77 protein-coding genes and 3 pseudogenes (1 of these 80 only partly in view) are annotated in these 98,022 nt (G+C 57.9%); 37 read left to right on the top strand and 43 right to left on the bottom strand.

Going from position 1 to position 98,022, the window contains the following annotated elements; all coding sequences use genetic code 11:
• The 3 genes and pseudogenes from ABFX35_RS10735 to ABFX35_RS10725 all read left to right on the top strand — a co-directional run.
• A partial coding sequence (locus tag ABFX35_RS10735) for a hypothetical protein (RefSeq protein WP_346080938.1) occupies positions 1 to 114 on the top strand: 114 nt, incomplete at its 5' end.
• Between the two features lie 9 nt (positions 115 to 123).
• Positions 124 to 1,011 (top strand): annotated as a pseudogene (locus ABFX35_RS10730) (IS3 family transposase); the annotation flags it as partial.
• Positions 974 to 1,294 (top strand): annotated as a pseudogene (locus tag ABFX35_RS10725) (Arm DNA-binding domain-containing protein); the annotation flags it as partial. The pseudogenes ABFX35_RS10730 and ABFX35_RS10725, both read left to right, overlap by 38 nt.
• A gap of 1 nt (position 1,295) precedes the next feature.
• Here ABFX35_RS10725 and ABFX35_RS10720 read toward each other — a convergent pair.
• From ABFX35_RS10720 to ABFX35_RS10695, 6 genes are all read right to left on the bottom strand, one after another.
• The gene (locus ABFX35_RS10720) at positions 1,296 to 1,598 is read right to left on the bottom strand and encodes a helix-turn-helix domain-containing protein (RefSeq protein WP_346080795.1); all 303 of its coding nucleotides are present in this window, start codon (positions 1,596 to 1,598) and stop codon (positions 1,296 to 1,298) included.
• Between the two features lie 4 nt (positions 1,599 to 1,602).
• A complete protein-coding gene (locus ABFX35_RS10715; protein ID WP_346080793.1) occupies positions 1,603 to 1,956 on the bottom strand; it encodes a type II toxin-antitoxin system RelE/ParE family toxin in 354 nt (117 codons plus the stop codon).
• 442 nt (positions 1,957 to 2,398) lie between these two features.
• Positions 2,399 to 3,436: a transcriptional regulator FtrA gene (ftrA, locus tag ABFX35_RS10710; protein WP_346080791.1), complete on the bottom strand. Its 1,038-nt coding sequence runs from the start codon at positions 3,434 to 3,436 to the stop codon at positions 2,399 to 2,401.
• 309 nt (positions 3,437 to 3,745) lie between these two features.
• Positions 3,746 to 4,642 carry a DMT family transporter gene (locus ABFX35_RS10705; protein ID WP_346080790.1) on the bottom strand — a complete coding sequence of 299 codons (897 nt, stop codon included), beginning with the start codon at positions 4,640 to 4,642 and terminating at the stop codon, positions 3,746 to 3,748.
• Positions 4,643 to 5,041: 399 nt separating this feature from the next.
• A complete protein-coding gene (gene fhuE / locus ABFX35_RS10700; protein WP_346080788.1) occupies positions 5,042 to 7,252 on the bottom strand; it encodes a ferric-rhodotorulic acid/ferric-coprogen receptor FhuE in 2,211 nt (736 codons plus the stop codon).
• 104 nt (positions 7,253 to 7,356) lie between these two features.
• Complete coding sequence (locus tag ABFX35_RS10695) at positions 7,357 to 8,451, bottom strand: YncE family protein (RefSeq protein WP_346080786.1); 1,095 nt, start codon at positions 8,449 to 8,451, stop codon at positions 7,357 to 7,359.
• Between the two features lie 443 nt (positions 8,452 to 8,894).
• Here ABFX35_RS10695 and fhuE (ABFX35_RS10690) point away from each other — a divergent pair, with 443 nt between their 5' ends.
• Entirely contained in the window at positions 8,895 to 11,123 is a 2,229-nt protein-coding gene (fhuE, locus tag ABFX35_RS10690) for a ferric-rhodotorulic acid/ferric-coprogen receptor FhuE (protein WP_346080784.1), read from the top strand.
• A gap of 165 nt (positions 11,124 to 11,288) precedes the next feature.
• Complete coding sequence (locus ABFX35_RS10685; protein WP_346080782.1) at positions 11,289 to 11,744, top strand: hypothetical protein; 456 nt, start codon at positions 11,289 to 11,291, stop codon at positions 11,742 to 11,744.
• Between the two features lie 70 nt (positions 11,745 to 11,814).
• Here ABFX35_RS10685 and ABFX35_RS10680 read toward each other — a convergent pair whose 3' ends face one another.
• The 3 genes from ABFX35_RS10680 to ABFX35_RS10670 form a co-directional block, all read right to left on the bottom strand.
• On the bottom strand, positions 11,815 to 13,155 hold the full coding sequence (locus ABFX35_RS10680; RefSeq protein ID WP_346080780.1) for an anaerobic C4-dicarboxylate transporter: 1,341 nt from the start codon (positions 13,153 to 13,155) through the stop codon (positions 11,815 to 11,817).
• 484 nt (positions 13,156 to 13,639) lie between these two features.
• Entirely contained in the window at positions 13,640 to 14,989 is a 1,350-nt protein-coding gene (locus tag ABFX35_RS10675; RefSeq protein ID WP_279028808.1) for a cation:proton antiporter, read from the bottom strand.
• A gap of 127 nt (positions 14,990 to 15,116) precedes the next feature.
• Positions 15,117 to 15,803, bottom strand: a complete 687-nt coding sequence (locus tag ABFX35_RS10670) for an aspartyl/asparaginyl beta-hydroxylase domain-containing protein (protein WP_279028807.1) — start codon at positions 15,801 to 15,803, stop codon at positions 15,117 to 15,119.
• A 224-nt stretch (positions 15,804 to 16,027) separates the two neighbouring features.
• Between ABFX35_RS10670 and ABFX35_RS10665 the strand changes: the two genes are divergently transcribed.
• Entirely contained in the window at positions 16,028 to 17,218 is a 1,191-nt protein-coding gene (locus ABFX35_RS10665; protein WP_279028805.1) for a sugar transporter, read from the top strand.
• A 46-nt stretch (positions 17,219 to 17,264) separates the two neighbouring features.
• On the opposite strand, the gene ABFX35_RS10660 is transcribed toward ABFX35_RS10665, so the two are convergent.
• The 8 genes from ABFX35_RS10660 to ABFX35_RS10625 all read right to left on the bottom strand — a co-directional run bounded on the left by ABFX35_RS10660 (position 17,265) and on the right by ABFX35_RS10625 (position 29,007).
• A complete protein-coding gene (locus ABFX35_RS10660) occupies positions 17,265 to 18,614 on the bottom strand; it encodes a TolC family outer membrane protein (RefSeq protein ID WP_279028803.1) in 1,350 nt (449 codons plus the stop codon).
• Between the two features lie 2 nt (positions 18,615 to 18,616).
• On the bottom strand, positions 18,617 to 20,014 hold the full coding sequence (locus tag ABFX35_RS10655) for an HlyD family type I secretion periplasmic adaptor subunit (RefSeq protein WP_346080777.1): 1,398 nt from the start codon (positions 20,012 to 20,014) through the stop codon (positions 18,617 to 18,619).
• A gap of 85 nt (positions 20,015 to 20,099) precedes the next feature.
• On the bottom strand, positions 20,100 to 21,905 hold the full coding sequence (locus tag ABFX35_RS10650) for a type I secretion system permease/ATPase (protein WP_346080775.1): 1,806 nt from the start codon (positions 21,903 to 21,905) through the stop codon (positions 20,100 to 20,102).
• A 201-nt stretch (positions 21,906 to 22,106) separates the two neighbouring features.
• Entirely contained in the window at positions 22,107 to 22,724 is a 618-nt protein-coding gene (locus ABFX35_RS10645; protein WP_095848200.1) for a heme acquisition protein HasA, read from the bottom strand.
• 134 nt (positions 22,725 to 22,858) lie between these two features.
• A complete protein-coding gene (locus ABFX35_RS10640; RefSeq protein WP_346080773.1) occupies positions 22,859 to 25,534 on the bottom strand; it encodes a TonB-dependent receptor in 2,676 nt (891 codons plus the stop codon).
• A 321-nt stretch (positions 25,535 to 25,855) separates the two neighbouring features.
• A complete protein-coding gene (locus ABFX35_RS10635; RefSeq protein WP_279028586.1) occupies positions 25,856 to 26,806 on the bottom strand; it encodes a FecR family protein in 951 nt (316 codons plus the stop codon).
• 79 nt (positions 26,807 to 26,885) lie between these two features.
• Positions 26,886 to 27,389 (bottom strand): RNA polymerase sigma factor, encoded by a 504-nt coding sequence (locus ABFX35_RS10630; protein ID WP_095848202.1) that lies wholly within the window; start codon positions 27,387 to 27,389, stop codon positions 26,886 to 26,888.
• Positions 27,390 to 27,546: 157 nt separating this feature from the next.
• Positions 27,547 to 29,007: an AMP nucleosidase gene (locus ABFX35_RS10625; protein WP_279028583.1), complete on the bottom strand. Its 1,461-nt coding sequence runs from the start codon at positions 29,005 to 29,007 to the stop codon at positions 27,547 to 27,549.
• 285 nt (positions 29,008 to 29,292) lie between these two features.
• Here ABFX35_RS10625 and ABFX35_RS10620 point away from each other — a divergent pair, with 285 nt between their 5' ends.
• The 4 genes and pseudogenes from ABFX35_RS10620 to ABFX35_RS10605 all read left to right on the top strand — a co-directional run.
• Positions 29,293 to 30,192, top strand: coding sequence for a glycyl-radical enzyme activating protein (locus ABFX35_RS10620; RefSeq protein WP_346080769.1), 900 nt, complete (start codon positions 29,293 to 29,295; stop codon positions 30,190 to 30,192).
• A gap of 4 nt (positions 30,193 to 30,196) precedes the next feature.
• Positions 30,197 to 32,629 (top strand): formate C-acetyltransferase/glycerol dehydratase family glycyl radical enzyme, encoded by a 2,433-nt coding sequence (locus tag ABFX35_RS10615; protein ID WP_346080767.1) that lies wholly within the window; start codon positions 30,197 to 30,199, stop codon positions 32,627 to 32,629.
• A gap of 107 nt (positions 32,630 to 32,736) precedes the next feature.
• A complete protein-coding gene (locus ABFX35_RS10610) occupies positions 32,737 to 33,486 on the top strand; it encodes a DeoR family transcriptional regulator (RefSeq protein ID WP_346080765.1) in 750 nt (249 codons plus the stop codon).
• 89 nt (positions 33,487 to 33,575) lie between these two features.
• Positions 33,576 to 33,704, top strand: a pseudogene (locus tag ABFX35_RS10605) (GNAT family N-acetyltransferase); the annotation flags it as partial.
• A 99-nt stretch (positions 33,705 to 33,803) separates the two neighbouring features.
• Here the strand turns inward: ABFX35_RS10605 and ABFX35_RS10600 are convergent.
• From ABFX35_RS10600 to ABFX35_RS10590, 3 genes are all read right to left on the bottom strand, one after another.
• Entirely contained in the window at positions 33,804 to 35,336 is a 1,533-nt protein-coding gene (locus ABFX35_RS10600; RefSeq protein ID WP_346080763.1) for an EAL domain-containing protein, read from the bottom strand.
• Positions 35,337 to 36,930: 1,594 nt separating this feature from the next.
• Positions 36,931 to 37,344 carry a hypothetical protein gene (locus ABFX35_RS10595; RefSeq protein ID WP_279026442.1) on the bottom strand — a complete coding sequence of 138 codons (414 nt, stop codon included), beginning with the start codon at positions 37,342 to 37,344 and terminating at the stop codon, positions 36,931 to 36,933.
• 114 nt (positions 37,345 to 37,458) lie between these two features.
• Positions 37,459 to 38,727, bottom strand: a complete 1,269-nt coding sequence (locus ABFX35_RS10590) for an SfnB family sulfur acquisition oxidoreductase (protein ID WP_279026444.1) — start codon at positions 38,725 to 38,727, stop codon at positions 37,459 to 37,461.
• A gap of 311 nt (positions 38,728 to 39,038) precedes the next feature.
• On the opposite strand from ABFX35_RS10590, the gene ABFX35_RS10585 reads away from it, so the two are divergent.
• From ABFX35_RS10585 to ABFX35_RS10570, 4 genes are all read left to right on the top strand, one after another.
• Positions 39,039 to 39,671, top strand: coding sequence for a LysE family translocator (locus ABFX35_RS10585; RefSeq protein WP_279026446.1), 633 nt, complete (start codon positions 39,039 to 39,041; stop codon positions 39,669 to 39,671).
• A 528-nt stretch (positions 39,672 to 40,199) separates the two neighbouring features.
• Positions 40,200 to 41,519 carry a glutamate/aspartate:proton symporter GltP gene (gene gltP / locus ABFX35_RS10580; RefSeq protein WP_346080760.1) on the top strand — a complete coding sequence of 440 codons (1,320 nt, stop codon included), beginning with the start codon at positions 40,200 to 40,202 and terminating at the stop codon, positions 41,517 to 41,519.
• A 59-nt stretch (positions 41,520 to 41,578) separates the two neighbouring features.
• Positions 41,579 to 43,006 carry an aspartate ammonia-lyase gene (gene aspA / locus ABFX35_RS10575; RefSeq protein ID WP_346080758.1) on the top strand — a complete coding sequence of 476 codons (1,428 nt, stop codon included), beginning with the start codon at positions 41,579 to 41,581 and terminating at the stop codon, positions 43,004 to 43,006.
• A gap of 227 nt (positions 43,007 to 43,233) precedes the next feature.
• Positions 43,234 to 44,523 carry an acid phosphatase gene (locus tag ABFX35_RS10570; RefSeq protein WP_346080756.1) on the top strand — a complete coding sequence of 430 codons (1,290 nt, stop codon included), beginning with the start codon at positions 43,234 to 43,236 and terminating at the stop codon, positions 44,521 to 44,523.
• 53 nt (positions 44,524 to 44,576) lie between these two features.
• On the opposite strand, the gene ABFX35_RS10565 is transcribed toward ABFX35_RS10570, so the two are convergent.
• From ABFX35_RS10565 to ABFX35_RS10545, 5 genes are all read right to left on the bottom strand, one after another.
• Positions 44,577 to 45,989, bottom strand: coding sequence for a c-type cytochrome (locus ABFX35_RS10565; RefSeq protein WP_346080754.1), 1,413 nt, complete (start codon positions 45,987 to 45,989; stop codon positions 44,577 to 44,579).
• 3 nt (positions 45,990 to 45,992) lie between these two features.
• Entirely contained in the window at positions 45,993 to 47,585 is a 1,593-nt protein-coding gene (locus ABFX35_RS10560) for a GMC family oxidoreductase (protein WP_279026453.1), read from the bottom strand.
• Positions 47,586 to 47,596: 11 nt separating this feature from the next.
• A complete protein-coding gene (locus tag ABFX35_RS10555) occupies positions 47,597 to 48,244 on the bottom strand; it encodes a sugar dehydrogenase complex small subunit (protein WP_279026454.1) in 648 nt (215 codons plus the stop codon).
• A 358-nt stretch (positions 48,245 to 48,602) separates the two neighbouring features.
• Complete coding sequence (locus ABFX35_RS10550; protein WP_346080751.1) at positions 48,603 to 49,076, bottom strand: GlcG/HbpS family heme-binding protein; 474 nt, start codon at positions 49,074 to 49,076, stop codon at positions 48,603 to 48,605.
• 330 nt (positions 49,077 to 49,406) lie between these two features.
• Positions 49,407 to 50,321, bottom strand: coding sequence for a LysR family transcriptional regulator (locus tag ABFX35_RS10545; protein ID WP_346080749.1), 915 nt, complete (start codon positions 50,319 to 50,321; stop codon positions 49,407 to 49,409).
• Between the two features lie 107 nt (positions 50,322 to 50,428).
• On the opposite strand from ABFX35_RS10545, the gene ABFX35_RS10540 reads away from it, so the two are divergent.
• The 7 genes from ABFX35_RS10540 to ABFX35_RS10510 all read left to right on the top strand — a co-directional run bounded on the left by ABFX35_RS10540 (position 50,429) and on the right by ABFX35_RS10510 (position 57,859).
• Positions 50,429 to 51,415 (top strand): hydroxyacid dehydrogenase, encoded by a 987-nt coding sequence (locus ABFX35_RS10540; protein ID WP_346080747.1) that lies wholly within the window; start codon positions 50,429 to 50,431, stop codon positions 51,413 to 51,415.
• Complete coding sequence (locus tag ABFX35_RS10535; RefSeq protein ID WP_095848228.1) at positions 51,412 to 52,104, top strand: RraA family protein; 693 nt, start codon at positions 51,412 to 51,414, stop codon at positions 52,102 to 52,104. Before ABFX35_RS10540 ends, ABFX35_RS10535 begins: the two co-directional genes overlap by 4 nt.
• 67 nt (positions 52,105 to 52,171) lie before the next feature.
• Positions 52,172 to 53,632, top strand: coding sequence for an MFS transporter (locus tag ABFX35_RS10530; RefSeq protein WP_230469524.1), 1,461 nt, complete (start codon positions 52,172 to 52,174; stop codon positions 53,630 to 53,632).
• Between the two features lie 40 nt (positions 53,633 to 53,672).
• Positions 53,673 to 54,809: an L-dopachrome tautomerase-related protein gene (locus ABFX35_RS10525; protein ID WP_346080744.1), complete on the top strand. Its 1,137-nt coding sequence runs from the start codon at positions 53,673 to 53,675 to the stop codon at positions 54,807 to 54,809.
• A gap of 186 nt (positions 54,810 to 54,995) precedes the next feature.
• Positions 54,996 to 55,595: a TetR/AcrR family transcriptional regulator gene (locus ABFX35_RS10520; RefSeq protein ID WP_346080742.1), complete on the top strand. Its 600-nt coding sequence runs from the start codon at positions 54,996 to 54,998 to the stop codon at positions 55,593 to 55,595.
• 44 nt (positions 55,596 to 55,639) lie between these two features.
• Positions 55,640 to 56,317 carry a type 1 glutamine amidotransferase domain-containing protein gene (locus ABFX35_RS10515; RefSeq protein ID WP_346080740.1) on the top strand — a complete coding sequence of 226 codons (678 nt, stop codon included), beginning with the start codon at positions 55,640 to 55,642 and terminating at the stop codon, positions 56,315 to 56,317.
• Between the two features lie 120 nt (positions 56,318 to 56,437).
• The gene (locus tag ABFX35_RS10510) at positions 56,438 to 57,859 is read left to right on the top strand and encodes a coniferyl aldehyde dehydrogenase (protein WP_346080738.1); all 1,422 of its coding nucleotides are present in this window, start codon (positions 56,438 to 56,440) and stop codon (positions 57,857 to 57,859) included.
• Between the two features lie 115 nt (positions 57,860 to 57,974).
• On the opposite strand, the gene ABFX35_RS10505 is transcribed toward ABFX35_RS10510, so the two are convergent.
• The 3 genes from ABFX35_RS10505 to ABFX35_RS10495 form a co-directional block, all read right to left on the bottom strand.
• Positions 57,975 to 58,724 carry an oligogalacturonate-specific porin KdgM family protein gene (locus ABFX35_RS10505; RefSeq protein WP_279026469.1) on the bottom strand — a complete coding sequence of 250 codons (750 nt, stop codon included), beginning with the start codon at positions 58,722 to 58,724 and terminating at the stop codon, positions 57,975 to 57,977.
• Between the two features lie 245 nt (positions 58,725 to 58,969).
• Complete coding sequence (locus tag ABFX35_RS10500; RefSeq protein WP_346080736.1) at positions 58,970 to 60,664, bottom strand: polysaccharide lyase family protein; 1,695 nt, start codon at positions 60,662 to 60,664, stop codon at positions 58,970 to 58,972.
• A gap of 486 nt (positions 60,665 to 61,150) precedes the next feature.
• The gene (locus tag ABFX35_RS10495) at positions 61,151 to 61,540 is read right to left on the bottom strand and encodes a winged helix-turn-helix transcriptional regulator (RefSeq protein ID WP_279028473.1); all 390 of its coding nucleotides are present in this window, start codon (positions 61,538 to 61,540) and stop codon (positions 61,151 to 61,153) included.
• Positions 61,541 to 61,700: 160 nt separating this feature from the next.
• Between ABFX35_RS10495 and ABFX35_RS10490 the strand changes: the two genes are divergently transcribed.
• A complete protein-coding gene (locus ABFX35_RS10490) occupies positions 61,701 to 62,558 on the top strand; it encodes an SDR family oxidoreductase (RefSeq protein WP_279028475.1) in 858 nt (285 codons plus the stop codon).
• A gap of 31 nt (positions 62,559 to 62,589) precedes the next feature.
• Here the strand turns inward: ABFX35_RS10490 and ABFX35_RS10485 are convergent, their stop codons facing one another.
• From ABFX35_RS10485 to ABFX35_RS10465, 5 genes are read right to left on the bottom strand one after another with little or no spacing between them, the layout of a single operon-like run.
• On the bottom strand, positions 62,590 to 63,348 hold the full coding sequence (locus ABFX35_RS10485) for an ABC transporter ATP-binding protein (RefSeq protein WP_279028478.1): 759 nt from the start codon (positions 63,346 to 63,348) through the stop codon (positions 62,590 to 62,592).
• Between the two features lie 18 nt (positions 63,349 to 63,366).
• Positions 63,367 to 64,953, bottom strand: a complete 1,587-nt coding sequence (locus ABFX35_RS10480; protein ID WP_346080732.1) for an ABC transporter permease — start codon at positions 64,951 to 64,953, stop codon at positions 63,367 to 63,369.
• Between the two features lie 12 nt (positions 64,954 to 64,965).
• Positions 64,966 to 65,367 (bottom strand): ExbD/TolR family protein, encoded by a 402-nt coding sequence (locus ABFX35_RS10475; RefSeq protein WP_095848237.1) that lies wholly within the window; start codon positions 65,365 to 65,367, stop codon positions 64,966 to 64,968.
• Positions 65,368 to 66,060: a MotA/TolQ/ExbB proton channel family protein gene (locus tag ABFX35_RS10470; protein WP_346080730.1), complete on the bottom strand. Its 693-nt coding sequence runs from the start codon at positions 66,058 to 66,060 to the stop codon at positions 65,368 to 65,370.
• A 10-nt stretch (positions 66,061 to 66,070) separates the two neighbouring features.
• Positions 66,071 to 66,886: an energy transducer TonB gene (locus ABFX35_RS10465; protein ID WP_346080728.1), complete on the bottom strand. Its 816-nt coding sequence runs from the start codon at positions 66,884 to 66,886 to the stop codon at positions 66,071 to 66,073.
• A 653-nt stretch (positions 66,887 to 67,539) separates the two neighbouring features.
• Here ABFX35_RS10465 and ABFX35_RS10460 point away from each other — a divergent pair.
• The 4 genes from ABFX35_RS10460 (at position 67,540) to ABFX35_RS10445 (ending at position 74,403) form a co-directional block, all read left to right on the top strand.
• The gene (locus tag ABFX35_RS10460; protein ID WP_279028490.1) at positions 67,540 to 68,541 is read left to right on the top strand and encodes an ABC transporter substrate-binding protein; all 1,002 of its coding nucleotides are present in this window, start codon (positions 67,540 to 67,542) and stop codon (positions 68,539 to 68,541) included.
• 82 nt (positions 68,542 to 68,623) lie between these two features.
• Positions 68,624 to 70,903, top strand: a complete 2,280-nt coding sequence (locus tag ABFX35_RS10455; RefSeq protein WP_346080725.1) for a TonB-dependent receptor — start codon at positions 68,624 to 68,626, stop codon at positions 70,901 to 70,903.
• A gap of 4 nt (positions 70,904 to 70,907) precedes the next feature.
• Entirely contained in the window at positions 70,908 to 73,664 is a 2,757-nt protein-coding gene (locus tag ABFX35_RS10450; protein WP_346080723.1) for an exo-rhamnogalacturonan lyase family protein, read from the top strand.
• 37 nt (positions 73,665 to 73,701) lie between these two features.
• Entirely contained in the window at positions 73,702 to 74,403 is a 702-nt protein-coding gene (locus tag ABFX35_RS10445) for a DUF6250 domain-containing protein (protein ID WP_346080721.1), read from the top strand.
• On the opposite strand, the gene ABFX35_RS10440 is transcribed toward ABFX35_RS10445, so the two are convergent.
• The 9 genes from ABFX35_RS10440 to ABFX35_RS10400 all read right to left on the bottom strand — a co-directional run bounded on the left by ABFX35_RS10440 (position 74,390) and on the right by ABFX35_RS10400 (position 84,796).
• The gene (locus ABFX35_RS10440; protein WP_346080936.1) at positions 74,390 to 75,319 is read right to left on the bottom strand and encodes a LysR family transcriptional regulator; all 930 of its coding nucleotides are present in this window, start codon (positions 75,317 to 75,319) and stop codon (positions 74,390 to 74,392) included. The two genes, ABFX35_RS10445 and ABFX35_RS10440, sit on opposite strands and share 14 nt — an antisense overlap.
• Before the next feature lie 1,433 nt (positions 75,320 to 76,752).
• Positions 76,753 to 77,550: a class II aldolase/adducin family protein gene (locus ABFX35_RS10435; RefSeq protein ID WP_121555381.1), complete on the bottom strand. Its 798-nt coding sequence runs from the start codon at positions 77,548 to 77,550 to the stop codon at positions 76,753 to 76,755.
• A gap of 53 nt (positions 77,551 to 77,603) precedes the next feature.
• Positions 77,604 to 78,392 (bottom strand): ABC transporter ATP-binding protein, encoded by a 789-nt coding sequence (locus ABFX35_RS10430; RefSeq protein WP_346080720.1) that lies wholly within the window; start codon positions 78,390 to 78,392, stop codon positions 77,604 to 77,606.
• Positions 78,386 to 79,384, bottom strand: a complete 999-nt coding sequence (locus ABFX35_RS10425) for an ABC transporter permease (RefSeq protein WP_279026214.1) — start codon at positions 79,382 to 79,384, stop codon at positions 78,386 to 78,388. The genes ABFX35_RS10430 and ABFX35_RS10425 overlap by 7 nt, the downstream gene beginning before the upstream one ends.
• A complete protein-coding gene (locus ABFX35_RS10420) occupies positions 79,365 to 80,414 on the bottom strand; it encodes an ABC transporter substrate-binding protein (RefSeq protein ID WP_095848245.1) in 1,050 nt (349 codons plus the stop codon). Before ABFX35_RS10420 ends, ABFX35_RS10425 begins: the two co-directional genes overlap by 20 nt.
• Entirely contained in the window at positions 80,411 to 81,391 is a 981-nt protein-coding gene (locus ABFX35_RS10415) for an ABC transporter substrate-binding protein (protein ID WP_346080934.1), read from the bottom strand. Before ABFX35_RS10415 ends, ABFX35_RS10420 begins: the two co-directional genes overlap by 4 nt.
• Before the next feature lie 46 nt (positions 81,392 to 81,437).
• Positions 81,438 to 82,628 carry an acyl-CoA dehydrogenase family protein gene (locus tag ABFX35_RS10410; protein WP_346080717.1) on the bottom strand — a complete coding sequence of 397 codons (1,191 nt, stop codon included), beginning with the start codon at positions 82,626 to 82,628 and terminating at the stop codon, positions 81,438 to 81,440.
• A gap of 24 nt (positions 82,629 to 82,652) precedes the next feature.
• Entirely contained in the window at positions 82,653 to 83,735 is a 1,083-nt protein-coding gene (locus ABFX35_RS10405) for an LLM class flavin-dependent oxidoreductase (protein WP_346080715.1), read from the bottom strand.
• 173 nt (positions 83,736 to 83,908) lie between these two features.
• A complete protein-coding gene (locus ABFX35_RS10400) occupies positions 83,909 to 84,796 on the bottom strand; it encodes a LysR family transcriptional regulator (RefSeq protein ID WP_346080713.1) in 888 nt (295 codons plus the stop codon).
• A gap of 110 nt (positions 84,797 to 84,906) precedes the next feature.
• Here ABFX35_RS10400 and ABFX35_RS10395 point away from each other — a divergent pair, with 110 nt between their 5' ends.
• From ABFX35_RS10395 to ABFX35_RS10380, 4 genes are all read left to right on the top strand, one after another.
• Entirely contained in the window at positions 84,907 to 85,506 is a 600-nt protein-coding gene (locus ABFX35_RS10395) for a cysteine dioxygenase family protein (RefSeq protein ID WP_279026225.1), read from the top strand.
• 2 nt (positions 85,507 to 85,508) lie between these two features.
• Complete coding sequence (locus tag ABFX35_RS10390; protein WP_279026228.1) at positions 85,509 to 87,089, top strand: rhodanese homology domain-containing protein; 1,581 nt, start codon at positions 85,509 to 85,511, stop codon at positions 87,087 to 87,089.
• Positions 87,090 to 87,134: 45 nt separating this feature from the next.
• On the top strand, positions 87,135 to 88,091 hold the full coding sequence (locus ABFX35_RS10385) for an ABC transporter substrate-binding protein (RefSeq protein WP_279026229.1): 957 nt from the start codon (positions 87,135 to 87,137) through the stop codon (positions 88,089 to 88,091).
• A 787-nt stretch (positions 88,092 to 88,878) separates the two neighbouring features.
• The gene (locus ABFX35_RS10380; protein WP_279026231.1) at positions 88,879 to 89,964 is read left to right on the top strand and encodes an AraC family transcriptional regulator; all 1,086 of its coding nucleotides are present in this window, start codon (positions 88,879 to 88,881) and stop codon (positions 89,962 to 89,964) included.
• Here ABFX35_RS10380 and ABFX35_RS10375 read toward each other — a convergent pair.
• Positions 89,959 to 90,858, bottom strand: a complete 900-nt coding sequence (locus tag ABFX35_RS10375; protein WP_279026234.1) for an AEC family transporter — start codon at positions 90,856 to 90,858, stop codon at positions 89,959 to 89,961. The genes ABFX35_RS10380 and ABFX35_RS10375 overlap by 6 nt on opposite strands.
• A gap of 177 nt (positions 90,859 to 91,035) precedes the next feature.
• Here ABFX35_RS10375 and ABFX35_RS10370 point away from each other — a divergent pair, with 177 nt between their 5' ends.
• The 7 genes from ABFX35_RS10370 to ABFX35_RS10340 form a co-directional block, all read left to right on the top strand.
• A complete protein-coding gene (locus tag ABFX35_RS10370; protein WP_346080711.1) occupies positions 91,036 to 91,956 on the top strand; it encodes a LysR family transcriptional regulator in 921 nt (306 codons plus the stop codon).
• Between the two features lie 120 nt (positions 91,957 to 92,076).
• Entirely contained in the window at positions 92,077 to 93,000 is a 924-nt protein-coding gene (locus tag ABFX35_RS10365; protein ID WP_346080709.1) for an N-carbamoyl-D-amino-acid hydrolase, read from the top strand.
• Positions 93,001 to 93,017: 17 nt separating this feature from the next.
• Positions 93,018 to 93,872, top strand: a complete 855-nt coding sequence (locus ABFX35_RS10360; protein WP_346080707.1) for a D-amino-acid transaminase — start codon at positions 93,018 to 93,020, stop codon at positions 93,870 to 93,872.
• Between the two features lie 99 nt (positions 93,873 to 93,971).
• Entirely contained in the window at positions 93,972 to 95,567 is a 1,596-nt protein-coding gene (locus tag ABFX35_RS10355) for an ABC transporter substrate-binding protein (protein WP_346080705.1), read from the top strand.
• A 32-nt stretch (positions 95,568 to 95,599) separates the two neighbouring features.
• Positions 95,600 to 96,541 (top strand): ABC transporter permease, encoded by a 942-nt coding sequence (locus tag ABFX35_RS10350; RefSeq protein WP_279026243.1) that lies wholly within the window; start codon positions 95,600 to 95,602, stop codon positions 96,539 to 96,541.
• A gap of 12 nt (positions 96,542 to 96,553) precedes the next feature.
• The gene (locus tag ABFX35_RS10345; protein WP_121555366.1) at positions 96,554 to 97,429 is read left to right on the top strand and encodes an ABC transporter permease; all 876 of its coding nucleotides are present in this window, start codon (positions 96,554 to 96,556) and stop codon (positions 97,427 to 97,429) included.
• Positions 97,426 to 98,022, top strand: the start of a protein-coding gene (locus tag ABFX35_RS10340) for an ABC transporter ATP-binding protein (RefSeq protein ID WP_346080703.1). The gene runs 1,056 nt beyond the window's last position; only the first 597 of its 1,653 coding nucleotides appear in the window; its start codon is at positions 97,426 to 97,428; its stop codon lies off the right edge, out of view. Before ABFX35_RS10345 ends, ABFX35_RS10340 begins: the two co-directional genes overlap by 4 nt.

Here is a 98,022-nt window from a genome sequence, read left to right as displayed (position 1 = left end):
ACTCAACATGAGCTGGATCAGGTTGCAGCTCAGCTAAACAACAGACCAAGAAAGACACTGAAGTTCAAAACACCGAAAGAGATAATTGAAAGGGGTGTTGCGTTGACAGATTGAATCTACAGCCGTGCTGATGAGCGAAGTCCCCGGAAAGCTATTGTGCTAATCACACGGCTGAAAGCAAAGTGGCCTGTGTTGGTTCTTTGTCATTTATTCGGTGTTCACCGCAGAGTTTATTACGCGCAGATGAAACGTCCTGTTAATGTGCAACGAATTGAATTACGAAGTCGGGTGAGAGCATTTCATGCTCTCAGTCGTGGCGCTGCGGGGAGTCGGGCAATCAGCCAGATGCTGCGCCAGAGTGGCGTTGATGCAGGCCGGTGGCTGGCGCGACGACTGATGAAGGACTGCGGACTGACAAGTCGCCAGCCGGCTAAACATCGCTATCGGGTAAACGAAGACAACAGTCCGCCACTGCCAAACTTATTGAATCGGCAGTTTAACCCTGCCGCACCCAATCGCGTCTGGTGCGGCGACATCAGTTTTATTCGCCTGCAGGATAAATGGTGCTATCTCGCGCTTGTCGTTGATTTATATTCACGCCGGATTATCGGTTCAGCCCTCTCATTAACCGCTGATGCTGACTGGGTGTGCAGGGCGTTGTGTAATGCTCTGGAAACACGACCGCGTGATGGTCGTCTGCTGTTTCATTCAGATCAAGGGGTTCAATATAAAAGCAATAAATACAGAAAGTTACTCTGGCATTATGGGGTAATGCAAAGTATGAGTCGCCGGGGGAATTGCCTGGATAACTCGCCGATGGAAAGAGTCTTTCGTAGCCTTAAAAGTGAATGGCTTCCAAAAGGCGGGTAGGGTGATTTTAGCCATGCGGTACGCGATATAAACCAGTGGATAAATGGTTATTACAACGCATACCGCCCTCATACGAACAATGGTGGTTTATCGCCTTGCTTACATGAAGAAAAATGGAAACAGGTTATTCCGGTGTCTTGATTTTGTGATCCACTACACTTTGGTCAATACCCGCGGTTCACGTCTGTGGTATCTCAAATATCGTATCGATGGCAAAGAGCTAGGCGCTTATCCCGATGTGTCGCTGGCCGATGCCCGGCAATAGCGTGCTGCTGAAAAAGCGGCTCGTTCACCAGAAAAGAGTTTCATGACGGTGGCACTGAGCTGGCATAAAAGTGACAAAACATGGTCGGAGAACCATGCCGACCGCCTGCGCGGGTCATCCCCGGATCGTCTGATCCCCCTCCGGAATAGAGCGCCGGTATTTACAGAGCAAATCTGTAATGAGAACCGTCAGGCAGTTCTACATCAAGGTGCAGCTTACCGCCCGCCGCCTCAACGTAACGTTTAAGTGTGGACAGTTTCAGGTCGCGCCCCGGTTTTTCCATACCGGCAACGGTAGGCTGCCTGATGCCCAGAGCCTGTGCCATTTCCACCTGCGTTTTTTGCACTACCTCACGCAGTTCGGCAAGGTGGATGTTGAGCAGGATGTCCGCCGCCATCGCTTGCGCGTTGGCCACGACTTCCGGTTTTTCATCCGCAAGAAGCTGTTCGAGCGTTCTGCCCATCGCGTTACTCCTTATCATCTAATGTCTTCAAATAATTCGTGAATTCCCGATCAGCAACCGGGATCATCTGGTCATAAAAACGTTTTTCATTGCCGATCTTGTTACCGCCGCAAAGCAGAATGCCGGTGCGGTAAGGATCGAAAGCGAAAAACACCCGTATCGGATCGCCCCGGCTCTGAACGCGTAGTTCCTTCATGTTGCTGTAACGAGAACCTTTAATCGTATCGGCATATGGTCTGGGCAAACCTAGCCCTTTTTGCCGCAGAACGATAAGCGCCGCCAGCACGCTGGCACGATCGGTCTCATTGAGCGAGGCAAACCAGTGATCAAACGTATCCGTTGTTTTAATCGTCCACACGGGATCTCCTTATTAATATAGCTTGCAGACTATATAGGTGCAAAGCGATAATAAAGAGTCTGAAGTTGCCCCTGGCGAAATGCATTCCTCTTTACCGAGAAACTAAAGGTGTATTCCGGCCATTCATTACATGCTGTGCAAATTCGTCGTCGCTTTTCGGCTCAGGCCGCATAAAAAGCAGGAAGGTGAAGCGGGGTAGAGAATGACCTTAACCGTAATGCGGTCCGGCATTTTCAAAGGTTGATGCCGGTAAAAGGCGACCGTCCTGATACATCAGGCGCTTATTTCAGGTCATGAAGCATTTTGTGCTGGAGGGATATTAAGCTCATTTCGGTAAATTACGTAGCCTGATAATTCGGTGTCTAGCGGCGCCATCCCTGACCTGTTGATGCTTCTCATGCCACAGCGAGCAGCGGTACTTCAAGGCGCGAACCGGCGTGGATCATTCGGGACTGAGCCATGTATCGAAAGCGCCCCGGCTGGAAGGGGCTTGGAAGGATGAGGCCCCTTGGTAAACTTGTCGGTAGCTCCTCGGGCTTGTTTTGAGCATCTTCCTGAAATGATGACGCATTGTCGGCAGACTACCGAAGCCGCTTAGTAACGCTATCTCCTCGAGCCCGTGCACAGTCGTGCATTCTAGTAGTTCGCAGGCCACCCGCAGCCGCTCGCGCATCAACCAGGTGCTGGGGGGAAGCCCCGTTAATGCCTCAAACCTGCGTTGAAATGTACGCAGGCTCATCCCCGCAAGTTTGGCCAGGTCCTTGACAGGGTGACTGTCGCCCAGATTTTGCCTCATGTGCTCCACAACGGCGCCAATACGTGTCGCTTCATAGGCTCTGGGGACCGGCTGGGGAATGAACTGTGACTGTCCTCCCTCGCGGTGCGGGGGCATAATCAGACCACGTGCAACAATGTTAGCCTTCTCTACGCCAAAATCCTGCCGGACGATGTGAATGCACAAATCCATGCCGGCAGCGCTGCCCGCCGCCGTGAGGATTGTTCCGCGGTCCACGTACAGCACATCCGGATCGAAGTCGACCCGTGGAAAACGCGACGCAATACGGTCTATAAAGCGCCAATGCGTGGTCGCTTTGCCGCTGTCCAGCAGGCCCGCCTCGGCCAGCACGACAACGCCAGAACAAAGCGACGCGACGCGGGCACCATGTCGGTGAGCCTGGCGGACCGCTTCAACTACGCACTGCTCTATAGGGGAATCGATATCCGGCCAGCCCGGGATGACGATTAAGTCGGCCTCTTTCAGCGCCTCCAGCCCCTGTTCAATGTAGACAGGGAGGCCCCCGCTGGACCTGATTCTTCCCGGCCGTACGGCTGCGCAACCGAATCGGTACCAATCATCCCAACTTTCGGGGCGAGGCAGCCCGAAAACCTCGTAGGCAATTCCGAATTCGAAAGCGAGCAACTCATCCGAGATCAAACAGACAACGTTAGGGCCCGAGCCCTTTCTGCTTACTGCATCCATACTGGCGTTTTCCCCTGCAAACGACGACCACTATCTGATCGTAGATGAGTGATTTACGATTGCAAGAGGTAACGATGGCCGCCAGCCTGCGAAGAAGCGGCGACCAGGATGCTTAAGCCTTTTCCAGTCGGTCGGTGCAAACTGCGGAACAATCCAGGCGCCCCCATTGATCGACAGGCTTCCACTCCTCTTCGAATTCCCGGTTGCCGACGCTGCGCACCATCCCCGGCAGGAAGGGGTCATACCACCGATTGTCAAGCGGGTCCGAAACCAATTGATAGCTTCTTATCTATGACCTTCGATTCATGGCTAGGCGGAAGTAACAGCTTTATGTCGGAGTGCTGCTAAACCGGGCAGGGCCATGCCCAGGGCCATCGAGATCAAGCCGATGACCTGAACTGCATTTAGTGATTCGTTGAGCAGTAGGCAGCCAGCCACTGTTGTGATAATGGGTACGCTTGGCATCACCAGGGAGGCCCGCTGAGGCCCGGTTTTGTGCACGATGTAGGTGTAAAGAAATATGGCGAGCGCTCCAGCAAGAACGCCTTGGGCGAAGGCTTGGAAGAGCAGTTCCGTCATCGTGGAGGCTGAGAAGCCGGTTGGCATCACCGCATGGGCGATGAAGGCTGGAAAGCAGGAAACCAGCGAGATAACTGCGGTTCCAAGAATCGGGCTAACCTGCCAACGCTTAATAAGCACGCCGTACAGCGAAAACATCAGACCTTGGAGGACGAAGAGTGCTGTCCCCACAGGGGAAAGACCTTTGGACAAGAACGTGTTGTAGATAAATAGAAGGATCCCTAAGGTAATAAAGCCGGTGCTGAAGATCGATGCGCGATCTGGTTGGGCCTTTAGCAGGAGCATCGGCAGCAGGAACGAAAACAGGACGATCGACCCGGGACCAACGGCGGCCACATAACCGGCAGAGGTCAGCGATATCCCCGTGTTGATAACCATCAGGTAGGGGAAACCGGCGAGGATGGAAAGGGTGATAATCTTGCCCAGGCCGAGTTGGGAGACTTGCGTACGTGCTTCCGCCGTGCAGATATAGGGCAAAAAAAGGGCTCCCGCCGTGTAGAAGCGCAGGATCGTCAGGCCAGACGGAGTTATGTTCCCCTGAAGACTGGCTCGCGCCGTTAGAAACTGCAGCACATAGACCAAGACGAGGAGTGTGCTGGCTCCCGCTACTTTATATTTATTTGACATATAAATTCCAATAATCCGGATACTTTGCCGTATCGGCGGGCATCATAGGTTTTCTTGGATTATCAAGCGGTTTAAAAATGACGGGAAGTGGCATCAATGCCATTGATCGTAAAGATTACGCCAATTTTCTGAGGTAAGGCTTTTACACAAAATCTTAAACAGCCCTTTGGTTTGTTTATCATCTCGTTATTGGCAAAGGTGTTCCCAGTAGTCAGCGGAACCATATTTAGAAAGCCCGCTTAAGTTTCCTTAAGCGGGCTTTTGTCTATCTTGCCTGGTGCGAATTATTCTCTCGCTCTAGCGTTGGGCGCTCCGTGGCGAAGAAATAGCCTGAACCTGAGCGTTTTTTCATCCTACACCGCCTGAAGACGCCATCATGTCAGGGCGCGCTTAACCGCCTCAGAAGCTGTAATTCGCCGTGACGGAAACGTTACGGGGTTCACCATATACCGTGTTTCTGCCGACATCGATGTTATACGTCTTGTCGAACAAATTGTTCAGATTCGCCTGGATTGAAAGCTGCTTAGTGACGCGATAGCGGCCAAAAAGATCAACCAGGGCATAGCTGCCTTGCTCTGCATAGAGTGTGGATGCACCGCCCGGCCCGGCAACGTTATCCCAGGTATGCGTCTGCCAGTTAACACCGCCGCCAACGGTCAGATCCGGCAGCATCGGCAGGCGGTAGCGGGTAAACAGTTTTAACGAGGTTCGCGGCTGGGTTGGATTTAACGCTGCGCCTTCGCCGTCTTTCGCAACGTAGCGTGTCGCGCCGAACGTCATCTGCAGATTGTCTGTCACTGCCCCGTTGATTTCGAACTCAATCCCCTTACTGACCGTGCCATTCTGCTCGTAATAGGCGTAATCAGTGCTGCCCGGCACCAGCGCGTAATCCGTGGCGCCAAGATGGTCCTGCTCAATGCGGAATACGGCTAATGACGCCGTAACGCGGCTGTCCATCCAGTCACCTTTTATCCCGGTTTCATAGCTTTTACCGGTGACGGGGGCCAGATAAGCGCCTTGCGCATTGCGATAGGTCTGTGGTTTAAAAATTGACGTGTAGCTGGCGTAAGCAGAATAGGTGTCGTTAATGTCATAGACCAGGCCCGCGTAGGGCGTGATATTGTTCTTCTCCATATTCTGCGTCAGCGTAGCGGCGTTGTACTTCGTATAACGGGCGCCAAGAATAAGATGCAGAGGATCGGCCAGCGAGATGCGTGTCGCTAAATAGGCGGATTTCTGGTGGATGGTATTATCCTGCGCCAGCGTTTGGTCGGCCCAGTCAGGCTGCGGATAATTGCCCCAGTTATTGAAATCACCGACGTCTGCCGAGGTAAAGCTGGTCGATGTGCCGATGTAACGATCGTTCTGGCGGATATAGGTCACGCCGGCCATTAGCTCATGCTGACGACCAAAAAGCGTGTAAGGGCCGCTGGCATAAGCGTCTACCGCGTTTTCTTTACGTTTCGCCGTGTTGTAGCCCGTGCCGCCTAACAAATCGTATCCCGCATAGGGGCCGATACCGATACCCGTGGTCTTATCAAAATAGCCGTCGATATAGAGCAGCTTACTGTCCATCGTCGCTTCAGAGTGCGTACCGCTCAGGTTGAACGCCCAGCCGTTACTAAACGTCTGCTTCAGGCTGGCAAAGACTTTTTTAGCGTCGCTGTTGTTGTAGGCCCAGTCAGGCGAAAGGTTGGTGCTGCGGTCATAGTGGGTTTTGCTGCCGTCAAGATAGAAGGTGGGCAAGCCGCCCCAGGTCGCTCCCGCGATATGCGTTTCTTGATAATCGTAACCGACGGAAAGGGTCGTTGAGTCTGTCAGATCGGCATCGACGACACCATAAAGGAATTTCTTCTGGGTGTGGTAATTGTTCAGCCAACTGTCACCGTCCTGATAACCCGCCACAACCCGTCCACGCACATTACCTGACTCGGTCAGTGGCGCGGAAAGATCGGCAACATAACGTTGATTATCCCAGCTACCGTAGCTCGCAGAGACATTGCCCTCAAAAGTTTTGCTGTCTGCATGTTTACGTACCATATTGATAGACGCTGCAGGGCTGCCGGCCCCGGTCATCAGGCCCGTCGCGCCACGGACGACTTCAATCCGGTCATAAATCGCCGTATCGGACAGCGTGTCGCCGATATTCCAGTCGGGATCAATCAGGACCGGCACGCCGTCAATCTGATAGTTATCAATCATAAATCCGCGCGAATAAAAATTGCTGCGGTTTGCGCCAGAATTAAACTCGCTAATGCCGGTGGTATTTTTTAATACGTCATTCAGGGTTTCCAGCTTTTGATCTTGCATGCGCTGCTTGCTGATCACGCTGACAGACTGGGGAATATCGCGTGCGGTCAACGCCATTTTAGTCGCGGCGCGGGTCACCGGCACGTTATAGTCCGTATCCTGCGTGTTCCCTGCGTTACCAGCGGCCGCCGTGACTTCCAGCGTTTCCTCTTTGTTGGTTGTGTCAGCGGCTAAGACATAAGGCATATGCAGCGCAGTGGCAATAACCATCGTCAATAGCGAAAGTTTTGGCAAAAAAGAATTGGCGCAGGCGTTATCAACAACGCGATTGACACCGTTGTGGCATGGGGAACGGGACATGATCACCCTCAAAAAATAGTATTATTTAGCGAGCTGACGGGAAAGCGTTCACATGAGCAAATCTGCTTCACGTAGGGAAGGCCCGCAGGCCTTCGCTGATGGACCTACTTCAGCGCAATGCGCGCCACGCTATCCGGGCCTTTCGTTGAACTGTCTTCGTTAAACGCCTGTTTCAGCGAAACATACAGCGTTTCACCGTCGGCTGAAACCAGCAGGCTGTTCGGGCTGGTGTCGAACGCCCAGCTCTTTTTCACCGCGTAGCTGGTGGCATCCAGTTGCAGCACTTTCTTCGATTCACGCTGGCTGAGGTAGATCTCATTGCGTTTGGCATTGAACTTAATGCCCAATGCGTCGCCGTCGATACGTTTGATAACTTTGCCGGTGTGTATATCAAACACCAGCGTAGTTTTGCCTTTGGAATCATCGGTCACGAACAGGCGGCCGGTGGCCGGATCTTCCGCCATATTCAGGAACAGATACGCTTTGCCATCATCCGGCTTCCAGCGCTGCTCAATTTTATGGCTGCGTGGATTGATCACCAGAACCTCGCCCCCGCCGTTGGCGGCGTAAATACGCCCGGTCTGCGGCGAATAAATCATGCCCGTCACCCATTTCCCGGCATTTTTGATGGTGGTTTTTACGCGAAAGGTTTTGGTGTCGATAACGGTAATGAAGCCAGGATCGGCCACGCGGCCGACATACAACTCGTTATCGTGCAGCAGCATCTCACGTGCGCCAACCGCATCGCCGTCTTTATCTTTACCGCCGCCCAATGCCAGGCGTTGCAACACTTTGCCGCTCTTGGCATCCACTTTGGATACGCTACCGTCCAGCGAATTGGTGGTATAGAAAATGTTGCCTTCGCCATCAATCGCCATGCCGAAGTTTTTCAGATCGGTATGGGTTTCGCCTTTGGTCGCAAGGGTCACCGGATCGAGGCGATAAAGCATACCGCCGTTCACGTCTTTAAAGCTCTGCGCACTGGCAACATACAAGGCGTTGGCCGCCGGCGAATACGCCAGTTCATACAGCCCGTCGCCTAATACACGCTGTGTTACGGCCTGATCAACTGGTTTCGCCGCGGCTGCCGCCACTGGCGTTTCCGCTTTTTTGGCCGGTGCCTGGCAAGCTGTCAGACTCAACGCGGCAATAACTGCTGCTGCCACCACGCCTCTACGCGAACTAAAAAACGCTTTCATTCAGAACTCCATTAATGGACGAACGCTTTCCGTCAGGCTATAGCCATATGGAAAGGTTAGGGAAAGAATGAGAATAATACGCATTAACGAAAACTAAGCAAATCGACGCCGCGCAAAGCGGTATCTGCCGCAGCAGAAAAAGCAAAATTCTTCGCCACGTTCATGCTTAATGGCGGGCTAAAAAAATGAAAACTACAGTAATTACCGGGTTAATATTCAGCATAACTCGTTGAGCATTATGCACTTTACATAAACTTACACATTTAAAGAAAACCTCTTTAGGATTATTCTTGCAAATGATTATCATTATCCTTACAAATTTATGCGCTTCTCTATTTTATGCGCGCCTGAACGGCATATTTTCTCCCGCTATTTCGGTGTCGTAATTCCATCACAACAGAAGCGATACAAAGCCGCTCACGCTTAATTTCACGGGAAATATTATGCCTTTGAATCGCAGGGGAACTCGCGCTGCAGCATGCGCTTATGGTATTGGTAAAACATTCACGGTGTCGTCATTGGCCATGCTGGTACACGCCTTCCTCAGCCCGATGCTGGCGCAAGCAAGTGAAACCGCTAGCCAGACGGCGGCCAGCAATAGTCAACAGGATATGGTGGTGGATGCCACCGCCGCCGCCAGCGACGTGGCGACAGGCAAGAAACAGGACTATCAGGTAACAACCACGCGTGCCGGTACCAAACTGCTGCTGACGCCCCGTGACGTGCCGCAGTCAGTCAGCGTAATAACCCAGCAGCGCATGCAGGATCAGCAACTGCAAACCGTTACTGATGTGTTGAATAACACCACTGGTATCACCAGCAACCTGATCGACAGCGAACGTTCCGAATATTATTCCCGCGGTTTCAAAATCACTAACTTTACCTTTGACGGCATTCCTACGTCGGTCGGCGATGCGTGGAACTATGGGGATGCCGCGTCAGACACGGCGATTTATGATCGTATCGAAGTGGTGCGTGGCGCCACCGGCCTGATGACCGGCGCAGGTAGCCCATCAGCGTCAGTGAATATGGTGCGCAAGCATGCGGACAGCAAAGAATTCACCGGCACCGTCAGCGCCAGCTATGGCAGTTGGAATAATCAGCGTTACGTTGCTGATGTTTCTGGGCCGTTGAATCAAGACGGCTCGGTACGCGGCCGTGTGGTGAGCGGTTATCAGGATCAGGACAGTTGGCTGGATCGCTACCATAAAACCAAAAAATTCCTCTACGGCGTGGTGGATGCGGATATCACCGCACGCACAACCTTATCACTGGGTTACGACTATGAAGATGCCGACACCGGTAACCCCACCTGGGGCGGCCTGCCGGTGTTTTACAGCAATGGTTCACTGACACACTACAACCGCAGCCTGAACGCCGCCGCTGACTGGGCCAATTTCCACACCAACGCGCGCAAAGTGTATGCCGATCTGGTGCATAATTTTGATAATGGCTGGAGCTTCCACGTCAACGGCACCCACGCGGAAAATACCTTTAGCGACAAACTGCTGTATGTCGCTTACTCGGCCTATCCGGATGAAAGCACCGGCGAGGGCGCTACTGGCTGGGGCAGTATGGATCGCGGCAAGCGTGAACTTACCTCGGTCGATAGCTATGCCAGCGGCCCGTTCCAACTGCTGGGGCGCCACCATCAGTTGATGGCCGGGATCAGCTACAATCGCCAGCATAACGCGACCTACAGCCAGGACGGCATTACCGATCTCGACAACTACAATATCGCCGCCAGCGATATGGGCGCGTTTAACAACAGCTGGAATGGCGATATTGCCGAGCCGCAATGGCAGGGGTGGTATTTGAACGAGGATGATGTGATTCGCCAGAAATCCGCTTATACCGCCGCACGCTTCTCGTTGGCCGATCCGCTGTCACTGATTGTCGGCGCGCGTTATACCCAATGGAGCACCAACGGCAGCAGTGGCGATATGGAAAAAAATAATATCACGCCGTACGCGGGCCTGGTGTACGACATTAACGATATCTGGTCGGCCTATGCCAGCTATACCTCGATCTTCCAGCCGCAAACCTATCGCGACGCTTCCGGCCACTATCTGTCGCCGGTTACCGGTAAAAGTTATGAGACAGGGCTGAAAGCCGCCTGGTTTGATGGCCGCCTGACCGCCACCGTTGCGGTGTTCCGTATTGAGCAGGACAACGTCGGTACCGAAGAAAATGGGGTGTATGTTAATAACAGCAGCGAGCAGGCTTATTACGCCACCAAGGGCGCACGGAGCAAAGGGGCGGAATTTGAACTGAATGGCGCACTCACCGACAATCTGCAGTTGACGTTCGGCGCGACGCGTTATGTCGCACGCGATAAAGACGGCCGCTATAATCCGGACCAGCCGCAAACCGACTTCAAACTGTTTACGCGTTATCAGGTCCCCAGCTTGCCGGATCTGGTTATTGGCGGCGGCATCAACTGGCAGAACCGGGTATTTGAGGATATTAGCGCCCCGGATGGCAGCACCCAGCGCGTTTATCAGGGCAGCTACCCACTGGCTAATCTGTTCGCGCGTTACCAGGCCACCAAACAGGTGGCGGTACAGGCAAACGTCAATAATCTGTTCGATCGCAGCTATTACACCTACATGAATAACTATGTTTATGGCGAGCCGCGTAATTTCTCGGTTAGCTTGTCATATCAATTCTGATCTATACCCACCGCGCCCTGGATGAACAGGGCGCGGTCGCTTGATGATATATTGGCGCAGTGCAGTGGATTACCTGTCTTTATTCTTTCCTCATACCACGCCGTACGTGTTGACCACAACAAAGACTAATGTTATATCTTGCCGTCCATTTTCAAAGGGTTGCGAATGAATATCATCCTGAATATTATAATTATCCTGTTTTTATTCGCTATCATCATGCTTATCTCTTCCAGGTTATCTTCTCATCAGTCCTCGGCTAAAAATAATATTAATTTCAAACCGGGCGAAACAAAACGTATCTCTGAAAGGTCTTTTTTTAGAAGGATGCTGGGGATTAAAACGGATAACTATTTTTATGATTTAGCGTATATTTATCAAATTAAAGGGAGCGAAGTTTACAAGGTGCCGCTATCAGATATTGTTAAAATCAGCCCGACGGAGGTGAAGATTAATAACCGGCGCGTCTGGGCTGTGCGGTATGCTTGCTATGGTGGTGCAAAAGAGTTCCGTTTCAGGCATAACATAACTTTATTTAATAATGACTTTTTAGGCTTTTTGGCGGCGGTGAAGGCCGCCAACCCGGATGTAGAGATTATCGAACCAACGATTTTGCGCCTTTAACCTCATCCTCGCGGCGCCCTAGTGCATTCTGAACAACCTGCACCAAGAGCGCCAGCGCGTGGGCTAACAATCAGTAGTAGCCATACATGGCGGCAAACACCCAGCCAAAAATACAGGAGGTTGTCACACCAATCAGGCCGGGAAGAATAAAGCTGTGGTTAATCACAAAGCGGCCGATGTGCGTTGTCCCGGAGCGGTCGAACTGGATGGCGGCCAGATCGCTTGGGTAGGTGGGCAGAATATAATAGCCGTAACAGGCCGGCGCAGAGGCCACGATATAGGCCGGATCAACGCCGATCGCCAATGCCACCGGTACAATGGCCGCCAGCGCCGCAGCCTGCGAGTTAACAAACTTGGACACCAGCAGCAGGATCAGCGCATACGCCCAGGGGTACTCTTTCACCAGCGTCCCGAGGGTGGCTTTAATCTGTTCCAGATGGGCGCCGAACATGGTTTCCGCCATCCAGGCAATGCCGTACACCGCCACAATCGCAATCATCCCGGAGCGGAACACCTCGTTTTTGGATATGGAAGCCGGGTTGGTTTTGGTGGTGATGATGATCAGCGCCCCGGAAACCAGCATAAACATCTGGATCACCAGGACCATCGACAGCGGCTTGCCGTTAAACGTCGGCCGCAGTTCTGTCACCGCCCCCAGCAGCGCAACGGCGGCGATAGTTGCGAGAAAAATCCACATCGCGACCCAGTTGCTGCGCGGCAGCTTTTTGTCCAGCAGCGTGGCGGTATCGCCGTAAACATATTCCCGGTTTTCCGGCACGGAAATGAATTTCTGAAACTCCGGATCTTTGTCTAAATCTTTGCCGCGGAACCAACTGAAAATCCCAATCGCCAGGATCCCGAGCAGGGTGGAGGGGATGGTGATCGCCAGCAGATCGAGAAATTCCAGGTGTTTACCGTGAAAGGTGAAGTTGGCCAGCATCGCCACCAGCGATACCACCGCAACGGAAACCGGGCTGGCGATGATGCCCATTTGCGCGCCGATCGAACTGGCCGCCATGGGCCGTTCGGGGCGGATATTATTTTTAATCGCCACATCGTAGATAATCGGCAAAATGGTATACACCACGTGGCCGGTGCCGCAGAGAATGGTCAGGATACAGGTGACGAATGGTGCGATGATCGAGACATACTTAGGATTGCGCCGCAGCAGTTTTTCCGCCATTTGCAGCATCACATCAAGGCCGCCCGAAGCTTGCAGCGTCGCCGACGCCGCCACAACGGAAATGATGACCAGCATCACATCGATAGGCGGTTTCCCCGGTTCGAGTTTAAACACGAAAACCAGTATGACCAGCCCGATGCCGCCCAGTAACCCCAGCGCGATACCACCTTTTCTTGCGCCGTAAAATAGGCAGATCAGGACAATGACCAGTTGAATAATAAAGTCCATAGTAACCCCATCGCTCACAGAGACACTTACGTTAATTAAAAAATTGACTTACTTCTTTAGGGGGTACTATAGGTTCCTAATTCAAGTTGATTTTTTGATCTAACTCTATTAATTAAAAAAATTTTATAATTTATGTAAGATAGGAGATGTAGATCCCAATAAAAATAGATATTGATACGGTTTTATTGATAGGGGTATTTGCTAACACGATGATCTATAAATTGATTATTGATTTTATCTTCTTTTTTCACCTCCATTTTTAATTTAGCTTATTTCTGCTATTTTTATGTGCCATTATGTATTTTTTGTTATTGTAATGTTCCTATTTTGTTTTAAATAAGAGCTGTTTTATAAAAACAGCAGCGTGAGTTTACTGGGATAATATTCCGCCGTGGCTAAAATAATTCTCCCCGCAGGGTGTAGCCCCGCGGGGGTAAGCAGGAAATCGCCCCTTTTATTTCAAAGGTGTTTGGGCCACAGCGGATCAGTGCTTATCGCGCTCCCTGGCGGTTATTTTGGCCTGCCGCCAGCTGAGCAGCGGCGTGACCGACATGCCATGCACCACCACGCTGGCGACGATCAGCGTAAAGGCCATATCGGCCATGCGCGTCACCTCATTGCCGGCCAGCCCATGGGTATAGGCAAAGGCGATATAGTTAATGCTGCCGATGCCGCGAATGCCCAGCCATCCCAGGATCAGGCGCTGTTCAACGGGGGCTTTCATGCCGGCGGTGGCGATCCAGACGGAGAGCGGCCGGATAACCACAAACAGCAACGCCGCCATCAGCAGCCCCATGGGCGCCCAGTGGTGGGCCAGCGTAATGCCAAGCACGATAATAATCATCGCGGCAAACAGCCTTTCCACCGTATCACCGAATGATAGGGCATCGCCCACCACTAAACCGGCGGAGCTGGTGGGGTTGGTTTCACCCGGTTCGTGGCGGATATGCGGATTGACCAGCTCTTCGGCGGGCGGGCGGTTGTTGCTGTCGGAAAACTGGTCGGCGGGTTGCAGATTGACCACCCGGATCTCGGCCCGGCGCAGGCCAACGCCGGCGGCAAAGGCCGCCAGAAAGCCTGAAGCATCCAGCGCCTGCGCCGCTGCGTAGCTGAGGGCGATCAGCGCCAACGCCAGGAAATCGTTTGGCGCCACGTCCTGATGGGTGTGGCGCAGGTGCGTGGCGTACTGGCCAACCAGGCGGCCCATGGCAAAACCAATGCCCACCCCAGCGGTAATGGCCCACAGCACGTCCACCAGCGCCCACTGGCCGAACGCCGCCAGCGACAGGCCGCCCGGCGTGGTTACCATCATTACCGCCAGCATCAGCAGCGGCAGGGCGCTGCCGTCGTTCATGCCCGCCTCGCTGGAAAGCGAAACGCGCAGATTATCGCTGTCGCGGGCATCGTTAACCGAAATCAAACTGGCCAGCACCGGATCGGTTGGCGCAACGATGGCGCCAAACGCCAATGAAAGCGGCCAGGAGAGTTCGGCAAGGTAGTGCGCCGCCAGCGCCACGCCCGCGACCGTCAGCAGCATGCCGGGAAAGGCAAGCCGCAGGCCGATGTACCAGCCCTGGCTTTTCAGCGGCAGCCGGAGCTTGAGGCCGGTAATAAACAGCGAAGCGGCGATGGCGATTTCGGTGATATTTTTTGCCAGTTCCGCGTGGGCCGTAATATCCACTTGCAGCAGGTTTAACACCCAGGGGCCGCAAACGATGCCCGCCGTCAGGTAGAGTGCAAAAACGGTGATCGGGCCACGTTTGATCCAACCCGATGCCAGCGACATCAACAGTAATAAACCGCCAGTTGCGGCAGTCCAGCCAAGAAATTCCATTTTTACTCCTCTGTGGTTTGTCTGTTGCTGTAAGTATGACGTCAAATAACGAAGAGGAAAGGCTATCCGTTTGAAATGAATGATTTTTAAACAGGACTGGCCGTTGTGATTATAAAATGGGCCGCTTTTACCAGTTACGTTGAAACACGCGGACGTTCAGCCTCACCATGGCGATAATGGCGCTGGACAGCAGGCGCAGCCCGGTGGGCAGATCGCGCCGGCGCACGTCCAGCAGCAAAACGGTGCGCACCTGGTCGCTATCGTTCCAGACTTCATGCTCAAAAGTATCGTCCCACAGTAAAAACTCGCCTTCGTTCAGGCGATATTCCCGGCCGGCGATTTTAAGCACTGCGGCGGGAGCGCCGTCGGCGCGTTTGGGCATCGAGAGCACCAGATAACCGCGCAGGATCCCCCTGAATGGGCCGCGATGCGGCGGCACCTGTTTCCCGGGGGCCAGAAAAGATAAAGAGGCGGAAAGCACGTCCGGCGAACGGGCAATCAGCGCAGCCAACTGCGGGCAACGCGCCAGGTTGCGGCGGATTGGCTGGCCATACGCTTGCATCACGAACATTCGCCAGTCACGGGCATCGTTGGCGGAAATGGAGGCTTGCTCTTGCATAATCTCGTGGAAACGCGGGATGTGCTGCAGGTTGTGCGCCACATTCAGCGCTTCTTCACGTATCTGCCGCCAGTTTTCCGTGAAGCGCTGTGCGGCAGGGAATAACTCTGCGCTGTTAAGCACCGGCGGGCTGCTGATGCGGCTGTCGTAAAGATGGCGTAACCCGGCGACGGCCCGATCGTAAATTATTGACATGGTGGCCCCAAGATGTGGATTGAATATCTTATATCTTCACCAAGTCTAGTCGGTGATTGAAATCAGGGCAGTTTTCCGGCCTGGTGGCGTTTATCGCTAATGTTTCTTGATAGGGGGCTGTTGATAAAAACACGTAATAAAAATGTGATGAATGTCGCATTTGTAATCATGCTTGGCTAAAATACCGCATTGACTGCACCCACCCGCTCTGGACCTTGTTAAAAATGGAAGAAGAATCCCGCGTTTCGCGCTCGACCGCCTGGATGCGCGTTCTTGTGCTTGCCGTATCCGCATTTATTTTCAATACCACGGAATTTATCCCGGTGGGCTTATTGAGTGATATCGCCCGCAGCTTCGATATGCAAACGGAGCAGGTGGGGTTGATGATCACCATCTACGCCTGGATTGTGGCCGCGTTCTCTTTGGTTTGCATGCTGCTGACCAGCAAGATTGAACGGCGCAAGCTGCTGATCGGGGTATTTATTTTGTTTATCGCCAGCCATGTGCTGACCGCCGTGGCGTGGAGTTTTACCACGCTGATCGTGAGCCGCGCCGGCGTGGCGTTGGCGCACTCGGTGTTCTGGTCTATCACCGCCTCGCTGGCGATTCGTGTGGCGCCGGCGGGCAAAAAAGCGCATGCGCTGAGCATGCTGGCGGGCGGTACGGCGCTGGCCATGGTGCTTGGCCTGCCGCTGGGGCGTATCGTCGGGCAACTGCTGGGGTGGCGCATGACGTTCATTGGTATCGCAGTGGCGGCTACCGCCGCGTTGCTGATGCTGTGGCGCCTGCTGCCGGTGCTCAAGAGCGAACACTCCGGCTCCCTGGCCAGCGTCCCGATGCTGTTTAAGCGCCCGGAGCTGGTTGGCCTGTATATGATGACCGTGGTGGTGATTACCGCGCACTTCACCGCGTATAGCTATATTGAGCCGTTTATTCAGGATGTGGCCCATCTGTCTGATAATTTCACCACCCTGATGCTGTTGCTGTTCGGCGCATTCGGCATCATCGGCAGCGTGTTGTTCAGCCGCTTTAGCGAGCGCTTTCCATCCGGTTTTTTCATTGGCGCTATTGCGTTGCTGGCGATAAGCCTGCTGTTGCTGTTACCGGCTTCCTACAGTGAATCCACCATGACCATGCTGTGTGCCGTCTGGGGGGTTGCCATCATGTCGATTGGCTTGTCGATGCAGGCCAAGGTGCTGAACCAGGCACCGGATGCCACCGACGTGGCGACCTCTATCTATTCCGGCTTGTACAATCTGGGCATCGGCGGCGGGGCGCTGTTGGGGAACCAGGTGAGCCTGCACCTGGGGATGTCGAACGTCGGCTTTGTGGGCGCGCCGCTGGCGCTGATTGCGCTGGGCTGGTGCCTGTTGCACTTTTACCGCAGTGAACGGTTGCAGCACAACCAAGTCTAATCACTCCGCCCGCTATCACCTCGGTGAAGCGGGCTTCTTCATATGGCTAGCCGAAATAGGCCGCCAATTGCCGCAGCGTTTGCTCATCCAGTGTGCCGGCGTAGTAGCGTAACTGTAGCCAGGCGCTTAGCCAGGCGTAACGGGCCTCGGCCAGATCGCGCCGGGTGCTGTAAAGCTGCTGTTCGGCATTCAAAACATCCAGATTGACCCGTTCGCCGCCGCTCACGCTTTTTCGCGTCGCCAACACCAGCGCTTGCGCGGCACGTTCCGCCAACTGATACGCTTTGATTTTGGCCTGGCTGCTGGTCACCAGATTAAACTGGCGACGCAATTCCAATTGTACTGTCAGTATCTGTTCGTCTTTTTCTTTCGCCGCCTGCTGATAGCGTTCGCCGGCCTGCCGCGTGGCCGCCGATACGCCGCCGCCGGCAAACAGCGGCACGCTGATTTGCACGCCGATTGAGCGGGTGTCGTATTTTTGGTTATAACTGCTTTCACTGTCTGAGCTGCTTTTGCGCGCGTTGGCGACCAGCGTAACACGCGGCAGGTGGCCGGCCCGGCTGCGTTCAATTTCATAACGAGATACCGCCAACGACTGGCTGAGCGCCAGCAGTTGCGCATTGTGGTGCAGAGCCAGATTTTGCCAGTGGCCGAAGTTGGCCGGCTGCAACGGGCGCGGAGCGAACCGGGCGTCAAGCGGCGCCAGCTGTGCGGCGGCGATCGGCGCACCAAGCAGTTTCGCCAGTTCCTGTTCACTCAGGTTGAGGTTATCCTGCGCTTCGATCAACTGCGCGTCGGCCAGGTTCAGCCTGGCTTCGGTTTCCAGTATGTCGGTGCGCGTGCCTTCCCCCTGTTCGAATAGCCGCTGGTTGAGCCGATATTGCTCCCGGTAGGCTCGCCGTTGCGCCTGAACCAGCGCGATTTCTTCCTGGCTGAACAGCACGTTGCTATAGGCCTGAAACAACCGCACCAGCAGTTGTTGGCCGGCATCGCGCAACTGCTCGTTGCCCATCTGCGCTGAAGCGCCGCCCTGCTGATAGCGTGACCAGGCTTCATAATCCAGCAGCGGTTGCTGGAACGAAAGCGTCGAAGCGTGGCTGTTATAGTTGCGATCGCTGCGTAATTCGCCGCTGGTGACGGTGGAATCGTTGTGCGAATGGCTATAGTCGTAATTGATTTTCGGCAAAAGCGCGGCGCGGCCGATATTTTTCTCTTCCGCTTCGGCGTTGCGTGCATGGATGGCGGCCTGGAAAACGGGATCGTGGCTTAGCGCCTGCCGCCAGGCTTCGACCAATCCCAGCGCCTGGCCCGGGGCGCTGTAGCCCAGCGTAAGGCACCATAACAGCAGACGAACGCGCTGGGTAAATGAACGTCCGGGGCGAACGGCAACGCGCATAGTTAATCCTCCGATAAAGCGATATGCAAGCGATCGAACAGCGGTTTAAACAGATAATTCAGCAGTGAACGCTCACCGGTTCGAACAAAAGCCTCGACCGGCATGCCAGGGCGGATATGCAGACCGGATAGCTGGCGCTTGCCCTGTTCGTCGACGTTGATGCGCAGCGGGTAGTAGGGGAGGTTGGTTTGGGGATCGGTGAGCTGGTCGGCGCCCACCAGTGCGACGCGCCCGGTTACGCGCGGTGTGGTGCTTTGATTAAACGCGGAAAACATCAGTTCAACCGGCAAGTCGGGCGCGATCCGGTCGACTAACTCAATAGGGAGTTGCGCCTCGACCTGCAACGGTTGCCCCTGCGGCACGATCTCCATCAACGTTTGCCCATTGCCGACCACGCCGCCTTCGGTGTGCAATGTCAGGCCAACCACGTTGCCGCTGGCCGGCGCGGTGATGCGCGTGTTTTGCAGCTCATATTCTGCGGCCGCAAGACGCTGAGCGAGATCCTGAATGCTGAGCTGGGCCTCGCTCAACTGGGTGCGCACTTCTTTTTGGTACTCCTCCTGCCGCTGCAGCATTTTCTGTTCCAGCTCGGCGATCTGCTGCCCAATCTGCGCCAGCGTGCCGTTCTGTTGGGCAAGATCGCCGTGCAGTTGGGCCGCCTGGCGCTCCGTCTCCAACAGCCGGTTACGCGGGATGTAGCCTTCCGCGGCCAGTGGCCGCAGGTTGCGGAGCTGTTCGCCAAGCAGCCGGGACTGCAGGGTGTAGCTTGCTAACAGCGCGCGCGTTCCTTGCTGCTGGGCGTGGTTACCGTCGATGGCGGCCCGCATGGCGGCGATCTCCTGGCGCAGCGCCGCGCGGCGGCTGAGAAACAACTGCTGTTGCCCCAGTTGGATCTGCTGCATGGTTAAGGCAGGGAATTCATCGCCGGGTAGTGTGGTGAACAGCGCCGGATCGGGCATGGGCAGTTGCGGCAGCGCATCCCGTTCGGCCTGCAGACGCGCCGCGCGCAGTTGGGCTTCCAATAATTGAATGCGTAGATTGTCGCGCTGGGTTTTGGCCGGCGTGACGTCCAGCTCGGCCAGCACCTGCCCCCGCTGCACGCTGTCCCCTTCGCGGACATATAAATGAGCGACGCGCCCGGCGGCGGCGGGCTGCACCACTTTACGGTTGTCCGTGACGATCACCTTGCCGGAAACCGCGACGCCTTTATCCAGCGGCGCCAGGCCAGCCCACAGCAGCATACCGCCGAACCCCAGCAGCACCAGTATCAGGCCGTATTTGAGATAGCGCCCGGAGTCGGTGTGTAGCGGCAACACGGTGGGCTCTGGCGCGGGGCCGGCCGCGGAGGATGCCGGCGGGTGGTTAACATGGGGCGGTGCTGACTCAGGGTGAAGAGACATGCGGTTCCTCGTGCAATAAGGGGATTCCGTGGTGCCACGTGCCGTGAAGGTAGCGTGGCCGCGAAATGCCCACAAATAGTGAAAATTAACGTTCGGGCGCAGCCTGGCGTGGCCCTTTGGCGTTATAGACCATGCTCAGGCCAGGAGAGAACGCCCCGGCGGCGGGCGGCGGTTTGCGTTTCGTCATCTGCTGTTGCAGTTTTTCCGCCGGGCCGAAGAAACTGACTTGCCCGTCACGCAGCGCCAGCAGCTTATTGGCACAGCTAAGCAAAGCCGGTTTGTGGGTTATCAGGATCTGGGTGGCGCCCTGTTCCTTTAGCTGTGCGATCGCCGCCAGCAGCGCTTTTTCGCCTTCCTCATCCAGGCTGGCGTTGGGTTCGTCCAGCACCGTCAGCTTCGGCTGGCCGTAGACGGCCCGCGCCAGCGCGACCCGCTGCTTTTGCCCGCCGGACAGGCCGCTGCCGTTTTCGCCCAACGGTGTGTCGTAACCCTGGGGCAGGCGGAGGATCAGATCGTGCACGCCGGCCAGGCGGGCTGCGGCGACCACCTGTTCGGCATCCGGCTGGCTGAAGCGGGCGATGTTTTCGGCGATAGTCCCGGCTAACAATTGCACATCCTGCGGCAGATAGCCGATGAAACGGCCGAGATCGCCTTTGTCCCATTGGTGCATGTCGGCGCCATCGAGCCGCACCTTGCCACTGAGCGCCGGTTGCGCGGCTACCAACAGGCGTGCCAGCGTCGATTTGCCGGAACCGGATGGGCCGATAACGCCCAGTACGTCCCCTGGCTCAAGGGCGAAGGAGATATTGCGCAGCACTGGCGTGCGGGCATGGGGCGGGGCAGCGTTGATCTGCTCAACCAGCAAGCGCCCCAGTGGTTCAGGCAGTTGCATACCGGGCGTGCGCTCGGGATAGGCGGCCAGCAGCACGCTGATTCGCTGCCAGGCCAGCCGTGCCTGCGACCATTGTTTCCACACCCCGATGAGTTGATCGATAGGGCTCAGCACCCGGCCGACCAAAATCGAACCGGCGATCATCATGCCGGGTGTGATTTCGCCCGCCACGGCCAGCAGGGCGCCAAGGCCCAGCATCAGCGATTGCAGCGCCAGCCGCAGCGATTTGGTCAGAGCCGTCACGGTGGCGCTCTTTTCGCTGGCCAAATTTTGTTGTTGCAGGAAGCGCACATGCTGGCCCAGCCAACGGGCGCGCAGGTCAGGCAACATGCCCATCGCTTCGATGGCGTCGGCGTGGCGCAGATTGGCGTTGGCCTGTTGCGTGGCCTGAATGGCGATGCGCCCGGCCTGTTCCAGCGGTTCCCGCGTCAGGCGCTGGTTGAGCCAGGCCAGCAGGATCAGCACCGCAGCGCCGGCCAGCGCCATCACGCCCAGCCACGGATGCAGCAGGAAGATCACCAGCAGATAAACCGGGAACCACGGGGCGTCGAAAAAGGCGAACAGCGCGTTGCCGGTGGCGAACTGGCGCAGCGCGGTCAGATCGTTCAGCGCCTGCCCGGCGCGCGCCGGCTGCCCTTGCAACTGGCTGGCGAACGCGGCGTTGTACACTCGCTGGTTCAGCCGCATATCCATTTGGGTGCCCAGGCGGATCACCACCGCGCTGCGTACCCATTCCAGCAGCCCCATCAGCGCGAACAGGCCGAGCGCCATTGCCGTCAGCATGCCCAGCGTCATCGTGTTGCCGGAAGACAGCACGCGATCGTAAACCTGTAGCATGTAGATGGCTGGCGTCAGCATCAGCAGGTTGATCACCGCGCTGAACAGGCCTACGCCCCAGAACGCCTGGCGGTAAGCCGCCAGCGCGCCGAGAATTTCGTGGCGCGGCGAGGGGGAGGGCGGAGGAGAAAAACGTGTTTCCTTGCCGCTTGCAATACGCATAGGCCATCCATCTTGCAGGTTGCCGCTGGCGCACTGCGCCATGCCGCAACCGGTTGTCTGTTAAGCGCATCCGTTACACCTTGCGTTATTGCGGGTAATAACGGCAGCGATTACACTGAAACGCCGCCGCGGCCCGGTCACGTTGCGGACGCGGCGGCGTAGTGCCGGGCGGCTAAAAGCGGACACTTTTAGCCGCTTTTCTTAGGCAGCCAGCAGTTCATCCGTAACTTCGGCTACGCCGACCGTCGCGGCGGTGGCGGCCGAACCATAGGCGGTGATTTCCGCTTCAGTGATGGTGAGATCGCCGTCGAGATCCAGATCCTGGAAGGCGACATCAAAGGCTGATGAAGCGTTGAGGCCGCTGAAAATACCTTCTAATGCATCAATCAGCGGATCAACCGTGCCGGTCATCAGGCCGTATATGGATTGATGAACAACACCGTCGCTTCCTGTGCTGGAGAGATTCAGCCCGTTAAAAGTGACCTGCGGTTCCTGAACGACGAACTCACTGGTACTGCCGCCGGCCAGGCCATCGCCAAAGGTCAACGAGTCTAGCGATCCCGACAGAACATGATTGGTGAAGTTGTAACTTAATTGCCCCTCGGCGAGAAACGCAGAAATCTGGTTATCCGGGCTTACCAGGGCATACTGCGTGCCGCTGAACTGATCGGCGCCGCCGTAGAAGCCGCCGGAGTTACTCGGCGTCACGTTGCCGTTGGTATGGTTGGCGTCGCCAAACGTCGCCAACCATTCGTCTGTCAGGTATGAACTAATATCGAGATCGGAATAATCAGCACTGTAGGTAATAGAAAAGCTCATAAGGTATTCCTCTTGTGTGATATTAATTCGGGTGAAGTAAAGTCATTCCTTTTTCACCCGCTGGTGACGATGCGGAAGGTATTACCGCATAATCATTTCCTGCTATTTTCCCTAAGCCGGGAAATGGCAAGCTTTTAAAATTCATAGGTGATCCCCCCCTGAACGGTTCTGCCGCGCCCAAGGGTATAAGACAGCGCATCGCCGTAGCTGACGATATAAGCGCGGTTGGTGATATTTTCTATCGAACCGTTGATTCTCAGGTTATGGGTTAACTGATAGCTGGCGTAAAGATCAAACAACGTATATTTCGGCCAGTCGGCAACATAAAACTGACCTGTAGTTCCCGTGTCATTTATAACGGAATGATCTTGATAGCCCTTGTTGTAGCGGATGGTTACGCCGAAATCCAGTTTGCGCTCAAACGCACGCCCACCGAGTGTCAGGCTGGCGCGATCGCTCGGCAGATAGGCTGCAGAACCAAAAACCGCACCGGTGTTACACTGTACAAAATTATTCCAGTCATCAAGCGGCACGGCATAGTAGTTTCTACTGCTGCCGGCATAGCTAATCACGCCACCCATCCATGCCTGTTTTGAGCAGAAATCATTTTTCCCAATCATGTGGGTATAGGTTAGATCGGCATAGAATACCCCAGCGTCGTAGTTAAGCTGGTATTCCAGCCCGCGGAAACGGGTTTTGGACAGGTTATTGACATAGGCGGCGTTACCGGTGGAAGGGGAAAATAATCCCGGCGTGACGCGTGCTAACTCCATATTAATGTAGTTGCTGACCTTCGTATCAAAATAGGCGACCTTGGCCACCAACCGATCTGTATCGGTAATCAGGTTGTCGGCTTTGATATTAAACCCGGTTTCCCAAGTGCGGGAACGTTCTGCCTGAAGAAACGGGTTGGGGTATTGCACGGATGAGGAGTGCGCGCTGCCGGTCGTCAGCGTTTCAGTGATCGCAGGCGGCCGGTAAGACATGCCGTAGCTGCCATACAGCTCTAGCCAGTCGACGCCCGGTTTGATGGCGATGGCCGCCGTGGGGGAAAACTTCCCATGCTCATCATCGATGTCATAGGTATGCGTTTTGGCAACGCTGCATCGCGCTGCGGAACGCTCGGTGCAGGGGTTATCGACCGTCCAGGGGAAATCAAAAGACGTAAAACCGGTGGAACCGCGCAGATGGTAACGGTCATAGCGCATCCCCCCCTGTAGGGTGAGCCAGTCATTATAATCGTACTCCAGGTTGGCGAACAGGCTGGCCACGCTGCGGTTGCCATTCGGCGTTACACCGTTCATGGAATCGAGAGTGGAATCGCTGGTTGCCTTATCGTAAAACAGATCCAGCCCGTAGTTGGCCGTTAATTCATGGCCCGCGGTGGGATAGAAGCGGGAGGTATTTTGCGCCTGCAAACCATAGGTGCGTAGCCGGGTGTTCGTTGAGTACGCATCGTTGGCTGTGGTACTGGAGGCGTAGGTGTCGGAATCGTCCTTGGTGTCGACGTAATACAGTTTGGCCTTGAAGTCCAGCCAGTCCTGATCGTCCGGCTTCAGGCTGTAGTCCAGCCCGCTGCTGCGCGACATCACTTCGCTGAAACCGCTTTGTGTCCAGCCCAGGTTCGGGTAGCCGACGCTAGTGATTATGCTGGGGTTGGGCGTGGAGGTCTGGGTTTGCAGGTAAGAGAGCTCAAGCCGCTGGTTGGCGGGCAGGTTCCAGCCGATTTTCGCCAGCCGTGAACGCATCGTGTAGTTGGAATCAAGAACCTTGGCGTTTTTCAGGGAGTCTTGAGCTGCTTGAGTCGCTTCCGGTGTATATTGAGAAGTACGAATATCCCCGATATCGCCTTTGTTGCCTGGCCAGTAGTCGCCTAAATGGCGCTCGCTGGCGCCTACCAGAATATCGCCGGTTTCGCTGCCCAGCGCCAGAATGCCGCTGCCGATAAATTGCGTGCCGTTGTCACCGGTACTGGCATGCAGCCTGCCGCCGATCTCTTTGGTCGGCGGGAAGATAAAATCGCTGGCGCTAACGGTGTTGAAGGTGGCGATGCCGCCGAAGGCGCCGGCGCCGCCCATGCCGCTGGTGGCGCCTTTTTCGATGGTTACGCCGGAGAGCAATTCAGAGTCGATGTACATCTGGCCGTTGCGCTGGCCGTGGCCGCTTTTCTGAAAGTTCTGCCGCATGCCGTCGATGTTCATGTTGACGCGGCCATAGTCCTGAATGCCGCGAATATTGACCGACAGCGCCGGATCCTGCTGGCTAACGCTGGAGTAGACGCCGGCGGATTGTTCCAGCATATCGGCGGCATGGCGCGCCGGGCGGTTGTCCATTTGTTCGCGGGAGATCACGCTGATGGCGCGTGGCTGATCGTAGATCCAGTCGCCTTCATGTTCGATACGCGCGGCTTTGATGATGATCGTCTGCTCCGCTGCACCCTTATTGGCCCGTTTGGATAAGGTAATTTGGCCGGTGGCGCTAATCTGGTAGTCCACCGGGTTGTTGCCGATCAACCGCCGCAGCGCCTGATTGACGGGGTAACGCCCTTGTAGCGGAGTGGCTTGCATACCGTCCAGCAGGCCGGATGTCGGCAACAGGATTTGCAGGCCGGCCTGCTCGGCGAAGCGCAACAGCGCACTGTTGAGCGGCTGTGCGGGAATGGTGAACTCGGCCTGTTGCTCGCCGTGCGTTGTGGCCGCTGTGGGTTGTTCGGCCCTGGCATAAGAAAACGGGACAAGTGTGCTGAACGCTATCCCGATAGCCAGCGCAAGCCGGCTGATTGTTAGTGTAATTTGCTGTGATGTCTGCATTTTATGCGCGCTCTTGGTAAAAAGGCCCATTAACCGCCTGCGGGTAAAAAATCACCCGCGAAGGTCTAAACTTTCAATCTGCGAATGATAATAAAAATCATTCCACAGTTACCAAGACGAAGATAATGACAAAAACCGTAAAAGAATTTTACTGGTCGGATGAGATGGTAAGAGCAATGCGGTGAATGCGGCAGGCTGCGGCGAGATAACTTACCGCATATTGTGGTTGCATCTCCGATCGGGCGTGCGCCGGATAATGGTGGGGAGATGCGCACCGCGTGCCTAAAGGCGCAGGCAACGACCGCCAGCGGCGCTCGTTGCCTAATACAGCACGATAAGCCCCGGCAGCGTCAGTTGCCTGGCGCCCAGTTCGTGGCTAATGGCGGCCAGGGCGTTATCCAGATCGCCGAGGGCAAACACACCGCTGATTTGGCGTTGCTGCAAGCGTGCGCCGCGGACGATCACTTTGCCGCGATGATAACGGTTGATCCGCGCGATAACCTCCGCCAGCGGTTGTTGATGAAAGATCAACAGCCCGCGCCGCCAGTCGCCGGCGTCGTGGCTATTCCAGCCGGCGATCCGTTTCAACCCCTGATGCGCGTCGTATGTGGCGGCCTGCTGTTCCTGTAGAACCAGCGATTGCGCCCCGGCCGCCACTTGCACGCTGTGTTGCGCCACCCCGACGGTGGTGGCGCTATCGTCGTACTGCACCATAAACTGCGTGCCGAGCGCCTGGGTTACGCCGTTATCGGCTGCCACCCGAAAGGGGCGCGGTTCGCTTGGCGAGAGTGGCACCACGGTGAACCAGGCGTTGCCGCGCAGCAGCCTGACGCGGCGTTCAGCGCCGCTATACTCAAGGGCGACGGCTGTGTCGCTGTCCATATCAACCTGGCTGCCGTCTGGCAGGCGAAGGTGGCGGATTTGCCCGCTGGCGGTGCGGTAATCGGCGTGGATGTCCACCCAGGCGCCCGGCCCCCACAGCACGCCGGCGCAGAGCGCCAACAGCGCACAGGCAGCGATGCTCCAGCGCACCGGGGCGCGGCGCGGCCGAGGGGCGGCGGCGGCCCGCAGCTGGTTTTGCTGCTCGCCGTTGAGCGCACCCAGCGCTTGCCACAGTGCCTGAGCCTGCTCCAGCGCGGGGTGATGGCGCGGATCCTGTGCCAACCAGTGTTGCAGCGCCTGTTGCTGCGCGGCGTCTGGGCTGGCTTCGGTCAATTTTAGCGCCCATGCGGCGGCCTGTTGCCTGATTTCTGTGGGATAGTCGTTCATCATGTATAGGCTTGGTGAAATAAGGGTCTCTTATTATGTTGACGTCTGGGAACGGAAAAACCGTAAAATTTATGCAATTAATTTAAATGACGCGCAGCATCGCCGCCAGCGCACTGGCGAGATGCTTTTCTACCGTACTGACGGAAATGTTCAGTTGCCGGGCAACCTGCTGCTGTGTGAGGTGCTCCAACCGGTGCAGCAAAAATATCTGCTGCGTGCGTTCGGGCAACTGCGCCAGCACCTGCGCCAGCAGCGCCAACTGTTGCTGGTTAATGGCCATTTGCTCCATCTGCGGCCGGCGATCGGGCAGGGTGTCCAGCGCCGCTTCGCCGTCGTTGGCCGGCGGCTGCATTTGCCAACGCGCTTGATAGCGTTGGTGATCCAGCACCAGGTTATTGGCGGTTTTAAACAAATAGGCCTTTTTATCGCTGATATCCTCGTTTTGTTCCAGCCGTTGCGCCAGGCGCAAAAAGCATTCCTGTAGCAGATCGGCGGCCAGATGAGGATCGCGAACTTTACGCGTCAAATATCGTTGTAGTGCCTGCGAATAATGACTGAAAAGGTGTTTTAGATCCGTCTCCGACATCTTTACGCCCTGCCAGACCGGGGTCTGACGCTAGAAGTGGGTTTAAATGATAATTATTATCATAAAAGACCGGGCCGATAAATGGGTGGGCACAGCTATCGCTTGTTGTTGGTAGTGCGGGGCGTTGGCGCACGGCCGGCAGCCGTGCGCCTTGCGCTTAACGGAATGGGGGTTCGTTGAAGGTACGCAGCTTGCGTGAGTGCAGGCGCTCGCCCTCGGCGCGCAGCAGATCGATCGCACAGATACCGATCTGCAAGTGTTCGGAGATCGCGCCTTCATAGAAGCGGTTGGCCTGGCCGGGGAGTTTTATTTCACCGTGCAACGGCTTGTCGGAAACGCACAGCAGCGTGCCGTAGGGCACCCGGAAGCGGTAGCCCTGGGCGGCAATGGTGGCGCTTTCCATATCCACCGCCACGGCGCGGCTTAGGTTAAAACGCAGCGCTGAAGCGGAGTAGCGCAGTTCCCAGTTGCGATCGTCAGTGGTGACCACCGTGCCGGTGCGCAGCCGCTGTTTGACCTCTTCGCCCGGCATGCCGCTGATGGCTTTGGTGGCGTCGTACAGCGCACGCTGCACCTCGGCGATGCTCGGGATTGGGATATCCGGCGGCAGAACCGAATCCAGTACGTGATCGTCACGCAGATAGGCGTGCGCCAACACATAGTCGCCAATCGTTTGGCTTTCGCGCAGGCCGCCGCAGTGGCCGATCATCAGCCAGGCGCTGGGGCGCAGCACCGCCAGGTGATCGCAGATGGTTTTGGCATTGGACGGGCCGACGCCAATGTTGATCAGCGTGATCCCCTGGCCGTTGGCGGCGATCAGGTGATAAGCCGGCATCTGGTGGTTTTTCCACGCCAGATCGGATACCGCCTGTTCGGGGGCGGCGGTGTCCGCCGTAATCAGGTTGCCGCCGGCGCAGGACAGCGCCTGGTAAGGGCTGGCCGGATCGGCGATCTGGCTGCAGGCCCAGCGCACAAACTCATCCACATAGCGCGTGTAGTTGGTAAACAGCACGAACGGTTGGAAATGTTCGGCCGGCGTGCCGGTGTAGTGGCGCAGCCTTGCCAGTGAAAAGTCACTGCGCAGCGCGTCGAAATGCGAAAGCGGGAACGGGCCGGTGGGGTGCAATAGGCCATCGGCGGTTTCATCGCCAATCTGCGCCAGTTCGGTGGTGGGGAAATGCTGTGCCAGCCCGGCGCTCATTGAGCGATCCAGGCTCAGGTTGGAACCGTCGATAACGTAGGGGAACGGGATCTCCAACTGTGAAGGCACCACCTCAATCGTGGCGGCGTATTCGTCTTGCAGCATGGCCAACTGTTCCGCCAGATAATGGCGGAACAGCTCTGGCCGGGTAATGGTGGTGGTATAACTGCCGGGGTGGGTGAAACGGCCATAGGCACGGGTTTTCTTTTGGCTGGGGGAGGTACCGTCCCAGCTCACCCGCAGCTCTGGATAAACGAACAATCCTGCGCGCCGTGCCTGTTCATCGGGCAATGTGCCGTGGCTGATAAATTCCCCAATGGCCGCACGGAGCGCTTTTACCGAAGCGTTGTACATCGCCTCCAGTTTATCGAGCGCCTGCGCCACAGTGAGGTGACTGCCGGATAGGCTGTTGTTCATGTTTTCTCCTGTTTATCCTTTTTGTCCTGAATCAGTGCCAGGCTAACTTAGGCGATATTTCGCACGATCTATTGTGGGTGATCGCTTAGATAGTATGTCATGGCTCCGGGCTAAGGAAAGGCATGAATAGCACACCGTTGCCGCGCTGCAGGCGCCGCTAAAAATGTGAGGCAGCGCTGATTTCTCTGCGTGTGCTGAAGAAAGGGTGTGGCTTGTTGATAAAAATCAAAATAGCTTTCTTTCGAAGTGTTATTACCTTCATATGAAACAAAGAAGGGGGCGAAAATGATTTTTAACATCCAGCGTTATTCCACACATGACGGCCCCGGCATCCGAACCGTGGTGTTTTTGAAAGGATGCTCGCTGGGTTGCCGCTGGTGCCAGAATCCGGAAAGCCGTTCGGGCCAGCAAGAGGTGCTGTTCGATGCGCGTTTGTGCATGGCGGGGTGCGATCTGTGCCAGCGCGCGGTGCCCGGCGCTATTGAGCGGCTGCCGGCGGGCATGATTATCCACCGTGAACGCCTGGAGGCGCCGCATTTCGCGCAGTTGCAAAACTGTTGCCCAACGCAGGCGCTGAGCGTGTGCGGCGAAGCGGCAAACGTCGACAGTATTATGGCGACGGTGCTGCGTGATAAACCCTTCTACCAGCGCAGCGGCGGCGGCATCACGCTCTCCGGCGGCGAGCCGTTTATGCAGCCGGAGCTGGCGCGGGCGCTGCTTCAGCGCAGCCGCCAGCAGGGCATCCATACCGCAGTGGAAACCTGCCTGCACGTGCCCTGGGCCTACGTTTCGCCTTCATTACCCTATATCAATCTGTTCCTCGCCGATTTGAAACACGTCGACGGCAAAATCTTCAAACAATGGACCGGCGGCTCGGCCAAACGCGTGATGGAAAATTTACGCCGCGTCGCCGCCAGCGGCAAACCGCTGGTGATCCGCGTGCCGCTCATCCCCGGCTTTAACGCCGATGCCGCCTCGGTGCGTGCGATAACCGATTTTGCGACCGGGGAGTTGGGCGCCCGCGACATTCATTTTCTGCCTTACCACACCCTGGGGAAGAACAAATACCAACTGCTTAACCAGCCATACCTGGCGGCGGATAAGCCACTTGACGATCCTGAACTGCTTGCCTTTGCCGAACGTTATGCAAGCACGCAGGGGTTAGCCGTGACACTGAGAGGATAGCGCTATGGTCACCCTGAACCTGGAAACCCTGAGTGAGCGTATCAAGGCTCATAAAAATGCACTGATTCATATTGTCAAACCGCCGGTTTGCACCGAGCGGGCACAACACTACACTGCCGCCTACCAGGCCAATATGGATAAGCCGGTGCCGGTGCGTCGCGCACTGGCGCTGGCCAGCCATTTATCCCAGCGCACTATCTGGATCAAACATGATGAGCTGATCGTCGGCAACCAGGCCAGCGAAGTGCGCGCCGCGCCGATTTTCCCCGAATACACCGTGGGTTGGATTGAGCAGGAAATTGACGAACTGGCCGACCGGCCCGGCGCCGGTTTCTCCGTCAGCGAAGACAACAAACGCGTACTGCATCAGCTCTGCCCGTGGTGGCGCGGCCAGACGGTGCAGGATCGCTGCTATGGCATGTTTACCGACGAACAAAAAGCCTTACTGGCTACCGGCATCATCAAGGCCGAAGGGAACATGACTTCCGGCGACGCCCACCTGGCGGTGAACTACCCGCTGCTGCTGGAAAAAGGGCTGGACGGTCTGCGTGAAAAAGTGGCCGAACGCCGTTCGCGCATCAACCTGACGGTGCTGGACGATTTGCACGCGGAACAGTTCCTGAAGGCGATAGATATCACCTTTGCCGCGCTGAGCGAACATATCAAACGCTATGCCGCGCTGGCACGGAGCCAGGCGCAAAGCGAGCCGCGGCCTGGCCGCCGCGATGAGCTATTGCTGATTGCCGAGAACTGCGAACTGATCGCCCATCAGCCGCCGCGTACCTTCTACCAGGCGTTGCAGCTGTGCTACTTCGTGCAACTGGCGCTGCAAATTGAATCCAACGGCCACTCGGTGTCGTTTGGCCGCATGGATCAGTATCTCTACCCGTATTACCGCCGCGACGTTGAGCTAACGCAGACGCTGGCGCGTGAAAGCGCCATTGAAATGCTGCAAAGCTGCTGGCTGAAGTTGCTGGAAGTGAACAAAATCCGCTCCGGCTCGCACTCGAAAGCATCGGCCGGCAGCCCGCTGTACCAGAACGTGACCATCGGCGGGCAAAACCTGGTCAACGGCCGCGCGCAGGATGCGGTTAATCCGTTGTCCTATGCCATTCTGGAGTCGTGCGGCCGTTTGCGCTCCACCCAGCCGAACCTGAGCGTGCGCTATCACGCCGGCATCAGCGACGATTTTCTCGATGACTGCGTGCAGGTGATCCGCTGCGGCTTTGGCATGCCTGCCTTCAACAACGACGAGATCGTTATCCCGGCGTTTATTGGTCTGGGGGTGGAACCGGAGGACGCCTACCAGTATGCCGCCATCGGCTGTATCGAGACGGCGGTTGGCGGCAAGTGGGGCTACCGTTGCACCGGGATGAGCTTTATCAACTTTGCCCGGGTGATGCTGGCCGCCCTTGAAGGGGGGAAAGACGCCACCAGCGGCAAGGTGTTCCTGCCGCAGGATTGTGCTTTGTCACAGGGTAACTTTACTGATTTTGACCAGGTGCTGCAGATGTGGGATCGGCAAATCCGCTACTACACGCGCAAATCGATTGAAATCGAATACGTGGTGGATACGGCGCTGGAAGAGAACGCGCACGATATTCTGTGTTCGGCGCTGGTGGATGACTGCATCGAACGCGGCAAGAGTATCAAGCAGGGGGGCGCTAAATATGATTGGGTTTCCGGCCTGCAGGTGGGCATCGCCAACCTGGGCAATAGCCTGGCGGCGGTGAAAAAACTGGTATTTGAACAGGGCGTTATTGGCCAGCAACAGTTGGCGCAGGCGTTGGCCTGCGATTTTGACGGCCTGACCAATGAACAACTGCGCCAGCGTTTGATGAACAACGCGCCGAAGTACGGCAACGATGAAGACAGCGTCGATCAACTGCTGGTTCGCGCTTACCAGACCTACATCGACGAGCTGAAAAAATACCATAATCCCCGCTATGGGCGCGGGCCGATTGGCGGCGGTTATTACGCCGGCACCTCGTCGATCTCCGCCAACGTGCCGTTCGGCGCCGCGACCATGGCCACGCCGGACGGGCGCAAGGCCCACGCGCCATTGGCCGAAGGGGCTAGCCCGGCTTCCGGCACCGATCATCTGGGGCCGACGGCGGTGATCAATTCCATTGGTAAATTGCCAACCGGATCGATCCTGGGCGGCGTCCTGCTCAACCAGAAGCTTAACCCCGCCACGCTGGAAAATACCGGCGATCGGCAGAAGCTGATGGCGCTGCTGCGTACCTTCTTTGAAGACCATAAGGGATGGCATATCCAATACAATATCGTTTCACGGGCCACGCTGATTGAAGCGAAGAAACACCCGGACCAATACCGCGATTTGGTGGTGCGCGTGGCCGGCTATTCGGCGTTCTTTACCGCGCTCTCGCCGGATACCCAGGACGATATTATCGCTCGTACAGAACACACGCTGTAAGGGCGCCGCCTTAACGGTTGCAGCGCCGGTTACCGCCGGCGCTGCCTCGTTTTCTGGCGCGGTTCTGATATAGTGTGCACCATTCGAATTATGGGTTATCGGCGCCTATGAACGCACGTCAGCAAAATATTCTGCAGGTGGTTAATCAACGTAAAAGCGTCAGCGTTAATGAGCTGGCGCAGCTTTCCGGCGTCTCGGCCGTCACCATCCGCCAGGATCTCAACGCGCTGGAGCGCAACCATTATCTTAAGCGGGAGCATGGCTTTGCCGTCGCGGTGGAAAGCGATGACGTAGACACGCGCATGCAGAATAATTTTCAACTGAAGAAATCGCTGGCGGAATATGCCGCCTCACTGGTGGCGGACGGCGAATCGGTGTTCATTGAAGGCGGCAGCGCCAATGCGCTGTTGGCGCGCTATCTGGCCGATGTGCGCGATATCACCATCGTGACCGCCAGCCACTACATCGCCCGGCTGTTGAAGGATACGGCCTGCGATGTGATTGCCCTGGGCGGCCACTATCAAAAACACAGCGAATCGGTGGTCGGGCCGCTAACCCGCAGCGGCATCCAGCAGGTGCACTTTCATAAAGCGTTTATCGGCATTGACGGCTTTCATGCCGACACCGGTTTTACCGGGCGCGACATGATGCGCTGCGATGTGGTCAGCGCGGTGTTGGATAAGGGCATTGAAACCATTGTGCTGACGGATTCCAGCAAGTTTGGCCTGATCCAGCCATACCCCCTTACCGCCGGGCGCTCGATCGGCCGGGTGATCACCGACAGCGGCCTGGCCGCCGGCTACCAGCGCCAGTTAGCGGATTTCGGTATCCGCTGCGATCTGGTCAGCGCCGAATAGCCGCCAGCGTATACTTCAGCCCATATACCTTTTATAAAAGAACTGATTAGACATTATTTTAATGTGTCATTCAGGGGTTAACAAAAAACATGGAGATAATTATCCGGGGCAGTGAGCCGGAAGATGCCCAAAGCTACCAGCGGATTTACAGCGATCCAACGGTGTATGCCAATACGCTGCAACTGCCTTACCCCTCGGTGGCCCATTGGCGCAATAAGCGCAAAGCCGCCTTCAGGAACGGGCATTATTGCGATGTGATGCTGATGGCCAAACTCAAATAACGCCGGGCGCCAGGTTTTTCATCGGCGCCTGGGGCCTTAAAAGTATTTTTCCTGCAGCGCCTGCGCACTCATGGGGTAACCGAAATGCCACCCCTGCACAGCCGCATTGGGGCTGTGCTGGCGGATGTATTCCGCCTGCTCTGGCGTTTCAACCCCTTCGACGGTAACGCTGGTGTTGAAATCGGTGGTCAGATTAAACAGCAAATCGACGATTTTGGCATTGACCGAACCGGTACCGATGGCGCTGGTAAACATTTTGTCTATTTTCAGGGTATCGAAGGGCAGGCTGGAAAGGTACGACAGGTTGCAATAGCCGGTGCCGAAATCGTCCAGCGCGATGCGGTATCCTTCTTGCCGTAGCGCGTTTAGCTTATCCGCCAGTTCGGCATGCGCCGCCGTTGATCGCTCGGTGACTTCCAGCATAATTTGCCGCCGGGATAGGCCATATTTATCCACCTGCGCATTCAGGTAGTTGCGGAAATCGTCGTCCAGCACGTCTGAAATATCAAGATTGATACTGACGTAAAACGCCGGGTGCTTTTGCAAAATAGCCTGCAGTTCTGCCAGCGCGCGGTCGGTGACCTGGTGGGTAATTTCATTGATGATCCCCTGCTGTTCCGCGATCGGGATAAAGACTTCCGGCGAGATGGGTTCTTTGCCTTTGTTATTCCATCTGACCAGCGATTCCACCCCGATGATCTGCATCCTTCTCATACACACGATGGGTTGATACTCAAGGTAGAGTTCGTGTTTTTTTACCGCGTGCAGCAGTTGGCGGCAAAGCAAACTGTCGCGCTCAATCAATAGGAAAAGCAACATAGATACGCCGCCGCCGATGGCGGCGCCGGCCAGCACGATGGCTGCAATAATACTTGGTTTCAGGGCCAGGATCCCGGAATCGTTGAGACGGGCATAGACACAGACATCATAGGTGCTACTGCACTGGTGCTGTTGCCGGTATTGGCTATACCAGGCGCTGGGTTGAGTTAGAACATCGGGATGGATAGCCCCAAATGATTGATAAACATGGCCGTTATCGGGCGATACCAACAACGCGCTGTAACCACGCACAGGTAATGTGAAGCGTTGAAATGCGCTGGGGGAAGTAAATACGGCGATATCATAACGGCTGGCGATGTCGGTTTGTATTCTGGCGTCAAACAGGCCGGTGGCACCACTCCACAAGCGCACACCGTCGGCCTGGCGCATATCTGCTTTCGGCAAGGGAATCGGGGGATTGATTATGCCGCGCACCGCGGTGCAGACTAACGCATTATTTTTGAGGCGGCCGATATCGTGCAGATAATGCGCGTTAAAAACCAGGTAACGCAGTTGGAAAATATCTTCGGGCGAGCAGGGGGTGAAGGTATAGGTGTGCACATCTTCAATGCTGGCCATTGATTCGGTAACCACGTCATCCGCCCGGGCGATAATGCTATCGGCATAGTCATTGACTTTGCCCTGGTCCAGCATCGCGATCGATATTTGGCAGACAAGCAGCATACAAAATGCGCCTACCAAAATACTGACAATGGTCATCATCCATGCTTTGTAGTTCATTGCTTTCATTTTTATCCTCAAGGCCAAGCACATTGCGGATGCGAAGCGAGCCATGATCGGGCTGAAAGCCGGGGTAGGTGGTGTTAGTTGCTGCCGTATTAACGTGCCGCCTTTCTCTGAGCATTCGTTACCCGTCGCCTCGCCATACGTAATGAGTGAAAGTGTTGCCTGGTAATTATTCAAAGCGTTTGTTTTCGTTTTTTAGAATTTTCAGCACGCTGATAAACAGTATAGAAACTGATGGGCGTATTGTGTGAGAGGGCCCAGTGTTGTGGGGGTAAAAATGAGTACTTCCATTTTTATATGGGTGTTTTTTATTCAATACTCCGTTTTTTGCCGCTGTATTTTGATGTGTAAATTATACTGTGCATACGGATTAATATATTTAATCTAATGATTTTATTGTTGATTGTTGTCAATGAGAGTTACTTTTCGTCAGGCGTTGGTGTTGTTTTTTGTGTTTCCGGCGGGGGAAGGGCATCGGCAGCAGGGGGCTATAGATAACGCCGGTGTTATGGTGAAAGAGATCCTTTTTCTCTACATTGACGAAACAGTACTTTGCCGCCAACAGCGTAAAGGGAATTGCCTTAATCGTATCGAGTTTCTTTGCGGCAATAGTGGCAGGCAATTGTCAGGGCCGAAGGCCCGGCCCCGACACCCCGGCCTGCGCTTAACATGGCCTGCCCGCTGCGCGGGTGCCCTCGCGGCGTCCCCGTCGCCGGGCGGGTCGGCTACGACAAACCTCCCTGTTTGTCTCGCCTCAATCGGCTGTCCGTAGCCGATTGCCCCTGGCAACGGTGTCTTGCTCGGCAGCCCAAGATGCGCGCTAAACGTCAACCCCCCAATCTATCGCCACCGGGCAACCTAACCACCGGTTTTGACACAATCAAAGACAACGCATTAGGTGAGTGGAGCACGGGTGTGGAAGCCATTGAAGGCGCCGAACGGCGGAACGTAGCATAGGCGAAACCGCCAGGACGGCGGTTTCAGGCGAGACAGGCAGGGACGCCTGTCGTAGCCGGCCGTTAATGCGAAGTGACACAGTGAGGGTAGCCGCGCAGCGGCCGCCTGATATGGCGCAGGCGCGGGTCGTTAGGGGCCGCGCCCACGGCCCCTAACTCGGGCGCGGGCTACAGTGCCGCAGAAAACAATGGCGTTGCTGCGACCGAAACCCTCTCGGTCAGGGCAAAGAACGTTGCTAAAACAGTACTCTGCCGCCACCAGCGTAAAGGGAATTGCCTTAATCGTATCGAATTTCTTTGCGGCAATCGTGCACGGCAATTGTCAGGGCCGAAGGCCCGGCCCCGACACCCCAGCCTGCGCTTAACATGGCCTGCCCGCTGTGCGGGTACCCTCGCGGCGTTACCATCGCCGGACGGGTCGGCCGTCCGTGGCCGATTGCCCCTGGCAACGGTGCCTTGCTCGGCAGCCCAAGATGCGCGCTAAACGTCAACACCCCAATCTATCGCCACCGGGCAATCTAACCTTCGGCTTTGACATAAGTTAATCCCAAAGACAACGCATTTGGTGAGTGGATCACGGGTGTGGAAGCCATTGAAACCGCCAGCACGGCGGTTTCAGGCGAGTTATTCCAGAACAGCGCCTAATAAACAACGTGAAACTTATCTTCGCACTGTTTAATCGTCGCCATAAATGTCCCCAATGGCGCATTTTTTTTCGCGATCACAACACCCGAGCTGCGTGAATTTTTTATTTTGCTGTTTTGTTGCTCACCATGATCCGTCGTGGTTATTTCAACCTGCACGTTCTCATCCGTTTTGGCCGCGCCGGCAGGGTAAACATAATAGAGCTGCTGCGGATCGTTAATACCGTAAGTAGACTGCCTTTCGAGACTATAGCCCTGTTTACTGAAGGCGCGTTCCAGGCAAATTCTTAAATCAATGGAAGACTTCCCGGATTGCAGCGACGTCAATTGGCTTTTGCCATCAAACGGGTTGATTGCCATGCAGCCGCAGAGCAGAAAGGGAATAATGGGGGCCAGGGTTTTATAAAACATGCGGGTCACTCCTTGGACGTTCTACAGGATAGTAACCCTTGCGCTGTTTTTTGTAAAAACGGCGCGGGTCAGCCCGTGCCGTTGCAATAATACGCCGTGTTATCCCGGCGGCGGTTAATTCCATGCGTGGCGCGGTGGGTTGATGTTGTTCAGGTAGTAGTTGCCGACGTGGAAGTATTTCCAACGCACTGGATCGTGCAGCGTGTGGGTGCGGGCATTGCGCCAGTGGCGGTCAAGGTTGTATTCGGCCAACGTGGCGCGCGTGCCGGCCAGCTCAAACAGCTTATTCCCGGCCAGAACGGCGATCTCGGTGGTGAGCACCTTTGCCTCGGCGGTGGCGACAGCGGCGGCGGCCACCGTTTCTTCATTCGGCGTGGCCAGCGCAGTATCGATCAACTGGCCTGCGCGCCACAGCAACGCTTCCGCCGCGTGCAGGCGGATTTTAAGATCGCCGATGGCGGCAATGGTAAACACATCGTCGGCGGCTTGCGTTTGGCCACTGTCGATCCAGGGGCGCGATTTTTCACGCACAAAACTCAGAGTATCGGCGATGGTGCCGCGGGCAATGCCGGCGTCGACCGCCGCCTGGATGATTTGCGAAATCGGCCCGGCGGCGGTTGGGCGATCGAACGCTTGCCATACCGGGATGACTCGGTCACGCGGCGCGCGGACGTTCTCAAGAATAACCGTGCCCGAAGCGGTGGTGCGCTGCCCAAAGCTGGACCAGTTGTTAATCACCTTCAGCCCTGGCGCATCGCGTTCGAGAATAACCAGGTGTGGTTTGCCCTCGGCGTCTACCGCCACCACATGAACGATGTGCGCCAGCAGCGCGCCGGTGGCGTAAAACTTCTCGCCGTTGACCACCACCTCATCGCCTTCCTGGCGCAGGGTGGTTTTGAAATCGGCCACGGTAGCTGAGCCTTTTTCAGAAAAGGCGTTGCCCCAACGCAGCCCCTGCAATACGCCGGCCAACAGTGCCTTTTTCTGGTTCTCGCTGCCGTCGGCAATTAAGTGGGCCACTCCGGCCAGATGGTTTTGTGGTATCTGCCCCAGAGCGGGATCCGCTGCGGAGACGATGGCGATAACCCGTGCCAGCGTGGCATAAGACACTTGCGCTCCGCCATAGGCTTTTGGCACGTTGATGCCCCAAAGGCCACTTTGCGAGAAGGCTTGCAACTCGGCTATCGGCAATAGCCCCTCGCGATCGCGGCGTGCGGCGCCGCTCGCGAACTGCGCCGCCAGGCGCTCCGCAACGGCAATCGCCTCGGCATCGCTGGTGATAACGTGCGCAGGCGAGGTGGGGCGCGGCAAGGGTGAAAACGGCTCGGTGGAATTAACATGGACTTCAGGCGTGGCAGGTTTGATCTCTTCGATGATAGTCATGGGTTCTTCCTTACACGGCGATGGCTAAAATGCAGGGCGGATTAATGGCTATCGTAGCAACAGAGTCTTGAGGCCTATATATTAATTATAGATATAATTATTTGTATTCCTTGCATTCTTTGGGGAGCAAGCGATTGTCGGCTACAACCTCGGGGCTGGTAAGGCGCAGTGTGCTCAAGACGTTATTGCTGTTTTCATGCCGTGCTATGTTGCGCGTTCCTAACAAAAGCGTTTTTACGCTAGGCAAACGCCGGCCAGGGATTTTATAGTGGTAGCGCGCCCAGCCGTTGGGTGCGCTCCTGGAGAAAAACATGCCTGAACTGTCTGCGTTGTTCGCGTTTGGCCTGGTGGCGCTGGGGATGGTGCTCACCCCCGGCCCCAATATGGTGTATCTCATTTCACGCTCGATCTGCCAGGGCCGCACGGCAGGGCTGATTTCGCTGGGCGGCGTAGCGCTGGGCTTTGTTTTCTATATGCTTTGTGCGGCGTTCGGCATCACGGCGCTGGTGATGGCCGTTCCCTATGCCTACGATACGTTGCGCATTGGCGGCGCGCTGTACCTGCTTTATCTGGCCTGGCAGGCCGTCAAGCCCGGCGGCCGTTCGCCGTTCCAGGTGCGGGCGCTGCCGCAGGATAGCGCCCGCAAGCTGTTTACGATGGGGTTTGTCACTAATCTGCTTAATCCCAAAATCGCGGTGATGTATTTGTCGTTGTTGCCGCAGTTCATCAGCCCGGAACACGGCAGCGTGCTGGTGCAGTCACTGGTGCTGGGCGGCCTGCAGATTGCCATTAGCGTGAGCGTTAACGCGCTGATTGCCGTGAGTGCAGGGGCTATCGCAGGATTTCTCGCCGGCCGGCCGCTGTGGATCGTGTTGCAACGCTGGCTGATGGGCACGGTATTGGCGGCCCTTGCCGTGCGCATGCTCGCCGACGCTCGGCGCTAGCCTGCCGCCGCTATGCCAGTGCGGCGCTGAACCATTATGGCGTCGACGGCGGAAAAAGTTTCACCCATTTTGCACCGTTAGGGTGCATTTGATGCCTTGTGGTGCTCTGCACGGGCCGTAGCGCGTTCGGCCCGTTATTAATATTTGTTTGATTGTATTAATAAAATTAACGTTGCTAATGAATGGCATAGTTCATGCTTAAACCCTCTTGCTAAACAGGTTACCGATGTTTGATGAGAGAACTATGAGATATTCGCAGTATTACTTTACGGCCCCCGCTGCTGTAACGCCGCCAACCCCTTCGCGGGGCCGTCCCCGCCTCACACCGCGCACAACCTGCCGGAACGTACGCCAGGATATTCACTTCGCCGAACGACAGCCCTGATCCATAAGGAAATTCACACCACACTCACGCCGCCCCATGGGCATTAATAACCACTGAAACGATTCAATTGTTGGATCACCAAAAATGCATCGCCGTGCTGGCTGCACCAGCGTGGCGTTTAAAGATATTGATGGGATTGTACTATGAAGAAAAACAGTAAAAGCCTTGCCTGGCGAATTCTGATCGCGCTGTGCCTCGGTATTCTGGTGGGCGCCATTATCCATAGCCATGCGGATTATAAAAGCTGGATGGTGGGCAATATTCTTAACCCCGCAGGCGGTATTTTCATTTCGCTGATCAAAATGATCGTCGTGCCGATCGTCATTTCGACCCTGGTGGTGGGGATTGCTGGCGTGGGCGATGCCAAAAAGCTTGGGCGCATCGGCGTGAAAACTATCCTGTATTTCGAACTGGTGACCACGGTAGCCATCCTGGTGGGCCTGGTCTTTGCCAACCTGTTTCACCCCGGCAGCGGGATTGATATGGCGACGCTGCACGCAGTGGATATCTCCAGTTATGAAAAGACCACGGAACAGGTGCAAAGCGGCAGCCACAGCCTGGTGAGCACCATTCTCTCGCTGATCCCTGCGAACGTGTTCGCCGCCATCGCCAAAGGGGATATGTTGCCGATTATTTTCTTTTCCGTGCTGTTTGGGCTGGGGCTTTCCTCTCTGCCGGCCGAAACCAAAAAGCCGCTGCTCGACGTGTTCAAAGCCGTTTCGGAAACCATGTTCAAAGTCACCCATATGATCATGCTGTATGCGCCGATCGGGGTGTTTGCGTTGATAGCCACCACCGTCGCCAACTTTGGCTTTGCCTCGCTGCTGCCGCTGGTGAAGTTGGTGGTGGTGGTGTATGGCGCGATCTTGTTCTTTGCCCTGGTGGTGATGGGTCTTATCGCCAGGCTCTGCAAACTGCGCATTCTCACACTGATACGCATCCTGAAAGATGAGCTGATTCTGGCGTTTTCCACCGCCAGTTCGGAAACCGTCCTGCCGCGCATCATTGAAAAAATGGAGCAGTATGGGGCGCCGAAGGCCATCACCAGCTTTGTTGTGCCCACCGGTTACTCCTTTAACCTGGATGGCTCGACGCTCTATCAGAGCATCGCCGCCATTTTTATCGCCCAGCTGTACGGCATCGATCTGTCCATCGGCCAGCAACTGGTGCTGGTTCTGACCTTAATGGTGACCTCGAAAGGGATTGCCGGCGTGCCGGGCGTCTCGTTCGTGGTGCTGCTGGCCACCCTGGGCAGCGTTGGGATCCCGCTGGAAGGGCTGGCGTTTATCGCCGGTATCGACCGCATCCTGGATATGGCCCGCACCGCGCTCAACGTGGTGGGCAATGCGTTGGCGGTGCTGGTCATCGCCAAATGGGAGCGCCAGTTCGACAGGCAGCGTGCGCGCATCTATGAGACGCACTATTTTGCCAACCGCAGCGTGCCGCAGTTTGAAAATAAATAATTTCCCCGTCCGCACTTGCCGGTGCGGACCGTTTTTTACTCAACAAGGTATTGTTCATCATGTCTGACGCTATTCGTATTGAAGAAGATCTGCTCGGCACCCGTGAAGTTCCCGCAGAGGCCTATTACGGCATTCATACCCTGCGTGCGATTGAAAACTTTTATATCAGCAACGGCAAAATCAGCGATGTTCCCGAATTTGTGCGCGGCATGGTGATGGTGAAAAAAGCCGCCGCCCTGGCGAACAAAGAGCTGAAAGCCATCCCGTGCAGCATTGCCGATATCATCATCCGCGCCTGCGATGAAGTGCTGGATAACGGCAAGTGCATGGATCAGTTCCCGGTGGATGTGTTCCAGGGCGGGGCGGGCACCTCGCTCAACATGAACACCAATGAAGTGCTGGCGAATATCGGCCTGGAGCTGATGGGGCACCAGAAGGGGGAGTACCAATACCTGAACCCCAACGATCATATCAACCACAGCCAGTCCACCAACGATGCGTACCCCACCGGTTTTCGTATCGCCGTCTACGCCTCGATCCTCAAGCTGATGGATGCCATTGATGAATTGCGCGAAGGTTTTACGCGCAAGGCGCAGGAGTTCGCCACCATTCTGAAGATGGGGCGCACCCAGTTGCAGGATGCGGTGCCGATGACGCTGGGCCAGGAGTTCAAGGCCTTTGCCGTGCTGCTGAATGAAGAGGTGCGCAACCTGCAGCGCACCGCAGAACTGCTGCTGGAAGTGAACCTGGGGGCAACGGCGATCGGCACCGCGCTGAACACCCCGGAAGGCTACCAGCATCTGGCGGTGCAAAAGCTGGCGGAAGTCAGCAACCTGCCGGTGGTGCCGGCGGAAGACCTGATCGAAGCTACCTCGGACTGCGGGGCCTACGTGATGGTGCACAGCGCGCTCAAGCGGCTGGCGGTGAAGCTATCGAAAATCTGTAACGATCTGCGGCTGCTGTCTTCCGGCCCGCGCGCCGGGCTGAACGAAATCAACCTGCCGCAGTTGCAGGCGGGCTCGTCGATCATGCCGGCCAAGGTCAACCCGGTGGTGCCGGAAGTGGTGAACCAGGTGTGCTTTAAGGTGATCGGCAACGACAGCTGCGTGACCATGGCGGCCGAAGCCGGCCAGCTGCAACTGAACGTGATGGAGCCGGTGATCGGCCAGGCGATGTTCGAATCCATTCATATCCTCACCAACGCCTGCTACAACCTGCTGGAAAAATGCGTCAACGGCATCACCGCCAACAAAGCGGTGTGCGAGCACTACGTGTTCAACTCCATCGGCATCGTCACCTATCTGAACCCGTTCATCGGCCACCACAACGGCGACATCGTGGGCAAGATCTGCGCCGAAACCGGCAAGAGCGTGCGCGAAGTGGTGCTGGAGCGCGGGCTGCTGACGGAAGCGGAGCTGGATGACATCTTCTCGGTCGATAACCTGATGCATCCGGCCTACAAAGCCAAGCGCTATACCGAAGAGTAACCCTCCCGGGCAGGCTGGGGCACCGGCCTGCCGAGGAGTATGCCTGTGAACTGCCGCGCCAGTAACGCAGCGGGGGGTGCACTTGGCGGGCGTACAGAGCGCCGCCGGCGAAAAAGTGTGAGCTGATATTTCTTGACATAAAACTGTCACTTAAGGGTTCTATTTTCATGGCAGACCAATACAGCACAGCGTTGCTGATTAAAATAAGTGCCATTAAGGAACACATCATGCGTATTTCCCCCCTCGTCGTTGCGATAACCTGCTCGTTATTGTCACCTCAGTTCGTTGCCGCTAAAACGGTGGATGCCGCGCCCGATCTTAGCCGGGTGACCACCATTGTCGAAACGACCACCCCTGATAGCCGGCAGCCGGCGTTTATTACGTTGGATAACCAGGTGCGGGAAAGCCTGTTGCAGGCGTTGAAAGGCGATGCGCCGGTGTTGCAGCGCGATATGCTGGAGAAAGCGAAACAGAGCAAACTGCAGGCGGATACCGCCTGGTTGAAAGCCAGCGGCTATGATTTCGCCACCGAGAAAAACCAGCAGGCCGGCATTGCCATCCTGGAGTCGTTCAACACCTTGTCGGCCGACATTAAGGCCAAAAGCCTGGCGACGGTCACCCAGATCAACCTGGAAGCCCCGGCAGGGGAAAGGGCGCAGGCGCTGGTGGATGCTGAAGGCATCAACCACCTGTATTTCCTGGCCGAAGCCCTCGGCCCGCGCCTGGGCGCCGCCTTCATTGAAGCCTATAACAAAGGCGAACTGAACAAGGCCGCGGCGCTGATTAAAGCCAGTGAAGTCAGCACCAGCGCGGCTAAAAAGCACTTCAATTACCCGCGCCCGTTCCAGGTGCCGGGCAACACCATTCATCTGGTGCCGGATTCGGTGGTGATAAAAGACAATAAACCCTACAGCGCAGACGGCGGCGCCTTCCCCAGCGGCCATACCAATACCGGTTATACCGATGCGCTGCTGATGGCGGAAATGATCCCAGAGCGTTTTGTGCCGCTGGTCGATCGCGGTGCGCGCTATGGCTTCTCGCGCGTGGTGTTAGGGGTACACTACCCGTTGGACGTTATGGGTTCGCGGATGATCACCGAGCGCAACGTCGCCAACTACCTGAACGATCCTAAATACCGGGTGCTGTTTGACGAGGCCAAAACCCAACTGCGCGCGGCCCTGGCGAAAGCCTGCGGCATGAGCCTGAAGGAGTGCGCCCGCCCGCAAGGGGAGAGCGATCCTTACACCGCACCGGCGATGACGCATTTCTACCGCTATACCATGACCTATGGCTTGCCGAAAGCCGTGCCTAACGCCGCCGGCGCGGTAACGGTGCCGGCCGGGGCCGAAGTGTTGCTGGAAGCGCCGTTGCCTGGCCTGAGCAGCGCAGAACGCCGCCGCCTGATGGCGCGCACGGCGCTGGCGGATGGTTATGCGCTGTCCGGCGGTGAGGGCGAGCAGAATTTCTGGCAGCGCCTGAACCTGCATGATGCAGTACTGAGCACCCACCACGGTTAACACCCCGCCGATAAAACATGCCAGCCAGGTTTCTGGCTGGCATGCGCCGATCGCTAAGTGCGTTTCTTACGCCGCCGGATGCTGAACCCGGCTACCCCCAACGCCACCACGGCAACCCCCGCCCAGATTATCGCCCCGGCATAGCGCAACAACGCGTTGGGCTGGCCGCTTTGCAATGTTTCCTCCACCGTGCGTTGGCTAACATGATGCGTCGGCGAACCAAACGCCGTCGAAACATAGTCCACGACCTTGGTCAGCTCGGCGCTGGTGAACTGGTTGGCGAAGGCCGGCATAAAGGCATGCCCGGCGGGCGTCACGCGATTAACCCCCTCCGCGACGGTCATGATCAGGTTGGCCGGATCGGCCGAACCGACGGCGGATGAGCCGACCAGCGACGGATAGAAGTGTTGCGCGTCTTGCGTGCCGCGCCCGTCGTTACCATGGCAGGCCGCGCAGGCGCCGTTATATATCTGTGCGCCGCTCATGTTAGCGGTGTCGATATAGCTACGAATATCGGCGGACATGCCGGTTTCGATCTGCCCCAACGGCGCGGGCGCCGAGTGGGTGCCGCCCGAACGCGGCGTGGTTTCGCCGTTGTTGATAGGCGGCACGCCACGCAGGTAGCGAGCGATGCTGAGCAGATCGCTGTCGTCCAGTTTGGAAAAAGAGGCGGAAACCGCTGTGCCCATCTCTCCGGCCGCAATCGCTTTACCGTGCAGGGCACCGGTTTTCAGATAGGTGACAATCTCATCCTGGCGCCAGTTGCCGATGCCGGCCGCCGGATCCGGCGTGATATTGGGCGCCGTCCAGCCATTCACCTTGCCGCCGGCCAGCAGTTTATCGCCGGATTCCGCCATCATCAGGTTGCGCGGCGTGTGGCAGGTGGAACAGTGCGCCAGGGTTTTGACCAGGTACTCGCCGCGCTCACTGCTGCCCGGCGCGGCATCGGCGCCGGGCACCACCCCCTGATTCAGGAACAGCGCATTCCAAAAGAACATCGCCGGGCGTAGCGAGAAAGGAAAGCCGAGTTTGGTTTCCGGCGCGGGTTTATCCACCGGTTTCACGCCGAGCATCAGATAGGAATAGAGCGCCTTCAGATCGTCATCGCTCATCCCGGCAAAGGCGGTGTAGGGCATCGCCGGGTAAAGGTAATGATTCCCCGGGGCGACCCCTTTGCGCATCACGCGGGTGAAGTCCTCCAGGGAATACTGCCCGATGCCGTATTTCAACGACGGGGTGATGTTCGAACCATAAATCGTGCCCAACGGCGATTGCAGTGCATAACCGCCGGAAAAACCGTCGCCGTGCGTAGGGTTTTGATGGCAGGCGGCGCAGTCCCCGGCGGTGGCCAGATAAGCGCCGCGCTGAACCAGTTCCGGATCGGCATCCGCAGTGGCGGCGTGGGCGGCGCCGCAGAGGCTTAACAGCAGCGTGCCGGTAGCGGTGCGCATCATGGGAAGTCTCATCGTTCACATCTCCCTGATAATGGTGTCGGCCATGCGCAACGCCAGCGCGATCCCGGTCAGCGTTGGGTTGACGGTGGCGGAAGTCGGCATCACGCCGGTAGTGGCAAGGAACAGGTTGGGGTGATCGTGGGTGCGGCAGTCCGCGTCGACCACGGAATCCGCCGGATTGCTCCCCATGATGACGGTGCCCATGATGTGAAACTGGTTGCGCCAGCCGGTGGGCGCTTCGATGATGTCACCGCCGAAGGCCTGCAGGAAATTGGCGAAGTCTTTATAAGCCTGCGGGCGCATCCCGCGCACGTAGCTGTCCAGATGGTAATTCACCTTGAGCATCGGCAGGCCGATGGCATCGCGGCGCGCATAGTTGGGTTGCACCCGGTTGTTGGGATCGGGCAGGGTTTCGCTCATGGTGCTGATGTTCATGATGCGCGAGGCGCGATCGCGAATGGCTTCGTCCAACGCCGGTCCCATAATGCCGGCTTTCAGCAGTGGCGGGGTCACGTCAACGTTCGGCACCAGGTTGCGCAGGCTGTAGCGGATGGCGGAATGCTGGGCGCGCGAGGCTTCGTCGCGGCGGTTGGCGATGGTGCCGTGCTGCACCGAGCCGCGCCCGGTCCAGAGCGGTTCATCGGCCAGAAAGGTCATGCTCAGGCCGGTGTGGTCCATCAAATTACGGCCAACCTGATCGGAGCTGTTGGCAACGTCGGACATCAACAGCAGTTTCGGCGTTTCCAGGCCATGCGCCGCCAGGATGAAGTAGCGGGCGGTCAGGCGGGTATCGCTGCCGTCCGGCTTGCGATAGTGCACGGCGACAATACGGTTGTTCGGCCCTTTTTCCAACCGGTAGGCGACGGATTCGGTGCGCAGATCGACGCCGAGCGCCACGGCCTTATCCACGTGCATATCGCCTGAATACATGGCGCCGATCGGGCAAACCGGCTCACAGTTATTGTTGCCGGCGCAGGCCGGGCGGCCGTCGTAAGGGCGTGACACGCGGGCGTGCGGCTCGTGGATCACCTGGTAGCCCAGCGGGCCGAGCTTGGCCTGCATGCGCTGCACCATGTAGGGCTTGGCTTCCGGCGGCAGCGGATACTCGGCTGAGCGCGGTGGGTAGGCACCACGCCCTTGGCCGCTTTGGTCTTCCTCGCCGGTGCCCACCACGCCGATTTCCCGTTCGGCTTTCAGGTACCAGGGCTCCAGATCGGCATAGGCGATGGGCCAGTCGCGGCCGACGCCATACACGCTTTTCAGTTTGAAGTCATTGGGCAGCAGTCGCCAGCAGGCCGAAGCCCAGTGGCGGGTGCTGCCGCCGGCGACTTTAAGGAAGCTGGTGACATATTGGAAATCGTCGTCGCCGGCGGCATCAACATAGCCTTCGGTATAGGAGTTGGGCGCCCAGGGCAGGTTGGGATAGGGGGCGCACCAGTTGCGTTTGCTTGCGCTGTTGCGGTAGTTTTCCACCACCTTCCAGCGTGAAATATAAGGCCCGGCTTCCAGCATAATCACTGATTTGCCGGCCTTGGCCAGTTGATAGGCGGCGTTGGCGCCCAGCGCGCCGGAGCCGATGATGATCACATCCGCATCAAAATCACTCATTGCCTGCTTCCTTACGCGTGTTTCTTGATCAACGCAGTGGCTTCTGCGAGGTTCTTCGCCCGGCCATCGACCAGCGCCAGCCAGATTTCATCGGGTTCGGGGATTGTGGGGGCTGCCTTGGGCGAGTTTTCCCCCCATTGCCGGATATTTTCCGGCATCGCCGGTGCGTTTACCCCGTGCGGCGGCTCGGCCCAATAGTCGCCGCCGGCGCGGGCATAGCTTGGGCGGATGGTGTTGTCGGCGGTGGGTTCGTACATCAGCGCGGAAAGGAAAGTGACGAATTTGGCATCATCCACGGCTTTGGTGGTGGAGGGCGTGCCGGTATAGCCCAGGTACCAGGGGCTGATGATCGCCAGCGCAGTGGCGACGTTTTCATCCGACAATGCGTTGATGACGGCCTCACGGTTGGCGGCGCCGTCGGCGTTTAGCGCCGCCGCCAGCGTGGTTAACCGATTGGGGAAGGTAGGGTCTTGCGCGGTAAGCAACTGTTTAATCCGCTCGGCAATGATCGGATCCAGGCCCTGCCGGCCGGTCAGCCGTTCGCTGACGGCCAAAATATCGCTTGCAGGTGCGTTAGACATATTATTAGCCGCATGTAAAGGTAGCGACAGAATAACGGGGGTGGATGCCATTAGTTTTAGGAATTTTCGCCTGTCCACGTTTGTCTCCAGTGATGGGTTATTTTTAAAATTGAAAATCCACGCGTCATTTTTTATTTCCCGGTGTTCCTTGCGGCAGTTGGCGCTACCCGCCTCGATGGGTGGCAGTGTGTTCTACTGCGGTTTTTTCCCCGTTGATTTATTGCACAGGGGAAATAATGTCGTCGCTTAGCCATTGGCATTATTGGGAGCGGTTTTTTGTGCGCCGGCCTGCCGAAATAATTAAACGTTAACCGGGTTAGCGTGCGTGGTGGCCACGAAAACCCGCGCTAAATAAAGCATCAGGCCGCCGCGGTATAAAAAACCGCCGGCAGGGTAAAATAACAGCGAGATAATTAATGCCTCTGTTAGGCAATGTTTACAGACCCAGCGCGGCCGCTTCCGAAATGGCCACTTCATCCGGGTTGGCCGCGCCGCTCACGCCTACCGCACCCACCGCTGCGCCGTCCAGTTTCACCGGCGTGCCGCCGCCCAGGGGAACCATGCCAGGCAAGGTGGCGACGGCGGGCTCATTACCATTAGCGCGTTGCATATATTTTATGGTCGGGGTGCGATACAGCGCGGCCGCCCGGGCCTTCAGGATGGCGGAATCGACGCAGCCCAGCGGGGCGTTATCCATGCGCACAAAGGAGAGCAAGGTGCCGGATTGGTCGACCACCGCGATGCAAACCGCGTCATGCAACGCCGCTGCTTTTTGCTCGCCGGCGCTGATAAGTTTCGCCGCATCGCTTTGCGCCAGAATCGTCTGGGTGGCCGCTTGGGATAAGAAAGGGGTAAAGAGACACAGCGCGCCCAATAAAGCGAAGCGGCCGGCAAGGAAACCTGACGTCATGTTTTTCTTCCTGTTGTCATGCCCAACACCCTTTGTGCAGCGGCAAAACCAACGCGCCTGCCGCTGAGAGTATGAAGGGGATATTCGGTAATAAATTTCACGCTTTTAATAGCATTAACTTTTGGTAAAAACAAACGCCCCTAATCTGATTTGTTATCTGGAATAAGTAATAAATTACGACAAAATATGTATTTTGTTTTTATGGCGTAGCCCGTGGGTGAGTTATTTTCCCACGGGGATAATTCAGTGATTAAACTTATTCCTTTCAGTTATGATTGGTATGACTATTATTTATCATTTCTCGTTATTACTGGCGATTATTTGTTCGCGCTACATGGGTGACTCATTTTTATTAAATGGCCAGCACTTTTCCGCGATCCGGACAATATTGCGCGCGGTTGGCGAAAGTTCGGTCCAGGAATGGAACAGCAAACCGAAGGTGCGTGGCATGGTCAGCTCCGGCAGGGGGATCTCTACCAACGGAATGGCGGATTGCTTTTCCTGCAGGATGCGGCGCGAGACGAAACTCAGCAAGCGGGTTTGGCTAATCAATCGGGGTAGCACGGCAAGCGAATTGGCCTCGATCTGTACGCGCGGCGGCGGGCAGCCCAGGCTTTTTAAACGCTGCTCCAGCCATTGCCGGGTGGCAACCGTGCGCGAAGGCAACAACCAACCATACTGCGCCAGCGTTTGCAGCTTGGGCCGCTGGCCCGCCAGCGGGTGATCGTGGCCAGCCACCACCACTACCGGTTCTTGTTGCAGCGGGCGCATGGTGAATTCATCCCCCTGTTCGTTTTCCGGTAAGAAACCAATGACTAAATCCAACTGATTTTCCCGCAGCATCCCTTGCAGGAGATCGTTCATCCCCACCTTGAGTTCCAACTGAACCGTGGGCGCCTGCGCCAGCAACTGGTTGGTCAGACACGGCAGCATAAATTCCGCCGCGGTGGCCGCCGCGCCGATGCGAACATAACCGGCGGTCCCCTCGGCCAGTGCGGCGATCTCGCGCTGCGTCGTCTTATTAAGCTGGACTATTTTTTGAGCCCGCTCACAAAGTAGCAAACCCGCCTCCGTCAGTTTGATGCCGCGGCCGGCCTTATAAAGCAGCCGCGCTGCGTAAATTTTCTCCAGCCGTTGAATGCATTTTGACAAGGCAGGCTGCGTGATCCCCAGGCTCAGCGCGGCTTTCCCCATATGGCCCGTTTCATAAATCGCCAGCAGATAGTGCAGGTCTTTGAGTTCCATCGATTCCCCTCGGGAATGAATTGATAAGTATCGGACAATATTTTTTATTGATTCGCAGTGCCAATATGAACAGAAAATTAACAACGCAGCAACAAGTGGAGTAACAAATGACGTTCAGATTTCTGATGACGGCCACCACGCTCGGGGCTGAAGGCAAACGGCTCCTCGCGGAGGCCGGCTGTGAAGTGCACTACCTGCAACACAACGACGATCCGCAGGAAGTGGAGCGGTTGATGGCGGCCCATGCCTACGACGCGGTGATCTCCCGCACGGTAACGCTATCGGCGGCGGCGATTGCCGCTTGCCCATCGCTGCGGGTGATTTGCAAACACGGCGTAGGCGTGACGAACATCGATGTGCCCGCCGCCAGTACGCGCGGCATCCCGGTGCTGACGACGCCGGCCACTAATGCTCAGTCGGTGGCCGAACTGACCGTTGGCCTGTTGCTAAGCGCCGCCCGCCGCATCGCCTTTTTTCAGCATGAAATACGTTCCGGCCGCTGGACACGCACCGGCGACGGTAAAGAACTGTTGGGCAGCACCCTGGGGTTGGTCGGGTTCGGTGAAATCGGCCGCCGGGTGGCGAAAATCGCGCAGGCCATCGGGATGACGGTGGTGTATTTCGATCCGGCGGTCAGTGCCGATGGCCCGCAGCAGGATATCGCTCGCATGCCGACGCTGGAGGCGCTGCTGCAACGCGCGGATGTGCTGAGTCTGCACTGCCCGGTGACGCCGCATACGCGCAATTTACTCAATGCCGAAACGCTGGCGCTGTTGCCCAACGGGGCGATAGTCCTCAATACCTCGCGCGGTGAACTGATCGATGAAGCCGCGCTGGTGGCGGCGCTGCGCAGCGGCCGGGTTGCCGCCGCAGGCCTGGATACCTTTGCCGTGGAGCCGTTGCCGGCCGGCCATCCCTTTATGCAGTTGGACAATGTCGTGATGACGCCGCATGTCGGCGGCGCCACGCCGGCGGCGCTGGATGCGGTAGCCCGTTCCGCCGCACAGCAATGCCTGGATTACCTTCAGCACCACCGTATTAATGCGCGGGCGTGCGTCAACCCCGAAGTGCTCAAACAGGAGAACAACCAATGACCACACGCAATAATTGGCCGGCCGGTTATTTTATCGGCCAGCGTGAACAACTGCCTTCCGCCGCTATTATCGCCGCCTACCGTCGGCTGCCGGTGCCGAATATCGGCGACTGTATGGGGCGCAGCGTCGCGGCGCGCGGCCTGCAACCCTATCACGGCGACCGCGAACTGGTGATGTGCGGCCCGGCGATCACGGTTAAAGTACGGCCGGGAGATAATTTGATGATCCATAAAGCGATTGAGATGGCCCAGCCGGGCGATGTGATCGTGGTGGACGGCGCCGGCGATTTGACCCAGGCGCTGATTGGCGGCCTGATGCGCACTTCGGCCGTCGCCAAAGGCATCGCCGGCTTTGTGATCGACGGCGCCATCCGCGATCTCAACGAATGGGCCGAGGGCGGCGTGGCGGTATTCGCCCGTGGCAATACGCTGCGCGGGCCAAGTAAAGACGGCCCGGGTGAAGTCAACGTGCCGGTATCCTGCGCCGGGTTGCTGGTGGCGCCGGGGGATTTAGTGGTGGGCGACGCCGATGGCGTGGTGGCGATCCCGTTGGCGGAGGTTGAAGCCCTGCTGCCGCAGGTTGAGGCGCATGCCCGGCGTGAGGAAAAAATCCGCGCCAACAATGCCGCCGGCACCACCGATCCCGAGCGTTTCAACGCGTTGCTGCGCGCCAAAGGATGCCCGGTCTAACCCGGCATAAGGAAACAGCTTCTGGCGTGAATTCAATAATTATAATGTGAATTGGAAGGTACCCTACATGACGAAGCATTCCGCACTGACGTTCCTGCCGCCGCCGATGGCCTGGCATAACAATATGGCCGCGGAGGAACTGCAACACTTCGGCGCGCAACTTTCCGCCCGGCTCGATCGTTTGCCCGCCGCACGGCCGGTATGGCTGGTTATCGCCGCGCTGGCCCTGGGCGGTTGGTTTGAGGTTTTTGATGTTTTCCTCACCGCCTATATCGGCCCGGGCATGGTGAAAGAGGGCATTTTCACCCACGGCGGCCAGCATTTTTTTGATCTCGGCAGCCTGGGGGCCTTTGTCGCCGCGATGTTCTTTGGCGTTTTCATCGGCACCTTTCTGGTGGCTTCGGTTGCCGACCGGTTTGGCCGGCGCCGGATCTTCGTGGTGGCGCTGATGCTCTATGCGCTGGCCGGCGCCATCATGGCGTTCCAACACGATGCCGGCTGGATTGTCTTCTGGCGCATTATTACCGGCATCGGCGTTGGCGCGGAGCTGGTGACGATCGATGCCTATGTGTCTGAATTTATTCCCGCCCGCCTGCGTGGGCGCTCCTATGCCTTTGTGCAGGCGATTCAATACACCTCGATCCCGACCATCGCCTTTCTCTCCTGGCAACTGGTGCCTTTGGCGCCGATGGGGATCACCGGCTGGCGCTGGGTGGTGCTGTTTGGCTCGCTGGGGGCGATCGTCGTGTGGATTATCCGCATCGGCCTGCCGGAAAGCCCACGCTGGCTGGTGCAGCAGGGGCGCTATCAGGAAGCCGAAGATATCGTGCGGCGCCTGGAGGCGCGCGTGATCGTCAGCACCGGCAAACCGCTGCCGCCGGTTGCGGAAACCACCGTTGCTGTGCCGGCCGTGGCGGGGCCGGCGGTGGCCAACGAGATGTGGCGCCCACCGTACCGGCGGCGCACCATCATGCTGCTGGTGTTTAACTTTTTTCAATCCATCGGCTATTACGGTTTTGCCAGTTGGATCCCCACGCTGCTGGCGGCCAAAGGGGTTACCTTTACCCACAGCCTGTTCTATTCCTTCCTGATCGCTTTCGCCAGCCCGCTGGGCCCGCTGTTGGCGATGCTGTTTGCCGATCGTATCGAACGCAAATGGCTGGTCTCCGGCGCGGCGTTGGCGATGGCGTGCATCGGCACGCTGTTTTCCTGGCAGTCACAGCCGGTGATGCTGGTGGCGATGGGGCTGTTGCTCTCTTTAGCCAGCACCTGCATGACCTTTTCCTACCGCACCTATCAGGCGGAGCTATTCCCCACCCGGATCCGCGCCAAAGCCATCGGCCTGGTGTATTCCGTCAGCCGTATCAGCGCCATGTTCTCCGGCTTCACCATCGCCTATGTCTTGCATACCTTTGGCGTTAGCGCAGTGTTTGCCGTGATCTCCGCCGCGATGGCGATTGTGGTGTTCACCATTGGCACCTTTGGGCCAAAAACGCTGGGGCGCCGCCTGGAAGATATTTCAGGCTAAGGGTGCGGCGGATTATTCAATTTTGCAAAAAGGAGTGAATATGCAAGTAATCGCAAAAATTCAGCTGTTGGCGTTCGCCGGCCTGCTGACAGCGCAGGCGATGGCGCAGGATACCCTGCCACCGGTATTGCCGACGCAACTTGATCAGCGTTTGCAGCAGGCGGCCACTTCACCCCATGTATGGAACGGGGTGGTGGTTAGCCAGGACGGGCGTATTTTCGCTTCGCTCACGCAGTCTGAAGGGCCGGGATGGCAGTTGGTGGAGGTGGGGCAGAACGGTAAGTTGCAGCCTTATCCCGATGCCGCCTGGAACCAATGGCAACCCGGCAAGGCGCCGCAAAAACAGTTCCTGCACGTTAACGCGTTGCGTATCGGGCCAGACGGCAATTTATGGGCGATCGACGCCGGCAACAAGGGTATCGGTACCGGCGACAAGGCGGTGCCAGGGGCCGGCAAACTGGTGAAAATCAGCCTGAGCAGCAATCAGGTGCTTGACGTCTATCCGATTGCGCCGCCGGTTCTCAAGACCAACAGTTATCTCGACGATCTGCGTTTTAACGGCAAATATGTCTATATCACCGATCCGGGCGCGGAAGGGCTGGTGGTGCTTAACCTGGAAACGCGCCAGGCGCGCCGGGTGCTCGAACGGCACCCATTATCCATCGATCATGCGCCGATTTATGCCGACGGTAAAAAACTGTACCTGCGCGATGGCCGGGAGAAACGCGTCGGCCTGGATCAGTTGGAAGTCTCGCCAGACGGCAAATGGCTATACTACCAGGCGATCCCCGGGCCGCTGGCGCGCATCGCCACCCGTTATCTGGATGATGAAACGCTGCCGGCACAAGAGGTGAACAAGCACGCTGAAAAATGGCTGGATACCTGGAGCACTGGCGGTACGGCGATCGATGCGCAAGGCAATCTTTATGCCTCGGACATTAACACCCGCAGCATTAAGCGGATCACGCCGGCGGGGCAGGTTAGCACGGTGATTCAGGATCCGCGGCTGATCTGGATTGATGCGATGTGGATTAGCCACGGCGCCCTGTGGATGCCGTCGGCCCAAATCAACCGAACGCCGGCCACCACCGGCGGCAAACCTTCCACCGTGCAGTACCCGGTGAAGCTGTATAAGCTCGCTTTGCCGATTGCGCCATCACCCCGCGACCACACCTGACGACAGCGCCGGGGGCCAAAAGAGGCATGTTGTGCGCTTTGGCCCCCGGGATGGCCGGCTAACGCCAGGGGAACCCCTGGCGCTGCCAGCGAAACTGTTGCCGCTCTCCCCTGAAGACTACACTTACCGTAGTCCATTTAATTATCTTACTAGACGACCGGTCTATTTTTAACTATAGTGACCGCCATGTACACGATAACCAAAACCAACAAGGGCGAACAAACCCGCCTGCATATCCTCGCTGCCGGGCAAACGCTGGTGCTGCAGAAAGGGTTTGTCGGCGTGGGGCTGAAAGAGATCCTGGCTGCCTGCGGCGTGCCGAAAGGCTCTTTCTACCACTACTTTCCCTCGAAAGAAGCGTTTGGCTGCGCACTGCTTCAGCAGTACGTCGATGCCTACGTGCAGCGTCTTGATGAGTTGCTGGCCGGGACGGAAGGCGGGCGCCAGCGCTTGATGCGTTACTGGCACGCATGGATTGACGATCCGCTGTTGGGGGGCTGGGCCGAAAGCTGCCTGGTGGTCAAACTGGCGGCGGAAGTGGCGGATTTGTCCGAAGACATGCGGCTGATTCTGTGTGACGGCGTGGCGTTGTTGACGGCGCGCATCGCTGAAATGGTCGCCGCCGGCCGCCGCGACGGCTCGTTGCCTGCCGGCGATGCGCCGCAGGTTGTGGCCCAGGCGTTGTATCAACTTTGGCTGGGGGCGGCGCTGCTGGCGAAGCTCACCCGTGATAAGGCGCCGTTGCGCCAGGCGTTAATGACCACTGAACGGCTGATCGCTCCCTAGGGCGTTGGCCGTATTCAATTTCCACCGTATTACAGGAACCCGATATGAAAATTCTGATTGTACTGACATCGCATGATGCACTTGGCAACACCGGCAAGAAAACCGGTTTTTGGCTGGAAGAGTTTGCCGCGCCTTACTATGTGTTTAAAGACGCTGGTGCGCAGCTGACGTTGGTTTCCCCGGCCGGCGGCCAGCCGCCGCTGGATCCGAAGAGCGATGAACCGGATGCCCAAACCGCGGCGACCGAGCGTTTCCGTAATGATCCTGAAGCCCAGGCGGCGTTGGCCCATACCGGCAAGCTGGCCGAAGTGAACGCGGCTGATTTCGATGCCGTATTCTATCCGGGTGGCCACGGGCCGCTGTGGGATCTGGCCGAAGATCCGGCTTCCATCGCGCTGATCGAAGCCTTTGACCGCGCCAACAAGCCGTTTGGCCTGGTCTGCCATGCGCCGGGCGCGCTGCGCAAAGTGCAGGCGGCCGATGGGCAACCGCTGGTCAAAGGCCGCAAGGTGACCGGTTTCTCTAACAGTGAAGAAGAGGCCGTGCAGCTGACCGACGTTGTGCCGTTCCTGATTGAAGACGAATTTAAACGCCTGGGCGGCCATTATGAAAAAGGGCCGGACTGGCAGCCGCACATTGTGATTGACGGCCAATTGGTCACCGGCCAAAACCCCGCCAGCTCTGAAGCCGTTGCTGAAGCCCTGCTGAAAAAGCTGGCTTAAGCCTTGGGCGCTATCGGCGCGCATGATCTGCAACATGTTGTCGGGCGCGCGCATCGGCGCGTGCCTCATCGCCGCTGATAGCCTATGGCATTAAGCTGAAATACTGACTCAGGAGTCACCATGAATAATTCCGTTACGGCCCAAACGCTGGCCGCTACCGTCACCGCCATGAAACAGGCGCACATACAGGCGGGGCCGGCCAGCGCCGAGCTGCGCCACGATCGTCTGGCGCGCGCGGCACAGCTGCTGACCCAACATCATCAGGCGCTGGCGGCGGCGATCAGCGCCGATTACGGCCACCGCAGCACCTACCAGAGCCTGATGGCCGACGTAGCCTCTTCGGTGGCGGCACTGCGCTATGCGCAGGAAAACCTGGCGCAGTGGATGCAGCCGGAGCAGCAAGAAGCGCCGCAGCCAGGCATGCAGGCACGCATACAATACCAGCCGCTTGGCGTGGTGGGCGTTATCAGCCCGTGGAACTTTCCGCTGAATCTGGCATTCAGCCCATTGGCCGGGATCCTGGCCGCCGGTAACCGCGCGTTGCTCAAACCTTCCGAACTGACCCCGCGCACCGCGGAACTGCTGGCGGAACTGATCGGCCGCTATTTTGATCCGCTGGAGCTGAGTACCGTGCTGGGCGATGCCGATGTCGGCGCCGCGTTCAGCGCCCAGGCCTTTGACCATCTGGTGTTCACCGGCAGCACCGGGGTGGGGCGCCATGTGATGCGCGCCGCCGCCGAAAATCTGGTGCCGGTCACGCTGGAGTTGGGCGGCAAGTCGCCGGTGTTGATTGATACCGATGCCGACGTGAAAACGGCCGCCGAGCGCGTGTTGACGGTGAAAACCTTTAACGTCGGCCAGATCTGCATCTCGCCGGATTACGTGCTGCTGCCGGCGGCGGCGCGCGATACGTTTGTCGAGCACGCACGGGCGTTTATCGGCCGGGCATTCCCGACCATCCAAAATAACCCGGACTATACCGCCATCATTAACGATCGCCACTTCCAGCGTTTGCAGGAACTGCTGGCGGATGCCCGCGCCAAAGGCGCGACGCTGGTTGAACTGCAGCCGCAGGGCGAACCCAATGCCGATGCGGCAAGCCGCAAGCTGGCGCCGACGCTGGTGCTGGATGCCACCGATGAGATGCGGGTGATGCAGGAAGAGATTTTCGGGCCGATTCTGCCAATTAAAACCTACCGCGATGCCCATGAAGCGCTGGATTACATCAATGCGCATCCGCGCCCACTGGCCGCCTACTACTTTGGTGATGATGCCGCGCGCCAGCAAGCGTTCGCCGAACACACCACCTCCGGGGCGCTGGTGATTAACGATGTGATGACCCACGCCACGGTTGAAACCCTGCCGTTCGGCGGCGTTGGCCCATCCGGCATTGGCGCTTATCACGGTATTCACGGCTTCCGCCGTTTCAGCCACGCCAAAGCGGTGGTGGTACAAAGCCCGGGCGGGGAGTCCAACCTGCGTATGCGCGCGCCTTATGCCGAAGGGCTGGCCCAGATTGAAGCGCTGTTGGCCGGTAAGTAACCACTAAGCACACCCTATTCCGCATGCTGGAGAATAGGGCGCATAGGCTCGCCGCATTGCTGATAGGGGTGTGTTGCCCTGCAACGCGCGCGAGCCGGCGGCTGGCCTGTACGGATTATTTAAACACGTACGCTACCCCGAAGCGGAAACGAAACTGCCGCTCACTGGATTTTGCCGAGCGGCTAATGTCGCCAAAGCTGATATAAGGGCTCCATTCTTTTTGTTCACCCATATTGTAATTAAATTGCAATTCTTGCTCATAGTTGGTTTTCTTGTTGGCGAAAAGATCTTCATCACCATGCATATAGATAATTTTGTAGGTTGTGACCAAATCATTAAAGCGATAACGCAGATAACCATCTACCCGATTAACGGTGCGGTGCTTATTCGTGGTGCATACCGTCCCCACGGTATTGCAAACATCATCATGCGCGTAGTCGGTTAATTCGATGCGATATAACCCGCCGATCGACCAGCTGTCATTGATTTTATACCAGGGGGAAACGCCAAATTTCCATTCGGTGCGTGTTGAGTTGAATTCTGGTTGAAACAGCGGCGAAATAGATAAATTGCCGAACTGATATTTTTTGGCGAGCGTCATCTCCACCGCATTTAATACGGTGTCGTTGTAGTATTTATCCTTGGTGTTGGCACCGCCGGTTTTAAATTTTGTTTCAACCGCAAACGAAAAATTTTCAGGCAGCTGTGCGGCGAAGGTTAGTTTGTCGTAGTGTGTGCGATCCCGCGCCCGGTAGTCATGCCGATAATCAAATGAAACCTTATTGATAAAGGATTCCGCACTGGCCTGGGTGAAAGGAATAACGGTGAGTGTGGCGAAAATTAACGTACTTTTTAACAGTTCCATGTTTATCCCATTATTAACGATTAAATGACAAAGGCTTAATTAAGTTACCCAAAATAATTCGAGTTGCAGAAAGGCGGCGACGCAGTGACAAATTCGTCAGGAACGAATTTTCCTGGCCTCTGGCCAGCCTCCGGTGAGAGACAAGGATGTCTCTCATCAATCCCCAGGAGCTTACCGAAGTCAAGTGACTGGGGTGAGCGAGGAAAGCCAACGCATCTGCAGCTTGAAGTATGAAGGGTATATTTTTATTCGCTTAGCGTGATGACGTCATACATAACACTCCCGCCTTTCAATTCCAGGGAGATTGTATTGTTGCCTTTTTTAAGCTGTGCCGGTGTTATCGCTATCTGTTTAAAGTGATAGCGGCCGTTTTTCAATGCGCCGCGGTAAATGGTTTTGTCATTCTCATATTTCAGCGTTTGAATCGTTTTCCCGTTAACCACCACCGCCAGTTCCGGCGCCGTCGGGTTACTCATTGAGCCGTTACTGGCCGCGGCCAGCGCAATATTCAAGTAATAGGTTTTGTTCTTGGGCTGCATGGCAAAGCGAATATCCCATTTCCCCGGCTTGGTTTGGGCGTAATACCAATCCCGCTGGTAATCGCTACGGCCAATGGTAAACGTCAGGTTGGCCGGCACCGCATTCTGCCAGCGATAATTTCGGGCTTCATGGCCGAAGCGGAATTCGCCGGCCTGACGGTCTGCCTGGCCGATAGCCCAGATAACCGGTTTGGCGTGGGGGATCGTGATATCCGGCAAGCGTTGGTGGTTGCCGCTAACGGTGACGGTTTGTTGCGCCAGGATGCCGGGCTGCGTGCCGCTGTCGGCATACACCGCCAGTTTATATTCCCCTGGCCTGACGTGGCCGATGCTGAACTTGCCTTCGCTGTCGGTGACCGCCTGGAAAGAATAACCCCGCGTCTGAAGATTAATGGCTTCATCCAGGGATGAGGAAAGTATGACGGTCACGGGCCATTGGCTATGTACCTGGCCGTTCAGCGTGGTGCGTTCCAGCGGATAGCGTTTGTCATCCAGCCAGCGATAGGGCCAGGCGGCTTTTTCGGCCGCTGACCGCCGGCTGGCGTCGTTAAGCATTTGCTGCTGATTACCCTGGTTGATATACAGCAGCCACGGACCATAGAGTTTTTTCCAGCCGGGGCGGGCGACCATGTCCGGCGTGCCAAAATGCGCGCCGGTCATATAGTTCAGGATGATCGCATCCTGGTGCACCAGCAGCTCTTGTTTTAGCGCATCGCCAGAAAAGTACTCCGGGCTGGCGTGAATCAGCCAGGCACCGACGCCATGGCCGAAGACGCCCCAGAAAGGGAGCGCGTGCAGATAACCGGCAAAGTCATATTTGGAATACACTTCGCCTTGGGGTAAACGCCAGGTTTCATCTTGTACTTTCGGTAATTGCTCAAGCTGGCCATAAAGCAACGGTTGCCCGGTGCGCACGCCGTTATAAAGATGATCAAGCCTGGCGGGATCGAACCGGTAGACGTTGCGCAGCTCACTGATGACCACGTCTTGCTTTCCCGCATTTTCAGCGACGACATAGCTATAAATACCGCTGATGCCTTTGCGCATAATCAAATGATATTCCAGGCGCAATAATCCCCGCTGGTCATCGATATAAGCAATATGCGCCATCTCCGGCCCGTTTTTAATAACGTCAACCCGGTTTGGCGTAAAGTCTTTTACGCCTTTAACATAATAATCCAGATAGGCGCTGCGCCGTTTGCTGGGATCTCTTTCCGCCCCGGAAAGGTGAGTCACGATATTCTCGCCGTTTTTTATAATGCTGGCGGCGCTGCCGTCTTCGCTGAATTCAACTTTTATCAATCCATTGTCCAGCGTGGTTTTTAGCCCGGAAGTGGTTAATGCAACAGGAGCCGTACAGTGGCCGTAAGGCGACAGAACAAATCCAATCAGAAATAACATGCTTTTTTTCACAATCATCCCTCTTGGTGTTAATTGACATTATCAATGCCGTGCGAGCGGTGTTAACGTCATCCTTAAATTATCTCCAATGGAGACGGTGAGTGTTATTTTAATTTTTAGGCGTGGATAATAATGATGATGATGATGAGAAGGGGCCGATATGGCGGGGCCTGCGTCCTGCTAATGACCATCAGATATCCGTATCTCTACCTATACCCGGTAAACTTCAGATTGCAGGCGTGTTGGCCGCAATCTAAATTATTTTGGCCATTGGCCTTTGTGACGACAACATAGCTAAAGTAGAGGGGAAGGTGGCGATGCACCTTTATGATATTGCCATGTCGGCGTTTTATCAGGCAATGATATGAAGGGCGCGCGGATCCGTATCACATAAAATACAATTCGTCATCGCAGAAATTAATGGTTGTCGTAAAAATTACCTGGCCCATCCCTGGGCGACGTCTTGGTTGTGGGGCGGGCGCTATTTTAGCCGGCCATGGGTTTACGGCCGGCGCTGAGCAGCTTCGGCAGATTAAACTCAATCCAGTCCGTCAGTTGAATTACCTGCATATACACTTCCCGCCCTAACGGCGTTAAAGAATATTCGGTATGTGGGGGCACCACCGGCAGGCTTTCACGGTGCACAAACCCATCCTTCTCAAACGTCTGCAGCGTTTGTGCCAGCATTTTTTCACTGATGCCGCTGATTCTGCGGCGCAGTTCGCTAAAACGCAGCGTCTCATCATCCAGCGCAATCAGCACCAGAATCCCCCAGCGGCTGACAATATGCTGCAGTATCACGCGGGAGGGGCAGTCGGCATCCAGCAGCTTGCCGTACCGAACCGCCGGCAGGCCCGCACCGTTCTCTTTACGCATCGTTTTCCCCATGACAAATAAAATTAACACTAACAAAAAGGTAAGTACTTACCAAAGGATAGTATATCTTTTATAGTGATTGCCGTACAGAGAAAGCCGGGAATGGCTCCGGCAGTGCAGGACGATCCTGCTTATCACATCACACTGAATAGAGGTTGTTATGATTGCAGTTACAGGTGCTACCGGCCAACTGGGCCGCCTCGTGATCGAGGCATTATTGAAAACCGTTCCGGCTAACCAGATTGTCGCCGCCGTACGCAGCCCGGAGAAAGCGCAGGATCTGGCTAAGCAGGGCCTGGTGGTGCGGCAGGCGGACTACAGCCAGCCGGCCACGTTGCAAGCGGCGTTCCAGGGGGTGAGTAAGCTGCTGCTGATCTCATCAAGCGAAGTTGGGCAACGCGCCGCGCAGCACCAGGCGGTGATCGATGCCGCCAAGGCCGCCGGGGTGGAACTGATCGCCTATACCAGCCTGCTGCACGCGGAAACTTCGCCGCTGCTGCTGGGTGAAGAACACCGCCAGACAGAGGCGGCATTGCAGCAGTCCGGCCTGCCGTTCGTGCTGCTGCGTAATGGCTGGTATAGCGAAAACTATGCCGCCAGCATTGCGCCGGCGCTGGCTCATGGCGCCTTTATCGGCGCGGCAAAAAACGGGCGTATTGCTTCTGCTGCCCGCGCAGATTATGCGCTTGCCGCCGCCAAGGTTCTGCAACTGGATGGGCAGGCAGGCAAGGTGTACGAGCTGGCCGGCGACGACAGCTACACGCTGTCCGAGTTTGCCGCAGAGATTGCACAGCAGTCCGGCAAGGCGGTTAACTATGTGGACATGCCGCAGGCCGAGTTTGCCGCCGCATTAAAAGGCGCAGGGTTGCCGGCCGGCCTGGCCGACGTATTGGCCGATTCTGACGTGGGCGCTGCGCAAGGCGCGCTCTATGACGACAGCCATACGCTGAGCCAATTAATCGGCCGCCCAACCACGACCTATCAACAGGTTATCGCCGCTGCGCTGGCCGCGCTGTAACCGCTTGCGGGGGCTCAAGGCCCCCGTCATATCAGGCAACGCTGGCCCCAGGTTGTTCCAGCAGTTCACAAAGCAACTGGCGCTGTTGTTGCAGCGCCTGGCCGGTGCGCGCCCGGGGCCACGGCAGCTCGACCGGCAAAACATGGCGGATACGCCCCGGCCGCGGGGACATCACTACAATGCGGTCTGCCAGAAACAGCGCTTCTTCCACATCGTGGGTCACCAGTAAAATGCTTAGATGGGTTTGCAGGCGAATAGCCGCCAGGCTGTCCTGCAACTGCTGGCGGGTGAGCGCGTCCAGCGCGCCGAACGGTTCATCCAGCAGCAGGATGCTGGGCTGCGCCGCCAGCCCGCGGGCGATGGCCACACGCTGCGCCATCCCTCCCGATAGCTGGTGCGGCCAGGCCTGCGCAAACCCCTCCAATCCCATCATTGCCAGGTAATGTGCCACCTGGCGGGCGGTTTCTTGCGGTGGCAAATGCTGCTGCTCCATGCCGAGCGCGATGTTATCCGCCACTGTCAGCCAGGGGAACAGCCGCGCTTCCTGAAACACCAGGCTCACCCGCGGCGGAATGCCGTGCAGCGGGCGGCCGTTAACCCTGATCTGCCCATGTTCGGCTTGCTCAAGCCCGGCGGCCAGCCGCAGCAGGGTGGATTTGCCACAGCCGCTGGCGCCGATAATCGCCACCAGTTCGCCCGGGGCGAGCGCCAGGTTGATCTCCTGCAGGGCAGGGAGCGCCTGGCCGTTGACGGTAAAAAATTTACTGATATGGCTAAATTGCAGCGACATAGCGGCTCCGTAGGGTTATTAGTGAAAGCGCCAGGCGGTGAGGCGGCGTTCCGCCAGCGCAATGGCCTTGGCGGAAAGCGCCGCCACCAGCGCTATCAGCGCCACGCCGGCGAGAATGCGATCGGCTGCCAGCAATTGTTGGGCACGCATCATCATGCTGCCCAGCCCGTCGCCGGACGAGATAAAATATTCCGCACCGATGGTGCCGACCCAGGCGTGCATCAGCCCCAGCCGCAGCCCGGAAAACAGCGCCGGCAGCATGCCAGGCAGCACCAGTTTGCGCAGGCGCTGGCCTGGCGTCAGTTGCAGAATGCGGCTCACCTCCTGCAGCATTGGCGGCAACTGGGCAATACCCTGATGGGTGGCTAGTAGCACCGGGAAGAACGTCGCCAGCGCGATGAATACGATTTTGGCCATTTCCCCCAGGCCGAACCAGGCGGTCAGTAGCGGCAGCCAGGCGAACACCGCCACGCTGCGCAGGGCGGAAAGCAGCGGGCTGAACAGCCGATCGGCCATCGGCCAACTGCCGAGCAACCCGCCGGCCAACATGCCGGCCGCGCTGCCCAGCGCAAAGCCCTGTAGCATACGGAAAAGGCTGGCGGCCAGATCGTCCGCCAGCGTGCCGTTGAACAGGCCGTCGAACAGCGTGCGCCCGACGGCCGCCGGGGCCGGCAGGAAGGCGCTGGCCAACAGGCCGTGGGCGGCGGCAAACTGCCAGAGTGCCGCCAGCAGTAACGGCACCACCCAACCCGCCAGGGAAAAGCCCGCCGCCGGGGTGCGCAGGTTATCTGGGCTAATCACCTGCGCTGGCCAGTGCACCCAGCGCCGGGTCAGCCACAGCAGGCCTTTTTCACCGAGGAAGCCAAACGCGCCAATCACGAAAATGCAGACAAACACCAGATCCAGCATAAACAGCTGCCGGCTTTGCACCAGCAGATAACCGAGCCCTTCGCTTGAGGCCAGCAGTTCCACGGCGATCAGCGCTACCCACCCTTGCGAAAAGGCCAGCCGTACCCCGGTCATCAGGTAGGGCAGCATCGCCGGCAAGATCAGGCGGCGCACAAACGCCAGCGGCGGCAGGCGCAGGCTGCGCGCCGCTTCATACAGTTTTTGCGGTGTTTGCTGGATGCCGATGCAGGTATACAGCGCCACCGGCACCGCCACCGATTTGATTAAAATGGTGAGCTTGAGCGCCTCGCCAATCCCCAGCGCCAGCATCAGCAGTGGGATCCACGCCAGGGTCGGGATCTGCACCAGCACGGTAAAAATCGGCATTAACAGGCGGTTGGCGAACGGGCTTAGGCCAAACAGGGCGCCAAGCGCCAGCCCGACGAAAATGCCGCCGGCCAGCCCGAGCGCCAGGCGCCACAGGCTGATGGGCAGCTCATGGATCAGTTCTTCCGGGATAAAGGCCCGCGCGCTGTCGAACACCACCGCCGGCGAAGGCAAAATTTGCGCCGACATCCAGCCGTGGCTGCTGGCCAGCCACCAGCCGCCCAACAGCAGCAACGGCACCAGCAGGGCATAGTAGCCCGCTGCCGCCGCAGCGGCGGAAAAAGGAAGCGGGGGCGCGGCGTTGGCCGGCAAAGCATTTTTACGCATCATGGCTAAGCAGGCTTATTTTTGTGTTAGCAGCGACAGGCGGGTAATGCCTGCCTTTTCCAGATCGGCCAGCAGCCCGGCGACGATGCCGTAGTTGGCGCTCTGCTCGGCCTGCACCTGCACAATCAGGTTGCTATTGGCGGCTTTCTCCTGCGCCAGACGTTGCACCAGTTGTTCGCGCTCAATCGCCTCTTTATTGATAAAAAATTGCTGTTCGCCGTTGATGCTGACCACCAGCGGATCCTGCTGTTCGGCCGGCGCCACCGCCGCGGTTTTGGGCAATTGGATCGGGATGGCGTTGGTCAGCATCGGCGCGGTCACGATAAACACCACCAGCAATACCAGCATGACATCCACTAACGGCGTGATGTTCATTTCACTCATCACGTCTTCGTTGTTTTGCGAGGAAAACGCCATTTACACCGCCTCCCGCATGTTTTTGATTTCGAAAGGCGTGGGGCTGCCGCTCACCTGAAAGCCCTGGGCCTGCATCACGCTGTAAATGTCGTGGGCGAAATCGTCCATATCGGCCACCGCCAGCTTCAGGCGGCGTAGGAAATAGTTGTAGATCAGCACCGCCGGCACGGCGACCGCGATCCCGATCCCGGTGGCGATCAGCGCATTGCCGATCGGCCCGGCCACCGTATCCAGGCTGGCAGAGCCGGTCTGGCCGATACTCTGCAAGGCGGCCATTATTCCCCATACGGTGCCGAACAGGCCGATAAACGGCGAGGTGCTGCCGATGCTGGCGAGGATCGCCAGGCCGCTTTCCAGCGAACGGCGCTCACGTTGGATCTGCTGTTGCAGCGCGCGCTCTACCCGGTCCGGTAATTGGGCGTCGAGCGTTTTGCGCCCTTGCAGGTGCGCCGGCGCATCCAGCGCGGCCAGGGCCAACTGGGCCAGCGCGCCGGTGCGTTGGCTCTCGTTCAGCGCCTGGTGCAGATCCTCCTGCTGCCAGAACAGCTGTTTAAAGCGCTTATCGCGGCGCTGCTGGCGCAGGTATTGCGCCAGCTTGATCAAGCCGATGAACCAGGTTAATACCGAGAAAAACAGCAGTAGCAGGATAACGGCGCCCTCAGGGGAAGCCAGTTCAATGTGTCCGAGCGTCATAACCTTTACCTCATGAGTCAAGCGAGAAATCGATGGGAACAATTACCGAGCCGCTGACGGCCTGGCTGCCGCGGCGGGCCGGTACGAAAGACCAGCGCCGCACAGTTTCTTGCGCCGCCTTATCCAGCGCGGCGTAGCCGCTGGATTTTTGCAGGCGGATGGACAGTACTTTGCCGTTGGCGCCAACCTGCACATTCAGTAATACGGTGCCTTCCTGCCCCCGGGTGATGGCGGCTTCCGGGTATTCCGGCGCCGGGTTATGCAAATAATCGGCATTGGCCAGCGGCGGCGTGATCGGCTGTGTTTGCTGGCTGGCGGCGTTATTTGCCACGGCTTGTTGGGCCGGCGCCGGTGTGGCCGGCGTTTTATTTACCGGTTTGGCGGGTTTGACCGGGCGTTTTTTCTCCAGTGGTTTTTGCACTTTCTTTTCCGGCACGTTGGCCGGCGGCCGCGGTTTTTCCACCGGTGCCGGCGGTTGCAGCGCGTTTTCATCCACCGGCAGCGTTTTTTCTACCGGTGCCGGGGGCGCGGGTGGTTCTTCGGCCACCGGCGGCGGCTCTTGTGGCGCGGCGGTGAGTTCAATGTTGATCGGCAACTGGCGCGGCGGCGTGAGCAGCGGTGGGATCGCCGTGCGCTGCAACAGCAGCAGCGCCGCCGCATGCAGCGCCACGACCAGCAGTAGGGCCAGCCATCGTTCAGGCCGCGAAGCGCCGGCCAGCCCGGTGCGCGGCACAAACCGGCGACCGAGTGGCGCAGCGGCCGCCGGCTCCGTTGTTGTTGGCTGCCAGGCCGGCTCAGGTTCACCGGCATAGATTACTTGGGTCATTAAACTGTTCTCCAGGCGACAAATACCCTTCATACTTCAAGCTGCAGGTGTGTTGGCTTTATTACTCGGCCCATCCTTGGGCCTCGCCCCGATGGGGCCGCTGCCGGCAGCGTTCAAATCTGCTCCCGGCAGATTTGTCGCTCACCCCAGTCACTTACTCAAGTAAGCTCCTGGGGACTCGCTGCGTCGCCGCGTGATTCGGCCATTCGGCCTCACCCCTACGGGGCCAGCGCTAGCGCTGTTCAAAAACGCTTTTGCGTTTTTGTCCTGCAACTCGAATTATTTTGGGTACAGAGGATGAATTCGATTTTTCGTCCTTAGCGTTTAATGTCAAATTCGCTATATGCATATCGATATACATTTCATTTCTTTTATTTTCATCATTGCCGGTATTGGATAGGGAAATGCACGTTGACAGTGATTATCATCAACTTAATCGTAATTTCATTTTTAACTCTAATGCATACTGAGCATAGTTTTTTTTCATGTGCTGCATAGTGGCGTTATATTGCCGCTGCGACTGGTTTAGCGAATAAATAAAAATACAAATGCGTTTTATGTATTAGCCAGTTTGTTTTCTGCCGTTTAAATGTTGCCGGAGCGATGATGGTGGATTATGGGCATAAACGCAAAATAAAAAATGGGTGTAAAAAATGAAAGTGGCAAAAGGGTGGGTGTTTTTTGGCCTGTTGGCGGCCAGCGTATTTTGGCCCGGGGCGGCCAGCGCGGCGAATGAAATCCGCATTGCGGTTTCGGATATCGGCGCCGGCGAGCAACCGGCCGGCGGCGGGTTGATTGACGTGATTTACCGGCAGAAATTATTGGAGCAGGAGTTTGGCCGGGATGGCATCAACGTGCGTTGGCTGTTTATTAAAGGCGCCGGGCCGGTGATTAACGAAGGCTTTGCCAACCACCAGATCGACGTGGCCTACCTGGGGGATCTGGCCAGTATTATCGGCCGTTCGCGCGGGTTGGATACCCAGGTTATTGGCGCCGCGGCGCGTGGTATCAACCATTATCTGGCGGTGCCGCGGGGCGCGGATATTCACCAACTGGCCGATCTAAAAGGCAAGCGCGTTGGCCTGTTCCGCGGCACCGCCGCCGAGCTGTCCTTCCTGGCCGCGCTGCATTCGCAGGGCATGAAGGCCAGAGATGTCAAAATCATCAATCTTGATTTTGCTGCCGCCAGCGCGGCATTGGCGGCCAGGCAGATCGACGCGACCTGGGGCGGCAACAATACCCTGGCGCTGCGGGATAAGGGTGTGGCGGATATTCCGGTATCGACCCAGGTGCTTAACGGCGCCGGGCAGCTTAGCGGGTTGATCGTCATTGACGGCGAATTCGCCCGCCGTAATGGGGATATTCTGCGGCGGATTATTAACGTGCAACGCCACGCTGCGGCCTGGGCCAGCGAGGAAAAAAATAAAAACGAGTTTATTCAGTTGCTGGCAAAACAATCCGGTTACCCGGAAGCTATTTTGCGTGAGGAATGGGATGGATTGCCGCCGTTATCACAGCGGTTATCACCAGAGCTGGATAGTGCTTTTAAAGCACAGTTACAACTATCGATAAATACTGCGCTGGAAGCGCGCCTAATTCGCCAGCCAGTGAATATCGATAATTGGTTAAACGATGATTTTTTGAAAGCGCAGTGATTAATCACACGGCTGCTATTTCTTTTTATCAATTATTCCCGGCATACGGGGAATAGGCTGTTTTAAACTCGGGGAAAATATAATGACTATTAATAACCGTTATTTTTGGCGCTATCCGCTGGCCATGAGCTGCCTGTTGGCGGTGCCGGTGGGCGTACAAGCGGCCCAGACAGCCGCAGAAGAACAAACGGCGGCGACCGCGGCCGCCGGCCAAGCGGTGCAGCTCAAACGCGTTAAGGTCAGCGCCGCACGCCCTCTGGTTCGCCAGCAAACCACGCTGTCTTCGCAGGTGGACGGCAAAACGCTGGAACAGGAGCGGTTGTATCGCTTTGAGGATCTGCCGCAGGCGGTGACCGGGATGGATATTGCCGCCGCCGATACGCTGGATACGCGCGTCACCATTCGCGGCATAGGCGACGGCGGCGGCAGCGAAATCAACATCGGTATGCCGAGCAGCGTCGGGTTGTTCCTGGACGGTGTGCGCCTGTCGCGCCCGGGCATGTTGGCCAACGATCTGTTGGATATTGACAGCGTAAACGTGTTGAAAGGCCCGCAGGGCACCCTGTACGGCTTTAACACCACTGGCGGCGCGATAGATATCCGCAGCCGCAAACCCACCTTTACCCCGGAATATTCCCTGGAGCAATCAGTCGGCCAGCACGGCTATGTGCAGTCGAAGCTGATGGCCTCCGGTGCTTTGAGTGACACCCTGGCCGGGCGCATCAACCTGTCGCACACCGAAAGCGGCGGCTATGTCACCAACGTCGAAAACGGCCACAAGCTGGGCGGCAGCAATAACAGCGGCGTGCGTGGGCAGCTACTTTGGCAACCGCAGGATAACGTTAACCTGCGCTTTATCGGCGATTACAGCAAAGCGACCAGCTACCCGGTGATGTCGTTAGTCGGCACCCATGCGGTGAATGGCACCGACGGCTTCTTAACCCGGGCGCAGGCGCTGGGCGTGAAGGTGGTGGAAGGGCGGAAAGTGGCGCTGGACGACGAATCGAAAAACCGCGTCACCCAGGGCGGCGCGGCACTGGAGGCCAATGTGAAGCTGGAGAACGGCTTTGCGCTGCATTCGCTGTCATCCTGGCGTTATTTCCGTTTCCTGCCGCAAACCGCCGATGCGTTAAATATCCCGCTGTATGCCAACAGCGGCGCCGACGTGCGCGATCGCATCTGGGAACAGCGTTTCTGGGTTGACTCGCCGAAAGGCGGCCTGGTGGATTACACTCTGGGCGCTGATTATTGGGGCGAAAATATGGACACTTTCGCGCACGATTATTACGACGGCGGCAGCCAGGTGACGAGCTGGTACGGCAACACCAGCAACACCGGGAAATTCGTCCAGCGCTTTGGCGAGCTGAACGACAAGGCGTTCTCGGTCTATGCCAACGGCACCTGGCACCTGGGTGACAGCCTGGATCTGGTCACCGGCGTGCGCCAAACCTATGAGAAAAAGACCGGCTCCTTTAAGCGCATCAATAAAAACGATTTTGACTCCGGCGATCTGGCGCAAACCAACCACCTGCCGGCGGCGACCATCAGCGCCAACTGGTACGCCACGCCGAACGTTACGCCTTACCTCACCGTGGCCTATGCCGAAAAAGCCGGCGGGCTGAATATCTCTTCCGGCGCGGCGGCCAAGGCGGGCCTGGGCTCGTTATACATCGAGCCGGAAAAAACGCGGGCGGTTGAGCTGGGGGTGAAAACCCACTGGTTCCAGCGCAAGCTGGAATGGAATACGGCGTTGTTCTGGAGCGAAGTGCGTGATTTCCAGACGACCGCCTATGACGAAGAAACGCTCAGCAGCTACCTGATCAACGCCGGGAAGTTCCGCTCGCGCGGTATCGAATCGCAGCTCTCGGTCTACCCGGTTGAAGGGTTGAGCCTGAGCCTTAACGGCACCCTGCTGGATGCCTCGTACCTGAACTTCACCAACGCCAAATGCCCGGCGGAAATCTCGCTGCAGGCCGGCGCCCCGGCCACCTGCGATCTGACCGGCCAGCGGGTGTTCAACTCGCCGCGCCTGAGCTACAACGCCCGTATCCGTTATGAATGGAACACCTTTAATAATCTGCAGGCGTTCGTTTCCGGCCAGTGGTCGTGGCGCAGTTGGGCGTACGGCACCGTGGACAACTCGGCCTACACCCGCATTCCCGCCTATGGCGTGCTGAACCTGGCGACCGGCCTGAGCGGCAAGCAGGGCGATCACGGCTGGCATGTCTCGCTGTGGATGAAAAACGCGTTGGATAAAACCTACTACCGCGTCATGAAATCCGGGGATTACGGCTCGGCCTATGGTTCGCTGGGCGATCCGCGCATGGTTGGCCTGACGGTAGGCTATGACTTTAAAGGATAGTGTAATGCGCAATCTTCCTTACTCTCGGCGGCACTTTTTGCGCGACAGCACCTTGCTGACCCTGGCGCTGCCGCTGTGGAAATCGGCTACTGCGGCGGCGCCCAGCCATGCCGGGGCGGCGGCAACGCCCCACGCGGTGCAGTTACGTTGGCTGGAGGGGCAGCCGCCACGGGCGCTGAGCGGCGTCACCTGGGGCGCCCCCTGGCCGCAAGGGGCGGTGCCGGCGGGAAGCGGCTTTTTACTGCAGGACGGGCAGCAGGCATACCCGTTGCAGAGCTGGCCGCTGGCCTGGTGGCCGGATGGTTCGGTGAAATGGTCCGGCCATGCGCTGGGCGCCGCCACGCCGCGCGCCGGGGCACTCACTCTGCTCCCCACCGCCGCCGAGGCCGCGCCGCAGCGGAACCTGGCGACGGCAACCGAACAAGGCTGGCTGGTCGATACCGGGCAGATGCGCTTTAGCGTCTCCCGCAGCGGGCGGTACCTGATTGACGAGGTGTGGCAAAACGATCGCCTGGCGCTCACCCGCGGGCGGCTGGTGCTGCGTATCCAGTCCGGCGATGAGGCGGAAGGCACGCACAGCGTGGCGGCGTTTCAGGGGCAGGCGGGATCCGTCACCCTGGAACAGAACGGGCCGCAGCGGGCGGTCATCACTCTTCGCGGCAGCCATCAGCAGGATGAAAATAGCCGGGTCCCCTTTATCGTGCGCCTGTATTGCTATGCCGGTTCATCCTCTTTCCGGGTAGTGCATACGCTGATCTACGATAACGATCGGCCGCAGCAATCCGTGAAGGGCATTGGGCTGGCCTTTGATGTGCCGTTGCAGGGCGAACTGCACGATCGCCATGTGCGCTTCGCCTCTAACGAGGGGGGCGTTTTCGCCGAAGCGGTGCGCGGCCTGACCGGGTTGCGGCGCGATCCTGGCGCCCAGGTTACGCAGGCGCAGCTAAGCGGCAAGGCCACGCCGCCGCTGGCGGACTTTGCGCCCCAGGTAGCGGCCGGCCTTGGCTACATCCCGGCGTTTGGCAGTTACCGGCTAACGCAACACCACCCCGACGGCTACCAGATCCACAAGCGCACGGAGGCGGGGCTGGGCTGGCTGCTGTCAGCTACCGGTAGCCGGGCCGCCGGCGTGGGCTATCTTGGTTCACCGCAGGGCGGGGTGGCTTTCGGCATCCGCAACTTTTGGCAAAGCTACCCGGCTTGCCTGGAAATCGCCGGGGCGCATCAGCAACAGGCGACGGTCACGCTCTGGCTGTGGTCGCCGTGGGCGGAACCGATGGATATGCGCGCCTGGCACGGTGAAATGGGGCTGACAACCTTTAAAGCCCAGCGGGAAGCGCTGGATATCACCTATGAAGATTACGAACCCGGCTTTGATACGCCGCACGGGGTGGCGCGCACCAGCGAGCTGTTTATCGACGTGCTGCCGTCAACGCCGGATAACGCCGCTTTCGTGGATATCGCCCGGCGTATCCAGCAGCCGCCGCTGCTGGTGGCGAACGCCGAAGACCTCTGGCGTGCACGGGTGTTTGGCCCGGTGTGGGCGCCGGCCAGCGCCGTGAGCCCGCGCCATCAGGATCTCGCCGCGCAGTTGGCGTGGTATTTCGATTTTTACCGCCAGGAAGTAGAGCAGCGCAAATGGTATGGCTTCTGGGATTTTGGCGATGTTATGCATACCTACGACAGCGATCGTCACGTCTGGCGTTATGACGTCGGGGGCTACGCCTGGGATAACTCCGAGCTGAGTACCGATCTGTGGCTATGGTACTACTTCCTGCACAGCGGCCGCCCGGAGGCCTTCCGCATGGCGGAGGCGATGACGCGCCACACCGGCGAGGTGGACGTTTATCACCTGGGGCGTTTCAAACCGCTTGGCTCCCGGCACAACGTCCGCCACTGGGGCGACAGTGCCAAACAGCTGCGCATTTCCACCGTGGCGAACCGCCGCTTCCTGTACTACCTCACCGCCGATGAGCGCATCGGCGAACTGATGGATGAACAAATCGAAGGGGTGCGCACCCTGCGCGACGTGATGCCGGGGCGAAAGATCGGCCAACAGACGCCGGACGATCCTAAGCGCATTAGCCTCTATTTCGGCACTGACTGGAGTGCGATGGCCGCCGCCTGGCTGACGGCCTGGGAGCGGCATGGTGATCCACAGATGCGTGAACGCTTGCTGAAAAGTATGCGTTCGATCGCCGCCCAACCGCACAGCTTCTTTACCGGCCTGGCAGAGATGGATCCTGATACCGGCGTATTCGCCCCCGCTGGGCCGGAACAGCTGTTTATTTCCCACCTGAGCGCGGTGTTTGGCCTGGCGGAAATTTGCAGCGAGCTGCTACAACTGCTGCCGGACGAGGGCTTTACGCACGCCTGGATGGATTATTGCCGGTTATATAACGATCTGCCGGCGCTGAGCGCGTTCGTCGGCAAGCCGGTGAAAAAGCTCAACCTGGTGCAGGGCCACGCTCGCCTGACCGCCTTTGCCGCCTGGCATCAACAGGATAAAACGTTGGCGGCGCGCGCCTGGCGGGAGTTTTTCAGCGGGGAAGGGGGGATTGTGCAACCTAACACCACCACCCGACTGATCCGCCCGCCGGCGGTGCTGGCGCCGTTGCAAGAGGCCGGGATTGACTCCTCCATCGACAAACGCTCGGGCAGCACCGGCGACACTAATCTTGCCACCAATGCGGTGGCGCAGTGGGGGCTAACGGCATTGGCGCTGCTGGCGCTGTTGGATGCCCCGGTGCCTTCCCACTAACACATCCGCGCCGACAGGCTTATAACAGGAAAAAAACATGACGGAATTAAACACCGCTGTGCAGCAGCCGGATCCGGGCGAGCCACAGGAGATTGACTGTTGCCCTTCTTCATCACCCAAGGCTGAACACCAATACCTTTTGCGTTGGGCGCCCGCGCCGGCGGCGATGCCCTGGCATTGGCGGGTGGAGCAGGAGGATCCGCAGCGAACGTTGGTGCAGGCCGAACCGGGCCAACTGACGTTGGAGAGCGCCGCCGGCCTGACCGTGTGGCTGGATCACCCCCTTTCCGGCGCCTACCGCATTCGTTTTGTGCGTGAAGTGCAGTTGGCCGGGCGGCCCTACGATCGGCTTTCCGATCTGAACCAGTTTTGGGCGGCGCGCGACCCGGCAAACCCTAATCTGTTCACCCGCAGCGGCGTGTTGAATGAATACGACGATCTTGATCTTTACTATGTGGGGATGGGCGGCAACTGGAACAGCACCACCCGCTTTCGCTACTACAACGGCCGCGGGCAGCGCCAATTGCTCGGTGAGTTTACCGACGCCCAACACCTGCTGCAGCCCAACCGGCAATATGAGATTGTGATCGAGGTGGGCAGCGGCGGCACCCGTTTTCTGGTGGATGGCGAACCCTATTTCCAGGCGCGTTATGCCGCACCGCCCGCCGCGGGTTATTTCGGCTTCCGCACCGTGTGGTCGCGCCAGGTGATTACGGATTTCGCCATCATGCCGTTGTAGCCGCGGCCGGGTTGCCGTGCAGATCTTTATCGACCTGCACGAAGGTCGCCATCAGCGTTTGCGTCAGCCAGGGGAGCCGGGCGCCCGCCAGGGAGATGATGCCGTAATGGGTATAGAACTCATCGGTGTTGTCATCCAGCCCGGCGATTTTCAGCATGTGCAGGCCGTGCCGCGCCGGAGTTTTGAAATGGTTGGTGGTGCCGATGGCATCCGAGTGGCGGATCACGTCCAGCAGGCTGTAGCCATTTTCGCACTCGATGCTGGTGCGGATGTCCTGGCGGCCGCTCAGCTGCACCAGCGCCCGGTGCAGGTTCGGCGGGCGGATGGTGGCGGCCAGCGGGTAGCTGAACAGCTGTTCGACGGTGATTTCGTCAAAGGCCGCCAGCGGGTGCTGCTGCCGGCAGCAAAACCCCCAGCGGTGGCGGGTGAGCGGCTGCACCGTATAGCGGGCATCAAACTCAAAGTTGCGGGTATCGGCGACGATAAAATCAAATTTTTCCGCCAACAGCCCCTTGCCCAACGCCTGCCAGTTGTCCACCCGGAACACCAGGCGGATCTTCGGCGAGTGGCGCGAAAAAGCGCCGATCACCTGGGGCATCAGCCATGCGGCGGGCGCCGGGCCGCAGCCAAATTGCACTTCGCCGGCCTCTTTTTCACTGAAGGCGGCGATGTCGTTGAGCAGATCTTGGCTCTGGTGGGTTAAGCGCCGGGCGTGCTCCAGCACCACCAGGCCTTTACGGGTGGGTTCCAGATCGTTATGGCGGTCGATCAGCCGGGCGCCCACGTTCTGCTCCAGTGCCTGAATGCTGCGGCTGAAGGCCGACTGTGAGATCTGCATCGCCTGCGCGGCGGCGGTGAAGTTGCGATGTTCAATCAGGGCGATAAAGTGGCGCAGTTGGCGTAGATCGATATTCATCATCGGATGTTATGCACAAGTGTGGGAGTTAGCGCCCAGACTAGCGGGCTTTCCACCAATAAAAAAATAATAGATAACTTTTTTATATTCCTTTTAGCTATACCTAAAATAATTTGGGTGACGGGGGAGAAGGCTTGGGGGGATTGAGACAATTCCCTTTACGCTGGTGGCGGCAGAGTATTGTTTCGGCAACGTTCTTTGCCCTGACCGAGAGGGTTTCGGTCGCTATAACTCGGTCGTTTTTTGTCGCACCGCAGCCCGCGCCCGAGTAAGGGGCCGATGGCGCGGCCCCTAACGACCCCGCGCCTGCGCCATATCAGGCGGCCGCTGCGCGGCTGCCCTCACTGTGTCACTGCGCATCAACGGCCGGCTACGACAGGCGTCCCTGCCTGTCTCGCCTGAAACCGCCGTCCTGGCGGTTTCGCCTATGCTACGTTCCGCCGTTCGGCGCCTTCAATGGCTTTCACACCCGTGCTCCACTCACCACATAAATCGTCTTTGAAATTGAATAAATTAGCCCATGTCAAAATTGGTGGTTAGGTTGCCCGGTGGCGATAGATTGGGGGGGACGTTTAGCGCGCATCTTGGGCTGCCGAGCAAGGCACCGTTGCCAGGGGCAATCGGCCACGGACGGTCGATTGAGGCGAGACAAACAGGGATGTTTGTCGTAGCCGACCCGTCCGGCGACGGGGACGCGGCGAGGGTACCCGCGTAGCGGGCAGGCCATGTTAAGCGCAGGCCGGGGTGTCGGGGCCGGGCCTTCGGCCCTGACAATTGCCGTGTACGATTGCCGCAAAGAAACACAGTATGATTAAGGCAATTCCCTTTACGCTGGTGGCGGCAGAGTACTGTTTTGGCAATGTTCTTTGCCCTGACCGAGAGGGTTTCGGTCGCTATAACTCGGTCGTTTTTTGTCGCACCGTAGCTCGCGCCCGAGTTAGGGGCCGTGGGCGCGGCCCCTAACGACCCCGCGCCTGCGCCATATCAGGCGGCCGCTGCGCGGCTGCCCTCACTGTGTCACTGCGCATCAACGGCCGGCTACGACAGGCGTCCCTGCCTGTCTCGCCTGAAACCGCCGTCCTGGCGGTTTCGCCTATGCTACGTTCCGCCGTTCGGCGCCTTCAATGGCTTCCACACCCGTGCTCCACTCACCACATGAATCGTCTTTGAAATTGATAAATTAGCCCATGTCAAAACCGGTGGTTAGGTTGCCCGGTGGCGATAGATTGGGGTGTTGACGTTTAGCGCGCATCTTGGCCTGCCGAGCAAGGCGCCGTTGCCAGGGGCCTTCGGCCCTGACAATTGCCGTGCGCGATTGCCGCAAAGAAACGCAGCACGATTAAGGCAATTCCCTTTACACCGATGGTGGCAAAGGGTGGTTTTATCAACATTCTGCGTGCTTCTTGGCCGCGGCATTTCGCATCACAGTACCGTTATTGGTGATAACTGGCTAACCCACTGGCCTCCAACTGACGGATGGCCGCCGCCCAGTGTTTTTGCGTGATCTCATCCGTGCCGCTGCGAAAACGCGCCGACTGTGCCTTGACCTTTTCGATCGCGGCCGGCGGCGCGTAGTGCAAATTGTCCCGCCCACCGGCGAGCGCCGCCACCTGAATGTTGCAGGCGCGCTCCAAACCGTGCAGCTCTCGGAACGCGTGCTCAATGCTCACGCCGCCGGCCAGCAAACCGTGGTTGCGCAAAATCATCACGTTGCTGTGGCCCAGATCGTTAACCAACCGGTCCTGCTCATCCAGATCGAGCGCGACGCCTTCGTATTCGTGATAGGTAATCCGTGAATAATAAGCCAGCGCATGCTGCGACAGCGGCAACAGCCCGTCTTTTTGCGCCGATACCGCTGCGCCGTCTTTGGTGTGGGTGTGCAGCACGGCTTTCAGATCGGGCCGGGCGCGGTGTATGGCACTGTGGATCACAAAGCCGGCCTGGTTAATGCCCAGCCCGGTGGGATCGGCAATGATATTGCCGTCCAAATCGATTTTCACCAGGTTGGAGGCGGTGATTTCACTGAACAACAGGCCGTAGGCGTTAATCAGGAAGTGCTCTTCCGCGCCCGGCACGCGCACCGAGAAATGGGTATAAATATGATCGGTCCAGTGATACAGGGCCGCTAACTGATAGGCGGCGGCCAGCTTAACGCGCACCTGCCACTCTTCCTGGCTGACGCCGTTTTTTACCTCGCCGGTATTGGCGGTAGGGATAGACACCAAAGACATAACAACTCCCGTTAACGGTGGTTTGATAAGTGTTGGCCGCGACTGGCGCTCGATTACCAATCGATCTCTTGGCCCAGTATTTTCAATATGTCCTGCCGGCGCTGAATCAGCAGCGGATCGCCCCGGTGGCGCGGATAGGCCAGCGGCACCGCAAACTGCGCCAAAATCCGGCTCGGGCGCGGCGAAAGCACGATCACCCGATCGCACAGCAGCAATGCCTCTTCGACGTCATGCGTCACCAGCAGGCTGGTATAGCCCTGGCTCTGCCAGAGGTTAATCAATTCGCGCTGCATACTGATGCGGGTCAACGAGTCCAGTTTGCCCAAAGGCTCATCCAGCAACAGCAGGCGCGGCTCGTTGAGCAGGGCGCGTGCCAGCGCGGCGCGTTGGGCCATCCCGCCGGAAAGCTGTTTGGGGTAGGCGTTGGCGAACTCGTTCAGGCCAATACGGCTGATCAATCCGTCGGCCTTTTGCTCCTGGCCATTCAGCCCCTGCGCCTGCGGCCCGAGCAGCACGTTCTGCCGCACCGTCCGCCACGGGTAAAGCGTGGGATCCTGGAAAACCAGAATGCGTTCGGGGCTGGGGGCGCCGAGCGGCTGGCCGTCGGCCAGCAGGTGGCCGGTTTGTAGCGGCTCCAGCCCGGCCAGCAGGCGCAGCAGGGTGGACTTGCCGCAGCCGGAAGGACCCAGCAGCGCGACGCTTTCGCCGGCGGCAATGCTTAGGCTGATGTTGTCCAGCACGGCGATTTCCCGTTTCCCCAGGGTGAAGCTGTGGCTGACGTTCTGCACGTCTATCGCTGTGCCCGTGGCGTTTATCCGCGCCTGGGCGGCTTGGGCTACCATTTCATCACTCCTTTTTGCCAACTGAGCAGGCGATCGCGCACGAAAAACAGCAGGCTGATCAGCCCCGAGCACAAAAAGGCCATCACAATCAGCGCCGCATACATATTTGGGTAGGCGGCCCAGCCCTGCGCCCACTGCAAATAAAAGCCGATGCCGGCCTTCACCCCGACCATCTCCGCCACGATCAGCACCGAGAAAGAGGCGCCCAGCCCCATAAACAAACCGACGAAGACGTTCGGCAGGGCGGCGGGGATTGCCACGTGGAAAATCAAAAAGCGCTGGCTGGCGCCCAGAGTGCGCGCCACGTCGTAATAGGCTTTGTCGATGTTAGCGACGCCCGACCAGGTGAGGACGGTAACCGGAAACCAGGTCGCCAGGGCGATCAGAAACACGCTGGCGCCGAAGCTGCTGGGGAAGATAAACAGGCACAGCGGCAGTAACGCGGTTGAAGGCACTGGCCCCAGAATGCGCAGTATCGGATGCACCCAATAGCCGATTCGCTGCGACCAGCCGATCGACACGCCGCTGATAAAGCCGACCAGGGTGCCGATCACCACCCCCAGCAGCAATAACGATAACGAGTGGTACAGGCTGTTTAGCAGACGCGGCCAGTCGGTGAGGTACACCTCAATCAGCGCCTGCGGCGGGGCGAAGAACGGCAGCGGCAGCGCGCCGGTTTTCACCGTGAGCAGTTCCCACAGGCTGAAAAACAGCGGCAGGGCGATCAGCCATTGCCCGGCGCGCTGCAGGCGTTGCCCACGGCCTTGCCACTGCCGGTAGCTGAGCGCCAGCGCCAACAGCGCCACGCCCAGCGCCAGTTGCAGCCCGGCCCACGCCTGGCTGTATGGCCATTGGCGGTTGACGTTGGGCCAGTAGGTGGTGATAAGCCCGGCGGCCAGCCAGGCCGCCGCCGCCAGCAGGCCGGTGAGCCAGATCCGCTGGCCGGCGATTTTTTCGCGTTTCACGGTTCGATCAAGCAAATACGTTGGCATAGATGCTCTCCGCAAATTGGTGGGCGTCGGTACTGGGCTTAATCACCTGGACCAACTGCAAATCGCTGACGTACTGCGTCAGCTCTTTAACGAAGGCTTCGCCCACCGCGTGGTGGCCGTGCGCCTGGCCGTGCAGAATGCCGGCCACTTCCTTGACGTTGGTGTTCAGCGCGTGGGCCATAAAGGCATCGGCAACGCTTTCCGGGTGCTCCGCCGCGTAGCTGTGGGCATCCAGCAGCGCCTGGGTCAACGCCGCCGCCGCGGCTTTGTGTTCGCGGGCCAGCGAGCCGCTGACGCCGACCACGCAGCAGCTGAGGTTGGCGTACTCGCCGGTCATATTGCTGGCCAGCAGTTGGTATTTGCCGGTGTCCAATAAGCGGTAGCTGAACGGTTCGCTGCCGCTGATGGCGGCAATTTCCTGTTTATCCAGCGCCACGCTCAATAAATCGGCGGGATAGACCTTCCATTGCACATCGGCGATCGGGTCCACGCCGTGGCGTTTGAGCAGGATGGCAAAAAAATTCTTGTCGGGGCCGGCCATGTCGGTCACGCCGATAGTTTGCCCTTTTAGCTTTTCCAGGCTGGTAAAAGGGGCGTTTTTGGCGGTCAGCAAATTCAGGCAGCCGCCGTGGGTGCCGGCGGTGAGCTTCACGTCAAAACCCTGTTCCAGCGCTTTCAGCCAGCGCAGGGCCATACCGATGCCCGCATCGGCCTTGCCGGTGGCGATCGCTTCCAGCAGCAGATCGGTCGAGTTGCCGAAGTTGACGAACTCAACGTCCAAATTGTATTTGCTGAAGAAGTGCTGCTGCTCCGCCACCGTAACGGGGGCAATACACACCGCGCTCTGATTGATGGCGAGCTTCAACTTGTAAGGAGCCGGCAGGCGCAGCGCGTTGCCGTCTTCCTGATGCATGGCCGCCATATCATGGGCGAACAGCTTCGGCGAGATGCCGGCTAACACCGGTGCCGCCAGCAGGCTGCCGCCCAGGCTGAGGAATCTGCGGCGTGAATACTGGGCAATGTGTTTCATGGCTGACCTTCCTGTTGTGTTTGCGCCAGCGGCGGTACGCTAAAGCCGTTATCAAAGGTGTGGGTAACGTCAAGCGGTTGCCGGATCAGCCCGTTAGCCTGATAAAAATCGGCGGTGGCCTGCTGTTGGCGCACGGTTTGATCGTCAATCTGTTGCCAGCGCAGTTGGCGGCTGGCGAACTGCTCGCGTGCGATATCGGGTGGGAACTTAATGATTTGCCCCAGCGTTTTGCCGTAGCTGTCGAGATTGGCATAGGCCCAGCGCTCCGCCTTTGCCAGGCGGTTGAGATAATCCTGCAGCGCCTGGCGTTTGGCGCTATCGCTGAGCGTGGCATCGGTGGCCGCCAGGAAGGTATTCCCCGGCAGCAGGCCGGTGCCGCTGACCAGTACATGCCCTTGCCCGGTTTTAACCAGTTGAGTGGTGTAAGGCTCCCAGGTGGCCCAGGCGTCGACCGAGCCGCTAAGTAGCGCCACTTTGGCGTCCACTGGCCCTAAAAAGACCCACTGCACGTCGGCGGCGGACAGGCCGGCCTGTTGCAGCGCCTTCAGCGCCACGAAGTGGCCGATCGAACCTTTGCCGGTGGCGATGCGCTTGCCTTTCAGATCTTGGCCGCTTTTCAGCGGCGAGTTCTCGCCCACCAGTACTGCGGTGCCCGCCGGATTACTTTTATCCACCGCGACCGCTTTAACCGGCGCCCCCTGCGCAAGGGCAAACAGTAACGGCGCATCGCCGATAATGCCGACGTCGACCGCGCCGGCGTTCAGTGCTTCGGCAAGTGGGGCGGCGGCGGGGAACTCGGCCCATTTGATATCGTAAGGCAGGTTAGTGAGTTCGTTGGCCGCTTCCATTTGTGAACGCATACCGCCTTTTTGGTCGGCGATATGCAAGGTAATACGCGCGTCGGCGGCCAGCGCCTGGCCAGCCAGGCCAATAAGCAGTAAAGCACCCAGAGTCTGTTTAATACGCAACATGTTCATCATTTCCTTTGGTCTAAAGCGGTGTTGCCAAAGCCCGTGCTCTGCGTCAGCGGGCGGTTGATGCGGGTGTGCCGCTGCCTAATGCCGCTTTGCCGGCGTTAATCCACGCGCTGTCGTTTTGCGGGGTATGCACCCGGCCGCACAGTACGTTGCGGTAGTGGCGTTCCAATGGGTTGTGGCGCGTCAGGCCATGGTTGCCGGTCAGCGCCAGCGCTTTTTCCACCGCATTTACCGCGTTTTCGGTGATGGTGACTTTCGCCAGGTTGGCCTGTTCGGTGGTGAATGCCTGCGCCGCCGCCTGGCGCAGCAGGCTTTGGTTCACCAGCAGCAGGCCATCGATTTGCCCGATGTTTTCCTGCACGCGCGGCAGGCTGGCTAACGGCGCGCCCAGGCTGGCCGGCACGCGTTGTTGCAGCCAGGCGATCAGCCAGCGGCGCGCCGCCTGCGCAATGCCGTCATAGATGGCCGGCAGCAGGGCGGTGTGGGCATTGGCGGCGGCCTGGATCTGCGCCGTATCCGGCGCCGGCGGTCGATCGGCCGGGTAAGTCCCCACCACATGGCTCAACGGCACCGCCACGTTGTGCAGTATCACCTCGTGGCTGCCGGTGGCGCGCATCCCCAGGTGATCCCAACTGTATTTAATGGTGATGCCCGGGCTATTGCGCGGCACCAGCCAGGTGCCCACCTGCGGGTTGGCGTCATCGCTGCGTGCCCAGATCGCCAGCCAGCTTAGGCCCTCAATCCCGGTGGTATAGAGCTTGTGGCCGTTGAGCAGCCAGCCTGCCGGCGTACGCGCCGCCACGGTGTGGGGCAGGCCGCCGCGCGCCGGGGAACCTAACTCTGGCTCCACCCGCAGGCTGTTGATCAACGCCCCGTGCTGCACCGCGCTTTGGCTGATGGCGCAGCGCAGCGCCTCCGGCCAGTCGGGATTGGCGGCCAGGCGCAGGTGGTGCAGGTACTGCATGCAAACGATCAGCGCCGTGGACGGTTCGCCCTGTGCGATGGCGCTGATAACCTGCTGCAGGGTGGCAAGGCTGGCTTCGGCGCCGCCGTAACGCTGCCCGCAGGCCAGCCCCAACAGGCCATGCGCCTGTAGCCAGGCCAGATTGGCGTGTGGGAATTCGCCGCTGCGATCCAGCGCCGCGGCCTGTTGCGCCAGTTGCGCGGTGATCTGCGCCAGCGGCGGCTGAATGTGCCGTTGGTGCGCCAGTGGGCGGGTAGACCAGACAGAGCTCATGTGGGGTGCCTCTTCCGTTGGCCTTCAGGCGCTTTGCCTGGCGGCGCGCTGGGCGATTTTGGCACGGGCGATCGGCAGCAGTTCTTTGCCGTATTCCTGGGCGTCGTTGAGCGGATCGAAACCGCGGATCAGGAAGTTGCGCACCCCCAGATCGTAGTAATCGAGCAGGGCGTCGGCCACTTGCTCCGGGGTGCCCACCAGCGCAGTGGAGTTGTGCCCGCCGCCGAACAGCCTGGCGATACCGGTCCACAGGCGTTTATCCACCACTTCGCCCTGCGCCACGGTTTTCAGCAGACGTTGAGCGCCCACGCTGTTGGGTTTGTTCTTATAGCCCACGCCGGTTTTTTCGGCATGTTCGGTGGCGACATGCAGGATCTCTTTAGCCTTTTCCCAGGCCTGCGCTTCGGTGGCGGCGATAATCGGCCGGAATGACACGCTGAAGTCGATTTGACGTTGGTGTTTGGCCGCTTCAGCCCGCACGCGCTGGATGGTTTCCTGGGTTTGCGCCAGCGATTCGCCCCACAGGGCAAACACGTCGGCGTGCTTGCCGGCCACGGCGATCGCCGCGTCTGATGAGCCGCCGAAAAAGATCGGGATATGGGGTTTTTGCAGCGGTTTTATCGCCGAAAAGGCCTGTTCGACCTGATAGAAATCGTTATGGGCATCGAACGGCCGTTCCTCGGTCCAGACCTGGCGCACAATATCTAAAAACGCGTCGGTGCGGGCATAGCGCTGATCGTGATCGAGGTAGTCGCCGTCGCGGCGTTGCTCTGCGTCGTTGCCGCCGCTAATGATATGCACCGCCAGGCGGCCGCTCAGCAGGTGCTCCAGGGTGGCGAATTTGCGCGCCGCCAGGGTCGGCGCGACGAAGCCCGGCCGGTGCGCCAGTAAGAAATTGATTTTCTGGGTAGAAAGCCCGGCCAACGCCGTGACCAGAAAGCTGTCGGGTTGATCGGACCAATGGCCGACCAGTAGCCGGTCAAAACCGGCGGCCTCGTGGGTTTGCGCAAAGCGCACAATGTAGTCGCGGTCAAATATCGGGCCTGCCGGGGGGATGATTTCCGAAGACAGACGGTGGCCGATCATGCCTAAAAATTGGACGCTCATTAGAACTCCTTGCCAGGACGCGTGATAGGGTTTGGCTGCCGGCCAAATGTTGGGCGATAAGCAGCGTGGTTTTTATACCCTATACGCGATGTTCTAATGATTTAAATGCATTTTTATCATATATTAATATGCATAAAGTTAATTATGATAATAATTGATTGTTTTTCATCGAATTAACTACGCAGTTCTTGCACGATCCTCTCGGCAAAAAAGGTGGTGGGGCGTTGCAGGTTGCCCAGCCCCAGGCTGCTGACCTGCCATAGTTGCACCTTCGGCTGAAAATCGGCCAGCTCAACAATGGCGATATCGTCCCGGTGCGGGCTGTGGGTTAACGCGGCCCTGGGCACCAGCCCAAGCCCCAGCCCCTGGGCCACTAGGCTGATTTGCAACTGGGCGCCGGCGGTTTCCACGTTGATTTTCAACCCCAGCCCCTGCGCCTGTAGGTCGCGGTTTAAGCCGGCGCGCAGGCCGCAGCCGTCGGGGTTCAATACCCAGCCGTAGTGGGCGCAGCCGCTGAGACGGGCGACGTTGAGGTTTAGGCTTTTGCCGGCGATCACCACCACTTCCAGCGGGCACAGCGCCTTTGCCACCAGGCTGTCATCGAAGCTTTGTTGCGCTGGCCCCATGGCGAGCAGGCTGTCCAGCTCAACGTTTTCCAGGCGTTTGATCAACTGCCCGCCCCAGCCGCAGACCACCTGCGGGCGCAACTGCGGGTAATGTTCGCCCAGCGCCACCAGCGCCGGCCGCAAGGCGATTTCACTTAGGCTTTGCGGGATGCCCAAGCGCAGCGGGCCGCTCGGTTCCGCATCCTGATTAAGCAGGCTTTCCAGCCGCTTGGTTTCGCGTTTGATCGTCAGGCACTGTTCATAGACGCGGTGGCCGATGGCCGTCAGTTTAAGCGGTTTGGTTTGGCGATCCAGCAGCGTGGCGCCCAGGCTTTGTTCAAAGCTTTGCAGACGGCGGGTCATGGCGGATTGGCTGATGCCAAGGTATTCCGCGGCCTGGTTAAGCGAAGCGAATTGCACCACCGCCAGCAGTGCGTCAATGTCGTCTGTACGCATGGAAACTCTCTTTATGTGTATTTTGCATTTTAGTTTATTACAAAAATGCATTTAAATAATAAAAAGTTCTTTGTTAGCGTGATAGGCACTGCTTCAGACAGGAAAGCCCTATGACAACGCCATTACGCTTAGACCGTTTACGCGGGTTCATTGAACAATTGGCCCAACTGCATCAACAGCCGCTGGGCGATGCGGCGCGGCTGGAACAGGCGGCGCAGTTGCTGGCCGAACTGGTCAAACAGGATGACTGGCTGGCCGAAGAGTACGCCCGCCCACACCCTAAACATTATCAGCAGTACCTGCTGCACGTTGATTCCGCCCAGCGCTTTTCCATCGTCAGCTTCGTTTGGGGGCCGGGGCAGGTCACGCCGATCCATGATCACCGTGTGTGGGGGCTGATTGGCATGCTACGCGGCGCTGAAATCAACCAGCGTTATGTGCTCGACGGCCAGGGCGTGCCCCAGCCCGAAGGCGGCGCCGAGCGGTTAACCGCCGGGCAGGTGGCGAAACTGTCCGAACAGGACGGCGATATTCACCAGGTCAGCAATGCGTTTAACGATCGCGTTTCGATCAGCATTCATGTGTATGGCGGCAATATCGGCGCCGTTAAGCGTGCGGTGTATGGTGAAAGTGGCGCGGTGAAGCCCTTTATCTCCGGTTACTCCAACACTCAACTGCCTAATATCTGGGACCTTTCTAAGGAAGTGTAAGTATGCCTGCCTTTATTTACCGTGATTTTTCCACCCTGCGCGCCGCGTTATTGGCCCGCCAGGAGTTGGCGCTGATCGATGTGCGTGAAGAAGCCGAATTTGCTGAAAGCCACCCGCTGTTTGCCGTGAATATCCCGCTAAGCAAGTTGGAGCTGGAAGCCTACCGGCGTATTCCGCGCCGCAGCACCCCGATTACCGTCTATGACAACGGCGACGGACGGGCCGAACAGGCGGCAAAGCGGCTACAGCAGTTCGGCTATGGTGATGTTGCCCTGCTGGCCGGCGGCCTGGCGGGCTGGCAAGCCGGTGGCGGCGAGCTTTTCCAGGACGTGAATACGCCAAGCAAAGCCTTTGGCGAACTGGTGGAAAGCCGCAGGCACACGCCATCGCTGACTGCGCAGCAGGTTAAGGCCCTGATCGATCAGCATGCCGATGTGGTGATCGTCGATGCGCGCCGTTTTGATGAATACCAAACCATGAGTATCCCCACCAGCACCAGCGTGCCGGGGGCGGAGCTGGTGCTGCGGATCAAGGCGCTGGCGCCGGATCCCAATACGCAGGTGATTGTTAACTGCGCCGGGCGCACGCGCAGCATTATCGGTACCCAGTCGTTAATCAACGCCGGCATCAGCAACCCGGTGGCGGCGCTGCGCAACGGTACGATCGGCTGGGGGCTGGCGGGGTTTGCGTTGGAAAGCCAGCAGCAGCGCCGCTACCCGGACGGCGCGGAGAATCTGGCGCAGGCGCAGCAACAGGCGCAGCGGGTGGCGGATGCGGCCGGTGTGCGGCGCATTGACCGCGAGACGCTTGGGCTGTGGCGGCAGGATGCGGTGCGCACCACCTATCTGTTCGATGTGCGCAGCCCCGAGGAGTATCGCGCCGGGCATCTGCCGGGCAGTTACAACGCGCCCGGCGGGCAACTGGTGCAGGAAACGGATCACTATGCCAGCGTGCGCGGCGCCCGCGTGGCACTGGTGGATGATGACGGCGTGCGCGCCAACATGAGCGCCTCCTGGCTGGCGCAGATGGGCTGGGAGGCGGCGGTAGTGGGCGGGCTGACCGCCGCTGACTTTACCGAGCCGGGCGATCCGGCGGCACAGCTACCGCCGCCGCCGCCGGCGGATGAAATCACCCCGGCGCAGTTGGCCGCATTATTAGAGCAGGAAGGCACGGTGCTGCTGGATTTCACCACCAGCGCCAATTACGTTGCGCGCCATATTCCCGGTGCGCATTGGGTTATCCGTTCGCAGCTGCCGTTGGCGTTGGAAAACCTGCCGCCGGCCAAACGCTATGTTCTGACCTGCGGTAGCAGCCTGCTGGCGCGCTATGCCGTGCCGGAAGTGGCCACGCTGACCGGCAAGCCGGTGCAATTGCTTGCCGGCGGCACTCTGGCGTGGATCGCCGAAAACCGGCCGTTGGCAAAGGGCGAAGGGCAGTTGGCCGCGCCGCGCATCGACCGTTATCGCCGCCCGTACGAAGGCACGGATAATCCGCGTGAAGCGATGCAAGCCTATCTGGACTGGGAGTTCGGGCTGGTGGAACAGCTGGCGCGTGATGCAACCCATGGCTTTACAGTGCTCTGAATCACCAGACGATACGCATAATCATCACCGGCAAAGAGGAAAAGTATGGCGCCGTTTTCTGTTTTACTTAGGGCCGTGGGGCTGAGCGCCACGTTATTGACGGCATCGCTGGCGCAGGGGGCGATCGGCGACGCTAAACTGGTGCTGGGGGATCAGGCACGCGGATTACGCAGTTTGGTTGAGGCCGCGGGCGTGATGAAAGACGCGCCTTATCAGTACCAATGGGCCAATTTCCAGGGGGCGGCGCCGTTGTTTGAAGCGCAGCGCGCAGACGCCGTGGATACCTCCTATGCCGGGGATTTGCCGGTATTGATGGCGGCGGCGGGCGGAGTGGATTTTAAGCTGATTCAGACCAACGTCGGCTATGGCCAGTCTAACGGGATTATTGTGCCGAAGGATTCACCGTTGCACAGCGTTCAGCAGTTGAAAGGGCAAACGGTGGTGGTTTCCTCGGCGCGTGGCAGCATCTCGCAAAACTTGCTGTACGCGGCGTTGCAGGAAGCCGGGTTGCAGCGGGAAGATGTGCAGATTCAGTTCGTGATGCCTACCGATGCCAGCGCGGCATTCAGTACCGGCAAAGTGGCGGCCTGGGCGGTTTTTGATCCCTATTTGGGCGTTGCGGAGCAAAGCGGTGCGCGCCTGCTGCGCGATGGCCAGGGGTTAACCCCGTCGCTCGGTTTTTTGACCGCCACTACGCGCTCGTTGGCCGATCCAGACAAGCGGGCGGCCATCAAAGACTTTGCCGAGCGCGTTGCCAGGGCGCGGCAGTGGGCGATCGACCATCCGGCGGAATATGCCAAGGTTTACGCCCAACTGACGCGTTTGCCGCTGGAAACCGCCCGGCATATTGCGGATCGCACGTCAAAGGGCGCGCACAGCGTTAATCAGCAGGACATTAATGTGCTGCAACCGGTGGCCGATCTGTTTTATCAGTTAAAGATTTTGCCGAACCACGTGGATGTTAGTCAGTTGATCGACAAGGAATTTACGCCGGTGAAGTAAATAGCGTACCGGTCGCGGGCAGTGGCGGAACAGGAAAAGCCCGTGTTGTAGCGGCCGGAATAATCGCTTTATCACCTTTATTATGCCGGCCGAAATGTATTGAATAGCGAGATCTTCTTTTTTTTCTTCTCGGGTTTATTAATGACATGCTTTTTCGTATTTGGATGTGAGAATAAAAACTGCATATAGAAATAGCTAACAGAAGAATTGCGATTGTCATCATGAACATATTATTACCTATAATATTGGTATGTGTTTTTTAAATAAAATAAACCCAAAGTAATTCGAACCGCTGCTAAAAAACGCGTTTGCATTTTTGGACAGCGTTAGCGCTGGCCTCGTAGGGGGAGGCCGTATGGCCGAATCACGCGGCAATGCAGCGGCGCGGCCCAAAGATGGGCCGATTAATAAAACCAATACACCTGAAATGTAAAATCTGTTGGCTATAAAATGCCTAAAATCCTCTGCTCCTAAAGCCAGGTTATTTTTAATGTTCTATGACTACTTGGTTTTAGCCTATCGTGCTATGGTAACGAATGTTTATAATATGTTAATAGGTCGGTGGGCATATTTTCCTCTTTTCGGCGCAGCCTGCACCATTACTCGGCCCATCAATAGTAAGCACAACGAATGGCCGGAAAAATGTCTGCTGGCCTCATTGCTTGTCTGTCATCGTCAGAATAAGAAAATTCTCATTTCCCTCTTTTCCCCGCAGAGCTTTTGTGTAAATTTCTTACTTTGGCTGCGGCCTTGGTCTTTTATCAGAACGTATCCGTAAAGAGATATTATGAGCCAACCTTTTATTAAGCCTAATAACAAACGGTTTTTGCCGCGCTCTGGCCGGCTGTACCAACTGCAGACGGTCGATGCGCAGGGCATCGCACCGGAACAGCGGTTTGAGATCCTGACTGGCAATCTCAAGCCCTATGGGATTGATGTTGTGAACAACCAGCGGCCGGACGCTATCATCGCCTGGCACCATAGCATTTCGGGCGTTCATGGGGATTTCTGTTCCGCATTGGGTTCTGTGAACCACAGCCGGTTTGATCCGCATCAGGCCTACGCCGGCAGCTTGTTTATTTCATTATTATTGCAGGGCAGCGTGAGGTTAACGGGGGAAAAAGTAACAGAAAATAAAGATATTGGCGCTGGTTCGCTGGCTTTGGCGCTATACGAAAGATGCAAGCCGATTATTTACGATAGCAATAACGTTAAGCAACTTTACCTTATTTTGCCGTATGCGAAAGCGCGCGCGGCGTTTGGCGGTGGCATTGACGATCTGATATTGCCGCTTGATGCGCACCCTTTGGCGCCATTTATTCGCTCCCAAATGTTGTTGCTGGACGCACATGCGGCACGCCTGGCGACAAAGGCCATTGCCAGCATTCTGGATGGGCTGCACAGTATGGCAATATTAATGCTGGCGGATATTGGCAAGCAACGTGGAAATTATACGGATAAGACCAAGGCTTTTATTTATATTGCCGCGCAGAGTTATATTGAGCAGCATTACGCGCGTATGGATTTAACGCCGGATATTATCGCACAGGCGTTACATTGCTCACGTTCCAGCCTGGACAGGGCTTGTCTTGAACAACATACGTCGGTAATGAAACTGCTGCACGAGGTGCGCCTGAATGCGGTTAGGTACAAACTGGAAAACAGCGCTGAAGAACGCATTGAGACAATTGCTTATCAGTGCGGTTTCAGTAACCCCAGCGTATTAAGCAAGCTGTATAAATTGCGCTTTGGCTTATCACCAAAAGCCTGGCGCGAAGAATATATAACGCCCATTCCGGCGCGCGCCAATAGCGAACGCTATGCATTGCTGCATTCGCGCTCGGGTTTGATTCAGCATCGCGGCGGGTCATAGCAGGGTGTTGATCCACATCCATAGCGGCAGCGTCGCCATCGACAGTAGCGTCGTCAGGCAAATGGCCGAACTGGTTATCTGGCTGTCTTGCTGCGATCGCGAGAACCCCAGCACGTTGACGCCGGAGGGGTTGGCGGCCATCAGCACCAATACCCCGCGCGGCAGGCCGCTAATGCCCAGCAGCATACATACCAGCAGGACCAGCAGCGGCATAGCGGCCAGCTTGGCGGCGGTGATGCCGACCACATAGGCGTTGGGGCGCAGCCGATAGCCGGAGAGATTGGCGCCGAGGACGATCAGCGCGCAGGGCAACGCCGCCTGCGCCAGCCAGGTCGCCAGTTTCATACTCCAACCCGGCAACACCAGGCCGGACAAATTAACCACCGTCCCCAACAGCAGCCCGACGATCATCGGGTTGGCGAGGCTGGCGATCAGTACCGCGGGTTTAAAGGGCTCGCTGCCGGCAAGGCAGCTATACAGGCTTTGAAAGCTGAACAGCAGCAGGCTGTGGACGGCCAGTACGGTAAACAGCAACACCAGCCCGGCGTTGCCATACAGCCCGGCCACCATTGCCAGGCCGATCAGGGCATTGTTGGAAAAAGAGGCTGTCAGGCCGAACGGGGTCGGGTGGCCCAGGCTGCGATGGGTGAACAGATTGACCACGGCGAAAATAAACAGCGCGGGCACAAAGTAGGCCGCCAGGATCCTGGTGTCCAGGCCGTCATGCAGCGGCGCGTTAACCATCCCGGTGAACAGAACCATCGGCATAAACAGCTTAAAGGCCAGGCCAGCCAACGCTTGGTTGGCATGGGTATCCAGCGCCCCGCGGCGAGCAAGAATATATCCCAGAATGATCAGCAGAAAGACGGGCAGAATGGTTTGCGACACGCTCACAGTAACAGGCTCCGATAAAACACTGGCGAACGCTATTATTACCGGAGCCTCTCGCCGCTGTCAGCGCAATTTTCTCTGTGTTATCCCCCCTGGCATACTAATTGCTAACACCCTATAACCTGGTGTTAAGCGTATCTGGTGGTGCGCCCGCCGTTCATTCCTGGGAGGTGAAATCGAATGCAGTTGCTTAATCTGCGTCAGATTGAGGTATTTCGCGCGGTCATGATCACCGGTTCGATCAACGGCGCCGCGCAACTTCTGTATGTATCGCAGCCTGCGGTCAGCCGCATGCTGTCCCACACCGAGGCGCGTATTGGCTTCCAGTTGTTCGAGCGGGTTAAGGGGCGGCTATATCCTTCGCCGGAGGCGCGCTGCCTGTTTAATGACGTTGAGTCGGTGTATCGCGATATCCAGCGGGTCAATACCACGCTGCACAATCTGGTGCAGCAGCGCCACGGCGTGCTGCGCATCGCCAGTAGCCCCAGTCTGGGGCATCAATTGGTGCCGGACGCCATCGGTGCTTTCCGGCAGTGCAATGACGAGATCCTCGTCAGCCTGGAGTGCCTGCGGCATATGCTGTTGCGCGAGCGGTTGCTTGAGCAGCAGGCAGATCTCGGCATTTCGCTGTTCCCGATTGATCACCCCAATTTGCGCGTCGTTCCGCTGAGCTATATCCGGGTGAGGGTGGTGTGCCCGGCAGGCCATCCGATTACGCAAGTCCCGGCCGACGAATTGCCTGCCGCGCTGGCGGAGATGCCGTTTATCGGTTATTCCGCCGATACCCCGTTCCACCACTTTATGAAACAGGTTTTCGAACGGGTGGGCTTGCCTTACCGGGCGAGCATCGATGTCGATTCCCCGCACCACGCCTGTGCGCTGGTGAAAAACGGCACCGGTTTTTCGGTGGTTGATGAGATCTCCTTCCGGGCATCGGGTGCCGAGCGTATGGCGGTCCTGCCGATACTTAATGAAGAGCGCCTGACCATCAGCCTGGTGCACCGGCGCAATGAACCGCTGGCGCAATTTGCGCAGGTGTTTGTCGAGCATCTGCGCAGCGTGTTGGCCGAGAGCGGTTTTAACCTGTTCAACATGGATTAACTTCATGTTAAGCCAGCGCGACATATTGGTATACGACATGCGGCGCTGAACTTCCCACAATGGCCCTATGCAATGCAAAAGGGTTGCCGACACCGGGTCGGCCTTGTGGAGGAAGCGTGCATGCGCGAAATCGTAATTGGCGGTGCTCAGTTGGGCGCGATCCAGAAAAGCGACTCGAGAGAGAGTGTGGTCCAGCGGATGCTGGCGTTGCTGGAACAGGCGCGGCGGCAAGGGTGCGAGCTGGTGGTGTTCCCTGAGCTGGCCCTGACGACGTTTTTTCCTCGCTGGTATATGGAGGATCAGCGTGAAGTCGACGGTTGGTTTGAGCGCGAAATGCCGAATGACGTCACGCGGCCATTATTTGATTTTTCCCGTGAGCACGGCATCGCCATCACCTTTGGTTACGCCGAGCTGACCCCCGATGGTCACCATTACAACACTTCAATCGTTACCGATCGCCAGGGCAATATCGTCGGCAAATACCGCAAGGTGCACCTGCCGGGGCATGTCGAGTTCGATCCCCATCGTGATTTTCAGCATTTGGAAAAGCGCTATTTCGAACCGGGTGATATTGGTTTCCCAACCTGGGAAAACCTGGGGGCGGTGATGGGTATGTGCATCTGTAACGACCGCCGCTGGCCAGAAACCTATCGGGTCATGGGTTTGCAGGGGGTGGAGTTGATCACGCTGGGCTACAACACCCCTTCGGTCAATTCATTGCAACGCGGCGAAGGCGAAACGCAACGGCTGTTCCATTCCGAGCTCTGCATGCAGGCCGGCGCTTACCAGAATGCCACCTGGGTGGTTGGGGTTGCGAAGGCCGGCGTAGAGGATGGTTTTCCGCTAATGGGGGGCAGCGTGATTGTCGATCCCAACGGGTTTGTTGTGGCCAGAGCGAATGGGCAGGGCGATGAGCTGATTACCCATCGTTGCGATATGGATCTGTGCCAGTTTGGCAAAAGCACCATCTTCGACTTTGCCCGCCACCGGCGCATTGAACACTACGGCATTATCACCCGCCAGACCGGCGTTGAACGCCCGTAACCCGGAGATATCGCGTTATGCGTACCTTATACCTGAACGGTGAATTCATTGCTGAAAACGAAGCGAAGATTTCGGTTTTTGACCGTGGTTTCACCTTTGCCGATGCCATTTATGAGGTCACCGCCGTACTGCAAGGCAAGCTGCTGGATATTGAGTTGCACCTGGCCCGCCTGCGGCGCTCGCTGGATGACATGGCGCTGACGTTGACGTTGGATAACGATGCGTTATTGGCTATCCATCAGGCGTTGATCGCCCGTAACCAACTGCAGGAGGGGCTGATCTACCTGCAGGTGAGCCGCGGCGTTGAAGACCGCAACTTTGCTTTTCCGCCGGCCGGCACGCCGCCGACGCTGGTGCTCTACACCCAGGCCAAAAATATCCTCGCCAGCCCGCTGGCCGAGCAGGGCATGAACATTATCAGCCTGCCGGACTTACGCTGGGGGCGTTGCGACATTAAAACAACGCAGCTGCTGTACGCCTGCCTGGCGAAAGAGCAGGCCAGGCAACGCGGCGCTGATGATGCCTGGTTGGTGAAAGACGGTTTGATCACCGAAGGCACCTCCAACAATGCGTTTATTGTCAGCCGTGATGGCGCAGTGATCACACGTGAACTGTCGCATGTTCTGCTGCCCGGCATCACCCGGGGCGCCCTGATTGCGCTGCTTAATCAACAGGGTTTGCGTCTTGAAACGCGAGCCTACACGGTGGATGAAGCAAAAGGCGCCGCAGAAGCCTTTATTACTTCCTCCACCTCGTTTGTCTACCCGGTGGTGAGTATCGACGGCCAGCCTGTCGGCGACGGTAAGCCTGGCCCAGTAACCCGGCGTTTACGCCAGCTTTATATCGATCGTGCGTTGGCGCTAACCAGCTGACGGCGGCAGGCCGCGGTTTCTGGCGCCCAGCGTTGTCACATTACATTGCACACACCGCAACGCCCAACAGCCGGGGTTGCTATTTACTGGAGTGTTAACGTGAAACTATATCCGTCCCGTTGTTTGATCGCCTGTCTGTTGTCTCTCGGCGTGAGCACCGCTTTCATCGCCCCATCCGCGATGGCGGCGGAGAAAACCTTGCATGCGGTGATGTCATCTTCATTGCGCGTGCTGGATCCGATCGCCACCACGGCGCAAATCACCCGTAACCACGGCTACATGATTTACGACACCCTGATTGGCATGGACGAGAAGCTGGAGCCGAGGCCGCAAATGGCGGACTGGACCCTTTCGCCGGATGGCCTGACCTACACCTTCACCTTGCGTGACGGGCTGCTATGGCACGACGGCAAACCGGTGACCGCCACCGATTGCGTCGCCTCCCTCAAACGCTGGGCGCGCTACGATGTCGGCGGTCAGTTGATGATGAAGTACACCGACAGCATTACCGCCACCGACGACAAAACCATCACGCTGAAGCTGGCGAAACCGTTCGGTTACGTGCTGCAACTGCTGGCGAAGCCTTCGTCGGTGGCGGCGTTTATGATGCCGGAACGCGTCGCGAATACCCCCGATGGCAAAATGATCACCGACTACACCGGCTCCGGTCCGTTCAAGTTTGTCGCCGGTGAATTCGATCCCGGCAATCGCGTGGTTTATGAAAAATTCCAGCAATACGTGCCGCGCAAAGAGCCGGCCAGCGGCACTGCGGGCGGCAAAGTGGTGAAGGTTGATCGTGTTGAGTGGATCAACATGCCGGACCGGATGACGGCAATTAACGCATTATCTTCCGGCGATATCGACTTTATCGAACAGTTGCCCATCGATCTTTTGCCGATGGTGCAGGCCGATCCGAACCTTAAGTCCGGCACCTTGAGCAAGCTGGGCGCGATGACCGGCGGCCGGATGAATTTTCTCTACCCGCCGTTTAATAATCCGGATATCCGCCGCGCCGCCTTGTTGGCGATGAACCAGAAGGATGTGCTCGACGCATTGGTCGGCAACCCGCAGTACTTCAAGCTGTGCGCATCGGTATTCGGCTGCGGCACCGCGCTGGAAAGCCAGGCTGGCGGTGAAACGCTGCTGAACGGCGGCGATGTTGAAGCGGCGAAGGCGCTGCTGAAGAAGGCCGGTTACGACGGCACGCCGGTGGTGATCATGCAGCCGACCGATGTGCCGAGCCAGGCGTCGCAACCGGTGGTGGCGGCGCAGGCGCTGCGCAAGGCCGGTTTCAAGGTTGATTTGCAGCCGATGGACTGGCAGACCCTGGTGTCGCGGCGCGCCAACCCGAACCCACCGTCACAGGGCGGTTGGAACCTGTTTTTCACCTACTGGAATGCTGAAACGATCTGGAACCCGGTGGTCAATCCGATGCTCGATGGCGGCGGGCGCCAGGGGGCGTGGTTTGGCTGGCCGACCGATCCGCAGATGAATCAGCTTAAGATCGATTTTGCGACCGCGACCGATCCGGCCAGGCAAAAAGATATCGCCGTCGAGATCCAAAAGCGCGCGATGGCGCAGGTCAGCTACATTCCGCTGGGCCAGTTCTATGATGTGGCCGCGTGGAGCAGCCATATCAGCCATTTGATGACCGGCCCGTCCACAGTGTTCTGGAACGTTGAGAAAAGCGACTAGTTACCGGGCAAATACACCTTTCGGAGGTTCCTGTGGTTGGTTACTTTATTCGCCGCGTGCTGGCGGCCATTCCGGTGATGCTGGTGGTGGCGCTGTTTGTCTTCCTGTTGCTGCGGCTGTCGCCGGGCGATCCGGCGGCGATTATTGCCGGTGATATGGCGACTGCGCAGCAACTGGCCGCGATTCGTGAAAGTCTGGGATTGAACCAGCCGTTGTATCAACAGTTTTTTGTCTGGATCGCGCAACTGTTGCAGGGCGATTTCGGCACTTCCCTGATGGCCCAGACGCCGGTTATCACCATGATTGGTCAGCGTCTGGAGCCGACGCTGAGCCTGGCGCTGGTCGCGATTACTTTCACCATCCTGATTTCGGTGCCGCTGGGGGTACTGGCGGCGTGGAAGCACGGTACCTGGATCGACAATCTGGTGATGTCTTCCTCTGTGCTGGGATTCTCGATACCGGTGTTTGTGATTGGTTATCTGTTGAGCACGCTGTTTGCCATCGAACTGAAATGGTTGCCGGTACAAGGATTTCGCAGCATCTCCCAGGGGGCCTGGCCGTTCACGCAACGCATTATCTTGCCGGCATTGACGCTGTCTTCGGTCTATATCGCGCTGGTGGCGCGCATGACCCGTGCCAGCGTGCTGGAGGTGTTGGGGGAAGATTACATTCGTACCGCCCGCGCCAAAGGGTTGCCGGAAATCCATGTGCTGTTCCGCCATGCGCTGCGTAATTCGATGATTCCGATTCTGACGGTGATCGGTACCGGTTTTGCGCTGATGATCTCCGGCGTGGTGGTGACCGAAAGCGTATTTAATATTCCGGGGCTGGGGCGGCTGATCGTTGATGCGGTGCTGGCGCGCGACTACCCGGTGATCCAGGGCATGATCCTGCTGACCAGCGGCGTCTATGTCATCATCAATTTGCTGATCGATCTGTCGTACGCGCTGAGCGATCCGCGTATTCGTTATTAGGGGGGGCATGGCATGAGCAAACCTGTTTCAGCGATCTTGCCGGCACCCCGCTGCCGGCTGATAAAACTGCCGCGTATACCGCTGATGCCGGCCATTGCGCTGGTGATCCTGGCGCTGATCGTCGGGATGGCGATATTTGCGCCCTGGATCGCCAATCACGATCCGCAGGCGCTGGCGCCGGCGTTTCGCCTCCGGCCACCCGGCGAGGCGTTTTGGCTGGGCACCGACGCCTATGGGCGCGATCTGTTTTCGCGCATTGTTTACGGTGCGCGTATCTCATTGATTGTCGGGCTGGGCGTTACGGCCATGAGTGTGCTGATAGGCCTGCCGTTGGGGCTGCTGGCGGGCTATTTTCGCGGCGTGGACGCCGTGTTGATGCGGGTGATGGATGGCCTGATGGCGATACCGGGCATCCTGTTGGCCATTGCCATCGTCTCGTTGAGCAGCGCCGGTATCTGGACGGTGATGGTGGCGATCATGATCCCGGAAATCCCCCAGGTTGTTCGCCTGGTGCGCTCGCGGGTACTGTCGGCGCGTGAAGAGCCCTATGTCGAAGCCGCGATACTCAGCGGGACGTCGACCTTCAAGGTGCTTACGCGGCATCTGATGCCCAACACGCTGGCGCCATTGATTGTGCAAAGTACCTATATCTGCGCCTCTGCGATCCTGACGGAAGCGATTCTGTCGTTCCTTGGCGCGGGGATTGGCACCGAAATCCCGACCTGGGGCAATATTATTTCCGAAGGCCGCGTCTACTTCCAGCTTAAGCCTTCGCTGGTGCTGTGGCCGGGGCTGGTTCTCTCATTGTGTATTTTGTCGATTAACCTGTTGGGGGATAGGGTGAGCGATGCGCTTGATCCGCGGCTGAATAAAAGGGGGAGAGCATGAGTGAACAGCATGACGTTATCCTGCATGTCGAGCGCCTGTCGGTGAACACCGCGCAAGGCGTGCCGATTTTGCAGGACATCTCCTTTAGTATCCGCGCCGGGGAAACACTTTGCCTGGTCGGTGAAAGCGGTTCGGGCAAATCGGTCACCTCGCTGGCGACGCTTGGCCTGCTGCCGAAAGGCGCGCTCGGGGTGGTTGGCGGGCGCATTCTGCTGGATGGCGAAGACGTGCTGCAGGTCACCAATGGGCGGCTGAAGGCGCTGCGCGGCAGCCATATGGCGATGATTTTCCAGGAGCCGATGACCGCGCTTAATCCGGTGCTGACCGTGGGGCGCCAGATAGATGAAGTGCTGCAAACGCACACCGATCTCGGCGCAGCGCAGCGTCATGCGCGTGTGCTGGACGCCCTCGCGCAGGTGCATTTGCCGGATATCGCCCGTGTTTATGACGCCTATCCGCACCAGCTTAGCGGCGGCCAGCGGCAGCGCATTATGATCGCCATGGCGTTGGTGCTCGAACCCCGGCTGCTGATCGCGGATGAACCGACGACCGCGCTTGATGTCACCACCCAGCAGCAAATCCTCAAACTGATC

The organism is Gibbsiella dentisursi (genome assembly GCF_039539505.1).
In the GTDB taxonomy this organism is placed as follows: Bacteria; Pseudomonadota; Gammaproteobacteria; order Enterobacterales; family Enterobacteriaceae; genus Gibbsiella; species Gibbsiella quercinecans.
This window is presented reverse-complemented; position numbering and strand designations above follow the sequence as displayed.

Coding starts and splice junctions, on each gene's coding strand:
- ABFX35_RS10470 (WP_346080730.1), bottom strand. CDS start 66,060: ATGACGCTCGGACACATTGAACTGGCTTCCCCTGAGGGCGCCGTTATC.
- ABFX35_RS10410 (WP_346080717.1), bottom strand. CDS start 82,628: ATGAGCTCTGTCTGGTCTACCCGCCCACTGGCGCACCAACGGCACATT.
- ABFX35_RS10625 (WP_279028583.1), bottom strand. CDS start 29,007: ATGAACAACAGCCTATCCGGCAGTCACCTCACTGTGGCGCAGGCGCTC.
- ABFX35_RS10560 (WP_279026453.1), bottom strand. CDS start 47,585: ATGAGTGATTTTGATGCGGATGTGATCATCATCGGCTCCGGCGCGCTG.
- ABFX35_RS10490 (WP_279028475.1), top strand. CDS start 61,701: ATGATTGCAGTTACAGGTGCTACCGGCCAACTGGGCCGCCTCGTGATC.
- ABFX35_RS10465 (WP_346080728.1), bottom strand. CDS start 66,886: ATGACCCAAGTAATCTATGCCGGTGAACCTGAGCCGGCCTGGCAGCCA.
- ABFX35_RS10425 (WP_279026214.1), bottom strand. CDS start 79,384: ATGCCAACGTATTTGCTTGATCGAACCGTGAAACGCGAAAAAATCGCC.
- ABFX35_RS10440 (WP_346080936.1), bottom strand. CDS start 75,319: ATGAATATCGATCTACGCCAACTGCGCCACTTTATCGCCCTGATTGAA.
- ABFX35_RS10385 (WP_279026229.1), top strand. CDS start 87,135: ATGGCGCCGTTTTCTGTTTTACTTAGGGCCGTGGGGCTGAGCGCCACG.
- ABFX35_RS10500 (WP_346080736.1), bottom strand. CDS start 60,664: ATGTTATTTCTGATTGGATTTGTTCTGTCGCCTTACGGCCACTGTACG.
- ABFX35_RS10405 (WP_346080715.1), bottom strand. CDS start 83,735: ATGAGCGTCCAATTTTTAGGCATGATCGGCCACCGTCTGTCTTCGGAA.
- ABFX35_RS10480 (WP_346080732.1), bottom strand. CDS start 64,953: ATGATGCGTAAAAATGCTTTGCCGGCCAACGCCGCGCCCCCGCTTCCT.
- ABFX35_RS10550 (WP_346080751.1), bottom strand. CDS start 49,076: ATGACGTCAGGTTTCCTTGCCGGCCGCTTCGCTTTATTGGGCGCGCTG.
- ABFX35_RS10345 (WP_121555366.1), top strand. CDS start 96,554: ATGAGCAAACCTGTTTCAGCGATCTTGCCGGCACCCCGCTGCCGGCTG.
- ABFX35_RS10420 (WP_095848245.1), bottom strand. CDS start 80,414: ATGAAACACATTGCCCAGTATTCACGCCGCAGATTCCTCAGCCTGGGC.
- ABFX35_RS10395 (WP_279026225.1), top strand. CDS start 84,907: ATGACAACGCCATTACGCTTAGACCGTTTACGCGGGTTCATTGAACAA.
- ABFX35_RS10455 (WP_346080725.1), top strand. CDS start 68,624: ATGACTATTAATAACCGTTATTTTTGGCGCTATCCGCTGGCCATGAGC.
- ABFX35_RS10615 (WP_346080767.1), top strand. CDS start 30,197: ATGGTCACCCTGAACCTGGAAACCCTGAGTGAGCGTATCAAGGCTCAT.
- ABFX35_RS10665 (WP_279028805.1), top strand. CDS start 16,028: ATGGAAGAAGAATCCCGCGTTTCGCGCTCGACCGCCTGGATGCGCGTT.
- ABFX35_RS10535 (WP_095848228.1), top strand. CDS start 51,412: ATGACCACACGCAATAATTGGCCGGCCGGTTATTTTATCGGCCAGCGT.
- ABFX35_RS10435 (WP_121555381.1), bottom strand. CDS start 77,550: ATGTCTTTGGTGTCTATCCCTACCGCCAATACCGGCGAGGTAAAAAAC.
- aspA (WP_346080758.1), top strand. CDS start 41,579: ATGTCTGACGCTATTCGTATTGAAGAAGATCTGCTCGGCACCCGTGAA.
- ABFX35_RS10660 (WP_279028803.1), bottom strand. CDS start 18,614: ATGCGCGTTGCCGTTCGCCCCGGACGTTCATTTACCCAGCGCGTTCGT.
- ABFX35_RS10525 (WP_346080744.1), top strand. CDS start 53,673: ATGCAAGTAATCGCAAAAATTCAGCTGTTGGCGTTCGCCGGCCTGCTG.
- ABFX35_RS10585 (WP_279026446.1), top strand. CDS start 39,039: ATGCCTGAACTGTCTGCGTTGTTCGCGTTTGGCCTGGTGGCGCTGGGG.
- ABFX35_RS10370 (WP_346080711.1), top strand. CDS start 91,036: ATGCAGTTGCTTAATCTGCGTCAGATTGAGGTATTTCGCGCGGTCATG.
- ABFX35_RS10705 (WP_346080790.1), bottom strand. CDS start 4,642: ATGTCAAATAAATATAAAGTAGCGGGAGCCAGCACACTCCTCGTCTTG.
- ABFX35_RS10620 (WP_346080769.1), top strand. CDS start 29,293: ATGATTTTTAACATCCAGCGTTATTCCACACATGACGGCCCCGGCATC.
- ABFX35_RS10475 (WP_095848237.1), bottom strand. CDS start 65,367: ATGGCGTTTTCCTCGCAAAACAACGAAGACGTGATGAGTGAAATGAAC.
- ABFX35_RS10505 (WP_279026469.1), bottom strand. CDS start 58,724: ATGGAACTGTTAAAAAGTACGTTAATTTTCGCCACACTCACCGTTATT.
- ABFX35_RS10630 (WP_095848202.1), bottom strand. CDS start 27,389: ATGTCGGAGACGGATCTAAAACACCTTTTCAGTCATTATTCGCAGGCA.
- gltP (WP_346080760.1), top strand. CDS start 40,200: ATGAAGAAAAACAGTAAAAGCCTTGCCTGGCGAATTCTGATCGCGCTG.
- ABFX35_RS10445 (WP_346080721.1), top strand. CDS start 73,702: ATGACGGAATTAAACACCGCTGTGCAGCAGCCGGATCCGGGCGAGCCA.
- ABFX35_RS10510 (WP_346080738.1), top strand. CDS start 56,438: ATGAATAATTCCGTTACGGCCCAAACGCTGGCCGCTACCGTCACCGCC.
- ABFX35_RS10515 (WP_346080740.1), top strand. CDS start 55,640: ATGAAAATTCTGATTGTACTGACATCGCATGATGCACTTGGCAACACC.
- ABFX35_RS10565 (WP_346080754.1), bottom strand. CDS start 45,989: ATGAGACTTCCCATGATGCGCACCGCTACCGGCACGCTGCTGTTAAGC.
- ABFX35_RS10670 (WP_279028807.1), bottom strand. CDS start 15,803: ATGTCAATAATTTACGATCGGGCCGTCGCCGGGTTACGCCATCTTTAC.
- ABFX35_RS10595 (WP_279026442.1), bottom strand. CDS start 37,344: ATGTTTTATAAAACCCTGGCCCCCATTATTCCCTTTCTGCTCTGCGGC.
- ABFX35_RS10640 (WP_346080773.1), bottom strand. CDS start 25,534: ATGCAGACATCACAGCAAATTACACTAACAATCAGCCGGCTTGCGCTG.
- ABFX35_RS10610 (WP_346080765.1), top strand. CDS start 32,737: ATGAACGCACGTCAGCAAAATATTCTGCAGGTGGTTAATCAACGTAAA.
- ftrA (WP_346080791.1), bottom strand. CDS start 3,436: ATGGATGCAGTAAGCAGAAAGGGCTCGGGCCCTAACGTTGTCTGTTTG.
- ABFX35_RS10635 (WP_279028586.1), bottom strand. CDS start 26,806: ATGATGAACGACTATCCCACAGAAATCAGGCAACAGGCCGCCGCATGG.
- ABFX35_RS10675 (WP_279028808.1), bottom strand. CDS start 14,989: ATGGAATTTCTTGGCTGGACTGCCGCAACTGGCGGTTTATTACTGTTG.
- ABFX35_RS10380 (WP_279026231.1), top strand. CDS start 88,879: ATGAGCCAACCTTTTATTAAGCCTAATAACAAACGGTTTTTGCCGCGC.
- ABFX35_RS10365 (WP_346080709.1), top strand. CDS start 92,077: ATGCGCGAAATCGTAATTGGCGGTGCTCAGTTGGGCGCGATCCAGAAA.
- ABFX35_RS10600 (WP_346080763.1), bottom strand. CDS start 35,336: ATGAAAGCAATGAACTACAAAGCATGGATGATGACCATTGTCAGTATT.
- fhuE (WP_346080788.1), bottom strand. CDS start 7,252: ATGTCCCGTTCCCCATGCCACAACGGTGTCAATCGCGTTGTTGATAAC.
- ABFX35_RS10650 (WP_346080775.1), bottom strand. CDS start 21,905: ATGCGTATTGCAAGCGGCAAGGAAACACGTTTTTCTCCTCCGCCCTCC.
- ABFX35_RS10570 (WP_346080756.1), top strand. CDS start 43,234: ATGCGTATTTCCCCCCTCGTCGTTGCGATAACCTGCTCGTTATTGTCA.
- ABFX35_RS10545 (WP_346080749.1), bottom strand. CDS start 50,321: ATGGAACTCAAAGACCTGCACTATCTGCTGGCGATTTATGAAACGGGC.
- ABFX35_RS10390 (WP_279026228.1), top strand. CDS start 85,509: ATGCCTGCCTTTATTTACCGTGATTTTTCCACCCTGCGCGCCGCGTTA.
- ABFX35_RS10720 (WP_346080795.1), bottom strand. CDS start 1,598: ATGGGCAGAACGCTCGAACAGCTTCTTGCGGATGAAAAACCGGAAGTC.
- ABFX35_RS10400 (WP_346080713.1), bottom strand. CDS start 84,796: ATGCGTACAGACGACATTGACGCACTGCTGGCGGTGGTGCAATTCGCT.
- ABFX35_RS10520 (WP_346080742.1), top strand. CDS start 54,996: ATGTACACGATAACCAAAACCAACAAGGGCGAACAAACCCGCCTGCAT.
- ABFX35_RS10645 (WP_095848200.1), bottom strand. CDS start 22,724: ATGAGCTTTTCTATTACCTACAGTGCTGATTATTCCGATCTCGATATT.
- ABFX35_RS10495 (WP_279028473.1), bottom strand. CDS start 61,540: ATGCGTAAAGAGAACGGTGCGGGCCTGCCGGCGGTTCGGTACGGCAAG.
- ABFX35_RS10360 (WP_346080707.1), top strand. CDS start 93,018: ATGCGTACCTTATACCTGAACGGTGAATTCATTGCTGAAAACGAAGCG.
- ABFX35_RS10430 (WP_346080720.1), bottom strand. CDS start 78,392: ATGGTAGCCCAAGCCGCCCAGGCGCGGATAAACGCCACGGGCACAGCG.
- ABFX35_RS10450 (WP_346080723.1), top strand. CDS start 70,908: ATGCGCAATCTTCCTTACTCTCGGCGGCACTTTTTGCGCGACAGCACC.
- ABFX35_RS10680 (WP_346080780.1), bottom strand. CDS start 13,155: ATGGACTTTATTATTCAACTGGTCATTGTCCTGATCTGCCTATTTTAC.
- ABFX35_RS10685 (WP_346080782.1), top strand. CDS start 11,289: ATGAATATCATCCTGAATATTATAATTATCCTGTTTTTATTCGCTATC.
- ABFX35_RS10655 (WP_346080777.1), bottom strand. CDS start 20,014: ATGTCTCTTCACCCTGAGTCAGCACCGCCCCATGTTAACCACCCGCCG.
- ABFX35_RS10695 (WP_346080786.1), bottom strand. CDS start 8,451: ATGAAAGCGTTTTTTAGTTCGCGTAGAGGCGTGGTGGCAGCAGCAGTT.
- ABFX35_RS10415 (WP_346080934.1), bottom strand. CDS start 81,391: ATGAACATGTTGCGTATTAAACAGACTCTGGGTGCTTTACTGCTTATT.
- ABFX35_RS10530 (WP_230469524.1), top strand. CDS start 52,172: ATGACGAAGCATTCCGCACTGACGTTCCTGCCGCCGCCGATGGCCTGG.
- ABFX35_RS10460 (WP_279028490.1), top strand. CDS start 67,540: ATGAAAGTGGCAAAAGGGTGGGTGTTTTTTGGCCTGTTGGCGGCCAGC.
- ABFX35_RS10485 (WP_279028478.1), bottom strand. CDS start 63,348: ATGTCGCTGCAATTTAGCCATATCAGTAAATTTTTTACCGTCAACGGC.
- ABFX35_RS10590 (WP_279026444.1), bottom strand. CDS start 38,727: ATGACTATCATCGAAGAGATCAAACCTGCCACGCCTGAAGTCCATGTT.
- ABFX35_RS10540 (WP_346080747.1), top strand. CDS start 50,429: ATGACGTTCAGATTTCTGATGACGGCCACCACGCTCGGGGCTGAAGGC.
- fhuE (WP_346080784.1), top strand. CDS start 8,895: ATGCCTTTGAATCGCAGGGGAACTCGCGCTGCAGCATGCGCTTATGGT.